This is a genomic window from Pedobacter planticolens (genome assembly GCF_014172375.1).
Lineage (GTDB): Bacteria > Bacteroidota > Bacteroidia > Sphingobacteriales > Sphingobacteriaceae > Pedobacter > Pedobacter planticolens.
Genome location: NZ_WNXD01000002.1, coordinates 807402 through 922744, shown reverse-complemented (window position 1 = coordinate 922744; position 115343 = coordinate 807402). Strand labels below are relative to the sequence as shown.

Sequence of the window (115343 nt, the reverse complement as noted above, 5' to 3'; positions counted from 1 at the left end):
TCGTAAATGCGTGGTCTAATACTGCCGAAACAGTTACCGTTATTGAGCAAGCTAAAAAAAATGCGATAAATGATATTTTATTTGGAGGAATTGTAGAAGGAAAAGCTACATGTGATGTAAAACCAATTCTTGCCCAAGCAAATATTAAAGCTCAAAATGAAGCTTATTTCAATAAGTTTTTCGCCGATGGCGGAGAATATAGAAACTATGCTTTTATTAAAGACGATCAAGTGGAGCTGAACTTCTCAAAAGATCCTGAGTACGCAAAGAGAATGATCAATAGTGGTTTCGTTATTAAAATCAAAAAACCAGATCTCAAACAAAAAATGATTGCTGATGGCATTCTTAAACAATAACCTAGCATAAAGATAGATATGAAACTAAAACTCATGAAAATAATGCTCTTATCTTTAATGGTACTGGGCTTTACCACATCAGGATTCTCTCAGGCAAAAAAACCAACAATTATGGTGGTACCAAGCGATGTTTGGTGCAATCAGAATGGGTATATGAAAGAATTCGATAACCAAGGAACGAAAGAAAAAGTTCCTGATTATAAAAGAGCATTTCAAGAAAATGCCGATCTAATTGCAATGATTAGTAAAATTAACGGATTAATGGCAGATAGAGGATTCCCTCTAAAAAACATGGAATCTGTAATGAAAACCCTAGCTTCTGAAAGCGCTGAAGATGCAATGCTTACCTCTAAAAGTGGCGGCGGCGGTGTGGTTGAATCTCCAATTGATAAATTAAGAAAAACTGCCAAAGCTGATATCATTATGCAGTTAACTTTTGAAGTTTTAAAAACCGGACCTAAAAAATCTATCCGTTTTACGTTGCAAGGAATTGATGCGTACACCGATAAAGAAGTTGCAACAGCAGGAGGCACAGGAAATCCTTCGTTTAGTGCAGATCCAGCAGTTTTATTGGAAGAAGCAGTAATCGATAAGATCGATAATTTTAACGCGGGTTTGCAACGTCATTTTGATGATTTATTTGCAAATGGACGTGAAATAATTGTTCGTGTTAAGAAATTCGAGAAATGGAATGGCGACTTAGAGAAAGAATATGGTGGGGAAGAATTGGGTACTATTATCGAAAACTGGATGAAAGCAAATACCGTTAAAGGCAGATTTAGCACTAGCGAATCGACAGAAAATATGTTGCTATTTGAACAAGTACGCATTCCATTATATGATGCTTCGGGCAATGCAATTGATGCGAGAGGATTTACTAGAAATCTTCAGAAATTCTTAACCGCAGCGCCTTATTCAATAGTAAATAAACTAATGACGAAAGGGCTTGGTCAGGCTGTAATTGTTTTGGGGGATAAATAAAAACTTAAAAAGCTAAACATGAAAAAATTACTAATTTTCTTTATTGCCCTTTCTTCGGTTTTTGGCACGTACGCTCAAAATACACAGGGTAAATCAGATGATTTAGGCAGAATAACACTTGCTGCATACGTTCCAGAGCAAATTGAGAAAATGCCAGAATCAGCTAGAAGTATTTTGTCTAATAAATTGAATCAACTCATTTCTCAAAATGGAATTGGCGGGAGTACATTGAATGAACGCTTTATTATCACCGCAAATATTGGCGTCATGTCAAAAGATATTACAGGAACAGCGCCAACTATGATGGCCTTATCTTTAGATGTAACGCTTTATGTAGGTGATGGAATAGAGGGCACAAAATTCGCGAGTACTACGATTAGTGTAAAAGGTGTGGGAGAGAATGAAACTAAAGCATATATTTCTGCATTAAAAAACATTAACGGCAACAACACTTCTATACAAGCCTTTTTAGAATCTGGCAAAGCAAGAATTTTAAAATACTACAACACCCGTTGCGATTTTATCATCAGCGATGCGCAAAGTCTTGCAGCTCAAGGAAGATATGAAGAAGCATTTTATAAACTATCGGGCATTCCAGAGGCAAGTAGTGCGTGTTACAGTAAAGCTAGAGCGGCTATTATTCCGATTTATAAAAAACACATTGATAAAATGTGTCAGGTAAGATTAATGGAGGCAAAAACCGCTTGGGCAGCTAGTCAAAATTATGAAGGTGCAACTAAAGCTGGCGACATATTATCGCAAATTGATCCTAATTCTTCTTGCTACCAGGATGTAAAAACATTTGTTGGACAAATTTCAAAAAGTATCAAAGAAAACGATACCCGCGAATGGAACTTTATATTTAAGCAACAACAAGCAGATGCCGATGTTTTAAAATCTGCCTATACTGCTGCGGCTGCTTATGCCAATGCGCAACAACCAGCAGCAGTAATTTATAACGTTAAAGGTTGGTGGTAAACCAAAAAGATATTTAGGAGTTATTTCAAGAGAATGCTTTTATATTCTCTTGAAATTTTACTTTTTAAACTCCGCTATTCACAAAGAAACCACCATCAACATTAATAACTGTTCCTGTTACAAATGCAGAGGCATCACTCAATAGCCATTGTAAAGCGCCTATTAATTCGTCGGTATCACCAAAACGTTTAAATGGAGTTTGTTTAATAACCAAATTGCCACGTTCTGTGTAACTGCCATCTGTATTGGTTAACAAAGCTCTGTTTTGTTCGGTTAAAAAGAAACCTGGTGCAATAGCATTCATCCTTACTTTATCACCAAAACGATTTGCCAATTCTACAGCAAACCACTGCGTATAACAATCAATTGCAGCTTTGCCCATACTATATCCCAAAACTCTAGTAATTACTCTTTTTGAACTCATTGAAGAAATATTAACGATACTTCCTTTACCGGCATCAAGCATTGCTTTACCAAAAATCTGAGTTGGTATTAACGTTCCCCAAAGGTTCAATTCCATCGCTTTGCGCATGCCATTTATGTTCATACCAAAAATATCATCCTCTTTTTGGATAATCGCTTCAGGGATATTACCGCCCGCAGCATTTACTAAACCATCTATCTTACCAAACTCATTTAGCACTTTATCTTTTGCTTGCTCAAGTGTATTTTCGTCCAGTACATCTGCAATTAAAGCAATGGCTTTCCCGCCATTTTTTATCACTTCTGCAACTCTTTCATTGGCAACCTGCTCATTTCTACCTAAAATACCAACTATACCACCAGCGTCTGTTATTCCTTTAATAAATGATTTTCCTATTATTCCTGTACCGCCTGTGACAACGATTACTTTTCCTGTTAAAGAAAACTGATTATCCATTTTATTTTTTTGTTATATGGTAAATTAAAAGTAAAACTTTAAAATTAGATATTACAGTGTACATTATCATTTTGTGGATGGATCAATAACTGGATAAACCACTTCAAGATGCCCCCTTTGCACCACTGCCCCCATAATGAATTGATAGTATTGTAATTAAATCTAATGAGGTTGTATCAAAAATAATTTTCTTGATTTGTTAGCAGAATAATATTTTGAAAGGTCGTCTTTCCCAACTTGATTGGGAATCGTAATGCGCTAATTAGTATGTTTTTTTACGCTTTTAGCTACGCTGAGCAATCGTGATTCCCGCACTCGAGAATCACGGTAACGCCAAATTTAATTGTATTACGATTTCTAAATTCGTCTTTTTGATACAACCTCGTATTTCATTTATTTAATCATTGGCATTCATTTGTGTTTGCATACGATTTGTTTATTACCAATGTTGTACCAACTTCGTACTTAGTTCGAGTCTTGTTCGGGAAAATGTTCAATTTTGAAAAACTGTATACATCGAAACCTGCAGTTGACCTAAACTAAGACCGAGCTTAATACGGACTCTTCTAGAACATAAGTCGCGGTAAGGTCGCTACAAGGTCGCCTTAGTATCGCGGTAAGCATTAAGAAAAAATTAGAATTTGTAACGGAAAATCGTCGTATATTGAGTGGTTTTTAAAAATACATTTTTTATGGCAAAGGTTCGTTCCATTATTAAATTAAGTGGCACTATAGGAGATATCACTTTTGTAGATAGCAATGCTTATGGTTTTCACGGCAGGAAAAAAAGAACGATTTGGGAAAAATCTGATGGGATGATCTCCAGTTCGACAAACCAAACTCAAGCTAACTTAATGGCAAAAATCATCTTTGATGCCGTTAATGAATTTGCACCTGGCTTTAAGAATGGCCAGTTTTGGAGTAGGCTGGTATCCGTTTTCCGTCAACAGAAAAAGGCTAATCTGGCTTATAATTATGCGGGTTTTAATGGAATGGAAATGAGATTGGACTATCCAACTTCTAAAAAGGGCAGATTTATGCTCCATCATAAGAACGAAGAGGGAAAGCGCTCTCTTGAGCTTAATTATTACTTGAATAATACTGCCGGTTATAGGCTGAGCATTTTGCGTATTGCTGCCGATGAAACGTTGTTAACTCCTCTGTCGATAGAAAAGCTGGAAGCTGAAATTAAAGAGGGAGAAAAAACTGGGAATTTACATTTTCATTTTACAGCTTTACCAGAAGACACTCAACTACTCTATGTTTTGCAATGTGAGCAGCTTAAAAATGGGATATTAACTGGTTTAATAAATGGAAAAAGTGTAGTTTTTATGAAAGCTAATTAATTTAATAAAGCAGCAGAAAACTTAATTCCTTAGTGTGGATTAGTGGCTAAATTGGAGAAGAAATATTTCTCTCCATCATTACATTTTCTTAAATAAGTATTAGCACCTTTGCAATGGGCAATAGGGTTGATTACAACGAACCCTTAACGAGAAAAAATTCTATGAACCACACCTCGTGGTAAAGTTGAAAAGTAATTTCATAAAACCGGATTTAATTCTGCAATTCATTCGCCCTTTAAACTTATAAAGAACTAAATACGATTACAATATATGATGACCCAAATAAATTTATACTATCCTCTTTGGAAGAAGTACCTTCCTGTATTTGCTATACAGCTCAAAAAAGCACTAAATGAGGAGCAAGAGATCGGTTTTACTAAATCTGACTTGCATAGCTTAGGTAACCGTAACAAGGCCGATTATAGCTTTAGCTTAGAAATAGAAAATGGCAAAGTAAAAAATAATATTTCAGGTTCTGCTGTTGCCAGAGATTTATTTGATGTTTTAACTAGCAGTCCTAAAATAAAAGAACTGTTACAGGAAAATCATTTTAAGTTTAGCTTGGGCAAAGCATATACTTTAAAAATTTCTTCTTTAAAACTATAGCTTATAAAGAGGCTACACTAATGAAATATGAAGTTGGGCTAGATATTTTTATATATTTGCGACTTCAATGGTCCCGTAGTTCAACGGATAGAATACCTGCCTGCGGTAGGCAGGGAAGTTTCCTAAACTTTAACTATGGATATTTTTTATGTTTATGCAATAAAGAGTGATGTGGATCAGAGAATTTATGTTGGCTTCTCTTCTAATGTGTTGAAGAGATTAGCAGAACATAATGCAGGTAAAACAAAATCAACTAAAGGCTTTAGGCCTTGGCAATTGATTTATAGCGAACCAATTGTTAGCAGGATAGCAGCAAGAGAAAAAGAAAAATACCTGAAATCAGGAATTGGTAAAGAATTTTTAAAATCTTTGTAAATAATTGGTCCCGTAGTTCAACGGATAGAATAGAAGTTTCCTAAACTTTAGATATGAGTTCGATTCTCGTCGGGACCACAAAAGCCATTTGTTTTGAATGGCTTTTTTAGTATCCTAGTTATACCGATTCATGGTTAATAGTGCCATTTCCAACTGTACGACCTTATTATAGAACATCATTTTGGCAAACTTAAAAAATAATGACACTTTTCGGCAAAGCTGGTCCGCAAGCTTACTCATCGAATGGATCATATTTTGTATCAACAATTATTTTCTTTGCTGATTAACATAAACTTGTAGGAAGTGTAAGGGCAAACCTTTCCCTGTCCCGTTGAATTTATAATGACTAGACATAATGATAGACATGTAAATCGTTTCTAGGTTCTTTGTGGTAAATGTATCAGATCTTGATAGACCGTTGTCGGTATCAATTTTTGCCAAGTCTGTTAGTTCTCCCTTACTTTTACTGGCTCCATAGTTAGCAGTTAAAGAAGCCAATAACTCATTGTATTTATTTATGAGCAACTGATCAAATTTTAGCAATTGAGGGGTTGCATCGCCCTGCACGAAGTTTCTTGGATCCCAATCATATTCTATTTCGTACATAAGAGAGTCCTTTTTTGTAAAAGTATAAGTGACTATTAAATCAGGGATGCCCTTTTGCTGTCTTCTGTACTTAATTGGCATTGCCATTCCCCCAGGAATAATAATATCACCATCTGCTTCGTAAATTTTACTCTTGAGTTTCTTTTCAAGTTTTGAGTAGTCACTCATTTTCTTTCCTACAATATCAAATTGGAGTTCTTGAGATAAGGCCTTTTCCGACTGGAAAATGGAAAGGATTATTAATAAGCAGAAGATAGATTTCATAGGTTGACAATAATTATTGGACAATAATAATTAAAATTAGAGAGGTATTCTTTCCTTCGGTACAAAGATGGGAAAAGTATTAACTCTTTCTCCTTATATCACTCTTTTCCGATTTGATTTTAACGGTTCTGCTGAAACTTGAAATTCGTCCTCGTAGACCCTATGACCGAGATCTTTGCTTGTGACTCTTTCTATGATTAAATCATATTTTTCTAAAATCTCTATCAATTCATTTACTTTTAAGATATGTTCTTTTGCAGTGTCTTTAAACCATGACAATGATTTAATCTCATACCTCCTCCCAAGAGGATTCGCAAACCATTTAGGAGCATCAAGATTTTCTTCAAACCACGTTGTTAAGTCCTTAAGTTTCGATTCGTCATCATCATCTGTTAACGGATGATCACGAATGAATCCCATTGCTTGAAATAGACCAGTTTTATTCTGCCCTTCTTCATTGATGAATTGAGTAATGAACCTTATATACACTATAGTTTTTATTTAATAATAATCGAATTTAATATTTAAATAATATTAACTCGCAAAAGAGTTTGAAATCTGTCTCGCCGGGATATTTAAAATCCATTCTCACGCTCTAGAATATCAATAATCAACTGTAAATCTTCCAAAAAAGAGTTTGAAATCGGTGTCTTTGAGACCACAAAATTGGTAAGCCTTTGGATAAATTCTGAAGGCTTTTTTGTAAGTCAGATGCCCTTGCAAATTATAAAGCTTATTACGATATTGAAATAGTTTCTAAATCAAATTTGCTATGCTTAAAAAACATTTAATTTTATTGGGTGTAATTATTTCAATGTCATTGCTAGTAATAGCCACATTAAACTATCCTGGTGGGTCTACATTTGATAAAACTTCTATTGGATACAATTGGGGTAAAAACTATATCAGTAATCTTTTCGGCGAAAAAGCGGTTAATGGATTAGATAATACTGGTCGTTTTTGGGCTGTTGGTGGAATGATGTTCCTTTCGGCAAGTTTTGCACTCTTCTTTATTGAATTTTCAAAGAAAATATCAGCAAAAGGCGCTGCGAAAGTCATAAAATACATTGGGGCAATAAGTATGGTATTTACTTTTTTAATAGCAACTCCATTGCATGATATTATGGTTATTATTGCCAGTACATTGTTCCTTGTTGGCATGTTTTATATTACCGTTTTTGTGTTAAAATCAAGGCTGCATCTATTGAAGGTGTTGTGCGTTTTTTGTTTGCTTGTTTTTTACAGTACACTCTATTTATATGGAATAGGTGATTTTAGATCATTTTTACCCATCCTGCAAAAAGTTACGTTTGCCATTAGTATACTTACAATTTTAGGGCTGGAGTATTTTACTCAAAAAGAGGATTTTCAACATATTAAAGTGGGCAAACAAAAGGTTTAATCTATCGTTTACAAAAACTTAAGAATCAAAATACCCGATAACAAACCATTTATTATCAGGCATTCTAATTAAAAGCATACCCTGAGATACTATTCCCTTAATTTCTCTTGGTGCTAAGTTTACCAAAAGAAATAAATTAAATTAACCAAGAAACGAAAGTCGGATGCAAATGCAATGGTTCAATTCTGCAAAATTTTTGCGTATGATAAAAAGGTTTGAAATCGGTGTTTTTGAGACCACACCTTTTTACCAATGGCTCGCTATGTTAAAATTTCGAGCAGTAGTGTTAATTCTCTACCTTTATCTTTCACAACATAAAAAATGAAAATCAAATACATTCTTTTCTTTCTTTTTATCTTCACTAAAAGTCAAGCTCAAATTACATGGTACAATCCACTCCAACAAAAATTCGCTGTAGTGCAGGGCCAAGCACAGCCAGAAACTATTGGTACAAGTTTTCAACGCTTACCAAATGCATTAAAAGACGAAGTAAGGCCTCCTGTGTGGGCACTCTCGCAAAATACAGCTGGCGAATATATTGAGTTTACGAGCACTGCAAAAAAGATAAAGATCCGTTATCAGGTTAGCGGTTCATTAAACATGCCACACATGCCGTCGACCGGTGTTAGTGGAGTAGATTTATATGCCCACAATGAAAAAGGGGCATGGGATTGGGCACCCGGAGTTTATGCATTTAAAGATACAGTAACTTATACTTTCGATAATCTTGCTGCGAAACGCGGAAAAATCTTCAGGCTTTATTTGCCTTTATACAACTCGGTAAAATGGCTGGAAGTTGGGGTTGATGAAGGGACAACATTAACATTTTTACCTATTAACAAACAAAAACCAATTGTAGTGTATGGCACTTCAATTGCGCAAGGTGGCTGCGCAAGTAGACCTGGCTTAGCTTGGCCTTCTATTTTTGGCAGAAAAATAAATAGTCCTGTTATTAATATGGCTTTTTCTGGCAATGGCCGATTGGAGACTCCAATAATTAACCATATTGCACAGATTGATGCTAAGCTTTTTATTCTGGATTGCATGCCTAACTTAGGTTCGAGAAAGCTTTACCCTGAAGAGGAAATTAGAAAAAGAATAAATGAAGCGGTAAGTACATTGCGGAAAAAGCAACCCAATGCTCCCATTTTATTGGTAGAACATAGTGGTGGTGGAAGTGAGCATGTGTTGGATACAGTTAGGAATACCGAATTTAAAACTTCAAGCCAAATACTTGTTAAAGTATACAATGAACTTAAAGCAAAAGGGGTTAAAAATATTCATCTCTTAACCACGAAAGAGATCGGGATGGGAATAGAATCAACCGTTGATGGCACACACCCTAACGACATCGGGATGATGGAACACGCAATAGCCTTTGAAAAGAAATATAGGGAGATATTTAAGTAGCGTTTCTTTGGATTGACGCTGTTTGAGATGCGCAGTGTTAACATTTTGAAGAGCGATGTGCTTCGACTACGCTCAGCATGACAAATGCAAAAAAGTTTGTGTTTCGGTCGGTGAGACACCAACCGATGGTGTAAAAAAGCTTAAGAATCAAAATGCCCGATAACAAAACATTCATTATCGGGCATTCTAATTAAAATCGCAATTATCTCACTACACTTCCGTTTTCAAATTTCCCTGTAGGTGCAACAAAAGTAAGTTTACCTTCCGAATCTTCGGCCATTAAAATCATACCTTGAGATACTATTCCTTTTATTTCTCTTGGTGCTAAGTTTACCAAAAGGCTTACTTGCTGACCAATAATATCTTCGGGTTTATAATATTCGGCAATGCCCGAAACTACTGTGCGTTCATCTAAACCTGTGTTTACGGTTAGCTTTAATAGCTTTTTAGTTTTCTCTACTTTTTCGGCAGCGGTAATGGTTGCTACACGAATATCCATTGTGCCAAATTGGTCAAATTGAATATTATCTTTTGCAGGGACTAAGGTTGCATTTGCTTTTTCATTAGCAGATTTACTATTATTTAATTTATCAATCTGTGCTTGTACTTCTTCGTCTTCAATTTTGCTAAACAGTAATTCTGGCTCGTTCAATTGATGTCCTCGTGCTAACAAATTAATTTTACCTGCATCTTCCCATTGATAGCCACCGTAGTTTAACATTTTCATTAACTTATCTGCCGTAAAAGGCAAGAACGGCTCTATTAAAATTTCAATATTTGCAGCAATTTGCAAGCTGATATTTAAAATGGTTCTTACTCTGTCTTCATCTGTTTTAATGGCTTTCCAAGGTTCTGTTTCCGCCAAGTATTTATTCCCTAAACGAGCAACATTCATCACTTCACCTAAGGCTTCTCTAAAACGATAATTTTCTATAGACGCACTAACTTTGGCAGGATATGCAGCTAACTCGTCAATTACAGCTTGATCTTGTGCTGTTATTTCCATTAACATGGGCACTTTACCATTAAAATACTTGTGGGTAAGTACGGTAACACGATTAATGAAATTGCCCAATATGGCAACTAATTCGTTGTTATTACGAGCCTGAAAATCTTTCCACGTAAAATCATTATCCTTCGTTTCTGGAGCGGTAGCGGTTAATACATAACGCAAAACATCTTGCTTATCTTTAAACTCTAGTAAGTACTCATTAAGCCAAACTGCCCAGTTTTTAGAGGTAGATATTTTTTGACCTTCTAAATTCAAGAACTCATTTGCTGGCACATTATCAGCTAAAATATAATCGCCATGCGCCATCAGCATTGCTGGAAAAATGATACAATGAAAAACGATATTATCTTTACCTATAAAGTGAACTAATTTAGTTTCGTCGTCTTTCCAATATTCTTCCCAACCGCACTTATCATCTTCCATTGAGTTGATGTAATATTCTTCTGCCTTTGGATTCCACACATCCAATTTTGCGTAGTTACACAATTCTTTCGTAGCAGAAATATAACCAATTGGTGCATCAAACCACACGTACAAAACTTTACCATCAGCTCCTTTTATTGGAACTTTTATTCCCCAATCTAAATCTCTTGTCATTGCCCTTGGCTGCAAACCTGCATTTAACCAACTTTGACATTGACCATACACATTTGGTCGCCATTCTTTATGACTTTCGATATAGGTTCTTAATTTATCTTCGTATTTATCTAATGGCAAAAACCAATTCTTCGTTTCTTTGCGAACAGGTGGCTCGCCAGATAAAGTAGACTTTGGATTGATTAAATCTGTTGCGTTTAAGGTACTACCACAGTTTTCGCATTGATCGCCGTAGGCATTTTCATTACCACATTTCGGACAAGTTCCTGTAATGTATCGGTCTGCCAAAAATGTTTGTGCTTTTTCGTCGTAATATTGCTCAGTAATTTCTTCTGTAAAAACACCATCATTATATAGTTTTTTGAAGAAATCTGCTGCTGTTTGGTGGTGAGTTAGGGATGATGTACGGTGATAAATATCAAAAGAAACGCCAAACTCTTTAAAAGAATCGCCAATAATTTTATGGTATTTATCTACTATTTCTTGAGGTGAAACGCCTTCTTTCTTCGCTTTTAACGTAATAGGAACGCCATTTTCATCAGAACCACAAATAAACTTAACATCTCTTTTATTCGAACGAAGATAACGCACATAAGTATCTGCTGGCAAATAAACGCCTGCTAAGTGGCCAATATGCACCGGGCCATTGGTGTAAGGCAAGGCTGCCGTTACGGTATATCTTTTAATTTTACTATTATCCAAAACTATTTATTTATTTTGGCAAAGATAAGTGTTTTACCTATGATTAAACAGCCAGAGTATTTAAAAAAAGGGGACAAAATTGCAGTAGTTTGTCCTGCTAAGAAATTACCAAAAAGTATTGCTAGTGCAATTGCCACTTTACAACAATGGGGATTAGAGGTAGTTATTGGTAAAACAATAACTGGATCTTACCATCAGTTTTCGGGTACAGATGATGAAAGAACAGCCGATTTACAGCAGTTTTTGGATGATAAAAGTATTAAAGCAATTATTGCTGGGCGTGGTGGTTATGGTACCATTAGAATAATCGACAAGCTTGATTTTACCACTTTTAATGAAAACCCTAAATGGCTGGTTGGTTTTAGCGACATTACCATTTTGCTTTCTCACGCATTGGCGGAATTAAATACACAAAGCATTCATGCACAAATGCCTTATACGTTTGATGAAAGCACTACTGAAGCCTTGGAAAGCTTGAGAAAGTCTCTTTTTGGCGAACCTGTTTCTTATACCTATTCCAGCGGATTTCCTAATCGAGTTGGTACTACCGAAGGGATTTTAATTGGCGGAAATTTAAGTTTGTTAATTGCTGTGGAAGGCTCTGTTTCTGAAATGGATTATACGGATAAAATTCTCTTTTTAGAAGATGTTGGCGAACATGAATATTCGATAGATAGAATGATGCGTTTGCTAAAAAGAGCTGGTAAATTAGCCAAACTAAAAGGGTTAATTATTGGTGCTTTTAATGAAATTGCTGAAGAGAAAATCCCATTTGGGCAATCGCCTGAAGAAGTAATTTGGGAATTGGTAAAGGAATATGATTACCCTGTGTGTTTTAATTTCCCTACTGGGCATATTGAGGATAACCGTGCAATGGTTGTAGGCAAAAATGTATCTTTACAAGTAGATAAGCATAACGTTCAATTAAACTTTTTATAAAAATGGCAATTTTCGACTCTTTAGGCAAATACCGTAATACTGGATTATTAATCATTAGACTTGGTTTAGGCGTGATGTTTATGATTCACGGTTTCCCAAAAATTATGGGTGGCGTAGACACATGGAAAGGACTTGGCGGAAGTATGAAATTAATTGGTATTGATTTTTTACCTGTTGCATGGGGATTTATGGCCGCAGCTACTGAAACCTTTGGTGGGTTTTTATTAATCTTAGGATTGTTTTTTCGCCCTGTAAATATCTTATTGGTTTTTACAATGATTATTGCAGCTTTGGTTCATTTTAGCAAAGGCGATGGTATTGGCGGTGCTTCTCATGCTATTGAGCTTGGCATTGTATTTTTTGGGTTGTTATTTGTTGGCCCTGGGAAATATAGTATTGATAAGAAGTAATTTATAAAGAGTTGTAAAAATTGAAAAGTGCTATTAAATGTACTTCATTTTTTACATCGGCTTTATTGCTAGCTATAAATTTCTGCATTTCTTCTTTCTTACCTAGATAGGATAGTATAAATGATTTATCCTTTTTTAATTCTATCATTTTACCATCTTGATATAAAAAGTATTTTGTATTGCCTATAAATTCTTTAGTGGTTACCGCCGAATTGTACTCTCTTCTATCTGTTATTCTCTTGCTAGTTTTCTTCAGTAACATCACTTTACCTTCTGTTAGCACCTGATAAAAAGAGGCTTCATTATAATCGCTGATTTTTGGAAACCCGCTTCTAAAAACTTTGGGAGATCCAGTAGTGGGTAACAAAGAAAATTCTTTAATTGGAACAATAAATTTCATTACTGCATCTTTTTCTCCCAGAAAATAAAGTAAATCTTCTAAAACACTATACTTAACCTTAATATCTTTGTAGATCTCGCCTTTCTGTGTTTGAACTATCGCATCTGACCAATTATCATCTAAGAATTCATACCCGACAACATCAGTTCTACCTACTATATCACCTGGAACAGCCAATCCTCTAGCTAGAAACATTTGGTTCATCGTTAAATCTCGCTGAGCGAAAGCAAAGAGTGGAAAAATTAACGATGCTACTAATAAAACCTTTTTCATAAGATGTACTATTTAATTTAAATATAAAAAAGTCCGTTGATAATATCAACGGACTTTTTTACATTATTAGGCTATACTATCTCCTAAGTGTAATAATAAACTTGTTAAAATTAGGATTTGGTTTAACCTGACCGTCGCTTTGCAAATCGAAAATAACAGTCCTTTGATCTCCAACAGTTGTTAAACTATTCGCTACCATATTTACTTTAATATAAGCCAATGATGTATTAGGTGCAAAAGTAACTTTTCTAACGCCAGCAGGAACCAAATTATAATGAGTTCCTTCAACCGCAGTACTTGTTGCTCTTATTTTAAAATTCACATCAATTGGCGCCGCACTTTGTGGCCCTACCAACTGAACTAAAACGCTATCTGTACCTCTTACGTTTAGTAAAACAGTTCTTGATGAGTCGGTCTGTGCAACTGCAGCAACAACTCCTTTTGCATTCAATACCGATGTCTGTTGACCAAATGTAAAGTTCTTAATCTCTGCAACTACAGGCCCATCATAAATAAGCGCTGTTTCCGATTTTTCAGGGAAACACCCTACAAATATTGTTCCTAGAACAAATAAGGCAATAGGGTAAATAATATATTTTTTAAACATAATCTTTTAATAATTTGGGTTTTGTGGTAATGATGGATTTAAAGATATCTCACCTGTTGGAATTGGCGCTAAAATCCTATAATCTGTATATACAACTGGGACTGCAGCAGTTGCTTGAGCAGGTTTAGTAATTGTTTTACCCAAACGTTTCAAATCAAACCATCTGTGTCCTTCAAAGAACAATTCTCTTCTTCTCTCATCTTGGATATAATCTATAATAGCTGCAGTTACAGGAACACCCACAACTGTTGCATTACGACTTGTTCTAAGTTGAACAACAAGTGCCGCAGCTTGTGGATAAAAACCTTGATTGGCTAGTGCTTCAGCCTTCATTAATAACACATCCGCATACCTCATTATTTTAACATTATCTGTGTAGGCACCATTAGAACTTGGATATTTATTTGCCCAGTTATATACAACAGCATTAGTTGACGTACGAGCACTGAAAATTAGGGCTCTTCTATCATCACCTGGCTCAAGCAAGGCAACTAATTCGTTTGAAACAGTTTGTCCACCAAAAGTTGCTAAATTATTTGCATTGGTTCCTGTTGGCTGTGTGTAGGTAAACAAACCATCATTACTTCCTGTAACTCCAACAACTTCAACAGATTGCACATAGTTTAATTCAAACAATGATTCTGGGTGTGGAACTTTTTTGAAATCTGCTGCTGCATTTCCAGCTGCAGAAAGCACTGCGGTTGTAATAGTTGGATTTAGCGCTTTATCAAACTCTGTAACCGCTGCTGCATCTTTACCCCCCCAATACAAATAAACTTTACCTAAAAGGCCATGAGTAAAACTTTCTGTTACTCTATATGGATTTGATGACTTAATTACAAACGCCGCATCCACACTAGGGCCACTTTGAAATGCAGCGATAGACGCAAGCAAATCTTTTTCAATACTTGCATAAACTTCCAGAATGGTTGCTCTAGGTTTTGAAGCTGCCTCTGCTGCTAATGTAGTTGGGGTTAATCTCAATACAGCGCTTTTATTAAAGTTTGCATTGGTACCAGTAGTTGGCACTTTAGTAGGTTCGTAACCATAAATTCTAGCAAGATCAAAATATACCATTCCTCTTAATGCCAAAGCTTCAGCCTTAACTCTTACCCTTAATCCAGCTTTACTGGTTGGCACATCTTGCAAACCATCAATACCAGAAATAATAATATTAAGCTCATTAATAGCTCCATAAGCATTTGCCCATATATTATAATGAGCGCCCCTTGAATTTAAATTTTGAGTATTATATCTACTCCCAGATATGGCTGTAGCAGTAAATAGATTATCAGCTAAAGCATCGCCCATAATTGCCATGTCTCTGCCGTAATAACCATAAGTTTGTAACCTATCGTAAACAGAAATCAGAACAGATTGGTACCCGTCAACGTCTTTTAATGCAACAGCAGGTGTAACCGAATTCTGCGGATCTATCTCCACTATTTTTTCGCATGATGTTACCGTAACAGCAAATAGCAATGCTGTGGCAACATATATATATAGTTTATTTTTCATTTTTTATATTTTAAAATTGAACACTTATACCACCAGAAATAATTCTTGGATTAGGGTAAAAATTCAAGTTATTACCAGTATTCTCAGGATCATCACCTCTATAATTTGTAAAGGTTACTAGGTTAAGGCCTTGAAGGCTTAAAGTAACATTCGGAATTCCAATTTTTTGAGTGATTGATTCAGGCAATTTATAACTGATGTTTGCTGATTTCAAACGGATATAAGATGCTTTCTCAACAAATCTGCTTGAAAAATTGATCATAGAATAACCTCCTGGCTCAACTTGTCCTTGGAATGCTCTAGGAACAGCGGTTAATTGACCTGGGGTAGTCCATCTATCTAATTGTGAAACTAGCTGATTGTTAGCGATACTTCCTGATTGCTCAATATATTGGGCACTCTGAAGATATGCAGAGTTTCCATATTGATATTGAAACAAGAAATCGAGCGTAAGGCCCTTATATTTAAATGTATTGGTAAACCCTCCAAAGAAATCTGGATTTTGATCACCGATATAATATCTATCTGCGTTAGTAGGGTTATAGGTAATGTTACTGTTTTTATCATAATACATCGGTCTACCATCTGCTGGATTTACACCTGCGTATTTAAACGTAAAAATCTGATATAAAGGCATACCAACTGTATAGAAGAAATCACTAATATTAGTTAATCCATTGTTTAACTGAAGTAATTCATTTCTATTAAATGCAATATTAAAGTTAGTAGACCAGCTAAAATCTTTGGTTTCGATATTTCTTGTATTTAAGTCAATATCAATACCTTCGGTTTTCGCTTTACCTGCATTTTCGTTAATTGATCCAAAACCAGAATCACCAGGTAATGTTCTTGGCAAAATCAAGTCAGAGTTTGTTTTACGATAAATATCAAATGCTAATGTAATTCTGTTCTTCAAGAATCCAAGATCTAGACCAAAGTTAACTTGTTTCGAAACTTCCCAAGTCAAATCAGGATTAGGTAATTGATTCGGTCTTAGTCCACCTGATAGTCCAGGGTTACCATATTGACCACCAATTCCATAAAGTGCTATTACTCCAAAGTTATCAGTTGGTTGAACCCCAGTTTCTCCATAACTTGCTCTTAATTTTAAATCACTAACAGTAGTTTGGCTTTTCATGAAATCTTCATCAATCACCCTCCAACCAGCAGATACTCCATAGAATAAACCAAATTTCTGATTAGCTCCAAATCTAGAAGACCCATCATACCTTAAGTTAGTAGAGAAAAGATATTTTCCTTTGTAATCGTATTTAGCATTCCCCAAAATACCAGCTGTTCTATAACCTGTAAAAGTTGAAGCAGTACCTGTTGGTGTAGAAGCACCACTTAATAAGGAAATTACAGGACTTGCGAAGCCTTGAGCAGTACCAGTTAAAACTGTACCCGTAACTTCTCTAAATTCGAAACCTCCTAATACGCTGAAATTGTGATCGCCTATGTTTTTTGCATAATTTACAGTACCAGTTGTAGTATAGTTAATGTTTCTTCTAAAAGATTCACTACCACTACCAACCGATCCTGCAGCTGCAGATAAAGTTGCTGGTCTGTAGTTTAAGTCACTAACATCCGAAAAATCAACACCTCCAAATACTTTAGCACTTAAACCAGGTAATATTTTATACGTTAAAGATAAATTACTTACCGTTTGGAATGTTCCGGCTTTTCTAATCTCTTGTTTTATATTTTGTACAGAGTTTTGATTATTTGTTCCAACAAAAGTAGTATTAAATGTTCCATCAGCATTATATACTTTATTTACTGGCGCAGTTAACAACACCCCTGTAAAAGGAGTATTAGTAAAGAAACCAGCATTTGTTGATGGCCCAGTTGCTTTATTAGCAGCTAAGCTCAATGATGCTGAAATTGTTAATTTATCAGAAATTGCATGCTCTAAGTTTGCTCTTAAAGTTCCTCTTTTAAAATTAGATGAAAGGATTGTACCATCATTATTGTTGTATGAGCCTGAAATGAAAAACTTAGTTTTAGCATCTCCACCCGAAACAGATAAATCATACTGGCTGTTTTTTCCCGTTTGAGAAACAGCGTCAATCCAATTGTAATCATCAATTGTAGCTGGAACTCCTCCAGCTAGTGCTGGGAATGTTGCTTTTGCAGCTTCAATAGCTCCTTGTGCGGCAGAAAGTCCCGCCCTTACATATTGGTTTTCGAAAGCTTCAACACGCAGTTTGTACCAAGTTGCCGCATCTAATAATTCATAAGGGTTATACTGTTTTGCATTACCGATTTGAGCAGATGCTCTAATTACAGATTTTCCTGCTTTACCTTTTTTGGTAGTAATTAAAACAACGCCATTACCCGCTAATGAACCATAAATAGCTGCAGAAGCTGCATCTTTTAATATCTCAATCGATTCGATATCATTAGGGTTAATTGAGGCTAATGTGTTAACAGAAGTTTGTCCTGATACACCTCCAGAGTTCATTTGAACACCATCAACAATGTAAAGTGGCTGTGTAGAGCCATTAATTGTAGCAGTACCCCTAATGTTTACAGAGATACCTCCACCTGGTTGTCCACTTGTAGAATTTACTTGCACACCAGCTGCTCTACCTTGTAGTGCTTTGTCGAATGATTGGATTGGTTGATCTTGAAAAGATTCTCCTTTAATTTGAGCGATTGCTCCTGTCACTTCTCTTTTCTTTTGAACGCCATAACCTGTTACGATAACTTCGGTTAACGCTTTCGAGTCTGAAACTAAACTGGCATTCACTACAGTTCCATTAATTGCTATTGTCTGAAGCACAAACCCCAATGAGCTAAACTCAAGGGCAGTTGCTGTGGCGGGAACAACTAATGAATACTTTCCATTAGCATTTGTAGACACTCCCAAATTGGTTCCTTTTACCTTTACGCTTACGCCAGGAATAGGCAAGCCCTCTTCATTTGATGTTACAGTACCTGTAATTGTTCGCCCTTGCGAAAAAACAGTCATAACTGTACAACATAAAATGAATAAACTTAGTACAAGTTTTTTCATAAAATCAATAATTTTAAGTTAGTTAACGGTTAATTAATAGTTCAATGTAAATAGATTATTACATACAACCAAGCGCTCTATAACAATTTTTAAACAAACGTTTCGTTAAACGACAAAAAAATCTTTAATTTTTAGATAAAAAACTAGTTACATAAGTAAAAACTTAATTGCATTTTAATATTGTCTTAATAATACAATTATTGGATAAACAAAATAAGAGTTGCGCTTTTATATTGCCTTAATAATAAACTGATTAAATGAATAATAAATTATTGTGTAAATAAAGGATGGCTATTCAATGTGTTCAATTTTTTTTATGGGTTTAAAGTGCCCAAAGTCGAATTTATAAAAATTGACAAAAAAAAGACTATTCATTTCTTTTTCACAACTCATATCATCCCTACCTAAAACATATCTTTTATTGGCAAGTATAGTATTGATAAGAAGTAAGGGTTAGCGTAGGAAGACTCATCATTTCAGTGAAAACGGGAATCGTAATGCGCTAAATGTTAACTATTGCATTAGGATTCTCAATCAAGTTGGGAATGACGTGATAGAGTGAAAGTTTAACTTTATTCTAATTCACTAAAAAAATTGCATTGGTAAATAATTGCTTCCCATTTTCCCAGAAAGAGCGGAATAAGACATCAGTACCTAAATAAACTATAGTTCCTCTGCCAGCTTGCTGTACACCATATAATAATCCTGTAGCTAATTTCTTCTTCACTTTTTCCCCTGCAATGCCAGCCATATAGCTGTTTGCTTTTAACGTGCCCACATTCCATCCATTTTCTAAAGGTTCGTAAATTCTTTCGTCTGTTTTTAAGGTATAATAATAGTTACCCAAACCCGCAGCAAGTGGGTGACTTTGATCTAGACTCACTTTATATATTGCTCCAGGGATAGAGTTCTGCAAATCATCTTTGTCTTTTTCAGCGTATTTACGTTCGTTACTTTCTTTTTCATCCTTTTTAGGATATTCTTTCTTCTTAATATCGAATGGTTTCTTGCCCACCATTGAGGTAATTGCATCTTCCATTAAAATAAGATTTCCACCAGCATTAATCCATCCGCTTAATTGGTCTGCCAATTTTTCTGAATACGTGCCGTCTGGCAAAATCAATACATTAATTTTATTTATATCTAAATACGCTGCGCTTTGTACGCTAATTAAACTTACTGGATAGTTCAATTCTTGTTCGAAGAAATGCCACACCTCTCCAAGGCTCTGTGATGAAACTTCCTGTCCAGTAGCTACTGCTATTTTCGGCGCTGTTAAAAGTCGGTAAACTGACGAACCAAAATCTTTTCCCTTTTCTACATAACCACTCGCAATGGGATAAAAAGCAACGTTATTGTCTTTCGCTATTTGCATCAACTTTGTTCCAAATTCTTTGATATTCCGCTCGTTTTCGGTACGATAAATTAATAAAGAACCCGCTGGATATACTTTTCCTCCAATTGTAAATCCTTCTTCCGCTAGGCGAACTTTTATTTTCTGTTTTTGTAGGGCGATCAAAATTTGTGCATCTGCTACCGCATTCCATGGCATAACCCAAGCATATGGTTTAGCAATTACAGGAACATTTTCTTTTTTCTCTTCTATAAATGTGAAACTTCCTGATACCGGCTCTTTAACTGCGTACGCTTTTAAACCATAGGCGTAAGGCAATGCCCATGCTGTAATATCATAGGTGTTAGAATCGGTTACCATGGTTTGAGGTTCAAAAAGCACATTTGCTAGTACCGAACGTGGCTGCTGCAAATTAACAATCAAATCGTTTCGGTCTACTTTAAAATTTTCTAGCTTTTGGTTTTCATAATTATAGCCGTTCAAAGTACGATCAGCGCCAAAGGCAAAGGCAATATGATTTCTTTTCAGCAGCTCAGCCATTTTACGCAATCTTGCTATGTTTTGTGCTTTTACAATATAGGTTTTATAAATTCCCGGTGGATTTATTGCACTTTGTTCGAAGTACTTTTTAAACTCACTTATCAATTTCTCTGCATGTGTAGAAACTGTTTCTAACGTAGCCATTGATGTGGTAAAGTGATGGTCAATTCTATCTTTCAATGTCAGCGTATCTCCATCTGCTGTAATTACGGCTAGTCCGGCTCTAATTCCTCCTTGCTCATAAGTCATTCCAATTGCGCCATTGTAAAGTGGGTAGGTATCGCCATAAGATGGATATAAAAGATCAAAGCGTTCTTTTGTAAAATACTGCCATCCGTTTTCGTCAAAATATTTAGCGTTGTTTTTTCCTACGGTGATTTGAAATTCTCTTTGCCAAGGTGTAATATCTTGATGAACAGGTTCTGCCGCCGGCGCAAAATAATACGGCTCATTGTAACTTTGCTCATGGAAATCTACGTGCACTTGTGGCATCCATTTATGGTATGCGATTAACCTTTGTTGTGTTTCTACTTGTGTTTGCCAAGCCCAATCGCGATTTAAATCATAATAATAATGGTTTACTCTGCCGCCCGGCCAAGGTTCGCTATGTTCTCGAGCTGAGGGATCTGGATTTGGCAAAACTCCACTTACCATGTTAAAATAACTCACGTACCTTTCTCTACCATCAGGGTTTAAACAAGGATCTATAATCACCACTGTATTTTTTAACCACGCTGCGGTATTATTATCTTTTGCCGATGCCAAGGTGTATAAAACTTTCATGGCTGTTTCAGTAGAATTCGCTTCGTTACCATGTACATTATAACTTAACCATAAAATTGCAGGTTGTTTGGCTATTTTTACACCACTTTTATCTGCATTTGCCAAACTCAAATTAGCTGTTCTAATTTGTTCTAGCTTATCCATGTTATCTTTATCAGAGATTACAGCGAGTACTAATTCACGCCCTTCGTAAGTTTTTCCGTAAGTCTGTAATTGGATGTTTTTATTTGTTGAGGCTACTTTTTTAAAATAATCTACCACTTTTTGATGTGGCGTGAAACGACTACCTAACGGATAACCTAAAAATTCATCGGGCGATGGTGTTTGAGCTAAAACCGCAGTAGCGCTAAAACTTAAAAACAGTAGGCAAAGCAGATAATTCTTCATACAACAGGAATATTTATCAATAATACTAAAAAGAATAGTTGAATTTGTCTTTGCATTTGTAATTTTACGATGAATATTTATCCGCTTTGCGAAATGGCAACTACCGAACAGCTTTACCAACATTATTTAAAACATAGTACAATTTGTACGGATACAAGAACCATTACTGAAGGTTGTTTATTCTTTGCGCTGAAAGGTGATAATTTTGACGCCAATACTTTTACCGAAAAAGCTTTAGATCAGGGTGCGGCTTTTGCAATAATAGATAATGCAAAATATGCGATAAATAACCAATGTATTTTGGTTGCTGATGTGTTAACTGCTTTGCAGGATTTGGCAAAACACCACAGAAAACAGTTAAATATTCCAGTTATTGGCTTAACAGGAAGTAACGGTAAAACCACCACCAAAGAGTTAATTAGAGCTGTATTAGCAGAAAAATTCCAAGTTTTCGCCACCAAAGGGAATTTAAATAATCATATTGGTGTTCCTTTATCCATTTTATCTTTACAAGATGATGTAGAAATTGCGGTAATAGAAATGGGTGCAAATCATCAGAAAGAAATAGAATTTTTGTGTGAAATTGCGCAACCTACGCATGGTTTAATAACCAATGTTGGTATGGCGCACTTAGATGGTTTTGGTGGTTTTGAAGGTGTTAAAAAAGGCAAGGCCGAATTATTTGCTTATTTAAAAGCGCATCATGGTTTTGCATTTATTAATCGCAATAATCCTTATTTACTAGAAATGAGTGAGGTTGCTGGATTAAACAAAGTGGTTTATTATGGAAGTGAAAAAGAAAACTCGATTAGCGGAAAATTACAACATAGTGATCCGTTAATTGAATTTGAGTGGGCAACTCACCATGCCCATTATCAGGCAAAAGCTAATTTAACGGGCACCTATAATTTCGAGAATATTTTGGCAGCGATTTGTATTGGTCATTTCTTTGAATTAAGTCCTGAACAAATTAACACAGGTTTGGCTAATTACTTTCCGAATAATAACCGTTCTCAATTATCAAAAACTGAGAAAAATACAGTTATCTGTGATTTTTATAATGCTAATCCAAGTAGCATGAGTGCCGCTTTAAACAATTTGAAATCGCTAAGTTCAGCTCATAAAACTGCCATTTTGGGCGATATGTTTGAGTTAGGTGCGGAATCTCCAGAACAGCATGAACTCATCGCGAAACTAGCTTCGCAAAGCAATATTGAAACGCTAATTTTTATTGGTAAAGATTTTTACGCGTATAAAGAAAAGTATACTGGTCATTTTTTTAATACTCCTGCAGAGGCGGCGGTTTATCTTCAAGAAAATCCTGTTGTAGCTAATTTGGTATTGCTAAAAGGTAGCCGAGGAATGGCTTTAGAGCAATTATTGTATTTACTTTAAAGTTTACTGGTTGAAATAGTTCATTAGTTCATTAAGCTAAACGCCTAAGCATACTTCCCAATGAACTAATGAGCCAATGAACATTATTGTATTCTTTCTAATACAGATTTTAAGTCTTCTTTAATTTTTTCTGGTGTTCCAGCACTAGCTATCATTGTAGTCGCAACCGCTTTAAATTTCTCAAAATCTTTAACTTTAATGTAGATAATTGCTTTCACAAAATCTTTCATGTAACCTTTATCCGCATCTTTATCGGCTAGCTTTATATCTTCAAACTTTTTTAAAGTTGCATCTAACTTCCCTTCGCTTAATAAAATTGGACCTACATTCATCATGGCATTACACACCTGATCGAAAGTTACTTTTGTTGGTGTATTTATTAAAATAGCATCAAATGCTGAAATTGCTTCGTCAGCTTCTTTATTATCTAATAAGTATTGTGCTCTAAAATAATTGTACACGAAAAAAGCCTTTTCAGGAACATATTTTTCTAGTAATGTTTTAACTATCTCAAAATCCAAGTTTTCATCATCTAGTTGTTCGTGTGCAGACAGTGAATAGCCCAGTGTTAAGCTAATCATACGTTCAGTGAAATCATCCTCTGTATAATTCCCAGTTTGCAATATTTTAACTTTGTTATTCACTATGTAGGCTAAAGATTTTTGATCTGGTAAGGAATTAGCATAATTCATAATCAAATCGATTAAGTCTGCATTCCCTAAAATATCAGCTTGTTTAGCTAAATAATCCTCGCTAATTTGATCGAAATCTTCATCCTGAAACTTTACAGCATCACTAGCAAATTTTACAAATTCAGCATTCGTCATTTCCAATGCTTTCTTTTTTACAACAGCGTATTGTAATGCTGGATTTTTAGCCGCTTTTCCTAATACAACAAACGCTGGCGCATCGAGATATCCAACACCCCTATGAAGCATCGCTCCATCGGTATTGATAAATAATAAACTAGGATAGGACTCAACAGAAAATTGCTGTGCTAATAGTATTCCTTCACCTTTTTCCATATCGTATTTTACATTGATGAAATTGGCATTGTAATAATCAGCAACGGCTTGATCTTTATACGTTTCCGCATCCATCATTTTGCAAGGACCACACCAAGTTGCATAAGCATCTAAGAAAATCATTTTATTTTCTTTCTTCGCTTTTTCTAAAACAGTACTCCAAACTGGGTTATCTAAGAAATTAATTTCTGAAGCTGTGGCAGATGTAGTTATCATGAAAAGGCAAATTGCCCATACAAAGTTCTTCATTTAATAAATTTTAAAGTTTTCTACAGCAAATTATGATTTATCGCGTCGATTTGAAATACCGAGTTATAGGTAATTAATCTCCTTCTTTTGCTACAGTTATGCCAACATCGCTAATACCAATTAATGGATTATCACGCATGTTTTGCTCTATTTCTATTTCGTATTTTCCGGGTTTCTCGAAACGATAATTAGTTAATAGGGGGAAATTATAAGTGTACAAATTTCCTGAACCTTTGCCCAACCATTCGCCATCATTTTTGGCTAGTTTAAATTGATAACGTGTACTTTTATTCAAACCATTTCCTTTTAAATGCATCACTACATATAGGTTGGCATAGCGATAATCTGTAGTATGGCGAAGTTTAAAATAAAATTGATACGATTGGTTTGGATTTTTAATTTCTACCGTCGCTTTTGTACTGTTCGCATAGGTCCAGCTATTATCAGAAATACTCATATTGGTATCCACTAAATCGTTGTCGCCGCATCCCGCAAGGAATAGCAATACAATTAATAAAGGCAATATAAACTTCATTTTATTCATTTTTAGGCTTTTCAGATGATGAATCTGTAGGTCTGTTTTTATTGCGGTTTTTATTTCTGTTTTTATTGTTCCGATTCGGTTTTGGTGAATTAGGATTTGCTGGAGCTGCTCCTTCTACTACAGGTTTTTGAACTTGCGATTTTGGCTGCTGTACTGGTTTAGCTTGTGGCGCAGGTTTTGCCTGTTGTGCAGGCCTTGGCTGTTGCTGCAAATTACCTTGAGGCTGGTTGCGACTACGATCGTTTCTATTATTGTTATTTTTATTACGATTGTTATTGTTGCGGTTTTTATTTCTGTCGTCTAAACGAGTTAAACTATCCTGACCAACCACATTTTCATAATCGTGTACTTTTTCAACTATTGTTGTTGTTTTTAATTCAACTGCTTCGTCTTTCAAATTAACTGGTTTTTCACCTTTTTTATTCATTGCCATGATTTCTTTTACACGGTCAACTTTAAGCGGAATCCAATCTTCTTGATTGGCGTAACTGAACCACATTAATTTTTTAAAGATGTCTGTTTTTTGATGACGAGCAACACCAACTTCAGTTTGCAACGATTCAATACGATCTGGAATATCTTTCAACGCATCCAAATACGTATCTAACTCATAGTTTAAACAACATTTTAATTTACCGCATTGTCCTGCAAGTTTTAAGGTGTTTAAAGAAAGGTTTTGATATCTAGCCGCCGCTGTAGAGACTGTTTTGAAATTTGTTAACCATGTTGAGCAGCACAATTCGCGGCCGCAAGAGCCAATTCCACCTAAACGACCCGCTTCTTGACGCATTCCAATTTGGCGCATTTCAATTCTGATTCGGAAAGTTTCAGCCATTTTTTTAATCAACTCTCTAAAATCTACACGACCTTCTGCTGTATAAAAAAACGTTGCTTTTGTTTTATCACCTTGATAATCTACATCACTAATTTTCATCGACAAACGTAAATCTAATGCCAAAGTACGGGCTTTATGCATGGTCTCCCATTCCATATCCTTAGCCAATTTCCATTTATCTACATCAGCTTCTGTAGCCTTACGATATATTTTACGAGTTACTTGGTCTAGTGGCGTTTTGCGACGTTTCATTTGCATACGCACCAATTCTCCCGTTAAGGAAATATGGCCAATATCATATCCGCCAGTTGCGCCTTCAACAGCAACTAGTTCGCCTATTTCGAGGTAAATATTTTCGTTATTTAAAAAGAATTCTTTTCTAGCGCCTTTAAATTTTACTTCAACAACTTGAAAAGGTATATAATTAGCGGGCATATCCAAATTTGATAGCCAGTCGTGTACTTCCATTTTTTGGCATCCGCCAGTAAGACATGAGCCATTACTTTTGCAACCAGAGGGGGCGCAACCGCCACCTGTCGAACAACTTCCACATCCCATATTAATTGTATATATATTGAGTCCCTTTCGGGAACGTTTTAAACTTAATTATTTTTACTAGTTGTAAAGATACATCTAAAAACAGAATTTTTGGATTCGCATTGCGCTCGATGTGGTAATGCGCTTTTTCCAACTCGTTAATTAGCGCTTCTACCATGGCTAAATTTAGCACATTTGTGGAAAGTTTTACTGCGATTTCTAAGGTTTGATGTGGCAACTTTACCAGATCATCAGCTCCGCTTAACAACAAACTACATTCGCGTAAAAAGTTGATGCCGTATTTTAAAAAGTTCTTCTGATTTTCTCTGCCCCAACTTGCTGCTGTATCGGTAAAAGCAATCATTGCTGGCACTTTATTTCCAAAACCCATACGCAACCATTCCGTAAAATAACCTGCATTGTTGTTGGGCGTATCATTTAATAATGCCTTTGCTTCTATCAAATTTCCATCCGCCAAAAAACTATATTCTGCCGCTTGGTTATCTGATAATTGTGCTTTGTGAATGAGATAATTTTCAATATCAGCATCTGCTAATTTTGGAATTTTAACGATCTGCGTACGCGATAAAATAGTCGATAAAATTTGCTCTTGATTTTGAGCGACTAAAATAAATAAGGTGTTTGCAGGCGGTTCTTCTATAATTTTTAGTAATGCATTTCCTTCTCTATCCAAAAATTCCGGCAGCCACATAATCAATACTTTTGTATCTGCTTCGAAAGCTTTATAGCTTAATTTTTTGATGATATCGTGACACTCGGCAATGTTAATGTTGGCTTGTTTATTTTCTGCACTCAATTTTGAACGCCAAATATCCAAATCGAAATAAGGATCTTCGAGTAATAAACTACGCCATTCTTCCAACACATCTACTGCAATTTTTACATCTTTTGACGCGAAAAAAGGATAGGAGAAATGTAAATCTGGATGAATATATTTTTCGTATTTGCGACAAGAAGAACATTCGCCGCAACTATCTATGTCTGTTTTATTTTGGCAGTTGATGTATTGCGCATAGGCAATTGCCAAGAGTAAAGCGCCACTTCCTTCGGCAGATAAAAACAATTGCGCATGACTTACCCTGTTTTCTACAATGGTTTGTATCAACTGTTTTTTTAAGCTCTCTTGTCCAATTATCTCTTTAAACTGCATTGGTGCAAAATAAGAAATAGTTTGGAGAAATGAACAAAGAACAAGGAGCAAAGACTTTTGTAAAATAATTGTTGATATATCAATTATTGATGATGCATTTATATTTTTGTGATAGGAAACACCATGGAAAAATTAAATGACACACTACTTTACACTTTAGATAAGTGTTTTAGAACTTATAATCAGTTTGCACAACGAAATGTACGCAAAGCTGGATACGATATTACAATTGACCAATGGCTCATTTTAAAAAGCGTTGCTGAAAATCCCGATATAACTCAAAACGATATTAGCAAAATTGTTTTTAAAGACAATGCATCTATCACACGCATTATTCAATTATTGATAAATGCAGGTTATTTAATTCGCGAAATTCATCCCTCAGATAGGAGAAGGGTAAATTTAACATTAACCGGAAGCGGCAAAAAAATCACAATAGATGTGAACGAAATCGCTATTCAGAATAGAACCACCGCCCTGAAAAATATTAATGAAGAAGCTGTTCAACAAATGAAAAACTTACTTCAACAAGTTATTGAGAACTGCAAATAAACACACACAAATGAAACTATTAATTAGACTCTTTTTAATATTATTCTGCTTTGTGAATTGCTTTACGGTGATGGCACAAACCACAAAACCCGATACGAGCGCAAAAAAACTAAAAGAAGTAACCATTACGAGCAAGAAACAACTGATTGAGCGCAAACAAGGCAAAACCATTATAAATGTTGATGCCGCAATTACCAATGCTGGGACCACGGTTTTAGAAGTGTTAGAAAAATCTCCAGGAGTTATGGTAGATAAAAATGGTGGAATTAGTTTGCAAGGAAAGCCAAGTGTTTTGGTATTAATTGATGATAAACCAACTTATTTATCGGGTACGGAATTGAGCAATTTGTTGGGAAGTATGAGTTCTGCACAAGTAAATCAGATCGAATTAATTACTAGTCCATCTGCAAAATATGATGCGAGCGGAAATGCAGGGATCATCAACATTAAAACCAAAAAGAATAAACAAGAAGGTTTTAATGGAAACTTCTTAACCAATATCGGTCAAGGGAAATATTTGAAAAACAACAATTCGTTAGTTCTAAATTTCAGAAAAGGCAGAATAAACACATTTATGAATTATGGTTTCAATTACAATAAAAACTTTACCTCTATTTATGCGTATCGTCAATATTTTGATAACCAAGGTGCCGTTACTTCTGCATTAGATCAGCCTTCTTATTTAGGAAACGAGGGTCATAACAATTCTCTTAAAACTGGACTAGATTTTTATGCATCAGAAAAAACAACTTTTGGGCTTACCCTTTCTGGTAGTTTAGTAGCCCGTAAGGGCGCTGGCGATGCGGTTGCGACTTGGCTAAGTCCACAAAAAGCAATTGATTCGGCCATTACGACCTATAGCGGGAGCGATTTTAGATTAAGGAACGGTGCAGTAAATGTATATGGTAGACACAATATCACTAAAACTCAAGATATTGGTTTTGATGTAGATTATCTTAAGTACACTATTGATAACGATCAAAATTTTCAAAATATCCGTACTGGAGCGGTTGCTTATAATCAAGGTTCGCGTGGAGATATTCCTTCTAAACTAGAAATATTTTCAGCCAAGGTCGATTATACTTTGCAGCTGGGAAAAAATGCAAAATTTGAAGCTGGTGCGAAATCTTCATCTATTAATACCGACAATACCGCAAATTATGAGTTGTTTGATGGAACAAATTGGAAAGAGGACCTTAAGAAAAGTAACCACTTTTTGTACAAAGAAAACATCAATTCTGTGTATAGCAGTTTAGAGCATAAAATTAATCGTTTCAGCTATCAACTCGGCGTTCGTTATGAAAACACCCATTACACTGGAAACCAATTAGGTAATGCATCGCAAGCAGGAAGTAATTTTTCTAAAAATTATCAAGATTTCTTCCCATCGGGATATTTATCCTATCAAGTTGATTCGGCAAACTCATTTTCTTTTACTGCGGGTCGTAGAATAGATCGTCCGGCATATCAGAAATTAAATCCTTTTGTTTTTATCATCAATAAATATACTTATCAACGTGGAAATCCATTCTTTTTACCACAATACACTTGGAATTTTGAGTTGAGTCATTCATATAAACAACTCTTAACAACTGCCGTTTCATATAGCGGAATTAAAAATTATTTCTCTCAATTATTTTTATCCGAAGGTGATGATATTTTGGTGTATACAGAAGGAAACGTTGGACAAATGTATAATTTTGGTGCATCTGTTACTTTACAGGTTTCGCCTGCTAAATGGTGGTCGTTAACCGCTCAAAGTAATTTCAATTATAAAAAATTAAGCGGTTATCAGAATGTGAATTATAAATCGTCTGTAAAACAATTGCACACGAGTATGAATAATCAGTTTAAGCTAAGCAAAACTTTAAACGGGGAAATTTCTGGGTTTTATACCACTAAAAATCGTAACGATTTACAAGAATTATTATCGCCAACCGGACAAGTGTCGGCGGGTTTGGCTAAAACTATTCTAAAAGGAAAAGGAATATTAAGATTAACAGCGAGAGATATTTTTTACACTCAATCTATGGAGGGAATGACCGATTTCCCTAGTGCAAACGAATACTTCATTTTATGGCGAGATAGTCAAGTAATTAATGCTGGTTTCAGTTATCGTTTTGGTAAACCACTTAAACCAGCTAAACGTTCTACCGGCGGTGCGGGAGATGAAATTAATAGAGCGGGAACGTAATATTCAATCTCAAACTTTGACAAAGCAGCATGCATATTGTGACTAAGCTTTGTCAAAGTTAAAATCCAATTTCGTCAAAAATCATATCTTTGATTTTATGGCACGCATCCTCGCTTTTGATTATGGCACCAAACGTATCGGCATTGCCGTAACAGATCCTTTGCAAATTATTGCAACGGGTTTGGATACCATACACCCAAAAGATATTCTCGAATACCTTAAAAAATATATGCTTACCGAGCAGATTGAGGCTTTTGTAATTGGAGATCCTAAACAAATGGATGGTTCGCCGTCGGAATCTGCACAGCATGTAAAAGGCTTTTCTACCATTCTAAAAAAGAACTTTCCTACTATTCCGCAGCACTGGATAGATGAACGTTATACGTCTAAATTAGCAGAGCAAACTATTATGCAAAGCGGATTTAAAAAGAGCGACAGAAGAGATAAAGGAAGGGTTGATGCGATAGCGGCGACAATAATTTTGCAATATTTTATGGAACAACACCGTTTATAAACACAATGATTAGCGAAGAATTACAAAATTTATTGTTAAAATACTGCGAGCCAGAAGATGAATTGCTACAGCAAATAAATCGAGAAACTCATCTTAAAGTGTTAATGCCTCGCATGTTAAGTGGGCATTATCAAGGTCGTGTTTTAAGTTTGCTAAGCAAAATGAATTCGCCTAAAAGGATTTTAGAAATTGGCACTTTTACGGGCTACGCTACCCTATGTTTAGCCGAAGGATTAACGGAAGATGGGATTATTTATACCCTAGATATTAATGCAGAACTAGAAGAAATGGTTCGAGGAAATTTTGCAAAATCACCATTAAATTCTAAAATAAAATATACCATTGGCGATGCACAACAAAGTTTAAAAACATTAGATAACGAAACATTTGATTTAGTTTTTATAGATGCTGATAAAAAGAACAATGGAACGTACTACGATTTAATTTTCGACCAAGTAAAACCTGGCGGAATCATCATTGTAGATAATGTGCTTTGGAGCGGAAAAGTATTAAATAATGCACAAGACAAAGACACCAAAAACATTAGCAGTTTTAATGATCAAATTGCTGCAGATAAAAGAGTTGAAAAATTAATATTACCCGTTAGAGATGGGCTTTTTGTAATTCGGAAGTTAAGTTAAATCGACAAACAATGAAAAAAACGATTACTTTATTCATTCTATTATTAACCTCTATTTTTGTTAAAGCACAAACTACACAAGATTATATAGCCGAACATGTTGATTATGCTCAAAAATTGATGCGAATATACCAAGTGCCCGCAAGTATAATTTTAGGTGTTGCTATTCACGAATCTGCCGCAGGCAAAAGTAAAATTGCTCGTTATTTAAATAATCATTTCGGGGTAAAAGGGCCAAATAATAGTAATGAAATTCGCTCTGCATATAGAGATTATCCGACAGTAGATTCTTCTTATAATCATTTCGTTTCTTTTTTACGTGATCGGACTTATTATAATGTGCTTTTTACTAAATATGATCAATATGATTATAAAAATTGGGCAAGAGGAATTCAGCGTGGAGGGTATGCAAGTAGTCGTACATGGGCGTCGCAAGTTATTGCATTAATAAAGAAATATGAATTGTATAAATACGATGATCGACCTGATGATTATATGGAAACTGTAATTCCTGCAACAAATATTGTGGCAAAATCAACTAGAAGTAGCCGTACAAAATCACGTTCATCAATTGCTAAAAAAAGTAAAAGTTATACGATAAAATCTGGTGAAAATTTAAATCAAATTGCAGAAAGAAACGGTACAACATCGACAGCTTTAATGCGAAAAAATGGATTGAAATCGGCAGTTGTGCAACCTGGTCAGAAAATTAAATTATAATGAGAAAAATTACGCTCCTTTTAGCTATTGCTGTTTTATTTTTTAGCGCTTGTAAATCGAGACAATATAGTCGCAATAACAAGCAAATTGAAAAAGCTGCAAATAAGGAAAATCCAGATTTTACAACTTACACTACCTTAACCTATATTGATGCTTTTAAAGCTGTGGCGATAGAAGAAATGAATGCATATGGAATTCCGGCAAGTATTACATTAGCTCAAGGTATTTTAGAATCGGGTAGTGGAAATAGTAGTTTGGCTAAATATGCAAATAATCATTTCGGCATTAAATGTACTGCAGAATGGAAAGGAAAAGCATATTACAAAGATGATGACCAGAGTAATGATTGTTTTAGAGTGTATAAAGATGCGAGAGAATCATACAAAGATCATTCTGAGTTTTTAAAACGTAAGCGTTATAGCTTCTTATTTGAATTAGATAAGAACGATTATAAAAATTGGGCGCAAGGATTAAAGACTGCTGGATATGCCACAAACCCTAAATATCCAGAAATGTTGATAACAGTTATTGAGAAGTATAAATTATATCTATATGATCAGCCTGAGAGCGAAAGCGATAAAATTTCACGAGAAGATCGCGTTTTTACACAGATAAATGCGAATATTCCGGTAGAAAAGAAAAAGTTTACACCTGTTGATGTAGCGCCAAAAGATCCGCCAACTTCTCCAACTGCAACAAGTACCGAAAGTTATTATACTGTTAAACAAGGTGATACTTTATTTAAAATTGCTCAACAATACAAATTAACTGTTGATGAATTAAAGGCTTTGAACAAATTAAACGACAATGGTATTAAAATTGGCCAAAAACTTTTGGTAGTTAAATAATGTTAAGAAAGACATAACTATTTCTAACATATTGTAGTTTTGTTAAACAAATGAAATTCTCGGGTCTTTTCTTATTGTTAGCACTTTGCTCTTTTCAACTTTTTGCACAAACCAAACCTGTGCAGGGCTTTGTGGTGGATAAGGATAGCAAACTGAGATTAGCAAAGGTTTATATTTACAATCCTACAAACGATGATGGGATTTATAACAACAACAAAGGAGAATTTGTTAGCAATGTAAAAGTTGGTGATACGCTTTTTGCTGCTCTCGGTGGTTATGGAATGGATACCGTGATTTATAAAGGTCAATCCGCTATCGTTTTTCAGCTAAAATCTTTAAGTATTAAACTAAAAGAAGTGAAAATTTATGGCAAGGCGCTAAGTCCTCAAGATCAATACACAAAAACCTTAAAAGATTATAAATATGCGCTTGATAAAGGCAATACAAGTGATTTATTGAACGTTGGTTTGGGCGGCGTAGGTTTAGGTATTGATGCGATTTACAATTTATTGAGTAGACAGGGCAAAAATGCTCGGCATTTGCAAGCAATTTTAGAAAGAGATTATCGTGAAGCCATTATAGATTATCGCTTTAGACCAGATTATATAAGATCAGTTGTTACAACAAACGATACTGAGTTAAGTGATTTTATGTTGCAATATAGGCCAACATACCAATTTGTTTTATCAGCTTCTGATTACTCTTTTGTACAATATGTTAAAAATAGTTTTGCTTCTTATAAAAGGAATCCAGCTATGTTTAGATTACCAAGTTTACCAAAAATGAGTGCGCCAAATCTCAGTTATCAAAATCAATGAGGTTTTGGTTTATCATATTGCCCAATTTATCCGCAAATGCGATGGCAATATTTCCTTTTATCTTGTTAAAAAATAAAGCTCAAAAACAAGATGCAACCTTAATCAATCACGAGCAAATACATCTTCGGCAACAGCTGGAATTATTGGTTTTCCCCTTCTACTTCTTATACCTACTAAATTATTTCATCAACCTTGTTAAATATAAAAACCATTACCAGGCTTATTTTAACATTTCTTTTGAAAGAGAGGCGTATCATTTTGAACATGATTTGAATTATTTATCCAGCAGGAAATGGTATAGCTGGATAAACTTTTTAAAATAGAAGTTTGCTTTGCATGCTATCAATGAAGATGTTACCACATGTTTTATCATAAATCTTTTTATTCCGCATAATTTTTGTTTTTATTTGCAATACAAATGAAAAACCTATTACTTACTTTCCTAATCGTTTTTGCGCTTTCCTCTCATCTCGCTGCTCAAGAAGTAGACACCATTCCTATTCCCACAAAAGATTTGGATATCAAGTTGAAACGTAGTCCACTTCCTTCTAGGATGGGAACTTTACAATTTCAGCCTGTTAAATTAAGTCCAGCATTAGTAGATGCAAAAATAAATTACTGGAAAACCAAAACATCCGTTGGTATTAACATTAACCAAGCATCATTTAGTGATAATTGGAAAGGTGGCGGCGTAAATTCATTAGCTATTGGCGGTTTGGTAAATTATAAAGCCGAATACAGCAAAGAAAGTTACAGCTATGTGAGCGAAGTTATTTTGCAATATGGCAAAGTAAAAAACAAAAGTCAATTACAAAAGAAAACAACCGATCGTATTTATTGGGACAACAAAGCGGCTATACAGCTTTCAAAAAATTGGTATTTCTTTGGTTCGATTAATTTTGAATCGCAATTTGACAAAGGATTTTCTTACAGTAAAGATGCGCAAGGGAATGAAAAGGAAACGCTCATTTCAAAATTCATGGCACCGGGTTATTTAACAGAATCTATAGGTTTTGAATATAAACCAACTAAGTATTTCTCTACTCGTATTGGTACAGGAACTGCCCGTCAAACATTTGTGTTAGATAGCGTGCTTCAACAAAAAAATGCGATTAATTTCGGTGTGCCAAAAGGTAAAAGTTTTAGAAATGAACTGGCTTTTCAGATTGTAACTAGTTTTGAAAAGGAGATTTTTCAAAATGTTACCTTAAAAACGCGTTATAACATGTTTATTCCTTACGATAATTTTGGGCATATAGATCATAGATTAGATGTAAATGTTGTAGCAAAAATTAATCGTTTTATGAATGTTTCTCTTACTGGTGTTGGTTTATACGATAGAGATACTGATCTTAAAATTCAGGGTAGCCAAACACTAGCCCTAGGTTTAATGTTCATTTTTCCGAGGTAAAATGGTTTATTAATTCATTGGCTCACTTGTTCATTTGTACATGATGCTTAGGCATTTAGCCTAATGAACTGATGACACCAATGAGCCAATGTGAACAACCTACTTACTTTTCTTTTTCACCAAGCCCAAATAATCTATATAGTATAATACCTTGATAGATAAACTGTTATTTTGAGGTCCAGATATTACTTTATCAAAGTTTTTGCCATAACGTTTGGTTAAGAATTTATCGTTAGTTTCTGCAGCATCTTTGTACGTAATACTTAACTCACTACCTGGTGTAAATTGCCAAACATAAGCCAAATCAATATTAAAAACGTTATAGTTTCTGTCCACATTTTGCAAAGCTGGGCCAGTGTATGCGTTTAATCCGCCAGCAGTATTTAATGCATAAAACTCTTTATTTCTTCTGTCAGACCAATAATGTCTTACGCCCAACTGAATTCCCATTTTATTGCTGAAACTATATTTAGCATCCATCGTGTTTTCAACTGTGTTTCTATCGTATCTAGAAAAAACAGATTGCGCACCATTAAATCCTACCCAGCTTACAAAATCATAACTCGGATTAAAGTTTAAATCTAAACCAAACGCCAATTTATCACTCACTCTAAAATTCTGAAAGAAGTAAAAATTATAGTTAACGCCATCAAATAAATCTACCTTAGTTCTGGTTATATTTCCTCCAAAATTGTAGGCTTTTGCTCTATTTGGGTTGATATAAATTCCCAAACGGTAACTTGCTGGAGCTTTATAAACTTGTCCATTTCTAGATTCATAAAAATCATTTGATTTTGCCAACACATTTGCATTCAATTCCGCCGACCATTGATTTTTAAACTGAACATATACGCCTGGGAAAAAACCTAAACTCTGATAATCGCCGGGCTTAAACCTCCTCGAATATTCTACTTCAGTCCATGCCTGAATTTGATTATACCATTTGCCTGGTTTATAAACGTTGTATGCAAAATTTACAGATTGATTGAAGAAGTTATTATTGGTATAAAATCCCATATCAGATGGGTCGAATTTGGTGTCCGAAAATTCTTGCTTATAATTAAATGTATACGTTCCGCTTTTCTTTCCTAGTTGCAATTCATAACTATAACCATTGCGATTTTCCTTAATTGGATCTGCAGTTAAATAGCTCATTTTACCAGCACCATTAATAAAATAAGCATTCTTTTTATCGTTAATATTAAAAAGTGCAGCGCTCACATTTGCATCATAAGCACTTCCATGCCTCAATACATTGGTATTAATTACGCTAACAGAACTGTTGTTTTTTAACGATTGATCTAATACAAAAATATTGTAATTGGTTAGCGGTTGGCTTTCAAATCGGCTACTATTTCCTGTCGGATCCTCTACCTCTGTGTACATTTTATTCGTAATCGCATTAAAAACCCCTATTCCTAATCCTTTAGAAGTACGTCCCGAAATTTTAGTCGCATTTAATACTTTTCCTTCTTGAGGGTCTTTAATTACTTTATCAGTAGATTTTAATCCGCTTTTATCAAAATATGATGGAATTGACCCAATTCTTTTAGAATAAAACAAATCTCCTTTATTGAATAATTCTGTCCCTTCAGTAAAAAACTGACGGTTTTCATTGAATTTTACCTCAAATGGTGTAAGGTTTAATACACGATAATCACTCTGTACCTGACCAAAATCGGGGATTAACGTCATATCTAAAGTGAAACTTTGGTTAATACCATATTTTACATCCATACCACCATTAATAGATGCTTGTGTGTTTTTTATCCCTGGAGTATTATATGGATAATTACTAATTAGTGTAGAAACATAAGGCGAAAACGACAAGCGCAAAGGGGCTTTAATGCCTTGTAAACCCTCTAAAACACCACTTTGATTAATAAAACCGCTTACTTTCGGATCTACAAAATTCCAAAAAGTTTGTCGGTTAGTTCCTGTTCTTTTACGGGTAACATTCATTCCCCAGTTTTGAATATCCTTACTAGAAAATCGCAATGCGGAATAAGGAATTTTCATTTCTGCCGTCCAACCTTTATCATCAATTTTTACTGCGCTTTCCCAAACTGCATTCCAATTCGGATCTTCATCTCCAATAAGTGAATATTTAGCATCGAATTGAACACCAGCGGCTGTAACAAAAAAACCATTGCCATTCTGTCCATCTAAGAAAGTATCGAAAACAACGCCTATAAAATCGGCATTGCCAATATTATCTCTAGCAACTAATTCATGTACAACGCTATCAGGTTTATCGTACATTCTGGCCGAAACATAAATGGCATAATCATCGTACAAAAATTTTATTTCGGTTCTGCCTTCTTTGGGTTCCACACGACCAGGGACTGGTCTATTCTCTACAAAATCTGTGGCTATTGGAACTCCATCCCAAACGGCATCATCTAAAAAACCATCTATCTTTGGGCTTACGGAAGTTCTTTTTGCTTGAACTTTCTTCTTGGATGGGGTACTTTGTGCAAAGCTAGTTGGTGCACATAAAGCTAATATAAGGCAAGTAAAAATTAGTTTCATTTGGTTTGTTTGTTCACTATAAGACAGTACTTCACTACGAAATGTTGCATGACATTGGAAAAATATTTTTATCTCGAAATGAAATGTCTTAAAGATGAAGAATGTTGCTATGCCTTTCGTGCAAAATTGATAACTTTGTAGCTTACAATTTTTTAGAAAACTAAGCATTATAGAAATGTTTGAAAATTTACAGGATAAGCTAGACAGAGCATTTAAAGTTTTAAAAGGACAAGGAAGTATTACCGAAATCAACGTGGCTGAAACCATGAAAGAGATTAGGAAAGCTTTATTAGATGCCGATGTAAATTATAAAACAGCTAAAACTTTTACAGATGATGTGAAAGAGAAGGCATTAGGATTAAATGTACTTACGGCAGTTTCTCCAGGTCAGTTATTGACCAAAGTAATGAACGATGAGCTTGCTGCTTTAATGGGTGGTGAGGTTACAGAACTTGATACTAAAAACAATCCAACTATTATATTAATTGCAGGTTTAAATGGTGCGGGTAAAACCACATTTACAGGTAAGCTTGCATTGCATTTAAAAGGCAAAGGTAAAAAACCTTTAATGGTTGCTGGTGACGTTTATCGCCCTGCTGCGGTAGATCAATTGCAGATTTTAGGTGAGCAAATTGGTGTGCCTGTTTATGCAAATACTGTTTCGAAAGATCCGATTGCAATTGCTTTAGAAGGTATTGCTGAAGGTAAAAAGAACAACAATAACGTAATTATTATTGATACTGCGGGTCGTTTATCTATCGACGAAAGTTTGATGAATGAGATTTCTGAGGTGAAAGCACAAACGAAACCTCATGAAATTTTATTTGTGGTTGATGCCATGACTGGTCAGGATGCGGTAAATACAGCAAAAATATTTAACGACAGATTAGATTTTACTGGTGTTGTTTTAACCAAATTAGATGGTGACACACGTGGTGGAGCTGCTTTATCTATTAAATCTGTTGTAAACAAACCAATTAAATTTATTGGTACTGGCGAGAAAATGGAAGCGCTGGATGTTTTCTATCCAGATCGTATGGCTTCTCGTATTTTGGGAATGGGTGATGTTGTTTCCTTGGTTGAACGTGCTCAAATGCAGTTTGATGAAAAAGAAGCGGCAGAATTGCAGAAGAAAATTCGTAAGAATAAATTCGATTTCAATGATTTCTATAACCAAATTCAGCAAATTAAGAAAATGGGTAACATGAAAGATTTGATGGGCATGATACCTGGTGTAGGTAAAATGATGAAAAATGTTGATATCGAAGATGATGCTTTTAAAAATGTAGAAGCAATTATCCAATCGATGACTCCTTTTGAAAAAGAAAACCCAGATAGCATACAACAAAGTCGCCGTTTGCGTATTGCAAAAGGTTCGGGTAATAAAATTGAAGAAGTAACCAAACTGATTAAACAATTTGAAGATATGCGCAAAGTAATGAAGCAGTTTTCAAATCCAGCGGCAGCGGCAAAAATGATGAAAAATATGCCAAAGATGCCACAAGGTAGAATGTAGGTTTAAACATAAACTAGAAAATCCCGTTGCGAAAGTTCCGGGATTTTTTTTGTGGTTTTATTTCACCACCTTAGAAACCTAAGGGCTTCTTAGAGAAAAAGAAAAACTTAGGATTACTAAGATGTCTTAGATGGTATAATATTTTATCCCTGTTATTTCCTAAAAGGAAAATTCTATCCCTTATACTTAAAGAAATTGCCCTATAGTTTCAATTTTAAAAAGGAATCTATAAATCCCTTTTGCATTGCATACATTGTAAACTATGCTTGTAAAAACCTATGGAAGTGCCGTTTATGGTGTGGATGCTTTAACCATTACAATTGAAGTAAGTATTGTAAGTGGCACCAAATATTTTGTGGTTGGCCTGCCCGATAACGCCGTGAAAGAAAGTATGTTTCGGGTAGAAAGTGCTATCAGAACTTCAGGATATCATATGCCAAGACAACGAATTGTTGTAAATCTCGCACCTGCGGATATAAGAAAAGAAGGTTCGGCTTACGACTTGTCCATCGCCATTGCAATTTTAGCAGCTTCTGGACAAATTAAAACAGATGAACTGGATCAATACTTTATTATGGGCGAACTCTCTTTAGATGGAGGCTTGCAAAGTATTAAGGGCGCTTTGCCAATTGCCATACAAGCTCGTAACGATGGTTACAAAGGTTTCATTTTACCCAAAGTGAACTCTAGAGAAGCTGGTATTGTAAACGAGTTACTTGTTTACGGAATTGAAACGTTAGCCGAAGTAATTGATTTTTTTAATGGAAAAGAAAAACCTGAGCCTATTGTTGTAGATACAAGAGAAGAATTTTTTCGTCAGATAAATAGTTATGAGCAAGATTTCTCTGATGTTAAAGGGCAAGAAAATATTAAAAGAGCTTTAGAAATTGCCGCAGCTGGTGGACACAACGTAATTTTAATTGGTCCGCCGGGAGCTGGAAAAACCATGCTGGCTAAACGATTGCCAACCATTTTGCCCCCACTTAATTTACAAGAAGCCTTAGAAAGCACCAAGATTTATTCGGTAGCGGGGAAACTACCAGTTGCTAATGCATTAATGACCGAAAGACCTTATCGTTCTCCTCATCATACAATTTCCGATGTGGCTTTGGTTGGCGGAGGAATGAACCCGCAGCCTGGAGAAATCTCTTTGGCACATAATGGCGTTTTGTTTTTAGATGAATTGCCAGAGTTTAAGCGCTCGGTACTCGAGGTCATGCGTCAGCCTTTAGAAGATAGAAAAGTAAGTATTTCTAGGGCTAAATTCTCGGTAGAATATCCATCAAGTTTTATGTTGGTGGCTTCGATGAACCCTTGTCCTTGTGGATTTTTTAATCACCCAGAAAAAGAATGTTTGTGCGGCCCTGGCATTGTACAAAAGTATTTGAGTAAAATATCTGGACCGTTATTAGATAGAATAGATTTACATGTAGAGGTTACACCCGTTAATTTTACCGAGCTATCTTCATCCCGCGATGCGGAAAAAAGCAGCGAAATTAGAAAACGGGTAATGAAAGCTAGAGAAGTGCAAGACAAACGTTTTGCTGAAAATAATGTGCTACATTTTAATGCGCAAATGAGCCCAAATATGGTACGACAAATTTGTGTAATTGATGAAACTGGGCAAGTTTTAATTAAGCGAGCAATGGAAAAATTGGGCTTATCTGCAAGGGCTTATGATCGTATTTTAAAAGTTTCTCGCACTATTGCAGATTTAGCTGGAAGCGAAGCCATTGAAGCGGAACATTTAGCAGAGGCTATTCATTATAGAAGCTTGGATAGGGAAAGTTGGGCTGGGTAGGGTTTGATTTATAAATGCTGTTCGAGATGTTAAGCGAATCGCATCTCGTACTCAAGATAAAAGGGATTTCCAATCCCCCTAAAAACAAATATGGGATTAACATACACTATTAAAAACCAAAAAGGACAGTATTTTATCACCTGTACTGTAAACCAATGGGTTGATATTTTCACAAGAGATATATACAGAGAAATAGTATTGGATAGTATTAGGCATTGTCATCAAAATAAAGGCTTACAAGTTTACGGCTGGGTTTTGATGAGCAATCATATTCACATGATTGTTAGTAGCAATAAAAATAAACTAAGTGATATCGTTAGAGATTTTAAGAAATATACTGCTACAAAAATTGTTGAAGCAATAACTAATAATACAAATGAAAGTCGAAAAAGATGGCTGCTTTGGCTTTTAGTTAGTGAAGGAGAAATTTCATTTTGGCAAGAAGGTTATTATGGAGAAGAAATATTCAGCGCCAGCTTTTTTGAAACAAAATTAAATTACATTCACCAAAATCCAGTTAGGGCAGGTTTAGTAGAGAAGGAAGAAGAATATGTTTATAGTAGTTGTGGAGATTATTATGGAATAAGAAAAGGAAAACTAGAACTGGAAATAGAATAACATTTGGGATTGGAAATCCCTTTTATCTTTAAGTTCGAGATGCGCTTCGCTTAACATCTCGAACAGCAATAACTTAACGTCTCAAATGGCAATAAACTCACCAACAATCGAGCAATTTCAGCTTACACATCTTTCCTGTAATACTACATAATGACAAAAGCATTTTACAAAGAGACTTTGCTATATTACAATGCGTCTTTGTAAAATTACATAATGACAAAAGCATATTACAATGTGCCTATGTAGTATTACATAGTGATAAAAGCAGTTTACAAAGAGACTTTGTAGTATTACAATGTGTCTATGTAATATTACATAGCGCCTCTGTAATATTACAGAACGACATAAACAGTTTACAAAGAACCTTTGTAATAGTGCAGCGTTTTGAATTTATTAAACTTGATTGTAGCAAAATTGCTTTGCTATTAGTGGCTTTTGTTTCCTTTTGCAGATATATTAAAGATAATTCCAATAACTAAAAGTACGCCTCCAAGAAAACCTATCCAAGGGAAAGATCTTATTCCATTTATGTTAATGCTCCATGCATGTGCATCTACGGCATTTACATAATTAAGGTTATTAAATATAAAACTCCCTACAATTGCCATAACAATTCCGACTACAATTAGTACAATGCTTGCTTTTTTCATTTTATTGCTTATTTAATATTTTATTATATTTAAATAACAATAATTAAGCCATTTTTATTGTATTAACAATATTATTATAATACTTCTTCATTTAAAGAGTTAAATAAGTAGCGGTTATTATTCTAGCGTAAGCTTGATGGAGATTGCCACGACTTGTGAAGAACAAGCCTTGCAAAGACGATTAGCTTATCGCATTGTGTATTTCTCTCTCCTTTGTCGGTTATACCTATTAAATAGTATTTAGTAACCCAGCCAATTCTGTTTCTTCTAAAAGTATTCTAATGGGTTGATTTTCGTTTTTATACTCCCACTTTATTAGTCTGATTTTTCCATCAGCTATTTCTAATCCGGTAATATCTCCATCATTAAAACAGCAACAGCCGCTATTAAAATAATTAGAACGTAGGGCTTTAAATTCTGGAACTTCTGCGCCATTTATCTTTTCCTTAAACATTTGTTCGTGCAGTTTCTTCTGGGCTGCTTCGTCGTTTTGTTTAATGGCCTCGTTTAGCTTAATGTAAATACGTTCTAAATGCGTTAATGAATTGAAAACAGGTTGGTGCGTGTGTCCAGTTATTAATACCGCTTCTTGTGTAGAAGCCCATTGGTACATTAACTTGTTATGTGTTGATTTGAGTTGATTGTTAAATGCTGGGGTATTTGGATTAATGCGTAAATAGGCTTGAAACGGTGCCCAAACGTTGGACACAAACCATTTGCTAAACCAGTTTCCATCGCTCTGCATATCACCCTGATGGCCATGTGTTAGAAATAATTGTAAGGGTTTGTTGCTAATGATGGTTTGGAGCACTAATCCTTCGTAAACTTTAAGTTTTTGACCGTATATGCTTTCGAGTTGAAAACTTGCAAGGGGGTCATTATCCCAATACAAATCGTGGTTGCCAAATATTTTGATGAAGGCATTTCTTTGCAAAAAACATTTTTCGAGTTCGAAAGTCTTTTTATTATTCTTCTTTACGGCTTCGAGTGTGTTTTTCCAAAGTTCTTCGCTATCTCCTAAACTAACTAACTGATAGTTGTTTTGGTTGTAATAAGTTAAGGCTGCTAGGTAATTGTGCTCACAAAAACTAAAATCATCTGCATAATTACGTGCGCCTTTGTGTTGATCAGAGAAAATAATAAACTTATCGTCTGCATTAAAATTAATAAGCAGACCCTTTTTACCAGGTTGTTCGTTAATACTTTTAAAAAGTGTAGTTAATGCTTGGTGTATCCGTATGCTATTTGGTCGAGACGCATATTTGTTTGCCATCTTAACAACGAAACCACTAAATAGCTTTTGGAGCAATTTTCTCATCTCAACTAAAACAATTACGTTGGCTTATGTTTTAAAATACTTATGCTAAATGTTTAACTATTGCTTCGCCAATATCTTCTACCTCATCGTTTACTTCTACAATTGGCATATCGGTTTTATAATCAATTCGCATCCATTTTAAGTTTTTGTTGCGAACAATTTGTGTATACTCTGCTCCCCATTTAAAAATGGTGTAGGTATTGTTTTCTTCTGGAATAACTTCGTAAATAATGCCGTTTACTTTAACATAGAATGATTCGTCCATTATTCTTAATCTTCTAGATCATCATCCTCTTCTTCTTGCTCTGGATTTAGCAAATAAGCGGAGATAAGTTTGCCGATTTGATTCACTTCTTCGTCGTATTCAAAGACAGGGATTGCGGTTTCTTTATCAAACTTTATCCACTGTTCGGCATCGTCTTTTTGAATTTGAGCGTATTCTTTTCCGTCTTTAAATACTATATAAATATCATTTCCTTCTGGGAAAATGGCGTAATTGATATCGCCTATTTCTAAATCAAATGGTTGTTGCATGTTTTTTTGTTAATGGCTAATGGTAGATGGTTGATAGACATGTTGGCTATAAACTATGAACCATTAACTGTGGGCTAAATTAATTTTTTAACTCTTTTAGTTGATTAATAAATGTAATAAATTTTGGGCTTGAATAGTTGGCTGCTCCTTCTCCGTTAAAAGAAACTCTACCCTTTTTATCGAATACGATTGTGGTTGGCAATGATCCTTTAAATATGCTTTCGGGTAAATTACTTGCGAAGTTATACACTGGTAGTTTGTATTTCTTTCTATCCATGTAGGCTTGTGCTTTAGGAAAATCACTGTCGGCATCAACTAATAAAAAGACAACTTCTGGATCGTTTTTATATTGCTCGTATAGTTTATTAACGGATGGTATTTCTGCTAAGCATGGCGGGCACCAGGTTGCCCAAAAGTTGAGGAAAATTACTTTGCCTTGTAAATCGGCAAGGCTAACGATTTCGCCTTTGGCAGTTTTAAATTTTATAGCAGCTAAATCGGTAGTAGTAGTTGAAGTTTTGCTAGTAAGACTGGGTTTGAATAAACCTATTTCCATTAAGCCTTGTAGCATTAATGCTTTGGCAGATGGGACAAATAAAACAAGTAACAGCAGGGCGATGAATATGCTGTTGAAGATATTTTTTCTTGTTAATTTTTGTTTAAAACTTGTCATTCTATTTGCCATAAATAATAAATAGGTAGCTCCTGTTTATTTAATGCAAAAATACAGCTTTATTCTATTTAATGGCTTTTTTGAAATCTGTTCTATGTAAAAAAAAGAGCCATCTTTTACAAGATGGCTCTATGGAAAAGCTATTTGTGTGTGAAAATAGCGGCTCCGAATTTGGTATCATCGGCAGTTGCCTTTAACCCTTTTGCATAAATGGTATAAATTTTTCCTTCTTCTATTTTAACATCTGTAAGTGCAGTTTCGATTGCACTTGTGGTATTGTTTTTAATATTAAAGGTTACTTTTTCTGCAGCATCAATAGTTTCGAAAGTAGAGTATTCTTTAAATGCTTTGTTGGTAAAAAGGTCGGTAGGTTTACCTTCAATTGCTAAACTTAATGCTTCTGCATCTGGACTTAGGTTTACAAATCTAATTCTTGCTTTACCTGCGGCTGGTTTGGTCAAATCGTCTTTTAATAAAAGAAACTTGATGTTTTCTAATTTATCAATTACAAAAAGTGAATAACCAAATTGCGGCTCGAGTGTAAGTTGCTCTGTTTTTAAGCTTGTATTAGTTCCTGCTTTTGCAACATCAAACTTTCTACTACCAGAATACGCATTCAGGTAATCAACTTTGCTTCCAAAAGAAAACTCAGCTATTGTTGCTTGAGCATTATCTACATAAACATTTAATTTTTCTGTAGTTGGCGATGCGTGAATTATGCTTAATCCAGAGATTTCTGCTGGTGTGTAATCGCTATTTTTTGAGCAAGAAAGTAATCCTAACGAAAGAGTAAGCGCAGCGATGATGGCTTTAAAAGGCATTGATATTTTCATAATTAAATTTTAAAGTGTACAAATAATTTAGGTTAATGGCCATTAACTTTTAATCTATACGAGAAAGGTGTGGCAAACGCTACAGTAAAGGCTGGATTAATTATTAATCGGCATCTACTCGGAATACTTTACCGCCAAACCTAGAGATATTATAGGTTATGCCAAACGTAAAAACTCGGGTAATTTGGTTAGTGCGACTATCTATAATTGAGTTTCCAGAAACGTAACGGGCTAAGTTATTTCCTTGATTTAGTAAGTCGTTAGCGTTGATGTTTAAGCTTAAAGATTGGTCTTTAAAAAATGCTTTACTCAAGTTTGCATTCAGTAAAAAAGGATTTGTGTTTGCCAACGAATACCCAGCATTAATTTGTTTAGAAGCACTAAACCCAACAAAGTATGATTTTTTTACGGTTGCCCTTGATGAAAGCGATAGGTTTAGATTTTTAACATTTCTATTGCTTTGGTTATTGAAGGTTGCATCGCTATTGGTAACGCTGTAGTTAATATTTGTGTTAACGTTAAGTTTTTTTAATCGTAAGGAGCCGTTTAAATCTGCTCGGTAATTGTGCGTTCTAAAAAAAGTGGCGCCGCTAACTTGACCTAAATTAAAAAGAGCAATATCATTAATTGAGTTGAGGTTTATATTATTGTTAGAGTTGAAACTATAGTTTGTGCTTGCCGTGATATTAATTTGTTTAAGATTTAGTGTTCCTCGCAGCTGCTGAGAAAAGTTTATTCCTTTATTAAATCGCTTAATACTATTAATAAATGTTGCTTTATTTGAAAGACCAATGTTGCCACTATATGAAATGGAATACTTGTTTTTTTTGATGGGAATATTTAGTGTGTAATTATTTCCTACGTTATATGTTCCGTTTGTGTTTTCAAATCGTGTTTCTTGTTTTAAGCTATTTAAAGTATCTGGAAGCAAAATAACATTATTAACAATCTCGTTTTGTGTGGTAGAAAAGTTTAATCCGGTTTGTACCGAAACCCCTGATTTGATATGCACATAATTAAAACTAGAAGAGATGTTATGGTTAAAGGATGGTTTTAAATTGGGATTTCCAACTACAACATTTTGTAAGTTTTGGGCGTTTTTTACTGGCTGTAATTGATAAAGTGATGGAGCATTATTGCTCCCCGAATAATTAACAGAAATCGTTTTTCCTTTAGTTATTGTTCTACTTAGGTTTATGTTTGGCGAGTAATTTATATGATTATTATTTACTTTTTGATGGAGATTTAGGTAATTACTACTCATTAAGGATGGTCTTGTGTTAAACCCAAAATTATAGCGCATTTTTTTGTTGCTGTAATTATAGTTTATCCCTAAAGATTGATTAATGAGCATGGAGGTGTACTGCGTACTTAATGAATCGATGAAGCGAGGTTGATTGGTTAAATTATCGAACACTATAGTAGATACATCATTGCGACTTCGCATTACCGAAGCTGTGTAACTAAAATTTAAGGCTTGTCGAGCTAAACTATCTTTCAGTTTTTTTAAGCCGAGGCTGTAATTAATTCCGATGTTAACATTCTGGCCATTGCTTTCGCTAATTAGGTTTCTGCTTAATAGCGAATCTTTCTCTAAAACCTGTGTATCCTTATCGTAATACAGCGTATTTGTACTTATGTTTTGATCTGAATTAGTTGAGCTTGTTGAAAAACCTAGGTTTGCAGAAAGGCTATTCCTTTTATTTTTTAAGATTTTAGAAAAACTAACATTCGCATTTACTCTTGGCGATTTATTGCTTGATTCACTATTGTTGTTTCTGTCTTGCTTAATAATGCCTAATTGATTGTTAAAAGATGAGTTTAAGTTGTTACCTGCGTTATACGATACTCCGAACGAGCCATTTAAGTAGATTTTTTTATTGTTAAAACTAAAGTCTGAACCTAAATTTTGATTGCTATTTTTATTCTCTCCACTACTTTTTGTGTTCGTATAAAATGTACCTAACGGATTTAAGGTTTCTACCGCTTGCTCTGTTTTAAAAGCCGAATTATTTCGCCCAATATTATAGCTAAGCCCTAAACTTCCGTATTTCCCTAGTTTATCTCGATGGTTGGCTGACAACCTCATGTTTTCACTTTCGCCGGCGCCATTGTTTGATGTGGTATAGTTTAAACCTCCACTACTTTGCTTGGTATCTCGCCATAAATTCATGTTTGCATTACCGCCAAGCTGATCGTTAGTTCCGCCAGTTATACCTCCATTACCAAATTGCCCTTTGTTCATGCCAGGTTTGGTTACAATGTTTAGCATTTTAGTGGGTTCGCCAATTTTTATTCCTGTAAAGTTTGCTTCATCACCAAAATCATCTATAATTTGAATTTTAGCTACAATTGCTGCTGGAAGTTTGGCGATAAAATCTTTTACATTATTGGTGAAAAAGTCTTTTCCGTTTATACGAAGTTTCACCATTTCTTTGCCCATGGTTTTAACATTGTATTCATCGTCAATTTCCAAACCAGGAAACTGCTTTAACAAATCGGCAACGTTATCTCCCTCAAAAACTTGATATGCTTCGGCATTATATTCTACCGTATCTTGCATTACTCGTATCGGATTTGGCTTCCCTTTAATCAAGACTTCTTTAAGCATATTGCCCGAAAACCTTAATTCGAGTCCTTTAATTTCCATTTCTCGTTCTTTACCAAAAGAATAGCTTTTGCTAAACTCTTGATAGCCTGTAATGGTAATTTTTAAAGAAAATTGATCTGCTTTAATTCTCGAAAAGTTGAAATAACCATCAACATCTGTAGAAGTGCGCAATGTATCTTTACCCGCAATTAGTAAAACATTGGCATCACTTATGGCGGTTTTGCTTGTATCGGTAACCAAGCCATTCACTCGCTTGTGATTTTGCGCAAACAAAGTTGATGAGCACATAAACGCCAGCAAAAACAAAAGAAGGAAATAGCGTTTTTTCAAAAGACTGGGATGATTATCTATACAAACTTAATTTTTAGTTTTTTACAATGTATACTTTTTACAAAATTTAACTAAATCTTTAAGTTAGATTAGAAAAATGCCCGTTTTCCATAAGGAAATTCTGAAAGATTTATTTTCTTTTCAGTTCGATAACAGTAATTTCTGGCCAAATACCAACTCTGCCCGAAAAACCAATAAAGCCGAACCCTCTATTTACATTTAAAATTCTTCCGTTTTCTTCTTTAATGCCTGCCCAATGTTTGTAGCGTAAACTTACAGGGCTCCATTTAATGCCAAAAAGCTCGATGCCAAATTGCATTCCGTGTGTATGGCCACTTAAGGTTAAATGTATTTTTGAAGGATTATTTTTTACTTGTGCTTCCCAATGGGATGGATCGTGAGAAAGCAAAACTTTAAATTCATCTGTTTTTGTGTTGATTAATGCTTTTTGCAAATCGCCACGTTCGCCAAAGCCTAAACCCCAATTTTCTATTCCAGCTAAGATGATTTTTTCTCCCTCTTTTTCTAGTTCTACATGTTCATCTAACAATAAACGGAAGCCTAATTCTTGATGGTATTTTTTGAGTTGCTGTAAATTCCCCTTTTTAATTAAGTCGTTTTCCCATTTCACATAATCGCCATAATCGTGGTTTCCTAAAATAGAAAACTGACCGTATTTGGCTTTGATTTGAGAGAAATGACCAATGTAAGGTTTAATTTCTTCGGCTTTGTTGTTCACTAAATCGCCTGTAAAAACAAATAAATCGCTATGTTGCTTCTTAATTAAATCGATGCCTTTTTGTACTTCATTGGGGTTGGTAAAACTACCTGCGTGTACATCGGATATTTGAGTAATAGTAAATCCATCAAATGCTTTTGGCAAATCATCAAAATATAACGTATGCTTAATAACACGATACGCGTATTTGCCCCAAAGCATCCCGTATAGGAAAGCAAAAAACAGGAATAGAAATAAGGCTAAACCAATTTCTACAGCAACTATCGCTCTTGGCGGAAATATAAAATGATGAAAACCTGCATTAATTAAACGATAACTATCATTTAGTAAAAGCACAACAACAAACAGCAATTCGCTAGCAAAAAACATAATGAAAGCATGTACCGCAAGCATAAAAAACTGATCCGGTTCACGGCTTTGCAATCGAATTACTGCTGTAATCATTAATACCACAATTACTGCTACCACCAACCAAAAGATTGGTTGAACATATGTTTGTGGCGCTAAAACTTGTAATCCGCCTAATGCGTAAGCATTTAACAGCAAGAAGAAAATAGTAAAAATGGCTACTGGTACCAGTGAAAGTCTTCTTTTCATTTCATATAAATAAACCGTCATTGCGAGGTACGAAGCAATCTTACAACTTAAACTATTTGCTTTAGGATTGCTTCGTACCTCGCAATGACGGCGATATGTGTCTTATATCAACTCTACACTTCTACTAACAAAAGCCGTTAATTCTGCGCCCGTTAACATTCCTTGTGATAGTAATGCTAAATCAACTGCTTGTTTTGCAAATTTACTTTGTTCTTCTTCGTTTGTTGAAGCTAAAATTTTACTTACCAATTTGTGGTTCCCATTGATAGCAACTTTATAGCTATCTGGCATATTACCATAAAAACTCATTCCGCCACCCATTTTAGCCATGTCTTTCATGCGTCGCATAAATTCATCCATAGTTACCGTAACTGGAGAATCATCTGGATTTAAACCAACAACCTCAACGTTGAAATTTGGTTTTGCAATTGCTTTTTCGAAAATCGCTTTAACGCTCGTCGACTGCTCTTCACTTAAAACAGATTCTAAAACTTCGTCTTTTTCAATCAGTTGATTTGCAACGCTAGCGTCTACACGTTTTAATTGTGTTTTCTCTAATTTTTGTTCTAAACTGCTCACAAAGTGATTATCAATTGGAGAGTTCATGATCAAAACATCGTATCCTTTTTTCTCAGCCGACTGGATAAATCCATCTTGTTTTTCTGGATCTGTTGTATATAAATAAACTACCGTTCCATTTTTATCAGTTTGAACTGGAGCTACTTTCTCTTTGTATTCTTCGAAAGTAAAGTTCTCGCCTTTGGTGTTAGTTAGCAAAGCGAAATCTTTTCCTTTATCATAGAATTTCTCTTCGCTAATCATTCCGTATTTAACGAATAAACCAATGTTGCTCCATTTTTCTTCGTACGCTTTACGGTCTTTGTTAAATAGTTCGCCTAATTTATCAGCTACTTTTTTAGTAATGTAACTGTTGATTTTCTTCACATTGCTATCTGCTTGTAAGAAACTTCTCGAAACATTTAATGGAATATCTGGTGAATCAATCACACCATGTAATAACATTAAAAATTCTGGAACGATGTCTTTTACTTCATCCGTAATAAATACCTGGCGACTGAATAATTTGATTTTGTTACGTTGCATATCAAAATCATCTTTCACTTTCGGGAAGTATAAAACTCCTGTTAAGTTGAAAGGATAATCTACATTTAGGTGAATCCAGAATAATGGATCTTCAGAAAACGGATACAACTGTTTGTAGAAATCTAAATAATCTGCATCTGACAAATCTGCAGGTGCTTTCGTCCAAATTGGATTAGTGGTATTGATGATATTATCAACCTCAACCGATTTATATTTTGGTTTATCTTCTGCATCAACACCGTCTTCTTCTTGTTCAGTTTTAGTCCCAAACTTTATTGGAACGGGTAAGAATTTAGCGTATTTATCTAAGATTTCTTGCAATTTGCTTTCGCTTAAAAACTCCTCAGATTCTGTATTGACATGTAAAATAATGCTCGTACCACGAGTTGTTCTATCGCCATCAGAAATTTCGAATTCTGTACTACCATCGCAAGTCCATTTTGCTGGTGTAGCGCCTTCCTGATAAGATAAAGTTTGAATTTCTACTAAATCTGAAACCATAAATGCTGAGTAGAAACCTAAACCGAATTTACCAATGATTTCGTTCGCATCTTTAGCATCCTTAAATTTTTCTACAAACTCGCTAGCGCCAGAGAAAGCAACTTGATTAATGTATTTTTTGATTTCCTCTGCAGTCATGCCCAAACCGTTATCGCTAATTGTTATGGTTTTTGCTGCTACATCTAAACTTACTTCTACTAATGGTTCACCAACTTCGCCATTATATTGACTAAGTGCTGCTAAACGTTTTATTTTTTGAACCGCATCAACTGCGTTAGAAACTAATTCCCTTAAAAAGATTTCATTATCCGAATACAGGAATTTCTTGATGATTGGAAAAATGTTTTCTGTGTGTATGGAAATACTTCCTTTTTCTGTTGTCATATTTGTTTTATAATTTTTTGATTATACCTATGCTTATCAATGGCTGTTCCAAAATGCTTTATAGGTCAAAATGACAGGGTTAGGGTTATTTCTATAGCTTGTCGTCCTTCCCGTGAAAACGGGAACCACGAAGTGCTCAGCGCAGCTAATCGTAAAGCGTTAAAAATCCTGCTATCGCATTACGATACCCCAGTCAAGCTGGGCATGACGATCGCCCTACAACTATCCCAGCTAAAACCCTTATCTTTACCGCTTAATGGAATATAACGTTCACACTTTACACAATGGCATTCGGTTGTTGCATGTGCCATCTGCATCGGCAATTTCTCATGCTTGTATTATTATCAATAGTGGTTCTAGAGATGAGGATGAAGAGCAAATGGGTTTGGCTCATTTTATTGAACATTTAATTTTTAAACGCACAGAAAAACGAAATACCAATCAGATTTTAACCCGATTAGAAAGCATTGGCGCAGATTTGAATGCATATACCACCAAAGAATATACGTGTGTTCATGCTTCGTTTTTAAATCCATATTTAGATAGAACTTTAGAACTTTTTAATGATATTGTTTTCCATTCTGTGTTTCCAGAAGATGAAATGGAGAAAGAAAAAGGAGTTATTTTAGATGAAATTACTTCTTATTTAGATCAACCCGAAGAAGCGATAAATGATGATTTTGAAGACCAACTTTTTGCCGGGCATCCCTTTGGGAGAAATATTTTAGGCACCCCTGAAACAGTAAATGCGTTAACTAGAAAAGACATTTTAAAGTTTATCAAGGATAATTACAGAACAGATGAAATAGTAGTTGCTGTGATTGGAAATTACTCGCTAAATAAGTTCATTAAGATTGGTTCGACACATTTTGAATCTGTTCCGACAAATTTATCAGATAAAAAAAGAAGTGTGCCAATACCTAATAAAGCACAAAATATCGTTGTAAACAAACAGATTTCACAAGCACACGTCATGATGGGTACACAAGCCTATTCGTTACATCATCCGTACAAAGCAGGTTTATTATTGCTCAACAACATGCTTGGTGGAACAGGAATGAGCTCGATTTTAAATTTACAGTTGAGAGAGAAATACGGCATTGCTTACACCATCGAATCTAATTATAGTCCGCTGAGCGATACGGGAATCTTTGCTTTATATTTTGGTACAGATAAAGAAAAACTAGATAAAGCATTTAGCTTAATTTCGAAAGAATTCAAAAAAATAAAGGATAATCCTTTAACAGAAATTCAATTGCAAAAGGCTAAAAATAAGTTTATCGGGCAAATTGCTTTAGGCGAAGAAAACCGAATTGGATTAATCATTTCGATGGCAAAAAGCCTAATTGATTACAATAAAATTGATGATTTAGAAACTGTATTTAATAAAATTAGAGCGGTTAGTACAACTGATATGGCAACTATTTCTAATGAGATTTTAGATGAAAGTAAGTTGAGTTCATTAACGTTTTATCCAATGGAAAATTAGATTTTTGTTCTTTTTATCCTGTCATATCTATTTCCCATTCACTATTTCCTATTTCCCATTTATACATTATTTCGTATTTTTGCACCATGAAGTTACCAATTGTAGCCTACGGCGATCCTGTTTTAAAGAAAGTTTGTGTTGATATTGATGAAACATATCCTGATTTACAACAACTGATAAAAAACATGTTCGAAACCATGTATAATGCTAGTGGCGTTGGCTTAGCTGCCCCTCAAGTTGGTTTGCCAATTCGTTTATTTATTGTAGATACCAAAGGTGATGAAGACGAAGCGGCTTATGTGAAAGTTTTCATCAATGCTCAAATTTTAGAAGAAACTGGCGAACCTTGGGCTTTTAACGAAGGCTGTTTAAGTATTCCAGAAGTGAGAGAAGATGTGATGCGTAAACCAAACATCCTAATTAAATATTACGATGAAAATTGGAAACTTCACGAAGAAAAAGTAACTGGATTTCCTGCTCGTGTAATTCAACATGAATATGATCATATTGAAGGTAAGCTCTTTACCGACAAATTGAGTTTGTTGCGCAAACAATTGCTAAAAGGAAAATTAGATGCAATTGCAAAAGGTAATGTGCAAACGGATTATAAAATGCGTTTCCCAAAAGGGAATAAGAAAAGATAATTTGAATTGACAATTTTAGATTTACGATTTACGTCAATCAAGATCAATCGTAACTCATCAATTTAAAATCTAAAATCTATTGATCTTCGCTACGCAATTTATCTCCACTAAAGATAGTCTGCATTAATTTGCCCCAAGCAAAAGGATTCAGTAACGGATTTGTTTGACGCATATTTACGTTCATCATTCTATCGAAATTATAACGGTAATTCCCGTTGCTAATTTCCTGTCCATCTCTAGGCAAAGTAGCAATCATTCCTCTTAATGCTTTTGGCGATACATTTCTTTTCGCAATAGCCATATCGTCATCCGCTACTTTCATAGATAGAAAGTCTTTGTTAAATTCTTCAACCGTGGCCCAAGGATTAACTCTAACTGCTCGCAAATAAACAACCTCAGATTTTAATTTAATCATTGCAGTATATTTATGTTCTGCAATTTCGGTTGGTAATATCAATGTTTTGCTTGTAAAGCCAACCGCCGAAAACACTACTGTATCGCCCGGGTGGGCAATAAAAGAATAATAACCTTGGTAATTAGCCGCATATTTTTGCTCTTTAACCGATAGATTGGTTATAGTTACATACGGCACAACCACATTGCTGTCAACATCGGTAATAATTCCCGAAAGCTGCACCAATTTATTGCTTTTGGCATCGCTTTGCGCAAAAACCGTGGCAACAAACAATAGCAATATGATGGTTAAGCTATATTTCATTTCACAAAAATAGATGTAAATGCTTAATTGACTAGTTAAATTGTGTTAAAATCTAATCTTGCTCAGCTAAATCTACGGCAACAACACCTGTAATTTCAGGTACTGCTTTCATAATAGCTTGCTCAATTCCTGCTTTCATGGTCATGAAACTCATTTTGCAAGAACCGCAATTACCCAATAATCTCAATTTAACAACATGCTCTGGCGTTATCTCTTCAATGGCAACATTTCCTCCATCAGCTATTAAATAAGGCCTGATAGTTTCTAATGCTTGCTCCACTTGTTCTGTTAAACTCATCTTATATTTTTTAAAGTATAAAAATAGTAAATTTTTAGCAATTTGCTGTCTGAATGTTATTTATAGAAATCTGTTGCGCCATTTTACCAGCAATTTCTCCAAATGCTGCAGCTAACGGATTTTCTTTATCCATTGAAACAGGTTGCCCATTATCTCCAGCAGCAGTAATACTTTGCACCAAAGGAATTTCTCCCAAAAAAGGCACTTTATATTGTTCTGCTAGCTCTTTTCCTCCGTCCTTACCAAAAATATAATATTTGTTATCTGGCAATTCTGCTGGTGTAAAATACGACATGTTTTCTATTACGCCCAAAACTGGGATATTAATTCCTGGCATTTTAAACATGGCTAATCCTTTTCTTGTATCGGCCAATGCCACTTGTTGCGGAGTAGTTACAATTACAGCTCCAGCAATTGGAAAACTTTGAGAAATGGTAATGTGAATATCTCCAGTTCCCGGCGGAAGATCTACAATTAAATAATCCAATTCTCCCCAGTCCGCATCGTTAAACAACTGTTTGATAGCGTTTGAAGCCATTGGTCCACGCCAAGGCACAGGTTGATCTGGATCTGCAAAAAACCCTAATGAAAGTAATTTAATGCCATATTTCTCAATTGGTAAAATCAAGGTTTTTCCATCTTCTGTTTCTCTAGCGCTCGGTTTTGCACCAACTAAACCAAACATAATGGGTACAGATGGCCCATAAATATCTGCGTCTATTAGCCCAACTTTTGCACCATCTGCAGCTAGAGTTACTGCCAAATTGCTCGCAACAGTCGACTTCCCAACCCCACCTTTACCAGATGAAACTAAAATAATATTCTTAATCGCTTTTAGCTGCGTAGTATCTAACGGCTTGGTAACTTTTGATGTGATATTAATGTTGATTATCGCATCTGCCGCTACAAAATGTTTAATTGCATTTGTACAGGCATTCTTCAACATGTCTTTCATCGGGCATGCCGGCGTAGTTAACTCTAACGTAAATCCAATCGTTTTATCTTCAATTTTAACATCCTTAATCATGTGTAGTGTCACCAAATCTTTCTTCAAATCTGGATCTTCTACATTACGTAAAGCGGCTAAAACCTGTTCCTCGGTAATTATCATTCCTCAAAATTAACAAAACATAGGCATAAAAAATTTTCTATCGCCCTTTTTGTTGTAATTTTAACACGAAATAAACATTTGCGCTAAGCGTTTGTTTAACAATAATTTCTACTTTAGTTTATGCATCTACCAAAAATTAAAATCCCTAAAAAATATTTAAAGATTGGTGCCTGGGTTTTAGGCGTTTTTTTACTCGTTTTTATTTCGCTTGGAGCAATTGCTTATAACAAACGTGAGGCTTTGCTAAAAAAAATGATGGCAAAAGCTATCGCAAAGGCGGATAAAGATTATGGCTTGGAAATTAAAATCGGCTCTGCTGGTTTTACTGGACTAAGTTCTGTAAACATGAAAAACATTTCGGTAGTGCCAAAAGATCGCGATACGTTATCAACAATTAATGATATCACCATTGGGGTGAAAATATTTCCATTGCTGTTTGGTAATGTGAAATTATCAGAAATTAACCTTAACCAAGGAAAACTGAATATCGTTTTAAGAGATTCTTTAACCAATTTGGATTTCATCCTGAAAAGAAAAAAGAAAGATAGCACAACTACAACAAATAAAGTTGCATTGAGCGATTTAGCTAGCAATTTACTGAATGAAGTTTTTTATAAAATTCCTGATGATATGGAAGTTAAGAACTTTTTGATGCAACTGAATGATAACGATACGGCATCTGTTAAGTTTTTAACCACTAGCGCAACTATTGATAATGGCGAATTGAAATCTAACATTTTGGTGAATGATACCGCAGCAACTTGGCATGTAAACGGCAAACTTCGCCCTAGCAGCAAAAAATTAAATTTAATGCTTTTTGCTGATGGAAAGAAAGTAGAATTGCCTTATTTAGAGCGAAAACTACATACAAAAGTAAGCTTTGATACCGTAACAACCGAAATGAAAGATGCAGATTATAGTGGCGATGATTATAAAATTTCTGGTTCTTGGTCGATTAAAAATTTGTTGATTAATCAGAAAAGGATTTCGTCGGCAGATGTTATTGTTCCCGATGCAAAAGTTGATGCGGATATGCTAATTGGCGAAAATTACATCTGTTTGGATAGTACATCAACGGTTTTCTTAAAAAATGCTTCAATTCATCCATACTTGAAATATACGTTGTCTCCTAACAAAATTTATGAGATGAAACTAAATGCAGAAGAGCAAGATGCGCAAGCTATTTTCGATTCTTTTCCATTAGGATTATTCGAATCGTTGGAGGGCATACAGGTAAAAGGCAAGCTGAAATATAACCTTAATTTTTATTTAGATTCCTCGATTCCTGATAGTGTAAAATTCAATTCTACTTTAACTCCGACAGATTTTAAAATTGTAAAATGGGGCAAAACAGATTTGCAAAAAATCAACTCTACTTTCGTTTACACACCTTACGAATATGGCAAACCAATGCGAAATATTACCATTGGACCATCTAATCCTAATTTTACGCGTTTAGATGATATTTCCTCGAACTTTAAAAATGCTTTGTTGACTTCAGAAGACCCATCTTTCTTTAGACACAAAGGTTTTGTAGAAGAATCCATTCGAAAATCTATCGCTGTAAATTTTAAAGAAAAGCGTTTTAAACGTGGCGGAAGTACCATTTCTATGCAATTGGTTAAAAATGTTTTCTTAAGTCGACAAAAAACTTTAGCTCGCAAAGCGGAAGAAATATTAATTGTATGGTTAATTGAAAACAACAAATTAATTAGCAAACAACGCATGCTAGAAGTCTATTTCAACATTATAGAAATGGGACAAAATGTATACGGAATTGGTGAAGCCGCTCGTCATTATTTTGGTAAAACACCTGCCGAATTAACTACTGGAGAAGGTATTTTCTTAGCTAATATTGTTCCTAAACCTAAAGTAGCGCTGTATAAATTTATGAGTGATGGTAGCCTAAAAGGATATTTATTGCCGTATTTCAATTTTATTGGAAACACCATGGCCAGACGAGGTTTAACACCTGCCGACACCAGTGGCTATGGATTTTATAATGTGCGTTTACGCGAAGGATTGAGGCAATATTTATTGCCAGATTCGGTAGTGATAGACACCAACAAAATTGAAGGTGAAGAGGATGATATGATGCCTCCGGGCGGAATGCAAGATAAATCTAAAAACCTTTTTGATCGTTTATTTGGTTCTCCAAAAAAAGACACTTTAATAAAAACCCCAGTTAAAGTTGATACCGTAAAAACCAAAAAACAATTGCGTCAAGAAAGAAGAGAACAAAGGCGGAAAGAGAATGAAAATGGCGGGTAAATTAAACAGAAATGAATAAAATTCAGGTACACGATAAAGACTTTGAAATTTTGTTGGAAAACGACACGATTAATAAGCGCATTCGCTTAATTGGTATTCAGTTGAATGTTGATTATGAAAATAGATGCCCTGTTTTTATTGGTGTTTTAAATGGTAGTTTCCTATTTATGGCCGATTTACTTAAAGAAATAGATATTGCTTGTGAAGTTGGTTTTATTCAAGTAGCTTCTTACAAGGGCACTGAAAGTACAGGCAGCATAAAAGAAACTTTTGGATTGCCAACCAACTTGAAGGATAGAGATGTAGTTTTGGTAGAAGATATTGTGGATACGGGTTTCACCTTAAAATATATTCTAGAGAAAGTACACGAACAAAAACCTGCATCGGTAACAGTTTGTAGCTTATTATTTAAACCAAAAGCGTTAAAAGAACCCATTGAAGAACTAACTTATGTGGGTTTTGAAATCCCTAATGAATTTGTAGTTGGTTACGGTTTAGATTATAATGGCTTGGGCCGAAACTTAAAAGATATTTATAGAGCAATATAAATTGACGATTTTAGATTGACGAATTACGTTTAGCAATCATCAATCTATCAGTTTTTTTTCCGATTTTTGCCTCACTAAAAATAAAAAACAATGACTATACATAAAGAAGGTTACACCACCATTGCGCTTACCGTTTTATTTATCATGGTGCTTAATGCTTTTGTAGATTATAAATTTGCAGATTTAGCTTGGTTACGCTGGTTTGTTTACATCTTATCTTTTGCTCTTTTTGTTATCGTTTTACAATTTTTTAGAAACCCGACTAGAACTTTTACTTCGGGAGAAAACTTGGTGATTTGCCCCGCAGATGGTAAAGTTGTCGTAATTGAAGAGACTGAAGAAGGCGAATATTTTAAAGATAAACGCTTACAAGTTTCTATTTTTATGTCGCCAATTAATGTACACATTAACAGAAATCCTATTTCTGGTGTTGTTAAATTTTTTAAATATCATCCTGGCAAATATTTAGCCGCTTGGAATCCAAAATCTAGTACAGAAAACGAACGCACAACCACTGTCGTTGAACATAAAAATGGTACTCCAGTATTATTTAGACAAATTGCAGGTGCTTTAGCTCGCAGAATTGTTTGGTATATTAAAGAAGGTGATCAAGTTGTACAAACTGAGCAATTTGGGTTTATTAAATTTGGTTCAAGAGTAGATATTTTCTTACCTATCGGGACTAAAGTAAACTTACAATTAGACGAAGTTGTTAAAGGGGGAATTACCGTTTTAGCAGAGCTGAGCTAATCTGCTTATCATTAATTTGAACTTAAACATTAAGGAATTAAGAAACGAAACACTTAATTTTCCTTAACTTCTTAATGTTAAAAAGCAAAAAACTCTTTATTTTGAAACCGTTCTTTGTGTTGGGTAAGCGAAATCAGAGTTGTATTTGTGAACTAGCTCGATAATTTTAAAGTTGACTTCTTCTTTAATCTTAAGATAAGTATTAAACTCTGGGTTTTCTACCAGATATAAAACTTGAAGATTTAAAGCCGAATCTGCGAAGCTATCAAAAGTTGCTACGCCATCAGTAGTATCAGGGTTTTGCGCTAAAAACTGATTAATCTCTTCGATAATCTTTTTTATCATATCCGCCTCGGTTTCGTAAATGATGCCAATATTAAATTTAACTCTGCGGAAATTTCTTCGAGTCATGTTTTCTAAAACACCATCTATCATTGCCCTATTGGGAATAATTAGTGTTGTTTTATCCGTACTACGTAAAACCGTGCTTCTAAATCCAACTTTTTCAATCGTTCCTTCAACTCCATCAACTTTTACCAAATCACCTACCGTAAAAGGCTTATCAATAAAAATGGTAAATGAAGCGATTAAGTTTTCTAATGTTTCCTTTGCTGCTAATGCTATCGCGATACCGCCAATACCCAAGCCTGTAATTAAGCTCAATGCATTTACTTCAAATACATAGCCTAACAACACGAAGAAGCCAATAAAATAGATGACGAATTTAAAAAGCTCTTTTAAAAATGGCACCAATTGATCATCTGCTTTGTTATCAGATTTTATGGCTTTGTACATAAATACATGTGCCACAAAATCGATGATTCGCAGAATTATCCAGAAGAATGACAGGATAATTAGGAATAAAAATATTTTATCTAAAAGCTCACCCAGCGTAAAGGCTTGTACTACTTTTACTTTATCAATCAGTTTATGGTAATGGAAAACCTCTACTTCAAGCGGGTACTTTAATTGATTTATCGCTAAATATAAAGAGGTTAAGGTGATGAAAAATTCAAATGGTTTTAAAAGCAGAGCGATGAATGTATCTATTTTTACTTCATCAGCAAATTTTTTGAACAGTTTAAATAAGAGTTGACTTAAAAATCGGGAAACAATTCGTTTAAATAATAGCCCGAGCAAAAGTATACCGCCAAACATGCAGTATGCCTGTATGGTGTTGCCCCAAAATACCTGTTCAAAAAATTGATTATCCATTCATCTATTTATTTTATTGTTTTTAATTGTTAGATGGAGCCCTTGATGATTAAAATAATTATTTTAATCCTGTCGGGTTATACCAATTGTTTCAATGCAATTTCAAATGCTGTACTTGATAAATTTGTTCTTTTGTTAGCTTTCGTATAAACCGCTTGCAAAGCATTGCCAATTACGGTTGATGCATCAGAAAAAATAGCATCGTCGCTCATTTCAACATTACGTTGCATTAAATAGGCGAAAACTCTAGCCATACCACAATTTGCAATAAAATCTGGAATTACCGCTACATGATTATCTGCGTGCTCCATAATGCTTCCAAAAAATATCTCTTTATCTGCAAAAGGTACATTAGCGCCACAAGCAATTACTTCCAAGCCGCTTTTAATCATTTTATCCACTTCTTCTTGCTGAACCAATCTTGAAGATGCGGCTGGCACAAAAATTTCAGCACCTACATTCCAAATTTTTTCACTCGCTTCTGCAAAAGGAATTAAATTATCAGCAACTAAGGTATTATTTGCTCTAGTATTAAACAATGTTTTCACTTCTTGTTCGGTAAATCCCTCTGGTTTAATTAACCCACCAACTCGATCAATAATTCCTACAATTTTAACGCCATGTTGAGCTAAATAATATCCTGCCGCAGCAGCAACATTACCCCAACCTTGTATAATTGCTTTTTTACCTGCTAATTCTCCGCCCCAAATGTTATAATAGTGTCTAATCGATTCTGATACGCCGTAACCAGTAATCATATCGGCTACTTTATATTTTCTTTTGATATCTGGCGTGTAATCTAAATCTTCTAATACTTTCGAAACACCATACCGTAGCTGACCAATTTGATGAATACGTTCGTTTTCTCTAGCTTGATAGTGACCGCTAATTACACCTTCTTGCGGGTGCCACAAGCCGTAGCTTTCTGTAATTGGAATAACTTCATGTATTTCGTCTATATTCAAATCTCCGCCAGTACCGTAATAGCTTTTTAATAACGGCATAACCGCCTTATACCAACGTTCTAAAACTTCTTTTTTACGTGGATCAGCAGGATCGAAATTAATACCAGATTTTGCACCTCCAATTGGCGGACCAGAAACAGTAAATTTAACTTCCATTGTTTTAGCTAACGATTCTACCTCACGTTTATCTAAGCCTTTGCGCATGCGTGTACCACCACCAGCGGCACCACCTCGTAACGAATTGATCACTACCCAGCCTTCAGCTTCAGATTCCTTATCTTTCCATTCAAAAACAATTTCTGGCTGTTTCTCTTCGTACTTTTTTAAAAGTTGTTTCATTTCGTTCATTTCAATTCTATTTGGTGCGGCAAAGATATAAACAAAAAAACCTCCACGAAACTAATCGTGAAGGTTATATATCTTATTAAAGAATATTATTTTCTTAAAGACTTGATACGAGCAGCTTTACCAGTTAATTCACGTAAATAGAACAATTTAGCTCTACGCACTTTACCGTGACTGTTAACTTCTACTTTATCAATATTTGGAGAATTAATTGGGAAGATACGCTCTACTCCAACACCATTACTCATTTTACGAACAGTAAACGTTTCGTTTGCACCAGCACTGTTACGTTGAATAACAACACCTTGATAAATTTGAATACGTTCTTTATTACCTTCGCGAATTTTATAGTGAACACTCACTGTATCTCCTGATTTGAAAGAAGGAAACTCATTTTTTGCAATTACTTGCTCTTCTACAAATTTTACTAAATCCATGATTTTAAGCTATTAAGCCGATTTTTTTCTGTTTAAAATCGGACTGCAATATTAGGAAAATTATTTTAAAAATAAAAGTGATGCGCAAAATAAATTTATTTTCTAACAAATTAAGTTTTTTCCACACTTACGCTTTGTGTTTAAAAATGAAAATTGTTAACTTAAAACTTATTTTAATAAATCTGGCCTGCGCTCTTGTGTGCGCTTAACCGCTTCTTCGTGGCGCCAGTCGTTTATTTTTGCCTCGTGCCCACTCAACAATACATCAGGAACTTTATGTCCTCTCCAGTCGGCTGGGCGGGTGTACAAAGGGGCATCAAGTAAATCTCCCTGAAAACTATCAGATAAAGCAGAAGTTTCATCGTTCAAAACTCCTGGAATAAGTCTGATTACTGCATCAACCAAAACCGCAGCTGGTAATTCTCCACCAGATAAAACATAATCTCCAATAGAAATTTCTCGAGTTACATAAATATCACGTATGCGTTGGTCTATACCTTTATAATGTCCGCATAAAATGATGATATTTTTTTTTGTCGAAAGCTGATTTGCAATAGTTTGATTCAGTGTCTCTCCATCTGGACTCATGAAAATGATCTCATCATATTCACGTTCAGTTTGCAGTTGCTCTATACAAGCGGCAAAAGGCGGAACAGCCATGATCATTCCGCTTCCTCCACCATAAGGATAGTCATCAACACTTTTTTGTTTATTTGTGGCGTAATCTCTTAAATTGTGCACCACAATTTCGGCAATTCCTTTTTTTTGCGCTCGCTGTAAAATAGAGTGCGCAAAAGGACTTGTCAATAAATCTGGCAAAACGGAAATGATATCGAAACGCATAGTGCAAATATAAAGTTTTTCCCAAAGGGATACCTATGGTAGAGATGATATCGCATTTTGAAATAGTAAGGAGTTAAGAATACCTCAATGAGCTTGAGAAAAACTTACTTTCTTAATTCATTAATGTTAAATATTAGTCTTCTTCTTCCAATTGAAAATTTTCTTCAACTAGCACCTCAAAGAACAATGGAAGACTGGCTTTTGATATCTTACTATCTACATAATTAACAGGGGCTAAATAGGGATTAAACAGGGACCTAACAGGGGGTTTACAGGGACAAATCCCTATGTTATCCCTGTAAACTCCCTGCTAAGTTCGGGTGAAGTATCAGTTAGTAAAGCATGAAATATTAACTATACCGAACTAGGATGGTTGCATAGTTAAAAGGTTAAACTTTTATTAAATTGTCCACTGATCGTGGATAATGGCAACCAAAAAATATTGTCCATCTTCCTTTTCGAAGACCAAACGAAGACTTGTCCAATCCATTCCTTGATTTTTTTGATCAAATCCACTAAAATAATAATCTATAAAATGATGATTTGGATAAATGGTTTTGAGATTGTTTAGCGAATTGCCTTGTTTCATAATTTCATCATACCCAACTGCTTCTGCATTTAGATAATCGGCGTTATAAGCAAACTTTTTAAGATAAGCTGGAACTGTTAATTTAATTGGATCACCTGTACCATCTAAACTTCCCCATGTAAGCAGCCATTTTTTATGAATAGATTCTAAAAAATCCTCTGGAGTGAGTTTTTTAGATTTGGCCGTATCAATAAAGCCATAGGGTGAAAATCGAACACCTTCATTTGAAAAGTATTTACTAAGTTCTTTAAAGTTATTTTCCTTAAGAAAAATTAAAATCTGTCTTCCTGTTGCTTTGATAGAGTCTTGCTGTGATAAACCGTCATCTTTTGGCAAATCTTCTTTTATGGTATCTGCAACTTTAGCAGGAGTTTCTTCTTTATTTTCTTTCTGATTATTACAGGAACAGATTGAGAAAAGCAGTAAGACAAACAGCGTTAAATGTTTCATTTAGATTTAACGAAATAGCCTATCTATTGTTTCAATTTTTATGAATTAAGATAAAGATCTAGTAATCCTTCTGGCAAATCTACCAGTAATGTTTTTTCATCTTCATCAATTTCTACAATCATATCTTCATTTAAAGGAAATAAAATTTCTTTTTCTTTATAAAGTAGTGTAGCTACAAATTGTTGTGGGTATTCATTCACCTCTATAATTTCGCCAAGTTCTCCATGTGTTTCATCAGACACCATAAACCCTTTTAGATCATTGTATGTAAAATCATCTTCGCCACGTTCTGGCATTTTATTCAATGGCATATAGATTTTTTTCTTCACCAAAGGTTGAGCTTTATCGATATGGTCTATATCATCAAAATAAAAAAGACCTGTTTGGTTAGGATATAATTTATGCGATGCCACAAAAAAAGGAACCATTTTACCATTCATGTCAGCAAAAAGCACATCCAAATCTAAATCTTCATATGCATCAAATTCGAAATATAGTTGAACCTCGCCTTTTAAACCTTTGGTTTTAGTAATGTAACCGATATAAAATGATTCTTCTTTAGTCATGTTCTTTTTGTTTAAAAACTTAAAATAGATTCTTCGCTTTGCTCTGAATGACAAAGATGGGATTTAGAGGTTAAAAAAATAGCGTCCCGAAACTCGGAACGCTATAAATAAGTTAAAACAAATCTATGATTATGCTTCTTCTTTTGTTTCTTCAGCTGATGCCTCAGTAGCAGGAGTTTCTTCAACAACCGGAGCTTCTTCAGCAACCGGAGCCTCTTCAGCTACAGCAGCAGTTTCTTCAACAGCTGGAGTTTCCGCTACCACTTCTTCAGTTGCAACTTCAGCAGCAGGAGCTTCTTCAGCAACTACTTCCTCTTCTTCAACAACCTCTTCTACTGGCGCATTTTTCAATGCAATTGCAGCAGCACGGTCAGCATTTTTCTTAGCTTCAGCAGCTAAAGCAGCTTTCTTAGCTTCACCTTTGCTTGTGCTTAAGCCTTCGATTTTTCCTTCAATCTGACCACCTTTAGCTTCTAACCAAGCTGCAAATTTTGCATCTGCTTGTTCAGTTGTTAAAGCGCCTTTTTTAACACCACCTTCTAAGTGTTTTTTGTATAAAACACCTTTGTAAGAAAGGATAGCACGAGCGGTATCCGTAGGTTGCGCACCTTTGTTTACCCAGTCTAAAGTTTTTTCGAAGTTAATTTCAATGGTTGCTGGATTGGTGTTAGGGTTATAAGAACCTAAACGCTCAATAAATTTACCATCTCTTGGAGAGCGAGAATCTGCTACTACCACGTGGAAAAAAGGTTTCCCTTTTTTACCGAATCTTTGCAATCTGATTTTAGTTGCCATTTTTCTTTAAGTTTATGTATTCAACATAGTTCCCGGAGCTTCGTGCTTGCGGGGATGCAAAAGTAAGTAAAATACTAATAACTAGCAAGGTGCAATAATTTTAAATTCAAATAACATAACTCTAATCCAAATTTAGGATATTTGAAAGCATGAGAATAGCAATAGATATGGACGAAGTCCTAGCCGATCCAATTTTTAAATTTATAGAACTTTATAACAGAGATTACGGAATTTCATTAGACCTTAAATTAGATCCTGGGAATGAGATTTATCACCATGTGCCAGAACATATTAACAACAAATGGTTTGATTATATAAACGAAAAGGGGTTTTTCAGACATTTGCCGGTTATAGATGGCGGTGTTGAAGCAGTAAAGAAACTACAAGAAAAATACGAGGTTTACATCGTGTCTGCGGCAATGGAATTCCCTAATTCGCTAGAAGATAAACGTCATTGGCTTGCTGACCATTTTCCGTTCATTAGCTGGAAAAACATCATTTTTTGTGGTGATAAAATTGTAAATACAGACATAATGATCGATGATAGAGCGAGGAATTTTGTCGGTTTTAAAGGGCGTCCGTTATTATTCTCTTCTCCACATAATTTGTTGCTTACAGATTACGAACGTGTTGATACCTGGCAACAAGTATTAGACAAATTGTTGTAACAATTTTGTAAAACAAACATCGAATTATAAAAACCTAAATAAGATGTTAATTACAACCACAAATACTATTGAAGGCAAGAAAATTGTGAAATACATTGGTCTTGTAACTGGCGAAACCATTATTGGCGCCAATATTTTTAAAGATCTTTTTGCGGGTATCCGCGATATTGTTGGCGGACGTTCGGGTTCATACGAGCAAGTGCTACGTGAAGGTAAAAACACTGCGGTAAGTGAAATGCAACAATATGCTGCTGCAATGGGTGCTAATGCGATTATTGGAGTAGATTTAGATTATGAAACTGTTGGTAGCGGAGGTAGCATGTTAATGGTTACCGCTAGCGGAACTGCAGTTATACTTGAAGACTAAGTGTCAATGGTCCATTAGTCATTAGTTCATTTTTACGCTAAACCAATGAACTAGTGAGCCAATGAACGATAACTTTATAGCGATAATATCTCTACTAATCTCAACCAAGCTGGAGTAATTTTTTCTGCATCGATATGTTTAATAGCATGTGAAAATGGCGTGAAAACAATTTCACGATTCACTTGTCCTGCCATAACATCGGTTTTACCAGCCAACAATCCTTCTACCGCAGCCACGCCCAAACGACTTGCTAAAACTCTATCCATGCAACTTGGTTTGCCACCACGCTGAATGTGTCCTAAAACAGAAATACGAATATCATAACTAGGAAATCTGTCCTTTAAGGCTTCTCCGACATTATATGCACCTCCCGCTTCATCGCCCTCGGCTACAATAATAATTTTTGAAGCTTTGTCTTTTCGTCCATTCTCTAATCTAACCACTACATCCTCAACTCCAATTTTTGCTTCTGGAATCATAATGGCTTCTGCACCTACGCCAATTCCACTTCTTAGAGCAATTAATCCAGAATCTCGACCCATTACTTCAACAATAAATAACCTATCGTGAGATTCTGCAGTATCTCTAATTTTATCAACTGCATTTACAACAGTGTTGATGGCTGTATCGTATCCAATAGTAAAATCCGTTCCTTCTAAATCGTTATCAATTGTGCCAGGTAAACCAATTACTGGGAAATTAAACTCTCTAGAAAACAAATCCGCACCAGTAAAAGTTCCATCTCCGCCAATTACAACCAATGCATCAATATCGCTATCTACTAAGTTTTTATGTGCTAATTCTCTTCCTTCTTTTGTTCTAAAAGCATCACTTCTAGCTGTTTTTAAAATCGTACCTCCACGTTGAATAATATTTGCTACAGATTTACCATCCATTGGCATAAAATCAGCATGAATTAACCCTTCGTAACCTCTTAAAACACCCGTTACTTTTAAATTATGATATAAACTTGCTCTTACTACGGCTCTAATTGCGGCATTCATCCCTGGCGAATCGCCACCAGATGTTAATACTCCTATATTTTTTATTGTACTCATTTATTTCTTTGTGTTGGCAAATTCAGCTAATCCTTTATTTAGGTAAGCTATATATGTATCAATATCGTATTCTACACCAATTGGGGGAGAAACTAATTCTTTTTCATTGTTTCCTAAAAGCACGTAATACGGTTGAGAAATCGTTTGAAATTTATCCGCTTGTAAATGTTGGAATTTTAATCCAACCGTGTTGACTTTTCTTTTTAATACTTTAGAATCGAATTGTTCATTTTCAGGAAGGCTGGTTTTATCGTCTGTATAAATTGCAACAGCAACATAATTATCGTTTATAATTTTGAGTACTCTTGGATCTGATAAAACCTTAGCTTCCATTTCTCTACAATTTACACAACCATGCCCAGTAAAATCTAAAAACAAAGGTTTATTTACGCTTTTTGCATACGCAAGCGCTTCTTCATAATCAAAAAATCCATTAGTTATTTTATATTCGAAGCTCAAGAAATCGCTATATTTTTTCTTCTCACTTACTTCTGTATTTGCAGCAACTGTTCCTCCTTCAGATAAAACAAAATCTTGCGTTGACCTTGGCGGCACTAACGAACTTACTGCTTTTAAAGGCGCTCCCCACAATCCAGGAATTAAATAGAATGCAAATACAAAGCAGGCAATAGAAAGGAAAAGTCGCGGAATAGATACGTAAGGCAAATCGCTATCATGTGAAAACTTGATTTTCCCTAATAAATAAACACCTAAAAGGATAGACAAAACAATCCAAATGGCTAAGAAAATTTCTCTATCTAAAATACCCCAATGATAAGATAAATCTGCCGTAGACAAGAACTTTAAGGCTAGGCCAAGCTCCAAAAAGCCTAATACCACTTTAACCGAATTTAACCAACCACCAGATTTTGGCAAGCCAGTCATTAGACTCGGAAATATCGCGAATAGCGTAAATATTATCGCTAAAGATAACGAGAAGCCAAACATTACCACAACTGGTGTCCATAAATCGGTATTAATCGCGACTAAAGACGTTCCAATTAATGGCCCTGTGCACGAAAACGAAACTACTGCAAGCGTGGCCGCCATAAAAAATATGCCGCTCAAACCTTTTGAATCAGATTTCGCATCTAACTTATTTACAAAAGAACTTGGCAAGGTAATTTCAAAAGCTCCTAAAAAAGAAACTCCAAAAATGACAAGAATTAAAAAGATAAGGATATTAAAAAACCCATCTGTTGAGATTTGATTAAGTGCGCTTGCCCCCCAAATTAATGTGATGATAACGCCTAAACCAACATAAATTACAATAATAGATAGCCCATAAATAATTGCACTTCGTATTCCTTTGCCTTTGCTTTCTGCTCTTTTAGTAAAAAATCCCACAGTAAGTGGAACCATTGGAAATATACAAGGCAGAAAAAATGCCGCCAAACCAGCTAGTAACCCTAAACCAAAAGTCACCCATAATGAGACAGGTTGTGTCGCAGTATTTGTAGATGCAGTGGTCGTAGTAGTATCTTTTTTTACGGTGTCTGTTGTTACAGGAGCTACTTTGCTATTCGCAATACTATCTTCTGCAGAACCAACAGTTGTAAATTGAATATCATCTGGAACTGCATTTGCAGTGGAATCTGTTTGCGGCTTTAAGGCAACGCTTTGATTAGGGTTTATCAGTAAAAAAATGCCGACAAAAAATAAAAGGAAGCTTATCTTTTTCATTATTGTTATTTAAAAGCCGTGAAATTAAGAAATCTTTTCATTAAAGACGGCGAATACAAGGGTTGGGATTAGTTACATTGCAGAACAATTACATTTTTCTGCCGTTAATTTATTTTACGGGAATAGTAAGTGTAATTTCATCTGCTGGCAAGCAACTTCTATCATTACAAACCATAAACTCTATTTTTGCTTTAACTACTGTCGCTGTTTTATTCATTTTTATTTTCTGTTGAAAAACAACTTCTTTCTCAAAATACGCTAAATCCATCTTTACGGTTTTGTCGTATTTCTTAATTGGTTTTGGTTCAATCGTTTTACCTATCAAAGTAAAATCTTTTGAGTATGCATAGTTAAATTTTAACTTCATAGCTTCCGATTTTACGTTTTGAGAATAAACATGCCATTTTCCATCAAGTTTTGCTTTTAAATAAAGTACAGCTTCTGTTTTGTTTACTCTTTTTGCAAAATAAGACCATGTAATCGGTTTTTCTAATTGTGCAAAAACAGTACAACTCAAAATTGTGAAGGCAAAAACAAGTGCAATTTTTTTCATCGCTTTATGGGTTGTGAAAAACAAAAAGCCCTTTAACATTGTCAAAAGGCTTTTTGAATAGACTAATAAATGTTACTTAACAGGAACGCTAAATGTTACCTCGCTTGGGGGCAAACATTGTTTATCGTTACATACCATAAACTCTACTTTTCCTTTTATAACTGTTGTGCCTTTATTCAATTTTATTTTTTGTTGAAAAACCACTTCGTTTTCAAAATATAGCACGTCCATTTTAAATACCTTTTCGTATTTTGTAATTGGCTTTGGCTCTGTTGTTTTTCCAATTAAAGAGAAATCTTTTGATGGGGCGAATGTAAAAATCGTTTTGTTTGGACCACCTGCTTTTATATTCTGAGAATAAATATGCCAATCGTCTTCTATTGTAGCTTTTATATATACAACCGCTTCGGTACTGCTAATTTTTTTTGCAGAATATGCCCAACTTACGGGGTTTTCTAATTGAGCAAAAGCACCAACAGCGCTAAATAATACTAGTGTTAAAATTAAGGTTATCCTTTTCATTATATGTGATTTAAAAATTCTATTTCTTTAAAATTATAGTGTGTTATTTCTCCGTTTCGTTCTACGTTCAATAATCCCAAATCGGTTACTCCTCTAATTATACCTTCAAAAATCTCGCCATTTTGTCGGTATATAGCTGGTTTATTCAATTTGTACAGTTTATCAACGTAAGCCTCTCTTAAAAAGGTATAGTTACCAGCCTTTAACTGCAAATACAAACTTTCTATTTGACTGCAAATTTCTATTAATAGCTCCTCTAAATTAACATCTTCTTGTAAAATTTGATGTAACGATGTTGCTGTTTTAGTTAACTCCTCAGCAAATTCTTGCTGATTTATGTTTAATCCTATGCCAATTACGGCAGTTTTTATCGTATTGCCGATAACAGAGCTTTCTATTAAAATGCCACCTAGTTTTTTATCGAAATAGTAAATATCATTTGGCCATTTAATGCTAAATCCATTTGCAACATAACCCGTTAAAACTTTATTAATAGCAATGCTGATAGCCATATTTAACAAAAATTGCTGGTTTAACGGCAAAAACTTTGGCTTTAATAAAATGCTGATAGTTAAATTTTTTCCTGGTTCGGCATGCCAGGTATTTTCTTGTTGACCTCTTCCGGCAAATTGGTCATCTGCCATAATTACAGTCCCCTCTGGTAATGGCTCGGATTTTGACACCAAGTCCTTTAAAAAGTTATTGGTAGAATCAACCGCCAATAATTTGATGCGATTTTGACCAACAAATAGTGTTGAAAAAGTGTTATTTTGCAAGGGTTGATTTATATTTGTTGATCATCAAAATTAAAAATATTTAATGGTAAAAAAGAAAACCGCAAACCTTTCTACATACCTCTCAGAAATAGCCGTACATGGCATTCAAGAAAAAAAGGGAAATGATATTGTTCGTTTAGATTTGAGAGAACTAAACAGTTCAGTTTCTGACTATTTTATTGTTTGTAATGCCGATTCATCAACACAAGTAAAAGCTATTGCCGATAGCGTTGAAGATGAAATATATAAATTAACCAAAACAAATCCTTGGCATAAAGAAGGTCAGGAAAATGCCGAATGGATTATATTAGACTACTTTGATATTGTAGTACACATCTTTAAAACTGAAAAACGTGAGTTTTTTGGAATTGAAGATTTATGGGGCGATGCAGAAACCACGACTTATAAAAGCGCATAGCCAATTTGTTTACACACATTTGAATTAACATGAAAGAAAATCAAAATAAAGATACCAAACCAAAACAGATTAAACGCATTCCAAATATCCCTAAAAAACCACAAAAGGGCTCTAAATTTAATATTTTTTGGGTTTACGCTGCAATTATTGTTGGGTTATTGGTTGTACAGTATTTATTCACTTCTGAGAACGTTACAAAAATAGATTATACAACTTTTGAAAAAGAAATGCTTATTCCGGGCAACGTTCAAAAGATTGTTTCTTATAAATCTGAAGACATTGTAGTTTCAGATGTTTATATAAAAGAGGATAAGAAAAATGATCCGTTGTATAAAAAATATGCTAGTAAAAATGCATTTAATACAACGAGCAAGGGGCCAATGGTTTCATTTAATTCTCCATCAACAGACGCATTAGATAAACGATTAGAAGCTTCGCAAACTAATGCTAAAGTGCCGCTAGATCTTCAAATAAAATCAGAAACCATCACTAAGTCAAACGCATGGTCTGGTCTTTTCGTTAACATCGTTATTCCTTTACTCCTTATTATCGGCCTTTGGATTTTCATGATGCGTCGTATGGGTGGCGGCGGAGGTGGTGGCGGTGGCCAAATCTTCAATATTGGTAAATCTAAAGCTACTTTGTTTGATAAAGAAAGCCAAGTAAACATCACATTTAATGATGTTGCTGGTTTAACAGAAGCTAAAGTTGAGGTGATGGAAATTGTAGATTTCCTTAAAAACCCTAAAAAATATACAAACTTAGGTGGTAAAATCCCTAAAGGCGCATTACTAGTTGGAGCTCCTGGAACTGGTAAAACCTTATTGGCTAAAGCTGTTGCTGGTGAAGCTCAAGTTCCATTTTTCTCATTGTCAGGATCTGATTTCGTAGAAATGTTTGTAGGGGTTGGAGCTTCTCGTGTACGAGATTTGTTTAAACAAGCAAAGGATAAAGCTCCTTGTATAATTTTTATTGATGAGATTGACGCTATTGGTAGAGCTAGAGGTAAAGGTAGTATGATGGGTGGAAATGATGAGCGTGAAAATACCTTGAACCAATTGCTAGTAGAGATGGACGGTTTCGGTACCGATTCGGGCATTATTATTATGGGCGCAACCAATAGAGCTGATGTGTTAGATAGTGCTTTGTTGAGACCTGGTCGTTTTGATAGACAAATCTATGTTGATATGCCCGATATTAACGAGCGTAAAGAAATATTTAATGTGCACTTAAAGCCAATTAAGCTAGAAGAAAACATCGACATTAATTTCTTGGCCAAACAAACTCCTGGTTTTTCTGGCGCTGATATTGCGAATTTATGTAATGAAGCTGCATTAATTGCTGCGAGAAAAACACACGAATCTGTAACTAAACAAGATTTCTTAGATGCAGTTGATCGTATTATTGGTGGTTTAGAGAAAAAGAATAAAATAATAACTAAAGAAGAGAAAAAAGCCATTGCTTTCCATGAAGCGGGTCACGCAACAGTATCTTGGTTATTAAAACATGCGCACCCACTAATTAAGGTAACCATTGTTCCTCGTGGCCAATCTTTAGGCGCTGCGTGGTATTTGCCAGAAGAAAGAAGTATTACCACTACTGAGCAGATTTTAGATGAAATGTGTGCTACAATGGGTGGTAGAGCTGCAGAGAAAATCACCTTTGGTAAAATTAGCACTGGTGCGTTAAGCGATTTGGAAAAAGTTACTAAGCAGGCTTATGCGATGGTTTCTATGTACGGACTAAACGATAAGATAGGAAATATCTCTTACTACGATTCTAGAGGTCAGGAGAGCTTTACCAAACCTTACTCTGAAGCTACGGCAAGAATTATTGATGAAGAGGCCAGTAAAATTATTGAAGAGCAATACCAAAGAGCTTTGCAAATTTTGGCAGATAATCAACAAAACTTAGTTAAACTAGCTGAGAAACTATTAGTAGCTGAGGTAATTTTCAAAGAAGATTTGGAAGAAATCTTTGGCAAACGTGCTTTTGATAGTGAGGGGACAGAATTACTTGCCGATATCGTTGCTGTAGATGATCAATCTCTACTTGCTTCTGGAGTTACAGACGCTATTGCTCCTTCAACGCCAGAAGAAGAAAGCAAATAATTTTCTTTATTAGAAACTTAGGATAAGAAGCAATCTTAATTATTAAGGTTGCTTCTTTGTTTATATGGGCTAGGATAAGTATTTTTGGTCATCAACTATGAAAGAGAACATTTCTTCAAAAGAACTTATGCTTAAAAAAATTAGGAAGGCCTTGCTCGAAAAGCGAGATAATCCTTATCCTAATTTAGAAGAAAGTCAGCTTTATAAAACCAATACCGAAGAGCTAGAAATTTTATTTGCAGAGCAATTAACTGCTGTTGCTGGTAATTTTATTTTCTGCGAAAATGGAGTAGATTTTATAGAGAATATTCTCGAATTGGCCGATAAGTTTAAGTGGAGAAAAATCTATTGCTGGGAGCCAGAATTACAGGCTTTACTAACACATTATGAGTTCCCTTTTTATCAAACTGATAAAGATTTTGAACAAGCCGAAGTAGGTATCACCTTGTGCGAAGCTTTAATTGCTCGCAATGGTTCTGTAATGGTCAGCAATCAAAATGCTGCTGGCCGTAGATTAAGTATATTTCCTCATCAACATATCGTTATTGCCAGAACTGGGCAATTAGTTTTAGATTTGAAAGATGCCTTTCAACTGCTTAAAAATAAGTACGGAAACCAAATTCCTACGATGGTAAGCAACATTACCGGGCCAAGTAGAACCGCAGATATTGAAAAAACTTTAGTGCTTGGAGCTCATGGTCCAAAAGAATTATTTGTATTTTTAATTGACGATTTTTCGTGATTATTTTTAATTTCAATTAAAACATACTATTTTTATACTAAATACCAAAATAGTATACGGTACAGAATGGGCAACATGAACAAAATTTATTCGGTTATTACTGGAACTGGGAGCTATATACCCGAAAATATCATTTCTGGCGATCATTTTATGGGCGCTTCTTTTTTCGATAACGGCGTTAAGCTGGATAAAGAAAATACCGAAATCATTAATAAGTTTAGTGAAATTACAGAAATAGTAGAGCGTAGATATGTATGCTCAGATTTGCTGAATAGTGATATCGCTACTTTAGCAGCTAAAAAAGCGCTAGAAGCGGGGAATGTTGATAAAGAAACTTTAGACCATATTATTTTTTGCCACAATTTCGGCGATGTAAAATTGGGCTCAAATCGGATGGATATGCTCCCTGCTTTGGCGGCAAAAGTTAAGGCAGAATTAGCAATAGAAAACCCAGATTGTGTTGCTTACGATATTATTTTTGGTTGTCCAGGATGGGTTCAAGGAGTTATACAGGCTGATTATCTGATTAGAAGTGGCGATGCCAAAAAAGTAATGGTTATTGGTTCAGAAACACTTTCTAGAATTATTGATCCACACGATAGAGATAGCATGATTTTTTCTGATGGTGCCGGCGCTGTAATTTTTGAAGCAAAAGAATCCGAAGAACCTACGGGAATAATCGCTCATAAAAGTCAAACATTTGCAAGTCACGCCTCTCTTTTAACTATGGGCGGAAGCAACAATCCAAATGAACAAAATGGAAATACGTACTTGAAAATGAACGGCCGTAAATTATACGAATTTGCCGTTATCAATGTTCCTCAAGTAGTAAAAAAAGCAATTGATAAATCTGGAGTTCCGTTAGAGAAAATAAAAACCGTATTTATTCATCAAGCGAATGGAAAAATGGATAACGCTATAATGAAGCGCTTATTTAAGCTGTATGATTTAGATTCTGTTCCAGAAAACTTGGTGCCAATGACTATTTCATGGTTAGGTAATAGCTCTGTTGCTACTATTCCTACGCTAATAGATTTAGTTTTAAATGGTAAAGTAGACGGTTATAAAATTGAAAAAGGAGAATACGCTGTTTTTGCATCTGTTGGTGCGGGGATGCATATTAATGCTGTGGTTTATAAATTTTAACCACCTATCCTTCTTAAGCCTTGTTTTGCTTCTGTTTCAATACTGTTTTCATCTTCATGACCTTTCATGTTTATCGCCGTATTAAAACTCGATTTAGCTTTAGGTAAATTTTTCTTCTTTTCGTAAATCTTACCCATTTGCACCGCAGCCTTAGCCGCATAATAGTATTTTAGGTTCTTACCTGTATTAATCGCATTCTGATAATTTGATAGCGCAGTATCGTCATTGTCCAAATTATCATTTATTCTTCCTAAACGATAATAATACTCTGTTTTATCCTTTGTTGACGCAAAATCTTCAGCTTTGCTATCTGTTAAAATAGCCAATGCTTTTGTTAAATACCCTCCATCAAATAACAATCTAGCTTTGAGCAGATCTGTGTTTGGCACTGGCGCATTTGCTTCGTTAAGCGCTTGTTTATCCCTCTCGTGATATGTGTAACCACTCGTTTTAGTTTTCGCCATCAAGGCTGAAAAACCACTTGCATCACCTTTTAACAGGCTAATCCACCCTAAATGTAAATTCGCATCCTTAATATAATTTACCCCTTTATACGTTTGTAAATATCGTTCAAAATAAGTCGCCGCCGAATAATCCAATTTATTTAATTTGGCAATTCCCATTAAATAATCCAAATAAGGAAACGCTTGATATGTCGCTCCAATAGGCCTATCCGTTAATATATTTATCGCCTCATCAGTATGTCCATTTCTTGCGCACACATAGGCTTGCAAATATGCTTTTAACAAACTGCTATCCGCTATGCGAGCTGTATATTTCATGGTTTTTGCATACGCCGATGGGCTGCGTGCCACATCTGACAATACATAAGCGTAGTTAAAAACGGCTTCTTCATAAAAGGGTTTGTAGGCTGATTTAGGGAGGTTTTCTGCCAGCTTATCTAGCATATTCACACCTGTTTGCAAATTACCCTTTAGTCCGAAAGTTGAAAGCGTTGATTTTAAAACACCATCAGGTAAAGCGCCCATAACGGAGTTAATTATTCCCAACCCTATTCCATTCAAATGGAATCCTGGAAACTTTTTAGTGTTTTCCTGCAATAGGCTATTGGCTTTATTTATTTCTCTCGCAGCTGTAAAATAAGACCCATATCTACCCCTAATTAATGCCCACTGTAAATTGATTTGTGCTTGTGCATAAAGACAATAAGGCGAATTTTTATCGTCGTCACTAATCTGATCTATGCGATTATCTTTATTAGATTCTAAACGCTCAAATTCAGATTTGCTTTCCGTGGTTAATAAATAGAAATAATCTACATAATTTTCCAACAATGGAACTATCGAATTATTGGGGTGGATTTTCTTTTCGGCGGCGATTAATTGCCTAGCTGTACCCAGTTTTAACTCAAAAATATTTTGATATGCTTTTAAACAATTTGCATTAAAATCAAAATTAGCAGAAGCTACAAAAGACGAAAAGAAAAGAAAAGAAAATATAGAAAAGAAGGTAGAAAGTTTTGGCATTTTGATTTTATGCATGTAATACGAACTGCTTTTAAAAGTTTAAGTTAACGAATTTATATAACGTAAAAAAACCTAGTATGTTTTGACTAAAATAAGTTTTGGCGCACAAAAAAAGCCAGACTTTCATCTGGCTTGGTATTTATATTTGGTTTTTGGTTGTTATGCTTCTGCTAATTCATGAGTTAATGCCTCATCTACCAAAATTCTGCCGCAATGCTCGCAAACAATAACTTTTTTGCGTTGACGGATATCTAATTGACGTTGTGGTGGAATTTGGTTGAAACAACCTGAACAAGAATCTCTATCGATTGTTACAACAGCTAATCCATTAACAGCATTACCTCTTAATCTGTGGTAGGCCGTTAATAAACGCTCTTCGATTTGAGTTTCTGCTTTATCAGCTTTTTTAACTAACGCTTGTTCTTCTTTTTCAGTTTCTGAAGTGATTGTTGCTAACTCACCTTTTTTAATCTCTAAATCACCTTTTCTTGATTCGATATTTGCCAAAGCTTGATCGTAGATTTCAGTTTTAGAAGCAATCTCGAAACCATGTTCTTTGATTTTTTTCTCTGAAACCTGAATATCTAAATTTTGAATCTCAACTTCTTTAGTTAAAGCATCGTATTCGCGGTTATTTTTTACGTCTTCTAATTGTTTTTCGTATTTTTTGATTAAAGCTTGTGCTTCTTTAATCATGTTTTTACGGTTAACAATAGCGTCTTCAGTATCGTCTAATTCAGCTTTGATTTTTTGTATACGTGTTTCTAATCCAGCTACTTCGTCCTCTAAATCAGCTACTTCCATTGGCAATTCACCTCTTACTTGGCGAATTTTATCAATCTTAGTATGTATGTTTTGTAATTCGTATAAAGCTTTTAGCTTTTGCTCTACTGTTTGTTCCATTAAATGAAATAATTTATGGGGTTTGTATTATGCTCCGTTAAACGGATTGCAAAGTTAGGAAATTTTTCTTGAATATTATCTATCAACAAATTAGATGTAAATTGTTCGCTTTCATAATGACCAATATCACAGATAATCAGTTTCTGTTCAGCATCAAAAAATTCATGATATTTAAAGTCAGCAGTAATAAACGCATCAGCGCCAGCAGCAATGGCATCTTTTAACAAAAAACTGCCTGAACCGCCACAAACAGCCACTTTCTTTATCCTTTTTGGCAATAATTCCGTGTGTCTAATCACTTTTGCTTGCATTTTTTCTTTCACAAGGTGGAGGAAATCAACACTATCCATTTCTAGCGATAACCAACCAACCATTCCAGCGCCTACGTTTTCTAATTTGTTTGCCAACGGATAAATATCATACGCCACTTCTTCGTAAGGATGATTCTCTAACAAAGCCAACAAAATTTTTCGCTCGTCTTGCGCTTTAAAAATCGTTTCAATCCTTACTTCTTCTTCATGATGTTGTGCTCCTTTTTCGCCTACAAAAGGATTGGTTTCTTCATTTCCTTTAAATGTTCCTTCTCCTTCGGCATTAAAACTACATTCGCTATAGTTACCAATATTTCCTGCCCCTGCGGCGAATAACGCATTTCTAACTTCATCGGCCTTTGCCGTAGGGCAAAAAGTCACCAGTTTTTTAAGTAGATTGCTTTTAGGCGCTAAGATTTTTGCATTTTGTATCTCTAATCTTTTGCAGATTTCTCCACTCACCCCATGAGCCACATGATCTAGATTAGTGTGAATTGCATACAGAGCAATGTTATTTTTTATCGCTTTTAGCACAACTCGCTCTACATATGTTTTGCCGTTAAACTTTTTTAATCCTTTAAAAACTATCGGATGGTGAGTGATGATTAAATTACAATTTTTAGCAATTGCCTCATCAACAATCTGTTCTGTACAATCTAATGCTACTAAAGCAGCATGAATTTCATCATTTGCACTTCCAACGATTAACCCAGAATTATCATAATCTTCTTGATAATTAAGAGGCGCAATATTTTCGAGGAAATTGGTAATCTCAGATAACTTCATTCTATAAAAATAACAAAATCCTTACCCGTTTTTAAACAGATAAGGATTATTTATAAAATTTGTGTGTGTAGTTTATTGAAAATTACTCATTCTTGTCATTTGCAAGCTTTCGAAAACCATTTTCTGATTGTGCTCAAATGCCAATTCTTTGTGGTTAATGATATCTACAATTGATCCGATTAAACATAATCCAGCAGTGAATAAATATAAAATACCCATTCCTATTTGTCCGATGATGAACCTTTGCAATCCTGGAACCAGACAAAGCCCAATTACACAGAACAAAAGCATATCGCTTGGATTTTTTCTTTTGCCCGAATAAATCATTAAAAAAGTCCTTACCTGTTGCTCATTTAAGCCATTGGTGGCGTTTTGTAAGTAACTATATTCTTGTGGGCTTATGCCCGGTAATGCCATAAATTGTGCGTCAAACATTGCTAATCCTCCTTATAATTTAAATTAAATCCTTTTTGTTTATTAAATACTTGTTTGGTGAGTTGATAAATGCGGTAGAAAATCAAAATTAAAGCTGGTATACCGAACCAATGATAAGAAAAACTTGCACTTATATCTCCGTGAAACAATGCGCTAATCGACCTTCCTAATCCACATCCTGGACACCATGTTATTCCTAAATTTGCCAAAGGGCAAAATGTGAAATGGTGCTCATGAGGGTTTGCTGTTGCCAACAATATTAAAGCTAAAACCCAGAAAAATAACTCTAGCGGAAAGCTTTTAATGTACTTCATGTTTCGCGTTTTATATTATTTAGAAACAATGTTAAGTTTTTTGTTACTGCTATTAAATTCAATTCGACGAAACTAAAAAAAATCTCGACCAAACCGCTAGTTGCCTCGAAGAAACCATATTCATATTTGCTGTTTACCTGTCTATTACGCAATAATTTTTTACCTTTACGTAGTGAATATTCGCGACCTGATTAACAGATACAAAACAGACGATCGTGTTGTTGCCTTAGCGCAATCGTTAAATAAAAGTAAGGGAACTAAAACCCAACTAAAGGGATTGGTGGGCTCTGCCGATGCCGTAATTGCTGTTTCAATTTATTTTTTACTACACAAACCACAGCTTTTTATTCTGCCAAACAGAGAAGAAGCATCTTATTTTTTGTCAGATTTAGAGGGAATATTGGATAAAGAAGTCTTATTTTTTCCTTCATCATTTAGAAAATCTTTTGAGTTTACCCAAATAGATACCGCAAATGTATTGGCTAGGGCCGAAGTTTTAAACGAGCTTAACCATCAATCTGAATATGGAAAAATTGTAGTTACTTATCCGGAGGCATTGGCCGAAAAGGTAATTGACCGTTCAGTCCTAGAAAAAAACACTTTAGAAATTAGTGTTGGTATCTCTTTAGGCATCGATTTCATCAATGAGTTTTTATTTGAATACGATTTCGAACGGTCTGATTTTGTGTATGAACCTGGGCAATTTTCTATTCGTGGTGGTATTGTAGATATTTTCTCTTTTTCACACGAATTACCTTATCGCATCGAATTTTTTGGCGATACAGTTGAAAGTATTAGAACTTTTGAAATTGAAAGTCAGCTTTCTGTAGATGATGTAAAAAGTTTAACCATCGTACCCAATGTACAAGCTAAATTCTTGACAGAAAACAACATCAGCCTGTTGGATTATATAGAAAAAGACACGCAGCTTTGGTTTAAAGATGTAGAATATACCATCGACATAGTTAAGGGTGGATATAAAAAAGCTGTAGAACTTTGGAAAGCGTTGGGCATTGCCGAAAAACAGCAAAATCCGAATTGGTTAGATCCAAAGTTCTCTTTTACTGATGAAAAAATGCTGTCGGATTTATTTCAGGATTTTTCGTTAATAGAATTTGGCAAACAGTTTTTCTATCAAACGGATGATATAATTCAATTCGAAACTAAACCGCAGCCTTCTTTCAATAAAGATTTTGATCTTTTAATTAAGAATTTAAAAGAGAACGAAAGTCAGCATATTCATAATTTCATTTTCACTAATTCGACCAAGCAAACCGAACGTTTGTATGCGATTTTAGATGATATTGATAAAACTGCCAAATTTACTCCGGTAAATATTCCGCTTCGCGAAGGGTTTTTAGATGCGCAGCAAAAAGTTGCTTTTTATACCGATCATCAGATATTTGATCGTTTTTATAAATATCAATTAAAGAAAGGTTATCAGCGAAGCCAAGCGATTACGCTTAAAGATTTACGAGAATTAAAGCCTGGTGATTTTGTGACGCATATTGATCATGGAATTGGAAAATACGCTGGTTTAGAGAAAGTAGAAGTAAATGGCAAAACCCAAGAAATGATTCGTTTGGTATATGCCGATAATGACTTGTTGTATGTGAATATCAACTCCTTAAATCGCATTGCGAAATTTAGCGGAAAAGATGGTACTCAGCCCAAAATGAACAAATTGGGCACCGAAGCTTGGGACAAGCTCAAAAAAACCACAAAAAAAAAAGTTAAAGACATTGCCCGAGACTTAATCAAGCTGTATGCGATGAGAAAAACTCAGGTTGGTACTGCTTTTGCACCCGACGGCTATTTAGAAACTGAACTCGAAGCCTCATTTATTTACGAAGATACGCCCGATCAAGTTAAGGCAACTGCCGATGTAAAAAAAGACATGGAAGCGCCGCATCCAATGGATCGTTTGGTTTGCGGAGATGTGGGTTTTGGGAAAACAGAAATTGCTATTCGTGCAGCTTTTAAATCAGTAGCAAATGGTAAACAGGCAGCAATTTTAGTTCCTACTACTATTTTAGCTTTACAGCATTTTAAAACGTTTTCGTCGCGTTTAAAAGAGTTTCCATGTACGGTAGACTATATTAATCGTTTTAAAACTTCGAAACAAATTAAGGACACTTTAGAACGTGTAGCAAGCGGAAAAGTTGATGTTGTAATTGGCACGCATCGCTTGTTAAGTAAAGATGTTAAGTTTAAAGATTTGGGAATCATGATTATCGATGAGGAACAAAAATTTGGCGTAGCTGCTAAAGAAAAACTTCGAGCTTTACGTGTAAATGTGGATACGCTTACGTTAACGGCAACACCAATCCCTAGAACTTTGCATTTCTCTTTAATGGGTGCTCGAGATTTATCGATTATGAGTACGCCACCGCCAAATAGACAAGCGGTTAATACAGAATTACATGTTTTTAATGATAAATTAATTCAGGAAGCAGTACAGTTTGAATTGGATAGAGGCGGTCAGGTTTTCTTTATTCACAATCGTGTGAACGATTTGAAACAGTTGGGCGGATTAATTCAAACTTTAGTGCCGAAAGCTAGAATTGGCATTGCACACGGACAATTAGATGGCGATCAGTTGGAGGATGTAATGCTCGATTTTATTAATGGTGAAAAAGATGTGTTGGTAGCGACCACAATTATCGAAGCTGGATTAGATATTCCGAACGCAAATACAATTATCATTAACCACGCACACATGTTTGGCTTGAGCGATTTGCACCAGATGCGTGGCCGTGTGGGTCGTTCTAATAAAAAAGCATTTTGTTATTTATTGAGCTTGCCTTTATCAACTTTAACTAACGAAGCTAGAAAAAGACTAAGTGCTATTGAAGAATTTTCAGATTTAGGAAGTGGATTTAACATCGCTATGCGTGATTTAGATATACGTGGAAGCGGAAATTTATTGGGCGGTGAGCAAAGTGGGTTTATTGCTGAAATTGGTTTCGAAATGTATAATAAAATATTAGATGAAGCGATACAGGAATTGAAAGATGCTGAGTTTAAAGATTTATTTAAGGACGAGCCGCAGCGAGCTTTTGTGAACTTTACTCAAGTTGATACAGATTTGGAATTACATATTCCAGATGATTATGTGACGAGTATTGCAGAACGATATAATTTATACACCGAACTTTCGAAACTAGAAAATGAAAACGAGTTAGTAGCGTTTGAGCAAGAACTAAAAGATCGTTTTGGGCCAGTTCCGCAGCCAGTAAAAGTGATGCTAAAAGTTTTGCGTTTACAATGGGTTGGCAAACGCTTAGGCTTTGAAAAATTGAGCTTTAAGAAAAATATTTTACGTGGTTATTTTGTGAGCGATAAACAATCTAAATTCTTCGATTCGGAGGTGTTTAATAAGATTTTAGCTTTTGCACAAATTCATCCACGTTTGTGTAATTTAAAAGAAGTAAAAGATAGTTTGCGAATTTCTTTCGATAACATTACCAATATTGACGAAGCAATCGAAATGTTGGAAATGATTTTATAGTGTCGAGTTATTAGTAGTTAGTATTTAGATAGCAACGTTAAAACCAAAGTATGGATCCACAAATGTTAAATGAGTTAATTACCATGAAAATGCCTTTTGGTAAGTATAAAGGCTGGGTAATTTCACGTTTACCAGAATCATACTTAGTTTGGTTTCATAGTCAAGGTTTTCCTCCTGGGAGATTAGGACATTTACTAGCCACCATGTATGAAATTAAGTTAAATGGCTTGGAGTATTTGTTAGAGGGATTGAAGAAATAAATAATTAGGGCGTCATTGCGAGGAAGAATGACGAAGCAATCTATCGTGCGATAAAGATTGCTTCACTCCACCACTTTTCCCTTGCTTCAGTTCGCAATGACGAGCGTCTTAGTTATATCTCGCACCCATTTTCATCGCAAACTGCATCATCATTTTTATTTAACGATTTCAGTTGTGTTGTTGGCTGAGCTGCTTTCCATTCGGTAAAACTTTGCGTAATTGCTTGTTCAAAAGCTTCAATTGGTTGTGCGCCAGATAATGCATATTTTCTATCGAGCACAAAATAAGGAACTCCTCTAACACCTAATTGCTGACTTTCATAAATATCGTAACGAACTGCTTCTGCAAAATCATCGCCTTGCAAAACTGCTGTGGTTTCGTCCTTATCCAATCCTAATTCTTCAGCAATGCTGATTAGTGTTTCGTGTTTAGCAATATCTTTTGCGCCCATAAAATGAGCATTAAATAGCGCTTCTTCCGCTTGATCTTGTAAACCTTTGCTTTTGGCAAAATGTAAAAACCGATGTGCATCAAAAGAATTGGCTGGAATATTTGTTGCAAAGTTTAAATCTAATCCAACATTTGAAGCCATTTCAACTACTTGTCCCGTCATTTGTTTAGCTTGTTCCAAAGACATGCCTTTGCTTCTCGCCAAATATGTGTATAAATCTTCGTTATTTGTATTGTGATATTCTGGATTAAGCTGAAAACTTTTCCATTCTACTTCAACTTCATTTTTAAACGGTAATTTTTCAATCGCTTTTTCAAAATGTCTTTTACCGATATAGCAAAACGGACACATTACATCAGACCAAATTTCTACTTTCATACTACAAAGATAACCTTGATGATTTTTGGAATGGTAAGCTAAAAGTAAAAACCCCACTAACAAAAATGTTAGTGAGGTTTTCAAGTTTTCATCATTGCAGAGCTGTGACTAAGTCTTTACTTATACAATTGGTTAAACATCCATTTAAACGTTCCGTGAGTTTGCGCTCTAAACGTAATTTCTGGGCCAAAGGCAAATAATTTTCCTTTTCCATAATCTGCTTCAAAAGCAGCAACACCATCTTGTAAATAACTTTGTCCCCATGCCCAACCGCTACGCAAAGGCGTTGCGTTAGCAAACCAAGCTAAAGGTTTAATTTTTCCACTTGATACAGCATCTGCGCTTAATTTAAATACAGGACTGTTATCGAAATAAACATCCGCAGTGTTATCCATACCCCAATTTGCTGGTTGATTTTTATCTAGCGAAACATTTAAAACACTGCCTGGCACGTAATATTTCTCTGCTGGTAATCTTTTTTCTACGCCTCCTGTCAATTCTACCATCGCATTGCGAACTGGCAAATTTAAGTGTGCCGCTAAATTAGTCGCGGTACCAATAGCGACAATTTCCCCTCCGGCTTCTAAAAATTTCTTTAATTGAGGAATTGATTTATCCTGAGTTATTCTCCCTAAATGAGCTCTGTATTCTTCTGGAATAGTTTCTGGAGCTGGCATACCAAAACCACCTCTTCCGCCGAAACCAGCCGTTGCATTTGGATTGTATGCCGGAATAGAACCATCAACAAAAATTAGCACATCGTATTTGTCTTTCAAGTTTCCTGCATCAATATCTGGAGCATAAATTACGGTTGCATCAAAGTGATATTGTTCCATAATAAAGCGAATCCACCCAGAATCCATTGAACCACCATATGTATCCCATAATGCAATACGAGAAGGAGTTAGTTTAACTGCTTTTGCAGGTTTTTGTGCTGCTGTAATTCTCATTCCAAAACCATGTTCGGCTTTATCTAATATACTTTTCGCTTTCGCAGATGCTGGCACATAAAATGAGCCATCCGCTGTATTGCGATAAACTTCTGCGCCACCTTTTAACAATTCGTTAACCGCTAAATAGCTTTCATTAGCTGATGAACTTAACACGTACCCGCTACCCGAAGGCAATGCTTTTGGTGATGCTTTTAATAATTCTCCGTAAGGTAGTTTCTCAAACGGACCATCAAATTTATCTTGGATTCTATCGAATTTTACATTCATTAAATACGCTAATGTCCAACCTGCGGCATCATAAGGGGCAATTGGCGGACCGCCTTCATATTTAAAATCATTCGGGTGATCTTGTGGTTCGAACATATCTAAAACATGCGGACGAAAAGCTTGATCGGTTTTAACTACATAACTTCCAGCAGGATAATTTTTGCCAGCAACGGTAAATGGAGCAGTTGCTTTTTGAACGGAAATACCTGTTCTAATCAATGCATTTAAGAAGCGAATAGCGGTAGTAAAATCTGGCTGATCTGCAGAAAGGATATATCCTCTCGCATCGCGATTAGCTGGATTTTTCATCACTGTATCTAAGTATTTGGTAGACATTCCGCCTCTTCCTTCAAAACCTCCACCTTGTGCTGTTGTGCTAGTTGATTTTCCTGCTTGTGCGGCAGCATTAATGGCGTCAATCTTTTTAGGTGAAAATGACCAAGTGTCTTTACTTCCTCTATCAATTGAATTTTTACCCATTTGATAAATATTATACAGCAATTCGTCGCTATAACGTTGGGCATAATTTAACACTGCGTAGTTTAAGGAAACCGAATAATCGATTGAGTTTTTAAAATACCATTTCTGTGGTAAAACCGGATTTGGAGAGTCGCCATTTGGCAATAAACGAGATGGTACCAAAGGAATATCTGATGGCGTTGGACTACCCACAATTTCGGTTAATAAACCAATCATGTTGTGGAAATAAGTAGTCGTTCTTAATCCACCATTATACCACGTAGAAAACACAGAACCGCCACGTTGTGTATAACCAGGCTTAGCTTCAACATTCATTCTATTGTGCATTGCAGCACCAACGGCATCTATACTTGTTAATATTATTGGATCGAAAACATAATTATACGGGTCGCGGTAAGGTGGCCCAGCTACAACCGTTCCTGCTGGTCCAGCTTGATGGTGGTTATACATAATTTGCGGAATCCATTCTACAAAAAGTTGGCGACCAATATTTTGAGTTTCTTTTAGATTTAACATAAAGAAATCTCTGTTATTATCATGGCCAGCATATTTTTCGTACAACCGAGGAAGTCCATTAATTGATCTTTTCTTTGGATCTTTTTCTCTCATGTACCAATTGCTCACTAATTCCTGTCCATCTGGATTAGCATGTGTCATCAACACAATTACATTATCCAATATTTTAGTGGTTTCTGCATCCGTTCTGCTTGAAAGATTATATGCCATTTGTATTAACTGATGTGCGCCAACTACCTCATTTGCATGTAAACCTCCATCAATCCACACCACGGCTTTTCCTTCTGCCGCCAATGCTTTAGCTTGCTCGGGAGTTAACCCTTCGGCGTGTACTAATTTTTGAGAAATCTCTTTATATTTTGCTAAGTTCTTTTGGTTTTCTGGCGAAGTAATGATCAACATATATTGAGATCTCCCTTCTTCGGTTTTACCAATATCTACTAGTTTTACTCTTTTTGATGTTTCTGCCAGTTTTTTAAAATACGCTTCTGTTTGGGTGTAATTTGCGAGCTGATAATCATCGCCAATGTTAAAGCCAAAATGCTCTTTTGGGGTCGGAATATTTTGCGCTATCGCGATTTGAGCACAAAAAAACAGCGCAATAAGCAACAAACTTCGTTGGTAAAGTTTTGACATGAGGTTTAGTTTAGTTGATAATAAATCAAATATAAAAGAGAAAGCAAAGTAATGTATGGCTGTTATTGATTTGTTACAGACGCCTAATACAATATCAAATACAAATAAACATAAACAACTGGTGCAGCAATTAATAAGCCATCAAAGCGATCTAAAAATCCGCCATGTCCAGGTAAAAAACTACCGGAATCTTTTGCGTCAAGGCTTCTTTTCAGCATTGATTCTACTAAATCGCCAAGCGTACCGAAACACACAATTAAAATAGACATACCTGCCCAAACGATAGGCTTCATTTCGGGAAACTGTAAAGAAATCAAATAAGAAACCACGAGGCTGGTAAACATTCCGCCAAAAAAGCCTTCCCATGATTTTTTTGGAGAATGACGCTCAAATAATCGGTGTTTCCCCCATTTTACGCCAAATAAATATGCTCCTGTATCATTTGCCCAAAGCAACAATAAAAATGCAAGCGGTAAATGAAAATTATACTGATTAAAATCGGCCAAAAAGCCTAAAGAATAAAAGAAGCAGAAAGGAACGGTGACATAAATAAAACCAACAAAGGTGTAAGAAATATTAGCAAATGGGATTTTCTCCTTTTTATATAATTCGAAAATAAATACCGAAAATATAAGCGGAACGATAAGCAGTAAATACTTTAATTCGAACTGAAAATAATGATAGCTTGCGGTTAATAAAAAGATAATTGCCGCAGCTACAACCGCAATATTCCTGTGTGGGCGAATGCCCGAAGTTTTAACTAATTTATAAAACTCTAAAAGCGCAATGATGCTTAAAACTAAATAAAATCCTGTAAAAGCGTAGCCATTTATTAGTGAGCCAAGCATCACTAGGGTAAAAAAGAAAGCGGTTATTGCTCTTGTCTTCATTTAAAAATTTGTGGGTTGTTGAGTGTTTTTCTCTGTTGATTTCTCTTTTAAAATCCAAAACAAAGCTATGGTTAATATTGCACTAATTAAATAGCCGTACCAAGCAACAGAAGTTCCGTCATCGCTAGTTATTGGTAAATTGTGCTTTTGTAAATACCAAGCAACGGCTACGGCATAACCATTGTTTAAAAAGTGAGCAAAAATGGTATACCAAATGCTACCCGTCCAAAAATAGATGTAGCCAAATGCTGCGCCCAAAAATAGCCTTGGGAAAAATCCAAAAAACTGAAAATGTATCGTGCTAAAAATAATTGCTGATGTCCAAATAGCGATGTGCGGATTTTTAATTAATCGTAAAAAAGTACGTTGTAAAGCTCCTCTAAATATAAATTCCTCACAAATTGCTGGTATAATGGCAATTACCAATAGATTTATTAAAAATCCCCCGGTAGAATTCATTTTTAAAATGGCTTCAGTAGTTTTTGCGCCTTCGTCTTCCATTCTTCTCATCCAATCCATTAACCATTTCAAAGAATCTGGTAATGCCATTTTCTGATTTAATTCATTTACCAATCCTAAAATTGGTGTTGAACAAAGCATCAGTAAAAAAACCAATAATAGGAGGTTTGCTCTTGGCATTTTCATGCCGTAAAAATGTTGTGGTCTTTTTCCTTCGGTGATCCCTAAAAATATTGCCGGAGCTAAGAAAAGTCCTATTTGTTGCGCTGTAAGTAATATTTTTAAAGCGCCAACATTCTTTAAATCGTCTCCAGTCATCCACCCTGTGTTATGCAATAAATCTAATCCGTAAATTCCTAAGCAGATTAAAAATCCAATAATCATGGCTATCACTACGCCTACAACAGCGTAACCCCCTAATATTAAGAGCTGTAAAAACGGGCTAATTTCTTCTCTTGACGTTTGTGTAACTTGCATTATTTGTAAAATCCGTAACTTTGTAAAAAATTTTGGTTTGAAGATAGAGAAATGTCTGTAAAGATAGGAAATATAGATTTGGGAGAGTTCCCTTTGTTACTAGCGCCGATGGAAGATGTGAGCGATCCGCCTTTCCGTTATGTGTGCAAGCAAGGCGGGGCCGATTTGATGTATACAGAATTTATTTCTTCCGAAGGTTTAATCCGCGATGCGGCAAAAAGCCGTCAGAAACTGGATGTTTTTGAATACGAAAGACCGATTGGGATTCAGATTTTTGGTAGTGATATCGAAAGCATGCGTGAAGCGACTGAAATTGCAACGCTGGCTGGTCCAGATATTATGGATATCAATTATGGCTGTCCAGTTAAAAACGTGGCTTGTCGTGGTGCGGGTTCTGCTTTGTTGCAAGACATTGATAAAATGGTTAAAATGACAGAAGCTGTTGTAAAAGCAACGCATTTGCCCGTTACTGTTAAAACTCGTTTAGGCTGGGATGATAATACCAAAAACGTAGAGGAAGTTGCTGAAAGGCTGCAGGACATAGGTATTCAAGCCTTAACTATTCACGGTCGCACAAGAGCGCAATTGTATAAAGGCGAGGCCGATTGGACATTAATTAGAGAAATTAAACGCAATCCGCGTGTTAAAATTCCAATTTTTGGCAATGGCGACGTAGATAGTGTAGAAAAAGCCGCAGCTTGGAGAATGGAATATGAGGTAGATGGAATTATGATTGGAAGAGCCGCAATTGGCTATCCTTGGATTTTCCGTGAAGTAAAACATTTCTTTAAAACTGGTGAACATTTGCCAGGTCCAACATTAGACGAAAGGATTGTAGCTTGTCGAACTCACCTAGATAAATCTATAGAATGGAAAGGCCCAAAAGTGGGTGTTTTTGAGATGAGACGTCATTATGCTAATTATTTTAAAGGTTTGCCTGATTTTAAACCGTATCGAATGCAGCTGGTAAAGGAAGAAAATATTGAAACCATCCATCAAATTTTAGACGAAGTGGCAGAAAAATATGAGCGTGTATTATCATTTTCAGAAATGGCTTGATTATTGAAAAGCAATTTATAAATTTAACAAATGGTTACAGCTATAACACAAGGTGTAAAAATTTCGGTAGAAACCATTTACCAAGACGAGCATTCTAATCCGGCTAACGAACATTACATGTTTGCTTACCGCATAGAAATAGAAAACTTGTCTGATTATGCAATACAATTAATGCGTCGCCAATGGTTTATCTTCGATTCGAACGGCTCTGTTAGAGAAGTTGAAGGAGAAGGTGTGGTTGGTGTTCAGCCTATAATTGAACCCGGCAAAAACTATTCTTACGTTTCTGGTTGCAACCTTAAAACAGATATTGGCAGTATGCGTGGCCATTATTCGATGAATCGTTTGGTTGATGAAACCAGTTTCGAGGTTGATATTCCAGAATTTCAATTGATTGTTCCTTATAAATTAAATTAAGTTTTTTCATGCTGAACATTGCTGAAGTGAAACATTGTTCAAAGATTTCTCCACGACGGTCGAAAAGACGTACTGCATAAAAAGACAAAAAAGGGACGATAAATTAATTATCATCCCTTAGTTTTTCATAGGTATATTTTCTTTTAATTTCGGCTTCTGCCAAATAGCATTGATGCGTAGTATAACAAATTCGCTAATGCGCCTAACGCAGCGATTACATAAGTCATTGCCGCCCACCAAAGCGCATCTTTTGCTTGCACATTTTCTTCGTCGCTTTGCATTACACTATGATTATTTCTCAACCAAAGCAAAGCTCTTTTACTGGCATCAAATTCTACAGGAAGGGTTATAATGCTAAATATAGTTACTAAAGCCAATCCTGCTACGCCAATTCCCAACACCAATGGATTTCCGGTAAAACCAATTAATAACACACCAATAATTAGCACCCATTGCAAAAGGTTAGAAGAAATACTTACAACCGGCACCATGTTAGAGCGCAATTGCAACCAATGGTACGATTTTGCATGTTGTACGGCATGTCCACATTCATGTGCTGCTACTGCGGCGGCGGCAACACTTCTGCCGTAATAAACATCTGTACTTAAATTAACCGTCAATGCGGCTGGATTATAGTGATCGGTGAGCTGACCCTCTAAACTCATTACATTTACATTGTAGATGCCATTATCTCGTAGCATTTTTTCAGCTACTTCTTTCCCTGATAAACCAGAACTCAGCTGGGTTTCTGCATATTTTGTAAATTTATTTCTAAATCGCCATTGCACAAACATGCTAATGAATAGTATCGGGATGAATAAAATTAAATAGGTTCCCATATCGGTAGTGTATGTTTTTCAATATCTTTAAATCAAAAAGTGTTCCCATATTTAACAGACATAAAAAAATTACAATTCGTTTATTATGCTTCATAACTTATCCTACTGGGAAAAAAAGAATTTCTTTCATGCTGATGTAGTCATAATTGGTAGTGGAATTGTGGGTTTGAACGCTGCAATTGCAATTAAATCAGAAAGTCCAAAAACAAGTGTATTAGTACTAGAGAGTGGATTTTTACCCTCAGGAGCAAGCACAAAAAATGCAGGTTTTGCTTGTTTTGGAAGTATTTCAGAATTGATAGAACAAGAAAAATTAAGCGGAACTGATGGGCTACATAAATTGATTTCGAAAAGATGGAAAGGACTTTTAAAGCTTAGACATTTGTTGGGTGATGAACATATTTCTTTTCAAAATAATGGGGGTTTTGAGTTATTTAAACCTGAGCAGCATGATTTAGCTAATGAATGTGTAGCAAAATTGAGCCATTTTAACTCGTTAATTGAGGATATTGTGCTGCAAAAAGACACGTATTCTTTAGCTAATGCCAAAATTAATTCATTTGGCTTTAAGGATATTAATTTGCTTATTGAAAATAATTTAGAAGCACAAATAGATCCTGGAATGATGATGAAAGCACTTTTAGCTAAAGCTTTAGCTGCTGGAGTTCAAGTTTATAATAATTGTAAGGTTGAAGAGCTTTTGCAAGAAAGTAATGGCATGGTAATTAAAACAAACCACGAGGATTTTACTTGCAAAAGAGTTTTGTTAGCTACCAATGCTTTTGTAAATGAATTATTGCCAGATTTAGCCATTACACCAGGTCGTGGGCAAGTGATTGTAACCAAACCAATTCAAAACTTAAAAATTAAAGGAACTTTTCATTACGATAAAGGCTATTATTATTTTAGAAATATTGATAATAGAATCCTTTTAGGTGGTGGTAGAAATTTAGATTTTAAAACTGAAGAAACTACTGAATTTGGCGAAACAGAATTGGTTCAAAATGCTTTAGTTAATTTATTAAAAGAAGTGATTTTACCAGAAACTGATTTTGAAATAGAGCAAAAATGGAGTGGTATTATGGCTTTTGGCGCTCAATTATCGCCAATTATTAAGGAAGTAAAACCTAATGTATTTTGTGCCGTTCGTTGCAACGGAATGGGAATAGCAATCGGAAGCCAAACAGGACAAGAAGCTGGAGAAATGGTAGTGAGGAGTTTGTAATATTTATTTGTTAGCTACAGATTAGCAGATTAAGATTCAGTAATCTGCTAATCTGTGGCTAAAACTTATTCAAAAACAATCGTTTTATTTCCACTCACAAAAACACGATCTTCTAAAACTTGTTCTAATGCTTTGCTCAAAACTGCTTTTTCAATTTCTCTACCAGCAACAGCCATTTGTTTAGCATCTAAAGTGTGATTAACATGGATAGTTTGTTGAGAAATAATAGGTCCTTCATCCAAATTATTAGTCACAAAATGAGCTGTTGCGCCTATAATTTTCACGCCCCTTTCAAAAGCTTGTTTATATGGATTTGCCCCAATAAATGCAGGTAAAAATGAGTGATGAATATTGATAATTTTATTCGAATACTGAGCTATGAAATCCGGTGAAAGAATTCGCATAAACTTCGCCAACACAATATAATCTAATTGATAATTTGATAATACACTGGCTATTTCATTTTCAAAATCAGCTTTGCTTTTATCTTCATGTGAAACAAAAAAAAATGGAATATCAAATTTCTCAGCAAATTCTTTTAAGATTTCGTGGTTCCCAATTATACATTTAACGTTTGCTCCTAGTGTTTTAAAGGTAGCTCTCACTAAAATATCTGCCAAACAATGAAATTCTTTCGTAACCAACAATGCTATGTTTTTTTCTGCTTTCGGAACGAGGTAAACATCAGCTGCTGCTGGCAAATTATTTAATAATTCTAGTTTTAAACTGCTATGATTTTCAACTATTCCACTACACTCAATTCGGGTAAAAAACTTCTGTTCTACTTCGTCAACAAATTCACGCATAGCGATAATATTTAATTGATGTTGTGCTAAAACCCTAGTGATGTTGGTTACTAATCCAACGCTGTCTTTACATTGAATTAGGACTAAAAGATTATTCATGTCGTAAATATAAGATTTAAGCTATCTCTGCAAAATTGGTTCGCCAATTATTTATTATTTTTGATAAAAATATTAGCAAATGGAAATCGCAGGCGTTGTTTTATTAGTAGTCATTTTATTGGTGCTTTTTGTCTTATTGTTTCGTAAACCAGCTGTTCAAAACAATGAAACAGTTAATTATTTAAAAGATGAAAAACTAAAATTAGAAGATGAATTGAACGATTTGCGTGAGCGTTTTAATGCAGAGCGAAGCAACTTGATAAAAGCTGAAGCTTTGGTTAATTCACATCGTGAGAAATTAGCTGAACAACAGAAAAACCTAGAAGATTTACAGCAAAAATTCACTTTAGAGTTTTCATTAATAGCTAATAAAATATTGGATGAAAAGACAGCCAAATTCACTGCACAAAATCAAACCAATTTAGATTCTATTTTAAATCCATTAAAAGCAAATATCAAATCTTTTGAAGAAAAAGTAGATAAAGCGTATAAAGATGAAGCATTAGAAAGAAGCCAATTAAAAGGTGTTATTTTTCAGTTAATGGATCAAAGTAAGCAAATCCAAACTGACGCAAATAATTTAACTAAAGCACTAAAAGGCGATAGTAAAAAACAAGGAAATTGGGGCGAAGTAATTTTAGAAAGAGTTTTAGAACGTTCAGGATTAATCAAGGATAGGGAATATCGCATCCAAGCAAGCTTAAATAATAGCGAAGGAGCAAGAATGCAACCCGATGTGATAATTGACCTGCCGGATGAAAAACATTTGATTGTAGACGCTAAAATTAGCTTGGTTGCTTACGAAAGAATGATGAATGCAGAAACTGATGAAGAGAAATTAGTAAACCTGAAACAGCATTTGCTTTCTGTAAAATCTCATATTGATGGTTTAGCAGGCAAGAACTATCAAAATTTATATCAAATTAATTCACCAGATTTTGTGTTGCTTTTTATGCCAATCGAATCTTCTTTTAGTGTAACTGTTCAGGCTGATAATGAATTATTTAATTATGCCTGGGATAGAAAAGTGGTTATTGTTAGTCCGACTACTTTATTGGCAACTTTGCGTACCATTGCTAGCATTTGGAAAGTAGATCGACAAAACAAAAACGTGTTTGAAATAGCTGAAGAAGCAGGCGCTTTATATGATAAATTTGTTGGGTTTTTAGAAGATATGGAAAAGATTGGAAAGCATATTGATCTTACTCAAAAAGCACATGAAGATGCTTTTAAAAAACTACAATATGGCAATGGAAACTTGATTGGAAAAGTAGAAAAGATTAAAAAGCTAGGGGCAAAGACTAAATCTAATAAACAGATTGATTCTAAGTTTTTGGAGAACGCGGAGGAGTAAGGAAATAGCCAATTAAAGAGCCTCCTTATTTTTTCTTTGTATACATTTTAACCAATGTTTGATAAAGCCCATTGTGAAGAATGGTTAAATGATCTTCTTTTTCAAAAAATGTTAGGTTTATTGTAGCGCCTTCAGATTGCAGAATAAGTTGAGCCAATTGTTTTGCATCATCTTTCATTCTTTCTCCTTCTTCACCTACAGCTATGTAAACTTTTGTATCTATTAGCTTCTCTTTGTTAATAAATGCGTTTGCATTCTTTAAGAGTGATTCGTTGTTCCACCATAAACTTGGGCTAACAATAATATAATTGTTAAAAAGTTCACTATTCTTTAATAAAATCTCTGTCGCTAACAATCCTCCTAAAGATTGTCCAATTATAGTTTTAGAGCCACCTGTTTTAAATTTACTAACAATATAGGGCTGTAATTCTTCTCCTAAAAACTTGATGAATTTTGCGGAACTTCCTGTAGTCGGATAATCTTTCTTATCGTTCTCAATAGTTGTTGGATAGGTAAAATCTCTTCTTCTATCTATGTTAGCAATCCCCACAATAATAGTTTTTGGCATAGCTTCTATCATTGTTAAAAATTGAACTAAACCAACAACATGAACAAAGTCTTCATTTGCAGATCCATCCAATAGATAAATTACTGGATATTTTGTGGCAGAATCTGGATGATAACCTTCTGGTGTATAGATATTTAATACTCTATCTTCATTTAATATCTTGGAATGAATTTTATAAATATTACCTAGTTGAAAGGGCTTTTGTGCAAAGGAAAAACCAACTATAAACATTAGCAACACTATAAGCAAGCTTCTTTTCATCACTAGTTTTATTTTTTGATAAAGTTTATATGCAGATTTTCTTATAAGAATATCTAATTGAATTTAACATTTTAGATTCTTTGCTATGTTCAACCCCTATGGAATATTTACCCTTTAAAAGCATTCCACCCTTGCGCTTTTATCTCATGAGAAATATTAGATTTTGAAATCATATTGCATCCCGAATTTTTATCGGTAATGTGACCAATTATACTGATATCAACATCATTTTTTAGCTTTGCATAATCACTTTGTTTAATGGTGAATAATAGCTCATAATCTTCACCACCATTTAAAGCACAAACTGTAGGATCTAAACCTAATTCACGAGCAGTTTCATACGTCATTGGGTCAATAGGAATTTTCTCTTCATATAAAGTACAACCTTTTTCAGATTGTGTACAGATGTGCAAAATTTCAGAAGCCAAACCATCAGAAACATCTATCATCGAAGTTGGTTTTATCTTCATTTGAGCTAATAAATCAACAATATCTCTTCTTCCCTCTGGTTTTAACTGACGTTCAATAATGTAATCTTTACCTTCTAAATCTGGTTGTAATTGCGGATTTTCTATAAAAATTTGTTTCTCTCTTTCTAAAATTTGTAAACCAACATAAGCTCCGCCTAAATCTCCAGAAACACAAATTAAATCACCTTCTTCTGCACCATTTCTATAACAAATATCTTCCGCTGCTGCGTGACCAATACTGGTTACAGAAATTACTAATCCTTGTTTACTCGACGAAGTATCGCCACCAATTAAATCAATATTAAATTTATTACAAGCTAACTCAATTCCTTTATAAATTTCTTCAACAGCTTCTAATGGAAATTTACTCGAAATACCTATTGAAACAGTAATTTGAGTAGCAATTCCATTCATTGCATAAATATCACTCAAATTAACTTGAACTGCTTTATAACCCAAATGCATTAGTGGTACATAAGCTAAATCGAAGTGAATTCCTTCTAATAATAAATCAGTAGAAATTAACACTTGATCTTTAAAATCTAATACTGCAGCATCATCACCAACTCCTTTTAAACTGGTTTCATGTTGTATTTTAAAATTAGTTGTTAAGTGTTTTATTAACCCAAATTCGCCTAAATCTGATATTGCTGTGTGTTCTTTATTTTCAAACATTTTATTTTTTTTGATTCTTGTCATTCAGAGCGCAGCGAAGAATCTCTAATAATATAGCGATGAGATTCTTCGCTGCGCTCTGAATGACAAAGTTTAATTACAATCCCAAACTCGCCGAAATTTCTAACATTCTTTCTATTGGTTTACGAGCTTCTACAATAATATTTTCAGGTACTGTAACCTCTGGTAAACCATTTTTTAAACACAAATACAATTTTTCTAATGTGTTTCTTTTCATGTAAGGGCAATCATTACAAGCACAACTATTATTCGGAGGTGCCGGAATAAAGGTTTTTGTTGGATTTGCCTTTTCCATTTGGTGAATAATTCCACTTTCTGTAGCTACAATAAATTCTTGTGCGTCGTTATTTATCGAATATTTTAACAATCCTGTGGTACTTCCAATATAATCGGCCATTGCCAAAACAGCTTCTTCACATTCTGGATGTGCAATAAACTTAGCATTCGGATGGCGTTCTTTTAACTTGGTAATTTTCTCTCTCGAAAATATTTCATGTACCATACAAGCACCATTCCACAACACTAAATCTCTACCCGTTTTTTTTGCAACCCAAGCACCTAAGTTTTTATCCGGACCAAAAATTATCTTCTGATCTTTTGGTAAACTTTCAACAATTTGTACCGCATTTGTTGAAGTACAAACAATATCACTCAAAGCTTTTAACTCAGCTGTACAATTCACATAAGTTATCACCAAATGATCAGGATATTTCTCCTTAAACTTTTTAAACAAATGCGGTGGACAACTATCAGCCAAAGAACATCCAGCTTTTAAATCTGGCAATAAAACAGTTTTATTTGGTGATAAAATCTTAGCAGTTTCTGCCATAAAATGCACCCCAGCAAAAACTATAATATCTGCATCAGTTTTAGCAGCTTCTTGAGATAATCCTAAACTATCTCCAATATAATCAGCAATATCCTGTATATCAGGTTCTTGATAATAGTGTGCTAATATTACCGCGTTCTTTTCTTTCTTTAATTTTTCAATTTCATCAAATAAATCAAGCGTTAGATCAATTGCTTCATCCACAAAACCTTTTTTATTTAATTCTTCTAAGACATCCATTTTCATCATCAATTCTTTTATTGGCTATCGAACTTTTGTAAAGATACTCTGTTTCAACAGTACAATAAATTATAATTATTTTAATATATAAAGAATCTTATTACTTATTAAGGTGTTGGTAGTGTGAGTAAGTTCTATTTTAAAATAGAAGATTATAAGTTATAACATACTTACCAACAATTAACATTCATTTTTATTTTAAACTTAAGCTGATTTACAGTGTTATATTATTTGACCTATAAACTTATCAATACCAAAATGTGTATTGTTAATGGTGGTGTAAAAAGTTAATAAACTATGCAAAGTTGCTTAAAAATAATGTAAAAGATTGTGTCAAATTACCTTTTTACCTTAGCTTTAAACATTCAAAAATAGTTGTTGGTTTTATTTAGACATTATGCTAACACTATTAACGATGTTCTTAACAATTGTTTGATTTACGTTAGTTTTAATGAGAAAAGTTGATTTTTTAGTCATAGGATCGGGTATAGCAGGTTTAAGTTTTGCTTTAAAGGCTGCACAACATGGAAAAGTATTAATAGTTACCAAATCAAACGAGGATGAATCTAATACAAAATATGCCCAAGGAGGTGTTGCTGTAGTTGTAGATAAATCGGATTCTTTTGAGAAACATATTGAAGATACCTTAATTGCTGGAGATGGTTTATGTGATAAAAATATTGTAGAAATTGTAGTAAAAGAAGGACCACAGCGGATACAAGAGATTATAGACTACGGTATTAACTTTGATAAAAATACTGCTGGAGTTTTCGATTTAGCAAAAGAAGGCGGTCATTCTGAACATAGAGTTCTTCATTATAAAGACATTACCGGTTACGAAATTGAGAGTGTTTTACTCAAGCAAATTCATGAAAATGAAAACATAGAGATATTAACACACTACTTCTGTTTGGAGTTAATTACCCAACATCACCTTGGTAAACATGTTGATAAGAGTAGCGAAGATATTAACTGTTTTGGTATATATGCCTTTAACACAGAGCTTAACGATGTGGAGAAGATATTAGCAAGTGTAACTGTGATGGCTAGTGGCGGTGCTGGACATGTATATTCTAACACAACAAATCCAGTAATTGCCACAGGCGATGGAATGGCGATGGTGTACAGAGCCAAAGGAAAAATTAGGAATATGGAGTTCATTCAGTTCCACCCTACGGCTTTATATAATCCAGGAGAATATCCTTCTTTTTTAATATCTGAAGCTGTTCGTGGTTTTGGTGGAGTTTTAAGAAGAAAGAATGGTGTTGAGTTTATGTATGAATACGATGAACGTGGATCTTTAGCACCGAGAGATATCGTAGCTCGTGCTGTTGATAATGAGATGAAAAAGTCGGGAGATGATTTTGTATATTTAGATATTACCATGAGGAAGAAAGCAGATATTCTAACTCATTTTCCTAATATATATGCTAAATGTTTGTCTATTGGAATAGATATGACTAAAGATTTTATTCCAGTTACACCTGCATCACATTATATGTGTGGTGGTATTTTGGTTGATGAATATGGAAAATCTTCTATTAAAAATCTATATGCTTGTGGTGAAGTTTCTTCAACAGGATTGCATGGTGCAAATCGTTTAGCGTCGAACTCATTATTAGAAGCTACTGTTTTTGCACATCGTATCTATTTATCAGCTTTAGAAAATTATAAAAATAATATTATACCTGATGAAATTCCTGAATGGAATGAGCAAGGTGTAACACAATCTAATGAAGATATTTTGGTAACACACAACTTACGCGAAACGCAAAAAATAATGAGCGATTACGTAGGTATTGTTCGTTCTGATTTCAGATTAGACAGAGCTATGCGACGCTTATTTTTATTGTATGAAGAAACTGAAGAATTTTATAAAAACAACAAAGTTTCTGTTAAATTATGTGAGTTGAGAAATGTAATTCAGGTTGCATACATGGTCATTAAATCGGCCGTTGCCAGAAAAGAAAGTAGGGGATTACATTATACCACAGATTATCCAGAACACGCCAAAGAATTAGTTGATACCATAATTTAGTTAACAGTTTTCAATTGACAGTTATAAGTAATGCTGTCTAATATCTAAATACCAATTACTATATACTTATAAAAATGCCAGTCATATTACCAGTTAAAGGAATACATCCCAAATGGGGAGAAAATTGTTTTATTGCACCAAACGCAACCATTGTAGGTGATGTTGTAATGGGAAATAACTGCTCTATTTGGTTTAATGCAGTTGTTAGAGGCGATGTAAACAGCATTACAATTGGCAATGACAGCAACATCCAAGACGGAGCTGTAATTCACGCTACGTATTTAAAGGCATCAACACATATTGGTAATAGAGTTTCTGTTGGACATAATGCAATTGTACACGGCTGTGAAGTTAAAGACCATGTTTTAATAGGTATGGGAGCAATTGTAATGGATCATGCAGTGGTTGAAGAATATTGTATTATAGCTGCTAGTGCTGTAGTTTTAGAAAACACAATTTGTGAAAGCGGATATTTATATGCCGGAACTCCTGCAAAAAAGATAAAGCCCATTACTGATGAGCAACGGGCTTTATTAAATAAATTACCAGATAATTATATTATGTATTCAGATTGGTTTAGGTAATTATTCTTTCGGAATACTTAATTTCTCTTTCCTATCCCAATTCGCTTTAATAGATAACTCTAAAGGAGCATACCAAATCTTTTCTGGTTGTAAGCCTTGTTTTACATTTCCAGTATCCCAAATCCCGTTTTTATTTTCATCATATACAATCCTAACAAAGTAGATGCCCGCTCTATATTTGCTAAAGGTTACGATCGTATTCTTATAAATGCGTTCACTAGAAACAACAACTTCTTTCTTTTCATTTACAACCTGTAAAATATAGTTTTTTGTAGTGTCGGGCACATCTACAGTAAGAATTAAAGTGCCGTAATCTTCATTATTTCCAAGTTTAAATGTTTTGGTAATAACTTTGTTTTTTGAATTGAAAATACCTGTTAAAGCGCCATCAGCTAATTTAAGAATGTATTCCTCTTTCGGTTTCCAAAGATATTTAACATTATATGTTAAAAAATCTAGGCTATCTTTTACTAAGCTAAAACCAGTTCGCGGAATAGAATCTTCTAATAAAGTTACCTTAGTTAAATCTATATTATCTATCGGAAAATTGAAATGTAATTTTAAATCCTTGTATGGATTCAAGATATTTCCTTCTAAATTGTCTCCAGCTTGAATATTCCGAGTATAGGTGTCTTTTTTCCCTCGAGTAAATTTAATAGTATCTAAACCTTTTCCTTCATCCTTAATAGCAACTTTAATTGAATCGAAACTTAGATCATTCAACCAAACCTTAACAGAATCGTTAGTTTTATTGAATCTGATTTTTTTATTTGCATCGACATTTACCGGTTCTATAACTGTTATTTCGGGCTTTTTTAATTGCTGATTAAAATTCATGGTAATACTACCATCGCTGTTTAGTTTCCGATCAAGAATTCTGAAATTACTAGCTAACTCTTTAAAAACAGTTAAATTTATACTATCTAAATTCTTATCTAAAACTAGAGGCGTTTTAATAAAACCAATTTCATCTGAGCTTTGCTGATAAATTTTATCACCACCTTTTTCAACTAAAGCATATACCTTATAAGTGCCTTTTTTAAGATTATTCAGTTTATAATTTCCGCTGCTATCTGTAGTTGTATAAATTGATGGTTTCTTTTTTCCGAAAATACTATCTCGTGAAAGCGGAAGAATAAAAACAATCGCTTCCATTTCTGGTTTACCAGTTAATGCATTTTTAACATTTCCGCTAATACTTAAAGAATCAAGTGTTGGTCCTGTAGCAAAAACATAAGTAAAATTTTTAAGCGCATTGCCTTCATTAATATCTGCAATAGATTTACCAAAGTTCAACGTATAAGTTGTGTTTTTCTCTAAAGAGTCTTGAAGCGTAATTTCTAATTTTTTTGAATTGCTACCTTTTAAAATAGGAGGGCGTTCTTGTTCTGGCGAAATAGAAAATTCTTTAAACTCATTTTGAAGTTTAACATATTCATCAAACTCTATGGTTATTTTTTTCGACTTAAAATTTGTCGTCAGATTTTTTGGCTCCATTTTTAAAACCTTTGGGGGCTGGGTATCTTTTGGCCCGCCCTCTGGAGTTCTTATGCTCGCACAGCCATAAATTAATGCAATTATCAAAATCAGATAATGTATATACGGTCTATTTGCTAATTTTTCTCTTTTCGACATTTAGGTGCGCTATATTTAATTCAACATTAATTTTAATGGATAGCATTAAAAAAACAAAAAAGCCGCTTAAATCGCTTAAAATTAAGCCGCTTCTTTTTGTGGTTTAATTATTTGATAATCAATAGTTTACTAATTATTTTGTAATATGAACCATTAAAACTGAAATATCTGAAGGAGAAACACCAGAAATTCTAGACGCTTGGCCTAAAGTTCTTGGTTTAATCTTCAATAATTTTTCTCGAGCTTCTTTTGATAAAGAAAGTAGTTTGCTATAATCAAATTCTGGATTGATAGATTTATCTTCCATCTTTTGCATTTTGTTTACAATCTCATTTTCTTTCTCAAAATAACTTTCATACTTAATTTTAATCTCCGCTTGCTCTACCGTTTCTTGATCGAATGTATTTAAAAACGAATCAAATGCAGGGCTTACTTTTCTAATATCATTAATCCCAACTTGAGGCCTGCTTAATAAATTTACTAATTTTACATTTTGATTTAGTGCAGAAGTTCCTAAATTTTCCAATAGCTCATTCGCAGCGCTCATCTCGATCCCTTGTTTTTTTGCAAAGGCCACAATCGCGTCAGAGTTTTCTACCTTTTGATTTACAATTGCTAAACGTTCATCGTTAATCAAACCAAGTTTGTGCGCAATAGGAGAGAGCCTGATATCGGCGTTGTCTTGTCTTAATAATAAACGATGCTCTGCTCTAGAAGTAAACATGCGATAAGGCTCTTCCGTTCCTTTAGTTACTAAATCATCAATTAAAACGCCAATATAAGACTCAGAGCGTTTCATAATCAACTCATGTTGGTCTTTAACCTTTTGGTGAGCGTTAATTCCAGCTATAAAGCCCTGACTAGCAGCTTCTTCATACCCAGTTGTGCCGTTTATTTGGCCTGCAAAGAACAAATTACTGATTAATTTAGTTTCTAATGTTAATCCAAGTTGTGTAGGTGGAAAATAATCGTATTCTATGGCATAACCTGGGCGAAACATTTTAGCATTTTCAAAACCAGGTATTTGAGTTAAGGCCTTATATTGTACGTCTTCTGGCAACGAAGTTGAAAAACCATTTACATAAATTTCACAGGTATTCCATCCCTCTGGTTCTACAAATATTTGGTGTCTTTCTCTTTCCGCAAAGCGATTTATTTTATCTTCAATAGACGGACAGTACCTCGGGCCTAAACCTTTAATTCTACCCGTAAACATTGGCGATTTTTCAAAACCTTCTTTCAATGTTTCGTGGACATTACTATTAGTATAGGTAATCCAGCAGCAACGCTGATCCGTTGGTCTTTCTACATTTGTATAAGAAAAACGACCAGGATTTTCATCGCCCCATTGTTCTTCCATCAAACTATAGTTTAACGAACGACCATCAACTCGGGGAGGAGTTCCGGTTTTCATTCGACCTGCTTCGAAACCTAATTGTGTTAATTGCTCAGTAATTCCTGTCGCTGCTTTTTCTCCTGTACGACCTCCGCCAAACTTCTTTTCTCCAATATGAATTAATCCATTTAAAAAAGTACCATTAGTCAGTACTACGGCTTTAGCCATAATCTCTACGCCAAGTGCAGTCTTAACGCCCACAACCGTATCGTTTTTAATGATTAAACTCCCAACCATTTCTTGCCAGAAATCTACATTCGGCGTTCTTTCTAAAGCTAATCGCCATTCTTCTGCGAAACGTTTCCTGTCATTTTGTGCTCTTGGGCTCCACATCGCAGGGCCTTTAGATTTGTTTAACATGCGGAATTGCAAGGTGGTTTTGTCGGCAATAATCCCCGAGTAGCCACCCATCGCATCAATCTCTCTCACTATTTGCCCTTTGGCAACTCCGCCCATAGCGGGATTGCAACTCATCTGCGCTATGGTTTCCATATTCATGGTAACCAATAAAACAGAAGAGCCAAGGTTGGCTGCTGCGGCTGCGGCTTCACAACCTGCATGTCCAGCGCCCACAACAATTACATCATATTCTTTAAACATCGAAATCTATTTTTGTTTCACGTGAAACACATACAAAATTAATTAAAATCTAAGCAGATTTAATCTTTGTTTCACGTGGAACTTTTCTTTTTTGTACATAGTTTAATTAATCCATAAAGCGCAACGGCACTCCAAACAGCTTCTAAAATAACAAACGGCATAAATGGAATTAGCCAAGAGGCATAGCCAGCAATGGCGGCACCAAAGAAATTTAACAAGCCATAAGTCGCGCTTTCTGCTTTAATTATTTTTAAGCTTTGCAAAAAGAAAGCAATTAATAATAAGCTTACTCCGAATGTTGCAATAATATCTGAAGTTTCCATGTTAATTTGTTTTCTCTGAAAGTTCTACCCAACGCTCCATTATCTCTTCTAATTGCTTGTTTAGTTTTTCAATTTCTAATGAAGTTTCTTGAATTTTTAAATAATCAGAAGCATCTATTGCATTCAATTTCTTTGTCAATTCTTCAATTTCATTTTCTTTCTCTGCAACCGTTTCTTCAATTTCGTCTAATTCTTTTTGCTCTTTAAAGCTAAGTTTTTTAACTGGAGAGCTCGAAATCGTTTCTTCAGCTTTAGCTTTTTTCTGAGCAGTAGTATCTTTAGCGGTATCTAAACTAATGCGATATTCTGAATAGTTCCCATTATAAATACTTACACCACCATCGCCTTCCATGATAAATAATTGCTCACTCATTTTATCTAAAAGATACCTATCGTGAGAAACCAAGATTAGAACACCAGGGAAGTTTTCTAAAAACTCTTCCAATACATTTAGCGTATCAATATCTAAATCGTTAGTTGGCTCATCTAAAATTAAGAAGTTCGGGTTTTGCATTAACACCTTCATCAAGTGTAAACGCTTCTTTTCTCCGCCACTTAATTTCTCTACCATTCCATGTTGCTTTTTAGGAGGGAAGAGGAATAAGGTTAATAATGCAGAGGCAGAAATAGTTTGACCATCTGCCATTTTAATATATTCGGCATCAGATTTTACGATGTCAATTACTCTTACTTTTGGGTCAAAAGTTAAACCACCTTGTTTATAATATCCGTAAACAGTAGTATCACCAACGTCAACTTTTCCCTTTTCAGGATTAAGATAGCCGGTAATTATATTCAACAATGTTGATTTTCCCGTTCCGTTTTTACCCGCTAATCCAATTCTATCGCCTCGCTTAAATGTATAAGTGAAATCATTAATGATTTTTTTATCATCAAACGTCTGACCAATGTGATTTAACTCTAATATTTTATTTCCTTGGCGAGACATCTTAACATTCAATGTAACTTTTTGATTGTCAGAACGTTGCTTTGTTTTCTCTTCTAAATCGTAAAATGAGTTTATCCTAGATTGAGATTTCACTGTACGAGCAGCTGGCATACGCCTCATCCACTCCAATTCTTTCTTCAATAGGTTTTTGTTCTTATGAAAGGTGCTTTCGTCAGAAGCTTCGCGTTCACTTTTCTTTTCTAAAAAGAAAGCATAATTCCCATTGTAATTATAGATTTTTCCTCTATCTAGTTCTACAATTGTATTGCAAACATTATCTAAAAAGTATCTATCGTGAGTTACCAAAAGAATGGTTTTGTTGCCAGAAGTTAACAGTTTTTCTAACCACTCAATCGTATCAATATCCAAATGGTTGGTAGGCTCATCTAATACATAAATCTCAGGATCTTCAATTAACAATTTCGCCAAAGCCAACCGTTTCTTCTGTCCACCAGAAAGCGTATCTATTTTTTGTTGAAGATGATTAATGCCCATTCTGCTTAAAATCGTTTTGATTTCATGCTCATATTCCCATGCATTGTGCTCGCTTAATTCTTCATATAAACGGTTCAATGTTTTCTCATCAGGATTAGGATCTTCAATCAATTCCTCATATTCCTTAATCAGCTGCTGCTGTTTATTCTCTAATGAAAAAATGAAATCACTAATAGAATATCCATCAGGGAAAGAAGGTTCTTGATCTAAAAAGCCAATTTTAACAGCTTTATTTTTTACTATTTTTCCCTCTAAAGGAGGAAAGCGGTCGGCTAATAATTTTAAAAGGGTGCTTTTCCCTGCGCCATTTATACCTACCAACGCTACGCGTTGACCAGGGTTTATGCCCAGTGTTAAATTTTTGAAAAGCCATTCGTCATGGTATCCGTGGCCTAAGCCTTCAGCTGCAATTAGTGTACTCAAAGTATTTTTTAACGATTTATCTAATAAGAAATTACCGCAAAAGTAAGGATTAAAATTTTGGTATAGGATGAAGGAAGTAATTGTAAAGACAGAATTTAGTAAAATCAGCACAGATGGCGTAAAGCGAGATCGTTTATCCTAATTTATTGTGTCATCGTTTTGAGCCTATATTAATTGTTATAAGAGTTCGGTTCTCACCCATCTTATCTTCAGTATTGCCTTATATCAAACTCGTAGTAAGTCCGCAGTGAGTCCGCGTATAGTCCGCGTTTTTCCACAATAATGCGGACTATACGCGGAGTAAGTATGAACTAATCTCGAAGAAAACACGAACAAAGATTAAAGAAGATTTAGCCTAATTCAAATTAAATTTATCCTGCTTTACCTTCATCACATTCGAAGCAAAAATGATAGATACAATCAAAACACCAATTACAATAGCTAGCGCAAATTGAATGGCAGAATAAATTTTACTTCCAGCAAATAAGCTTTGAGATTCTTTAATCAATTCTTTGCCCACTTCAATTTGAGTTTTGGTTAATAAAGAAAGATTTTGCAAAATACCTTTATAAGAATTATTCAACTGTTCGAAGGTAATTTCATTACTTTTTGTAGTAGAAATTAACTGTTTTTCAAGTTGCTGATGAGCGATTAACTTTTCTTTCAACTGTTGTAAATGATTTTTTTCATTAGTCACCAAAAAGGTTTGTTCGTATTTTTTTAAAACAGAATCAATCTTAAAATCTTGAATGCTAAGTAATTTTGCTGTTTGTTCAGTTTCTGAAACAGCTAAACGATGATGTTTTTCTAGCACATCTTTCTTATCAAAAAGCAGTTCAGAAACATGAAACAAATCTGTAGCCGGAACCAATCTATCGTTATATAAAGAAACGAAAGCGTTATTCATGCTTTTCATACTTTTATCTTCCAAAAACCTGATTAAAATAGTGCAGGCCATAATGCAGAAAAGCAACAAAGCAATTTTAGATTTTTGCTGAATAGAAAAGGCAATCTTCATAAATGTATAGTTAGTTTATCGCAAAATAATCAAACCAAGTAATTTTGCCAATTCAAATACATAAAGTGACGTAGTTATGCCAAAATAAAACGCATAAAAAATGCGGACATCCATCCGCATTTTTTTAACTAAACTAAAAACTAAACTAAATTTATGATGGATTATGAATTTTATAGGTTGTATAAATCGTCTGATGTTGGTAATTCTGCTTTTGCAACTTTCGCAATCGAAACATTTTTAGATTGAATATTTGTAGTTTCTGCAACAAATTGTCCCATGTTTACTGTAGCAACACTTCCCAAAACTGCATTGTAATCTGTAGTAGATCCCGATAAAGTTAAGTTCGCTTGATCTGCAATAGTTGTAGATAAACTTATCGTGTTGGTATTCAAAGTCGCTTTTGCATCATCTTTTAAGTTAACATCTAAACTCAAAGTGTTAAACTTTCCGAAAGTTTTTACAGTTGCATTATTAGATGCAGAAATAGAAGTTAAGCTGTTTACATAAACTACAACAGTTAATGTTTCTTTGTTGAAAGAACTGATGCGCAATTCGCCATCTTTTTGTTGTACCAATGCATTTTTAGAAAAGTAGTTGTCATAAACTTTAACACTCTCGTCTGCACTTTGAACCAAAATCAATTCAACGTTTCCAGATACATTGATTTTGTTAACTTTTTTAACTTCAGATAATACAGTTGTTTGTGTGTTATCTGCTGCTTTTACATTTATTGTTGCTGTTGTTAATACTAATCCTGTTACTGCTAATACGATTAATGATTTGATAGAAGTTTTCATATTTTTATTTTTTAAAATCTTTGTTTTATAAATTATTTTCTTTTTTATCACCGCCCTCTTTCAGGCTGGTTTCGTATATAAGACGACGCTAAGGGCAAAAGGTTGCAGCGTAATTGGCTGTATTATACCTACATCGTGTTACTCTCGACGAACGCCTGTAATATTTCGACCAACGGGCACCAGAAAAATTAGTAGAAAATCACATTTCTTGGAGAGCACAAGGCAAGTCCCGCTTTCCGCTTTACTTCGTGCTCGCTGCAATCGGGTTTAAAACACAAAAACCAGCATTTCATAGTAAAGCCAGCTTCCCGTTTTGATTTCAGAAAATAAAAAGCCAATTTTATTAAATCCTGTAACAACCTTAAAAATCGAATTATGTCAGCTTATAAACGCCGCGATTTCTTAAAGCTCTCTACCTTATCAGCCTTGCCACTTATTGCATCGGCTGTGCCATTTAACACATTTGCCGCAGAAAACAATCAACCACTATCAAAAGATAGTGAGGCAGTTTATTTCATTAACGACGGTATTTTTTATCGACCAGAAGATTTTATCAATAAACTACAAGAAATTAATACTGCTGCCCCAATAGAAAGAGATAGTTATGGCGAAGGAGGTGCGGTAGAAAAGCTACTGAAGAAATTTATAGAAATAACCGGAAAAGAAGCGGCAGTTTATATACCAACCGGAACTTTAGCAAATCAATTGGCAATTAGTGTTTTGTGCGGAAACAATACAAAAGCATTTGTTCAGGAAACCAGCCACGTATATAGAGACGAGGCAGATGCGTCTCAAACATTATATAATAAACGATTAATTCCATTAGCAGAAGGAAAAGCACATTTTACAGTAGAAGAATTAAAAAAGTCGGTAAACTACCATAAAGACGGAGAAGTATTTGTTGGGGGAGTTGGCGCAATTTCTATAGAAACGCCAGTAAGAAGATGTGAGAATCAAGCTTTTCCGTTAGATGAAATTAAAAAGATTTCGGCTTATTGTAAAGAACAAGGCTACAAAATGCACTTAGATGGAGCAAGATTGCATATGGCAACGGCATTTACCAATTCGACAGTTAAAGAATACGCATCTTATTTTGATACTGTTTACATGTGTTTGTATAAATATTTAGGCGCAACAGGCGGGGCGGTTTTATGTGGTGACAAAGTGGTAATAGACCAAATGCATCACCTTATTAAAATTCATGGCGGCGGAATATTTAATAATTGGCCAAGCGCAGCGGTTGCTTTGCATCATTTAAACGCTATTGATGAGACAATGGAAAAGATCAAAGTAAAATCCAAAGCACTTTTTGATCAATTCAATCAACTCAAAGGCATAAAAGTTAGCCCAATAGAAAATGGAACAAATCAGCTTAATGTTTTATTAGATAAAGGAATTGATCCAGCTAAATTAAATACAAGATTAAGAGGAGAGTATACTATTGTTTTCGGATTACCACAACAAGATGGTTTTGTAAAGATTAAAGTAAATGCAACGTTGTTGAGAAGAGATAACAAATTAATTTTGGATGCTTTTAAAGAGGCAATCGCATTTGCAAAAGCATAATTTGGCAAGTTTAACAACTAAAAAACCGTAGTGGCGTTACAAATGATTTAAGTTTCTTAAACCTTTAAGTAAAAAAAACAGTCATAAAGGCCAGAAATTCAATTTCAAATTTTACATTTGCACACTATTTAGAATTAAACTTAATAACGATATGAAAATATTTGCCTCATTATTAACAGCTGCTTTACTAATTGGTACGCAACCAACTACCGAAGCGCCGAAGAAAAGTAATCAGAGATTATACGTTTCCAATTATGAAAATGTATTGGGAACATCATTAGAATTCAAATTTACTAGCGTTTCTGAAAATGAGGCAGAGAAAGCAGAAGTTGCAGCATTGGCTGAGATAAACAGATTATCAGCCGTATTTAGTGCTTACGATGAAAAAAGTGAGTTTAGCCAATGGATGAAACAGGGTTTGAACAAACCAGTTAAAGTTTCGAAAGAGTTATTTGATATGCTTAACCTGTTTGAACAATGGAAAACTCGTACAAACGGAGCGCTAGATGCTTCATCAGCTGTTGCGGTAAAGTTGTGGAAAGACGCTGCGAAAAATCAAGTAATTCCATCAACAGCAGAAATTAACGCAGCAGTAATGGTGATGAAACAAGCACATTACAAATTAGACGCGGCAACCTTAACCGCTACTCGTTTAAATAATACACCATTGGTGATGAATACTTTTGCAAAAAGCTATATTATTAATTTAGCTTGTGATGCAGCGCTAACATCATCAAAAATCAACGCTGTTGTAGTAAATATTGGCGGAGATTTAGTGATTAAAGGAGATGTTGCTGATGCAGTAAACGTTACTAATCCTTTGGCAAATGCTGAAAATGATGCGCCTTTAGCTCATTTATTGGTAAGTAATAAAGCGGTTGCAACTAGCGGAAACTACCGCAGAGGTGAACAAATTGGTAAACATTGGTATTCGCATATTGTAGATCCACGTACAGGAAAACCTGTTGAAGGCGTAATTAGCGCAACTATTGTGGCTCCAAACGCTACAGATGCTGGCGCATTAGCAACGGCGTTTAATGTATTATCGTTAGAAGAAAGTAAAGCATTAGCTGCAACAGTAAAAGATGCGGAATATTTAATTATCACTAAAGACGGAAAAAGAGTAGAAAGTAAAGGTTGGAATGCATTAGTTGACCCAAAAGTTGAAGAAACTAAAACAGAAACTGCTGCTCCAACTTTATCTAGTGCAGAAAAACCTTGGGATGCTAAATTTGAATTGGCAATAACTTTCGAAATGAATGTAATTACAGGAAATAATCACCGCCCGTTTGCAGCAATTTGGGTAGAAAATGAAAAGAAAGAAGCAGTTCGTAATTTGGCTTTGTGGTACAATAAAACCAAATGGGTTCCGGATCTTAAAAACTGGTATCGTATTAATGGCGATAGCTTTAAAGCTGATAAAGCCAATTATGCTTCAGTAACAGGCGCAACTCGTTCTCCAGGAAAATACACCATAAAATGGGATGGAAAAGATGATAAAGGAAACTTTGTTGCTCAAGGAAAATATACCATCGTTATCGAAACTTCAAAAGAACATGGTACGGATGAAATTATCCGCCAGCCAATGGAATTAAAAAAATCTGCTAGAAAAGCAACTTCGGCGGGAAATGTTGAAATCTCAAACGTAACTTTTGACTTCTATAAAAAATAATCCTGCACCGCTTACTTCGAAGAAGAAAGTAGCTACAAAAGCAAGTAATCCGAAAAAAGAAGTAGCTAAACTATCACGTTGGCTCCATATTTATCTTTCAATGGTGAGCTTTGCCATTGTGCTTTTCTTTTCGGTAACGGGTTTAACGTTAAATCACCCAACGTGGTTTGGCGGAGATAAACAAGTTGAAATAAAGCATAAAGGGGTTTTGAATGTGAAATGGGTAAATAACCCCGACACAACTAAAATTGCTAAGTTAGAAATTGTAGAGTTTTTGCGTAAAACCAACAATGTTAAAGGCTATGTGAGCGAAATTAGAATTGATGATTCTGAAGTAAGCGTTTCGCTAAAAGGACCTGCTTATTCTGCAGATGCATTTATTGATCGTGAAACAGGAAAGTATGAGCTTTCGGAAATTAAAATGGGCATTGTTGCCATAATGAACGATTTGCACAAAGGAAGAGATTCTGGTTCGGGTTGGGGATGGATTATAGATATTTCTGCAGTGTTTTTAATTTTGGTTTCGCTCAGCGGATTAATCTTATTGTGTTTTATTAAAAAGAGACGCGTTGCGGGATTTATTACGGGGATTATTGGGCTAATTATCTGCTATTTAATTTACGTGATTTTCGTGCCTTAGCAGTATAAAGCTAAATCACAAGCTTTGCTAAATAAAAATCTTCTTTTTCCGTCATTAATGTTTTTGCGGCTTTAGTTTTGTCTTTGTAACCCAACAAATGCAATGTTCCGTGAATCATTACTCGAAATAATTCACCTAAAGTAGTCGATTTAAAATTAACAGCGTTTTCTTTAATCCGATCAAGGCTGATAAAAACATCGCCTACAATCATTTTAAGCTCTTCTGAGTTGTCAAAAGTAATCACATCGGTATAATCGTCGTGTTGGAGATAATCTTGGTTTATACGCAATAAATAATCGTCGGAACATAAAATGAAATTCAGTTCTTGTAATTGGTAGCCTTCAGCCAAAATTGTGGCATCAATCCAGTTTCTAATACTAGTTTTATGCTTTAATGTGTATTGAATATCTTCTGTAAAAAAAGTAATTTTTGCCATGAGCAATTAACGGTTTGGCGAATTTAACAATTTAAAATATTCAGCGATTTTATTTTTGTAGTAATAATTTAAGTTGGGCGGCAGTTTTTGGATCAACTCACTTTCGCTTTGCTGTTGTTTTTTAAATTTATCAAGCATTTGCTGATATGAAGGGGGAAATTCTTTTGCGGCATTACTTTCTCTTTTCGAATCTTCATCTTGTTCGCGTTGTGCTTTATCAGCATCCAATAACTTAATCATCAAATTCTTCTGACGATTCATCGTTTCTTCCGAGATTTTCTTATTCACTAAATCCAATTCTGTCTGCTTCATTTCTTGCGTCATTTGGTTTAAATTACCAAGAGAGCCTTTTCCATCTTTATTATCTTCTTTGTTTATTTTTTGCAAAGCTTCTCGAATCATTTGCTGTTGCTGTGCCATCTTCGCAAACTCCTGACTCATTTGCCCTTTTGGTACAGTTCCTTTATTGCCTTCCTTTTGCATTTTATCGCGGGCATTTTGCATGTTTTTATTCAATTGATCTTGCATTTGCTGCAATTGTTGCATGTTTTGTTTTTTGCCTTTACCCTTACCAGATTTTGCATTTTTCATTGCGTTTTGCATCTGTTCTAAAGCTTCATTTAACATTAACGCTAAATTGTTAAGCGATGTCATGGTAAACTGTTGCGAGCGATTTGCTTCGGCGGTACGTCTATCGCCTAAAAGATCTATAGATTTTCCAATGTTAAAATTGATTTTATCAACCTCGGTATTTACAACACTTTCAATTTGCGGCACACGTTTGCTTAATGAAAATAAACTATCAGCAATAGTTTTCATATTGTCTTTAATGGTGTTTTGTTGTTGTACATTGGCAATATAAGATGGATCACTGCTGTTCATTCTCTTTAAAGCCAACATTACTTTTTCCTGCGCAAAAGAAGTGCTCAACAAATTTTCTAATAAACGACGTAATTCTTCAGCATTGGTTTTAGCTTCCTGTTCTTCGCTTTCTTGTTGACTTTCTTTCATTTGTTGCGCCAACTGTTGCATTTGTTCGCCGGCTTTTTGTTGTTTTTCAGCCGCTTTTTGCTTATCGTTTTTATTTAGTTGTTCTTTACTTTCTTGCTGATTTTTCTCAATCTGCTCCGTTTCTTTTTCTGGGTTTTCAAAAGGATTTGGTCGATCTAATTCTTGATTTTTCTCTTCTAGTTTTGCTAATTCCTGCTGTAAATCTTTAAAATCTTTATTTAATTGATCTTGCTTGTTTTTTATATCATTTATCGATGCATTTTTATCCTTGCTTTGCTGACCCAATTCTTTCTGCTGTTTGGCCATTTCTTCCAAGCGATCTATTTTGTTTTGTAAATTTTGTTCAAACTCTAATTGCTTGTATAATTCTAAAATCCTATCCAATTCATTTTTCAAAGATTTATTATCCAATTGCATTTTAGACAACTCATCGCGAGTTAAATCTTTATTGTTCATTTCCATTAATTGTTGCAGTTTTTGCAATAATTCTTTGGTTTTTTCATCAAGTACATTATTAAAAAGATCATCAATTTGTTTTTGCTTTTCTTTTAACTCATCGCTAACTGCATTGTTTTCGGTCTTTTCAAAAGTGTTTTTCTCGTTCTGTTTTTTAATTTCCTTAACCGCTTCTTCTAACTGTTTTTGTTTATCTAGCAATTGCTCAATCTGCTTTTTATCTTCAAAAGTTAATTGCTTTTTGTCCAGTAAATTCTGACTTAGTTTTTTACTTTCTTTTTCGATGGAATTAGCCAATTTAATGGTGGATTCCATTTTTTGTTTCAGTGATTCGCTGCCAGCCGCTAATTTCTCGGCTACTTGTTGTTGTGTAGGAACTTGATATGTTTTTATTTCAGATTTTGAAACTTTGGCACCATTTACGCCATCATTATCGGCTACTTCAAAATAGTATTCTAAAACTTGACCGGGTTTTAAGCTGATTGTATTCAAATCCCATAAATAGAAAAAAGTATTTTCTACTTGATTATTTTTTATAGAAATAAGGTTACTTTGTTCGCTTAGCGTTTTGCCATCCTGTATAATTTTATAGATGGATTTTAAGGAAGAAAATCCATAATCATCAGCAATATTTCCTGAAAAATAAAGTGCTTTACTACTTACAGAATCTGGTGTTTCTGTTACAGAAATGCTGGGGAATTTATCAGCAATAACTGCTATTTGATGGCTCAACGAATCCGAACTACTTACAAAAGTGTTTTTAGGAATAATTTGATAGTTGCTGTTTTTTCGCACAGTTGTGCTAAAGGTTGCGGTATTGTTATTAACCTTTAAATTATGAGATTGGTTTTGAAGGATAAACGCTAATTCTTCGCTATTTTCTGTGTGTAAATCCCAAGTTATTTTTGTT

Annotated in this window: 103 protein-coding genes, 1 tRNA gene and 1 pseudogene (2 of these 105 cut by a window edge); 45 read left to right on the top strand and 60 right to left on the bottom strand. The window is 34.8% G+C overall.

Annotated features, from left to right (window positions below; translation table 11 throughout):
• The 3 genes in view from GM921_RS12750 to GM921_RS12740 are tightly spaced (at most 18 nt apart) and all read left to right on the top strand, a layout consistent with a single transcriptional unit that may run on beyond the window.
• A protein-coding gene (locus tag GM921_RS12750; RefSeq protein ID WP_182923018.1) for a hypothetical protein crosses the window boundary here: on the top strand, window positions 1–356 show its 3' portion. 136 nt of this gene lie to the left of the window's left edge; only the last 356 of its 492 coding nucleotides appear in the window; the start codon falls outside the window, past its left edge; its stop codon occupies window positions 354–356.
• A gap of 18 nt (window positions 357–374) precedes the next feature.
• Entirely contained in the window at window positions 375–1337 is a 963-nt protein-coding gene (locus GM921_RS12745) for a DUF6175 family protein (RefSeq protein ID WP_202985660.1), read from the top strand.
• An 18-nt stretch (window positions 1338–1355) separates the two neighbouring features.
• Window positions 1356–2315 (top strand): hypothetical protein, encoded by a 960-nt coding sequence (locus GM921_RS12740; protein ID WP_182923017.1) that lies wholly within the window; start codon window positions 1356–1358, stop codon window positions 2313–2315.
• Window positions 2316–2379: 64 nt separating this feature from the next.
• Here the strand turns inward: GM921_RS12740 and GM921_RS12735 are convergent, their stop codons facing one another.
• Complete coding sequence (locus GM921_RS12735; RefSeq protein ID WP_182923016.1) at window positions 2380–3195, bottom strand: SDR family oxidoreductase; 816 nt, start codon at window positions 3193–3195, stop codon at window positions 2380–2382.
• 692 nt (window positions 3196–3887) lie between these two features.
• Here GM921_RS12735 and GM921_RS12730 point away from each other — a divergent pair.
• The 4 genes from GM921_RS12730 (at window position 3888) to GM921_RS12715 (ending at window position 5600) form a co-directional block, all read left to right on the top strand.
• Window positions 3888–4541 (top strand): hypothetical protein, encoded by a 654-nt coding sequence (locus GM921_RS12730; protein ID WP_182923015.1) that lies wholly within the window; start codon window positions 3888–3890, stop codon window positions 4539–4541.
• A gap of 270 nt (window positions 4542–4811) precedes the next feature.
• On the top strand, window positions 4812–5147 hold the full coding sequence (locus GM921_RS12725; RefSeq protein ID WP_235969832.1) for a hypothetical protein: 336 nt from the start codon (window positions 4812–4814) through the stop codon (window positions 5145–5147).
• A 135-nt stretch (window positions 5148–5282) separates the two neighbouring features.
• Complete coding sequence (locus GM921_RS12720) at window positions 5283–5522, top strand: GIY-YIG nuclease family protein (protein ID WP_182923014.1); 240 nt, start codon at window positions 5283–5285, stop codon at window positions 5520–5522.
• A gap of 6 nt (window positions 5523–5528) precedes the next feature.
• Window positions 5529–5600, top strand: a tRNA-Arg gene (locus GM921_RS12715).
• A 189-nt stretch (window positions 5601–5789) separates the two neighbouring features.
• Here the strand turns inward: GM921_RS12715 and GM921_RS12710 are convergent.
• Window positions 5790–6392: a hypothetical protein gene (locus tag GM921_RS12710; RefSeq protein WP_182923013.1), complete on the bottom strand. Its 603-nt coding sequence runs from the start codon at window positions 6390–6392 to the stop codon at window positions 5790–5792.
• Window positions 6393–6485: 93 nt separating this feature from the next.
• Window positions 6486–6881, bottom strand: coding sequence for a hypothetical protein (locus tag GM921_RS12705; RefSeq protein WP_182923012.1), 396 nt, complete (start codon window positions 6879–6881; stop codon window positions 6486–6488).
• 283 nt (window positions 6882–7164) lie between these two features.
• Between GM921_RS12705 and GM921_RS12700 the strand changes: the two genes are divergently transcribed.
• Both GM921_RS12700 and GM921_RS12695 read left to right on the top strand, forming a co-directional pair.
• Window positions 7165–7794 (top strand): hypothetical protein, encoded by a 630-nt coding sequence (locus GM921_RS12700; RefSeq protein WP_182923011.1) that lies wholly within the window; start codon window positions 7165–7167, stop codon window positions 7792–7794.
• Between the two features lie 321 nt (window positions 7795–8115).
• Entirely contained in the window at window positions 8116–9204 is a 1089-nt protein-coding gene (locus GM921_RS12695; RefSeq protein WP_182923010.1) for an SGNH/GDSL hydrolase family protein, read from the top strand.
• Window positions 9205–9406: 202 nt separating this feature from the next.
• Here GM921_RS12695 and metG read toward each other — a convergent pair whose 3' ends face one another.
• Window positions 9407–11515, bottom strand: coding sequence for a methionine--tRNA ligase (gene metG, locus GM921_RS12690; protein WP_182923009.1), 2109 nt, complete (start codon window positions 11513–11515; stop codon window positions 9407–9409).
• Window positions 11516–11554: 39 nt separating this feature from the next.
• On the opposite strand from metG, the gene GM921_RS12685 reads away from it, so the two are divergent.
• Window positions 11555–12454 carry a S66 peptidase family protein gene (locus tag GM921_RS12685; RefSeq protein ID WP_182923008.1) on the top strand — a complete coding sequence of 300 codons (900 nt, stop codon included), beginning with the start codon at window positions 11555–11557 and terminating at the stop codon, window positions 12452–12454.
• Between the two features lie 2 nt (window positions 12455–12456).
• On the top strand, window positions 12457–12864 hold the full coding sequence (locus GM921_RS12680; protein ID WP_182923007.1) for a DoxX family protein: 408 nt from the start codon (window positions 12457–12459) through the stop codon (window positions 12862–12864).
• A 1-nt stretch (window position 12865) separates the two neighbouring features.
• Here GM921_RS12680 and GM921_RS12675 read toward each other — a convergent pair whose 3' ends face one another.
• The 5 genes from GM921_RS12675 to GM921_RS12655 form a co-directional block, all read right to left on the bottom strand.
• Window positions 12866–13537: a hypothetical protein gene (locus GM921_RS12675; protein ID WP_182923006.1), complete on the bottom strand. Its 672-nt coding sequence runs from the start codon at window positions 13535–13537 to the stop codon at window positions 12866–12868.
• Between the two features lie 76 nt (window positions 13538–13613).
• Complete coding sequence (locus GM921_RS12670; RefSeq protein WP_182923005.1) at window positions 13614–14144, bottom strand: hypothetical protein; 531 nt, start codon at window positions 14142–14144, stop codon at window positions 13614–13616.
• 6 nt (window positions 14145–14150) lie between these two features.
• Window positions 14151–15662, bottom strand: a complete 1512-nt coding sequence (locus tag GM921_RS12665; RefSeq protein WP_182923004.1) for a RagB/SusD family nutrient uptake outer membrane protein — start codon at window positions 15660–15662, stop codon at window positions 14151–14153.
• Between the two features lie 10 nt (window positions 15663–15672).
• Complete coding sequence (locus GM921_RS12660; protein ID WP_182923003.1) at window positions 15673–18681, bottom strand: SusC/RagA family TonB-linked outer membrane protein; 3009 nt, start codon at window positions 18679–18681, stop codon at window positions 15673–15675.
• 577 nt (window positions 18682–19258) lie between these two features.
• Window positions 19259–21745: a M14 family metallopeptidase gene (locus GM921_RS12655; RefSeq protein WP_182923002.1), complete on the bottom strand. Its 2487-nt coding sequence runs from the start codon at window positions 21743–21745 to the stop codon at window positions 19259–19261.
• A gap of 93 nt (window positions 21746–21838) precedes the next feature.
• On the opposite strand from GM921_RS12655, the gene GM921_RS12650 reads away from it, so the two are divergent.
• On the top strand, window positions 21839–23140 hold the full coding sequence (locus GM921_RS12650; RefSeq protein ID WP_182923001.1) for a UDP-N-acetylmuramoyl-tripeptide--D-alanyl-D-alanine ligase: 1302 nt from the start codon (window positions 21839–21841) through the stop codon (window positions 23138–23140).
• Between the two features lie 83 nt (window positions 23141–23223).
• Here the strand turns inward: GM921_RS12650 and GM921_RS12645 are convergent, their stop codons facing one another.
• From GM921_RS12645 to GM921_RS12630, 4 genes are all read right to left on the bottom strand, one after another.
• Entirely contained in the window at window positions 23224–24414 is a 1191-nt protein-coding gene (locus GM921_RS12645; RefSeq protein WP_182923000.1) for a thioredoxin family protein, read from the bottom strand.
• 73 nt (window positions 24415–24487) lie between these two features.
• Entirely contained in the window at window positions 24488–24949 is a 462-nt protein-coding gene (locus GM921_RS12640) for a gliding motility lipoprotein GldH (protein ID WP_235969831.1), read from the bottom strand.
• A gap of 1 nt (window position 24950) precedes the next feature.
• Window positions 24951–26351 carry a PSP1 domain-containing protein gene (locus tag GM921_RS12635; protein WP_182922998.1) on the bottom strand — a complete coding sequence of 467 codons (1401 nt, stop codon included), beginning with the start codon at window positions 26349–26351 and terminating at the stop codon, window positions 24951–24953.
• Between the two features lies 1 nt (window position 26352).
• Entirely contained in the window at window positions 26353–27501 is a 1149-nt protein-coding gene (locus GM921_RS12630) for a DNA polymerase III subunit (protein WP_182922997.1), read from the bottom strand.
• Window positions 27502–27624: 123 nt separating this feature from the next.
• Here GM921_RS12630 and GM921_RS12625 point away from each other — a divergent pair, with 123 nt between their 5' ends.
• The 8 genes from GM921_RS12625 (at window position 27625) to GM921_RS12590 (ending at window position 35198) form a co-directional block, all read left to right on the top strand.
• Window positions 27625–28053, top strand: a complete 429-nt coding sequence (locus tag GM921_RS12625) for a MarR family winged helix-turn-helix transcriptional regulator (protein ID WP_182922996.1) — start codon at window positions 27625–27627, stop codon at window positions 28051–28053.
• A 10-nt stretch (window positions 28054–28063) separates the two neighbouring features.
• Window positions 28064–30247 (top strand): outer membrane beta-barrel family protein, encoded by a 2184-nt coding sequence (locus GM921_RS12620; protein WP_182922995.1) that lies wholly within the window; start codon window positions 28064–28066, stop codon window positions 30245–30247.
• A 97-nt stretch (window positions 30248–30344) separates the two neighbouring features.
• On the top strand, window positions 30345–30761 hold the full coding sequence (gene ruvX, locus GM921_RS12615; protein ID WP_182922994.1) for a Holliday junction resolvase RuvX: 417 nt from the start codon (window positions 30345–30347) through the stop codon (window positions 30759–30761).
• 5 nt (window positions 30762–30766) lie between these two features.
• Window positions 30767–31402, top strand: coding sequence for an O-methyltransferase (locus GM921_RS12610; protein ID WP_182922993.1), 636 nt, complete (start codon window positions 30767–30769; stop codon window positions 31400–31402).
• 11 nt (window positions 31403–31413) lie between these two features.
• A complete protein-coding gene (locus GM921_RS12605; protein WP_182922992.1) occupies window positions 31414–32121 on the top strand; it encodes a glucosaminidase domain and LysM peptidoglycan-binding domain-containing protein in 708 nt (235 codons plus the stop codon).
• A complete protein-coding gene (locus GM921_RS12600; protein ID WP_182922991.1) occupies window positions 32121–32969 on the top strand; it encodes a glucosaminidase domain-containing protein in 849 nt (282 codons plus the stop codon). Before GM921_RS12605 ends, GM921_RS12600 begins: the two co-directional genes overlap by 1 nt.
• Before the next feature lie 50 nt (window positions 32970–33019).
• Window positions 33020–33787 carry a hypothetical protein gene (locus GM921_RS12595; RefSeq protein ID WP_182922990.1) on the top strand — a complete coding sequence of 256 codons (768 nt, stop codon included), beginning with the start codon at window positions 33020–33022 and terminating at the stop codon, window positions 33785–33787.
• Window positions 33788–34205: 418 nt separating this feature from the next.
• Complete coding sequence (locus tag GM921_RS12590; protein ID WP_182922989.1) at window positions 34206–35198, top strand: DUF3078 domain-containing protein; 993 nt, start codon at window positions 34206–34208, stop codon at window positions 35196–35198.
• Between the two features lie 99 nt (window positions 35199–35297).
• Here GM921_RS12590 and GM921_RS12585 read toward each other — a convergent pair whose 3' ends face one another.
• Window positions 35298–37730 (bottom strand): DUF5916 domain-containing protein, encoded by a 2433-nt coding sequence (locus GM921_RS12585; RefSeq protein ID WP_182922988.1) that lies wholly within the window; start codon window positions 37728–37730, stop codon window positions 35298–35300.
• A gap of 175 nt (window positions 37731–37905) precedes the next feature.
• On the opposite strand from GM921_RS12585, the gene ffh reads away from it, so the two are divergent.
• The 3 genes from ffh (at window position 37906) to GM921_RS12570 (ending at window position 41665) form a co-directional block, all read left to right on the top strand.
• On the top strand, window positions 37906–39246 hold the full coding sequence (ffh, locus tag GM921_RS12580) for a signal recognition particle protein (protein ID WP_182922987.1): 1341 nt from the start codon (window positions 37906–37908) through the stop codon (window positions 39244–39246).
• A 262-nt stretch (window positions 39247–39508) separates the two neighbouring features.
• Window positions 39509–41047: a YifB family Mg chelatase-like AAA ATPase gene (locus tag GM921_RS12575; protein ID WP_182922986.1), complete on the top strand. Its 1539-nt coding sequence runs from the start codon at window positions 39509–39511 to the stop codon at window positions 41045–41047.
• 90 nt (window positions 41048–41137) lie between these two features.
• Entirely contained in the window at window positions 41138–41665 is a 528-nt protein-coding gene (locus tag GM921_RS12570) for an REP-associated tyrosine transposase (RefSeq protein ID WP_182922985.1), read from the top strand.
• A gap of 425 nt (window positions 41666–42090) precedes the next feature.
• On the opposite strand, the gene GM921_RS12565 is transcribed toward GM921_RS12570, so the two are convergent.
• From GM921_RS12565 to htpG, 9 genes are all read right to left on the bottom strand, one after another.
• Window positions 42091–42315 (bottom strand): hypothetical protein, encoded by a 225-nt coding sequence (locus tag GM921_RS12565; protein WP_182922984.1) that lies wholly within the window; start codon window positions 42313–42315, stop codon window positions 42091–42093.
• Between the two features lie 229 nt (window positions 42316–42544).
• Entirely contained in the window at window positions 42545–43633 is a 1089-nt protein-coding gene (locus GM921_RS12560) for a metallophosphoesterase (protein WP_182922983.1), read from the bottom strand.
• Window positions 43634–43673: 40 nt separating this feature from the next.
• Window positions 43674–43898: a hypothetical protein gene (locus GM921_RS12555; RefSeq protein WP_182922982.1), complete on the bottom strand. Its 225-nt coding sequence runs from the start codon at window positions 43896–43898 to the stop codon at window positions 43674–43676.
• A 5-nt stretch (window positions 43899–43903) separates the two neighbouring features.
• Entirely contained in the window at window positions 43904–44167 is a 264-nt protein-coding gene (locus GM921_RS12550) for a hypothetical protein (protein ID WP_182922981.1), read from the bottom strand.
• A 79-nt stretch (window positions 44168–44246) separates the two neighbouring features.
• Complete coding sequence (locus GM921_RS12545) at window positions 44247–44852, bottom strand: TlpA family protein disulfide reductase (RefSeq protein WP_235969830.1); 606 nt, start codon at window positions 44850–44852, stop codon at window positions 44247–44249.
• 128 nt (window positions 44853–44980) lie between these two features.
• The gene (locus GM921_RS12540) at window positions 44981–45673 is read right to left on the bottom strand and encodes a DUF4397 domain-containing protein (RefSeq protein WP_182922980.1); all 693 of its coding nucleotides are present in this window, start codon (window positions 45671–45673) and stop codon (window positions 44981–44983) included.
• A 103-nt stretch (window positions 45674–45776) separates the two neighbouring features.
• A complete protein-coding gene (locus tag GM921_RS12535) occupies window positions 45777–48572 on the bottom strand; it encodes a TonB-dependent receptor (RefSeq protein WP_182922979.1) in 2796 nt (931 codons plus the stop codon).
• Window positions 48573–48744: 172 nt separating this feature from the next.
• Entirely contained in the window at window positions 48745–49950 is a 1206-nt protein-coding gene (locus GM921_RS12530; protein ID WP_182922978.1) for a metallophosphoesterase, read from the bottom strand.
• A gap of 102 nt (window positions 49951–50052) precedes the next feature.
• A complete protein-coding gene (htpG, locus tag GM921_RS12525) occupies window positions 50053–51939 on the bottom strand; it encodes a molecular chaperone HtpG (protein WP_182922977.1) in 1887 nt (628 codons plus the stop codon).
• 256 nt (window positions 51940–52195) lie between these two features.
• Between htpG and GM921_RS12520 the strand changes: the two genes are divergently transcribed.
• Together GM921_RS12520 and def are read left to right on the top strand one after the other, a co-directional pair.
• Window positions 52196–53428 carry a M16 family metallopeptidase gene (locus GM921_RS12520; protein WP_182922976.1) on the top strand — a complete coding sequence of 411 codons (1233 nt, stop codon included), beginning with the start codon at window positions 52196–52198 and terminating at the stop codon, window positions 53426–53428.
• A gap of 86 nt (window positions 53429–53514) precedes the next feature.
• Window positions 53515–54072, top strand: a complete 558-nt coding sequence (def, locus tag GM921_RS12515; protein WP_182922975.1) for a peptide deformylase — start codon at window positions 53515–53517, stop codon at window positions 54070–54072.
• A 76-nt stretch (window positions 54073–54148) separates the two neighbouring features.
• Here def and GM921_RS12510 read toward each other — a convergent pair whose 3' ends face one another.
• Genes GM921_RS12510 through GM921_RS12500 form a run of 3 tightly spaced genes read right to left on the bottom strand, consistent with a single transcriptional unit; the run spans window position 54149 to window position 56199 of the window.
• The gene (locus tag GM921_RS12510; protein WP_182922974.1) at window positions 54149–54790 is read right to left on the bottom strand and encodes a peptidase associated/transthyretin-like domain-containing protein; all 642 of its coding nucleotides are present in this window, start codon (window positions 54788–54790) and stop codon (window positions 54149–54151) included.
• 52 nt (window positions 54791–54842) lie between these two features.
• Window positions 54843–55088 carry a NifU family protein gene (locus GM921_RS12505; protein ID WP_182922973.1) on the bottom strand — a complete coding sequence of 82 codons (246 nt, stop codon included), beginning with the start codon at window positions 55086–55088 and terminating at the stop codon, window positions 54843–54845.
• 34 nt (window positions 55089–55122) lie between these two features.
• Window positions 55123–56199 (bottom strand): Mrp/NBP35 family ATP-binding protein, encoded by a 1077-nt coding sequence (locus GM921_RS12500; RefSeq protein ID WP_182922972.1) that lies wholly within the window; start codon window positions 56197–56199, stop codon window positions 55123–55125.
• Window positions 56200–56319: 120 nt separating this feature from the next.
• On the opposite strand from GM921_RS12500, the gene GM921_RS12495 reads away from it, so the two are divergent.
• The 3 genes from GM921_RS12495 (at window position 56320) to GM921_RS12485 (ending at window position 59768) form a co-directional block, all read left to right on the top strand.
• Window positions 56320–58470, top strand: a complete 2151-nt coding sequence (locus GM921_RS12495; RefSeq protein ID WP_182922971.1) for a transglycosylase domain-containing protein — start codon at window positions 56320–56322, stop codon at window positions 58468–58470.
• An 11-nt stretch (window positions 58471–58481) separates the two neighbouring features.
• A complete protein-coding gene (hpt, locus tag GM921_RS12490; protein WP_182922970.1) occupies window positions 58482–59018 on the top strand; it encodes a hypoxanthine phosphoribosyltransferase in 537 nt (178 codons plus the stop codon).
• Window positions 59019–59108: 90 nt separating this feature from the next.
• Window positions 59109–59768: a phosphatidylserine decarboxylase family protein gene (locus GM921_RS12485; protein WP_182922969.1), complete on the top strand. Its 660-nt coding sequence runs from the start codon at window positions 59109–59111 to the stop codon at window positions 59766–59768.
• A 96-nt stretch (window positions 59769–59864) separates the two neighbouring features.
• Here GM921_RS12485 and GM921_RS12480 read toward each other — a convergent pair whose 3' ends face one another.
• The 7 genes and pseudogenes from GM921_RS12480 to GM921_RS12450 all read right to left on the bottom strand — a co-directional run.
• Complete coding sequence (locus GM921_RS12480) at window positions 59865–60983, bottom strand: mechanosensitive ion channel family protein (RefSeq protein WP_182922968.1); 1119 nt, start codon at window positions 60981–60983, stop codon at window positions 59865–59867.
• A gap of 77 nt (window positions 60984–61060) precedes the next feature.
• The gene (locus tag GM921_RS12475; protein WP_182922967.1) at window positions 61061–62287 is read right to left on the bottom strand and encodes a Glu/Leu/Phe/Val dehydrogenase dimerization domain-containing protein; all 1227 of its coding nucleotides are present in this window, start codon (window positions 62285–62287) and stop codon (window positions 61061–61063) included.
• A gap of 95 nt (window positions 62288–62382) precedes the next feature.
• Window positions 62383–62730, bottom strand: a complete 348-nt coding sequence (gene rplS, locus GM921_RS12470) for a 50S ribosomal protein L19 (RefSeq protein ID WP_055133060.1) — start codon at window positions 62728–62730, stop codon at window positions 62383–62385.
• A gap of 168 nt (window positions 62731–62898) precedes the next feature.
• Entirely contained in the window at window positions 62899–63573 is a 675-nt protein-coding gene (gene trmD / locus GM921_RS12465; protein ID WP_182922966.1) for a tRNA (guanosine(37)-N1)-methyltransferase TrmD, read from the bottom strand.
• Window positions 63574–63973: 400 nt separating this feature from the next.
• Window positions 63974–64612: a hypothetical protein gene (locus GM921_RS12460; RefSeq protein WP_182922965.1), complete on the bottom strand. Its 639-nt coding sequence runs from the start codon at window positions 64610–64612 to the stop codon at window positions 63974–63976.
• A 38-nt stretch (window positions 64613–64650) separates the two neighbouring features.
• Window positions 64651–65178 (bottom strand): ribosome maturation factor RimM, encoded by a 528-nt coding sequence (rimM, locus tag GM921_RS12455; protein WP_182922964.1) that lies wholly within the window; start codon window positions 65176–65178, stop codon window positions 64651–64653.
• A gap of 264 nt (window positions 65179–65442) precedes the next feature.
• Window positions 65443–65973: pseudogene (locus GM921_RS12450) on the bottom strand (30S ribosomal protein S16); the annotation flags it as partial.
• Window positions 65974–66122: 149 nt separating this feature from the next.
• On the opposite strand from GM921_RS12450, the gene GM921_RS12445 reads away from it, so the two are divergent.
• Together GM921_RS12445 and GM921_RS12440 are read left to right on the top strand one after the other, a co-directional pair.
• Window positions 66123–66641 (top strand): 5' nucleotidase, NT5C type, encoded by a 519-nt coding sequence (locus GM921_RS12445; RefSeq protein ID WP_235969829.1) that lies wholly within the window; start codon window positions 66123–66125, stop codon window positions 66639–66641.
• Between the two features lie 43 nt (window positions 66642–66684).
• On the top strand, window positions 66685–67008 hold the full coding sequence (locus GM921_RS12440; protein WP_182922962.1) for a heavy metal-binding domain-containing protein: 324 nt from the start codon (window positions 66685–66687) through the stop codon (window positions 67006–67008).
• A 74-nt stretch (window positions 67009–67082) separates the two neighbouring features.
• Here GM921_RS12440 and pfkA read toward each other — a convergent pair whose 3' ends face one another.
• The 5 genes from pfkA to GM921_RS12415 all read right to left on the bottom strand — a co-directional run bounded on the left by pfkA (window position 67083) and on the right by GM921_RS12415 (window position 71600).
• Window positions 67083–68066, bottom strand: coding sequence for a 6-phosphofructokinase (gene pfkA / locus GM921_RS12435; RefSeq protein ID WP_182922961.1), 984 nt, complete (start codon window positions 68064–68066; stop codon window positions 67083–67085).
• Complete coding sequence (locus GM921_RS12430; protein ID WP_182922960.1) at window positions 68067–69749, bottom strand: protein-disulfide reductase DsbD family protein; 1683 nt, start codon at window positions 69747–69749, stop codon at window positions 68067–68069. It abuts the gene before it with no gap.
• 109 nt (window positions 69750–69858) lie between these two features.
• Window positions 69859–70302 (bottom strand): protein-disulfide reductase DsbD domain-containing protein, encoded by a 444-nt coding sequence (locus tag GM921_RS12425; protein WP_182922959.1) that lies wholly within the window; start codon window positions 70300–70302, stop codon window positions 69859–69861.
• Window positions 70303–70374: 72 nt separating this feature from the next.
• Window positions 70375–70824, bottom strand: a complete 450-nt coding sequence (locus tag GM921_RS12420; protein WP_182922958.1) for a protein-disulfide reductase DsbD N-terminal domain-containing protein — start codon at window positions 70822–70824, stop codon at window positions 70375–70377.
• A complete protein-coding gene (locus tag GM921_RS12415) occupies window positions 70824–71600 on the bottom strand; it encodes a biotin--[acetyl-CoA-carboxylase] ligase (RefSeq protein ID WP_182922957.1) in 777 nt (258 codons plus the stop codon). Before GM921_RS12415 ends, GM921_RS12420 begins: the two co-directional genes overlap by 1 nt.
• Before the next feature lie 43 nt (window positions 71601–71643).
• On the opposite strand from GM921_RS12415, the gene rsfS reads away from it, so the two are divergent.
• From rsfS to GM921_RS12395, 4 genes are all read left to right on the top strand, one after another.
• Window positions 71644–72018 (top strand): ribosome silencing factor, encoded by a 375-nt coding sequence (rsfS, locus tag GM921_RS12410; RefSeq protein ID WP_182922956.1) that lies wholly within the window; start codon window positions 71644–71646, stop codon window positions 72016–72018.
• A 29-nt stretch (window positions 72019–72047) separates the two neighbouring features.
• A complete protein-coding gene (ftsH, locus tag GM921_RS12405; RefSeq protein WP_182922955.1) occupies window positions 72048–74129 on the top strand; it encodes an ATP-dependent zinc metalloprotease FtsH in 2082 nt (693 codons plus the stop codon).
• Between the two features lie 97 nt (window positions 74130–74226).
• Entirely contained in the window at window positions 74227–74871 is a 645-nt protein-coding gene (locus GM921_RS12400; RefSeq protein ID WP_182922954.1) for a LutC/YkgG family protein, read from the top strand.
• A 75-nt stretch (window positions 74872–74946) separates the two neighbouring features.
• A complete protein-coding gene (locus GM921_RS12395; protein WP_182922953.1) occupies window positions 74947–76017 on the top strand; it encodes a 3-oxoacyl-ACP synthase III family protein in 1071 nt (356 codons plus the stop codon).
• On the opposite strand, the gene GM921_RS12390 is transcribed toward GM921_RS12395, so the two are convergent.
• The 5 genes from GM921_RS12390 to GM921_RS12370 all read right to left on the bottom strand — a co-directional run bounded on the left by GM921_RS12390 (window position 76014) and on the right by GM921_RS12370 (window position 80253).
• Window positions 76014–77519, bottom strand: a complete 1506-nt coding sequence (locus GM921_RS12390; RefSeq protein WP_235969828.1) for a tetratricopeptide repeat protein — start codon at window positions 77517–77519, stop codon at window positions 76014–76016. The genes GM921_RS12395 and GM921_RS12390 overlap by 4 nt on opposite strands.
• 144 nt (window positions 77520–77663) lie before the next feature.
• Window positions 77664–78407, bottom strand: a complete 744-nt coding sequence (locus GM921_RS12385; RefSeq protein ID WP_182922952.1) for a zinc ribbon domain-containing protein — start codon at window positions 78405–78407, stop codon at window positions 77664–77666.
• On the bottom strand, window positions 78407–79504 hold the full coding sequence (locus GM921_RS12380) for a Nif3-like dinuclear metal center hexameric protein (protein ID WP_182922951.1): 1098 nt from the start codon (window positions 79502–79504) through the stop codon (window positions 78407–78409). Before GM921_RS12380 ends, GM921_RS12385 begins: the two co-directional genes overlap by 1 nt.
• Before the next feature lie 72 nt (window positions 79505–79576).
• Window positions 79577–79939 (bottom strand): TM2 domain-containing protein, encoded by a 363-nt coding sequence (locus GM921_RS12375; RefSeq protein ID WP_182922950.1) that lies wholly within the window; start codon window positions 79937–79939, stop codon window positions 79577–79579.
• Between the two features lie 2 nt (window positions 79940–79941).
• Entirely contained in the window at window positions 79942–80253 is a 312-nt protein-coding gene (locus GM921_RS12370) for a DUF2752 domain-containing protein (protein ID WP_182922949.1), read from the bottom strand.
• 172 nt (window positions 80254–80425) lie between these two features.
• Between GM921_RS12370 and mfd the strand changes: the two genes are divergently transcribed.
• Window positions 80426–83764 (top strand): transcription-repair coupling factor, encoded by a 3339-nt coding sequence (gene mfd / locus GM921_RS12365; RefSeq protein WP_182922948.1) that lies wholly within the window; start codon window positions 80426–80428, stop codon window positions 83762–83764.
• A gap of 50 nt (window positions 83765–83814) precedes the next feature.
• Entirely contained in the window at window positions 83815–84024 is a 210-nt protein-coding gene (locus GM921_RS12360; protein ID WP_182922947.1) for a DUF3820 family protein, read from the top strand.
• A gap of 112 nt (window positions 84025–84136) precedes the next feature.
• Here the strand turns inward: GM921_RS12360 and GM921_RS12355 are convergent, their stop codons facing one another.
• The 4 genes from GM921_RS12355 to GM921_RS12340 form a co-directional block, all read right to left on the bottom strand.
• Window positions 84137–84853 carry a DsbA family oxidoreductase gene (locus GM921_RS12355; RefSeq protein WP_182922946.1) on the bottom strand — a complete coding sequence of 239 codons (717 nt, stop codon included), beginning with the start codon at window positions 84851–84853 and terminating at the stop codon, window positions 84137–84139.
• A gap of 116 nt (window positions 84854–84969) precedes the next feature.
• Complete coding sequence (locus tag GM921_RS12350) at window positions 84970–87705, bottom strand: M14 family metallopeptidase (RefSeq protein ID WP_182922945.1); 2736 nt, start codon at window positions 87703–87705, stop codon at window positions 84970–84972.
• Window positions 87706–87788: 83 nt separating this feature from the next.
• Window positions 87789–88595 carry a phosphatidate cytidylyltransferase gene (locus GM921_RS12345; protein ID WP_182922944.1) on the bottom strand — a complete coding sequence of 269 codons (807 nt, stop codon included), beginning with the start codon at window positions 88593–88595 and terminating at the stop codon, window positions 87789–87791.
• Window positions 88596–89531 carry a CPBP family intramembrane glutamic endopeptidase gene (locus GM921_RS12340; RefSeq protein ID WP_182922943.1) on the bottom strand — a complete coding sequence of 312 codons (936 nt, stop codon included), beginning with the start codon at window positions 89529–89531 and terminating at the stop codon, window positions 88596–88598.
• 51 nt (window positions 89532–89582) lie between these two features.
• On the opposite strand from GM921_RS12340, the gene dusB reads away from it, so the two are divergent.
• Together dusB and apaG are read left to right on the top strand one after the other, a co-directional pair.
• Window positions 89583–90590, top strand: coding sequence for a tRNA dihydrouridine synthase DusB (dusB, locus tag GM921_RS12335; protein ID WP_182922942.1), 1008 nt, complete (start codon window positions 89583–89585; stop codon window positions 90588–90590).
• Window positions 90591–90620: 30 nt separating this feature from the next.
• On the top strand, window positions 90621–91007 hold the full coding sequence (apaG, locus tag GM921_RS12330; RefSeq protein ID WP_182922941.1) for a Co2+/Mg2+ efflux protein ApaG: 387 nt from the start codon (window positions 90621–90623) through the stop codon (window positions 91005–91007).
• Between the two features lie 143 nt (window positions 91008–91150).
• Here the strand turns inward: apaG and GM921_RS12325 are convergent, their stop codons facing one another.
• The gene (locus tag GM921_RS12325; protein WP_182922940.1) at window positions 91151–91846 is read right to left on the bottom strand and encodes a zinc metallopeptidase; all 696 of its coding nucleotides are present in this window, start codon (window positions 91844–91846) and stop codon (window positions 91151–91153) included.
• 85 nt (window positions 91847–91931) lie between these two features.
• Between GM921_RS12325 and GM921_RS12320 the strand changes: the two genes are divergently transcribed.
• Entirely contained in the window at window positions 91932–93071 is a 1140-nt protein-coding gene (locus GM921_RS12320; RefSeq protein ID WP_182922939.1) for an NAD(P)/FAD-dependent oxidoreductase, read from the top strand.
• 65 nt (window positions 93072–93136) lie between these two features.
• Here GM921_RS12320 and purU read toward each other — a convergent pair whose 3' ends face one another.
• Window positions 93137–93976: a formyltetrahydrofolate deformylase gene (gene purU / locus GM921_RS12315; protein WP_182922938.1), complete on the bottom strand. Its 840-nt coding sequence runs from the start codon at window positions 93974–93976 to the stop codon at window positions 93137–93139.
• A 79-nt stretch (window positions 93977–94055) separates the two neighbouring features.
• Between purU and GM921_RS12310 the strand changes: the two genes are divergently transcribed.
• Window positions 94056–95330 (top strand): DNA recombination protein RmuC, encoded by a 1275-nt coding sequence (locus GM921_RS12310; RefSeq protein WP_182922937.1) that lies wholly within the window; start codon window positions 94056–94058, stop codon window positions 95328–95330.
• Window positions 95331–95355: 25 nt separating this feature from the next.
• On the opposite strand, the gene GM921_RS12305 is transcribed toward GM921_RS12310, so the two are convergent.
• The 3 genes from GM921_RS12305 to nadA all read right to left on the bottom strand — a co-directional run bounded on the left by GM921_RS12305 (window position 95356) and on the right by nadA (window position 98394).
• Window positions 95356–96159, bottom strand: a complete 804-nt coding sequence (locus GM921_RS12305; protein ID WP_182922936.1) for an alpha/beta hydrolase — start codon at window positions 96157–96159, stop codon at window positions 95356–95358.
• A 107-nt stretch (window positions 96160–96266) separates the two neighbouring features.
• Window positions 96267–97304, bottom strand: coding sequence for a thiamine-phosphate kinase (thiL, locus tag GM921_RS12300; protein ID WP_182922935.1), 1038 nt, complete (start codon window positions 97302–97304; stop codon window positions 96267–96269).
• Between the two features lie 97 nt (window positions 97305–97401).
• Window positions 97402–98394, bottom strand: a complete 993-nt coding sequence (nadA, locus tag GM921_RS12295) for a quinolinate synthase NadA (RefSeq protein ID WP_182923924.1) — start codon at window positions 98392–98394, stop codon at window positions 97402–97404.
• Window positions 98395–98845: 451 nt separating this feature from the next.
• On the opposite strand from nadA, the gene nadB reads away from it, so the two are divergent.
• Together nadB and GM921_RS12285 are read left to right on the top strand one after the other, a co-directional pair.
• Window positions 98846–100432, top strand: coding sequence for an L-aspartate oxidase (gene nadB / locus GM921_RS12290; protein WP_182922934.1), 1587 nt, complete (start codon window positions 98846–98848; stop codon window positions 100430–100432).
• 74 nt (window positions 100433–100506) lie between these two features.
• Entirely contained in the window at window positions 100507–101016 is a 510-nt protein-coding gene (locus tag GM921_RS12285; protein WP_182922933.1) for a gamma carbonic anhydrase family protein, read from the top strand.
• On the opposite strand, the gene GM921_RS12280 is transcribed toward GM921_RS12285, so the two are convergent.
• From GM921_RS12280 to GM921_RS12255, 6 genes are all read right to left on the bottom strand, one after another.
• Window positions 101017–102651 (bottom strand): Ig-like domain-containing protein, encoded by a 1635-nt coding sequence (locus GM921_RS12280; RefSeq protein ID WP_182922932.1) that lies wholly within the window; start codon window positions 102649–102651, stop codon window positions 101017–101019.
• 133 nt (window positions 102652–102784) lie between these two features.
• Window positions 102785–104647 (bottom strand): tRNA uridine-5-carboxymethylaminomethyl(34) synthesis enzyme MnmG, encoded by a 1863-nt coding sequence (gene mnmG, locus GM921_RS12275; protein ID WP_182922931.1) that lies wholly within the window; start codon window positions 104645–104647, stop codon window positions 102785–102787.
• 71 nt (window positions 104648–104718) lie between these two features.
• Window positions 104719–104970 carry a CBU_0592 family membrane protein gene (locus GM921_RS12270; protein ID WP_182922930.1) on the bottom strand — a complete coding sequence of 84 codons (252 nt, stop codon included), beginning with the start codon at window positions 104968–104970 and terminating at the stop codon, window positions 104719–104721.
• Between the two features lies 1 nt (window position 104971).
• Window positions 104972–106837 (bottom strand): ABC-F family ATP-binding cassette domain-containing protein, encoded by a 1866-nt coding sequence (locus tag GM921_RS12265; RefSeq protein ID WP_182922929.1) that lies wholly within the window; start codon window positions 106835–106837, stop codon window positions 104972–104974.
• 355 nt (window positions 106838–107192) lie between these two features.
• On the bottom strand, window positions 107193–107855 hold the full coding sequence (locus GM921_RS12260; protein ID WP_182922928.1) for an MCP four helix bundle domain-containing protein: 663 nt from the start codon (window positions 107853–107855) through the stop codon (window positions 107193–107195).
• Between the two features lie 170 nt (window positions 107856–108025).
• Window positions 108026–108652 carry a GIN domain-containing protein gene (locus tag GM921_RS12255; protein ID WP_182922927.1) on the bottom strand — a complete coding sequence of 209 codons (627 nt, stop codon included), beginning with the start codon at window positions 108650–108652 and terminating at the stop codon, window positions 108026–108028.
• 375 nt (window positions 108653–109027) lie between these two features.
• Between GM921_RS12255 and GM921_RS12250 the strand changes: the two genes are divergently transcribed.
• From GM921_RS12250 to GM921_RS12240, 3 genes are all read left to right on the top strand, one after another.
• Window positions 109028–110218, top strand: a complete 1191-nt coding sequence (locus GM921_RS12250) for a threonine aldolase family protein (RefSeq protein ID WP_182922926.1) — start codon at window positions 109028–109030, stop codon at window positions 110216–110218.
• A gap of 151 nt (window positions 110219–110369) precedes the next feature.
• Complete coding sequence (locus GM921_RS12245; protein WP_182922925.1) at window positions 110370–111890, top strand: DUF2271 domain-containing protein; 1521 nt, start codon at window positions 110370–110372, stop codon at window positions 111888–111890.
• The gene (locus tag GM921_RS12240; RefSeq protein WP_202985658.1) at window positions 111871–112530 is read left to right on the top strand and encodes a PepSY-associated TM helix domain-containing protein; all 660 of its coding nucleotides are present in this window, start codon (window positions 111871–111873) and stop codon (window positions 112528–112530) included. Before GM921_RS12245 ends, GM921_RS12240 begins: the two co-directional genes overlap by 20 nt.
• A 10-nt stretch (window positions 112531–112540) precedes the next feature.
• Here GM921_RS12240 and ybeY read toward each other — a convergent pair whose 3' ends face one another.
• Together ybeY and GM921_RS17645 are read right to left on the bottom strand one after the other, a co-directional pair.
• The gene (gene ybeY, locus GM921_RS12235; protein ID WP_182922924.1) at window positions 112541–112966 is read right to left on the bottom strand and encodes an rRNA maturation RNase YbeY; all 426 of its coding nucleotides are present in this window, start codon (window positions 112964–112966) and stop codon (window positions 112541–112543) included.
• A gap of 6 nt (window positions 112967–112972) precedes the next feature.
• Window positions 112973–115343, bottom strand: partial view of a DUF4175 family protein gene (locus GM921_RS17645; RefSeq protein ID WP_235969827.1) — the 3' portion only. Its footprint extends 947 nt past the window's final position; only the last 2371 of its 3318 coding nucleotides appear in the window; its start codon lies beyond the right edge, outside the window; its stop codon occupies window positions 112973–112975.

Excerpts from the sequence above, each read along its gene's own strand:
- GM921_RS12745 (WP_202985660.1), top strand. The coding sequence starts at position 375 with ATGAAACTAAAACTCATGAAAATAATGCTCTTATCTTTAATGGTACTG.
- GM921_RS12740 (WP_182923017.1), top strand. The coding sequence starts at position 1,356 with ATGAAAAAATTACTAATTTTCTTTATTGCCCTTTCTTCGGTTTTTGGC.
- GM921_RS12735 (WP_182923016.1), bottom strand. The coding sequence starts at position 3,195 with ATGGATAATCAGTTTTCTTTAACAGGAAAAGTAATCGTTGTCACAGGC.
- GM921_RS12730 (WP_182923015.1), top strand. The coding sequence starts at position 3,888 with ATGGCAAAGGTTCGTTCCATTATTAAATTAAGTGGCACTATAGGAGAT.
- GM921_RS12725 (WP_235969832.1), top strand. The coding sequence starts at position 4,812 with ATGATGACCCAAATAAATTTATACTATCCTCTTTGGAAGAAGTACCTT.
- GM921_RS12720 (WP_182923014.1), top strand. The coding sequence starts at position 5,283 with ATGGATATTTTTTATGTTTATGCAATAAAGAGTGATGTGGATCAGAGA.
- GM921_RS12710 (WP_182923013.1), bottom strand. The coding sequence starts at position 6,392 with ATGAAATCTATCTTCTGCTTATTAATAATCCTTTCCATTTTCCAGTCG.
- GM921_RS12700 (WP_182923011.1), top strand. The coding sequence starts at position 7,165 with ATGCTTAAAAAACATTTAATTTTATTGGGTGTAATTATTTCAATGTCA.
- GM921_RS12695 (WP_182923010.1), top strand. The coding sequence starts at position 8,116 with ATGAAAATCAAATACATTCTTTTCTTTCTTTTTATCTTCACTAAAAGT.
- GM921_RS12685 (WP_182923008.1), top strand. The coding sequence starts at position 11,555 with ATGATTAAACAGCCAGAGTATTTAAAAAAAGGGGACAAAATTGCAGTA.
- GM921_RS12680 (WP_182923007.1), top strand. The coding sequence starts at position 12,457 with ATGGCAATTTTCGACTCTTTAGGCAAATACCGTAATACTGGATTATTA.
- GM921_RS12675 (WP_182923006.1), bottom strand. The coding sequence starts at position 13,537 with ATGAAAAAGGTTTTATTAGTAGCATCGTTAATTTTTCCACTCTTTGCT.
- GM921_RS12670 (WP_182923005.1), bottom strand. The coding sequence starts at position 14,144 with ATGTTTAAAAAATATATTATTTACCCTATTGCCTTATTTGTTCTAGGA.
- GM921_RS12665 (WP_182923004.1), bottom strand. The coding sequence starts at position 15,662 with ATGAAAAATAAACTATATATATATGTTGCCACAGCATTGCTATTTGCT.
- GM921_RS12660 (WP_182923003.1), bottom strand. The coding sequence starts at position 18,681 with ATGAAAAAACTTGTACTAAGTTTATTCATTTTATGTTGTACAGTTATG.
- GM921_RS12655 (WP_182923002.1), bottom strand. The coding sequence starts at position 21,745 with ATGAAGAATTATCTGCTTTGCCTACTGTTTTTAAGTTTTAGCGCTACT.
- GM921_RS12650 (WP_182923001.1), top strand. The coding sequence starts at position 21,839 with ATGGCAACTACCGAACAGCTTTACCAACATTATTTAAAACATAGTACA.
- GM921_RS12645 (WP_182923000.1), bottom strand. The coding sequence starts at position 24,414 with ATGAAGAACTTTGTATGGGCAATTTGCCTTTTCATGATAACTACATCT.
- GM921_RS12640 (WP_235969831.1), bottom strand. The coding sequence starts at position 24,949 with ATGAAGTTTATATTGCCTTTATTAATTGTATTGCTATTCCTTGCGGGA.
- GM921_RS12635 (WP_182922998.1), bottom strand. The coding sequence starts at position 26,351 with ATGGGATGTGGAAGTTGTTCGACAGGTGGCGGTTGCGCCCCCTCTGGT.
- GM921_RS12630 (WP_182922997.1), bottom strand. The coding sequence starts at position 27,501 with ATGCAGTTTAAAGAGATAATTGGACAAGAGAGCTTAAAAAAACAGTTG.
- GM921_RS12625 (WP_182922996.1), top strand. The coding sequence starts at position 27,625 with ATGGAAAAATTAAATGACACACTACTTTACACTTTAGATAAGTGTTTT.
- GM921_RS12620 (WP_182922995.1), top strand. The coding sequence starts at position 28,064 with ATGAAACTATTAATTAGACTCTTTTTAATATTATTCTGCTTTGTGAAT.
- ruvX (WP_182922994.1), top strand. The coding sequence starts at position 30,345 with ATGGCACGCATCCTCGCTTTTGATTATGGCACCAAACGTATCGGCATT.
- GM921_RS12610 (WP_182922993.1), top strand. The coding sequence starts at position 30,767 with ATGATTAGCGAAGAATTACAAAATTTATTGTTAAAATACTGCGAGCCA.
- GM921_RS12605 (WP_182922992.1), top strand. The coding sequence starts at position 31,414 with ATGAAAAAAACGATTACTTTATTCATTCTATTATTAACCTCTATTTTT.
- GM921_RS12600 (WP_182922991.1), top strand. The coding sequence starts at position 32,121 with ATGAGAAAAATTACGCTCCTTTTAGCTATTGCTGTTTTATTTTTTAGC.
- GM921_RS12595 (WP_182922990.1), top strand. The coding sequence starts at position 33,020 with ATGAAATTCTCGGGTCTTTTCTTATTGTTAGCACTTTGCTCTTTTCAA.
- GM921_RS12590 (WP_182922989.1), top strand. The coding sequence starts at position 34,206 with ATGAAAAACCTATTACTTACTTTCCTAATCGTTTTTGCGCTTTCCTCT.
- GM921_RS12585 (WP_182922988.1), bottom strand. The coding sequence starts at position 37,730 with ATGAAACTAATTTTTACTTGCCTTATATTAGCTTTATGTGCACCAACT.
- ffh (WP_182922987.1), top strand. The coding sequence starts at position 37,906 with ATGTTTGAAAATTTACAGGATAAGCTAGACAGAGCATTTAAAGTTTTA.
- GM921_RS12575 (WP_182922986.1), top strand. The coding sequence starts at position 39,509 with ATGCTTGTAAAAACCTATGGAAGTGCCGTTTATGGTGTGGATGCTTTA.
- GM921_RS12570 (WP_182922985.1), top strand. The coding sequence starts at position 41,138 with ATGGGATTAACATACACTATTAAAAACCAAAAAGGACAGTATTTTATC.
- GM921_RS12565 (WP_182922984.1), bottom strand. The coding sequence starts at position 42,315 with ATGAAAAAAGCAAGCATTGTACTAATTGTAGTCGGAATTGTTATGGCA.
- GM921_RS12560 (WP_182922983.1), bottom strand. The coding sequence starts at position 43,633 with ATGAGAAAATTGCTCCAAAAGCTATTTAGTGGTTTCGTTGTTAAGATG.
- GM921_RS12555 (WP_182922982.1), bottom strand. The coding sequence starts at position 43,898 with ATGGACGAATCATTCTATGTTAAAGTAAACGGCATTATTTACGAAGTT.
- GM921_RS12550 (WP_182922981.1), bottom strand. The coding sequence starts at position 44,167 with ATGCAACAACCATTTGATTTAGAAATAGGCGATATCAATTACGCCATT.
- GM921_RS12545 (WP_235969830.1), bottom strand. The coding sequence starts at position 44,852 with ATGGCAAATAGAATGACAAGTTTTAAACAAAAATTAACAAGAAAAAAT.
- GM921_RS12540 (WP_182922980.1), bottom strand. The coding sequence starts at position 45,673 with ATGAAAATATCAATGCCTTTTAAAGCCATCATCGCTGCGCTTACTCTT.
- GM921_RS12535 (WP_182922979.1), bottom strand. The coding sequence starts at position 48,572 with ATGTGCTCATCAACTTTGTTTGCGCAAAATCACAAGCGAGTGAATGGC.
- GM921_RS12530 (WP_182922978.1), bottom strand. The coding sequence starts at position 49,950 with ATGAAAAGAAGACTTTCACTGGTACCAGTAGCCATTTTTACTATTTTC.
- htpG (WP_182922977.1), bottom strand. The coding sequence starts at position 51,939 with ATGACAACAGAAAAAGGAAGTATTTCCATACACACAGAAAACATTTTT.
- GM921_RS12520 (WP_182922976.1), top strand. The coding sequence starts at position 52,196 with ATGGAATATAACGTTCACACTTTACACAATGGCATTCGGTTGTTGCAT.
- def (WP_182922975.1), top strand. The coding sequence starts at position 53,515 with ATGAAGTTACCAATTGTAGCCTACGGCGATCCTGTTTTAAAGAAAGTT.
- GM921_RS12510 (WP_182922974.1), bottom strand. The coding sequence starts at position 54,790 with ATGAAATATAGCTTAACCATCATATTGCTATTGTTTGTTGCCACGGTT.
- GM921_RS12505 (WP_182922973.1), bottom strand. The coding sequence starts at position 55,088 with ATGAGTTTAACAGAACAAGTGGAGCAAGCATTAGAAACTATCAGGCCT.
- GM921_RS12500 (WP_182922972.1), bottom strand. The coding sequence starts at position 56,199 with ATGATAATTACCGAGGAACAGGTTTTAGCCGCTTTACGTAATGTAGAA.
- GM921_RS12495 (WP_182922971.1), top strand. The coding sequence starts at position 56,320 with ATGCATCTACCAAAAATTAAAATCCCTAAAAAATATTTAAAGATTGGT.
- hpt (WP_182922970.1), top strand. The coding sequence starts at position 58,482 with ATGAATAAAATTCAGGTACACGATAAAGACTTTGAAATTTTGTTGGAA.
- GM921_RS12485 (WP_182922969.1), top strand. The coding sequence starts at position 59,109 with ATGACTATACATAAAGAAGGTTACACCACCATTGCGCTTACCGTTTTA.
- GM921_RS12480 (WP_182922968.1), bottom strand. The coding sequence starts at position 60,983 with ATGGATAATCAATTTTTTGAACAGGTATTTTGGGGCAACACCATACAG.
- GM921_RS12475 (WP_182922967.1), bottom strand. The coding sequence starts at position 62,287 with ATGAAACAACTTTTAAAAAAGTACGAAGAGAAACAGCCAGAAATTGTT.
- rplS (WP_055133060.1), bottom strand. The coding sequence starts at position 62,730 with ATGGATTTAGTAAAATTTGTAGAAGAGCAAGTAATTGCAAAAAATGAG.
- trmD (WP_182922966.1), bottom strand. The coding sequence starts at position 63,573 with ATGCGTTTCGATATCATTTCCGTTTTGCCAGATTTATTGACAAGTCCT.
- GM921_RS12460 (WP_182922965.1), bottom strand. The coding sequence starts at position 64,612 with ATGAAACATTTAACGCTGTTTGTCTTACTGCTTTTCTCAATCTGTTCC.
- rimM (WP_182922964.1), bottom strand. The coding sequence starts at position 65,178 with ATGACTAAAGAAGAATCATTTTATATCGGTTACATTACTAAAACCAAA.
- GM921_RS12445 (WP_235969829.1), top strand. The coding sequence starts at position 66,123 with ATGAGAATAGCAATAGATATGGACGAAGTCCTAGCCGATCCAATTTTT.
- GM921_RS12440 (WP_182922962.1), top strand. The coding sequence starts at position 66,685 with ATGTTAATTACAACCACAAATACTATTGAAGGCAAGAAAATTGTGAAA.
- pfkA (WP_182922961.1), bottom strand. The coding sequence starts at position 68,066 with ATGAGTACAATAAAAAATATAGGAGTATTAACATCTGGTGGCGATTCG.
- GM921_RS12430 (WP_182922960.1), bottom strand. The coding sequence starts at position 69,749 with ATGAAAAAGATAAGCTTCCTTTTATTTTTTGTCGGCATTTTTTTACTG.
- GM921_RS12425 (WP_182922959.1), bottom strand. The coding sequence starts at position 70,302 with ATGAAAAAAATTGCACTTGTTTTTGCCTTCACAATTTTGAGTTGTACT.
- GM921_RS12420 (WP_182922958.1), bottom strand. The coding sequence starts at position 70,824 with ATGAAAAGGATAACCTTAATTTTAACACTAGTATTATTTAGCGCTGTT.
- rsfS (WP_182922956.1), top strand. The coding sequence starts at position 71,644 with ATGGTAAAAAAGAAAACCGCAAACCTTTCTACATACCTCTCAGAAATA.
- ftsH (WP_182922955.1), top strand. The coding sequence starts at position 72,048 with ATGAAAGAAAATCAAAATAAAGATACCAAACCAAAACAGATTAAACGC.
- GM921_RS12400 (WP_182922954.1), top strand. The coding sequence starts at position 74,227 with ATGAAAGAGAACATTTCTTCAAAAGAACTTATGCTTAAAAAAATTAGG.
- GM921_RS12395 (WP_182922953.1), top strand. The coding sequence starts at position 74,947 with ATGAACAAAATTTATTCGGTTATTACTGGAACTGGGAGCTATATACCC.
- GM921_RS12390 (WP_235969828.1), bottom strand. The coding sequence starts at position 77,519 with ATGCATAAAATCAAAATGCCAAAACTTTCTACCTTCTTTTCTATATTT.
- GM921_RS12385 (WP_182922952.1), bottom strand. The coding sequence starts at position 78,407 with ATGGAACAAACAGTAGAGCAAAAGCTAAAAGCTTTATACGAATTACAA.
- GM921_RS12380 (WP_182922951.1), bottom strand. The coding sequence starts at position 79,504 with ATGAAGTTATCTGAGATTACCAATTTCCTCGAAAATATTGCGCCTCTT.
- GM921_RS12375 (WP_182922950.1), bottom strand. The coding sequence starts at position 79,939 with ATGTTTGACGCACAATTTATGGCATTACCGGGCATAAGCCCACAAGAA.
- GM921_RS12370 (WP_182922949.1), bottom strand. The coding sequence starts at position 80,253 with ATGAAGTACATTAAAAGCTTTCCGCTAGAGTTATTTTTCTGGGTTTTA.
- GM921_RS12360 (WP_182922947.1), top strand. The coding sequence starts at position 83,815 with ATGGATCCACAAATGTTAAATGAGTTAATTACCATGAAAATGCCTTTT.
- GM921_RS12355 (WP_182922946.1), bottom strand. The coding sequence starts at position 84,853 with ATGAAAGTAGAAATTTGGTCTGATGTAATGTGTCCGTTTTGCTATATC.
- GM921_RS12350 (WP_182922945.1), bottom strand. The coding sequence starts at position 87,705 with ATGTCAAAACTTTACCAACGAAGTTTGTTGCTTATTGCGCTGTTTTTT.
- GM921_RS12345 (WP_182922944.1), bottom strand. The coding sequence starts at position 88,595 with ATGAAGACAAGAGCAATAACCGCTTTCTTTTTTACCCTAGTGATGCTT.
- GM921_RS12340 (WP_182922943.1), bottom strand. The coding sequence starts at position 89,531 with ATGCAAGTTACACAAACGTCAAGAGAAGAAATTAGCCCGTTTTTACAG.
- dusB (WP_182922942.1), top strand. The coding sequence starts at position 89,583 with ATGTCTGTAAAGATAGGAAATATAGATTTGGGAGAGTTCCCTTTGTTA.
- apaG (WP_182922941.1), top strand. The coding sequence starts at position 90,621 with ATGGTTACAGCTATAACACAAGGTGTAAAAATTTCGGTAGAAACCATT.
- GM921_RS12325 (WP_182922940.1), bottom strand. The coding sequence starts at position 91,846 with ATGGGAACCTATTTAATTTTATTCATCCCGATACTATTCATTAGCATG.
- GM921_RS12320 (WP_182922939.1), top strand. The coding sequence starts at position 91,932 with ATGCTTCATAACTTATCCTACTGGGAAAAAAAGAATTTCTTTCATGCT.
- purU (WP_182922938.1), bottom strand. The coding sequence starts at position 93,976 with ATGAATAATCTTTTAGTCCTAATTCAATGTAAAGACAGCGTTGGATTA.
- GM921_RS12310 (WP_182922937.1), top strand. The coding sequence starts at position 94,056 with ATGGAAATCGCAGGCGTTGTTTTATTAGTAGTCATTTTATTGGTGCTT.
- GM921_RS12305 (WP_182922936.1), bottom strand. The coding sequence starts at position 96,159 with ATGAAAAGAAGCTTGCTTATAGTGTTGCTAATGTTTATAGTTGGTTTT.
- thiL (WP_182922935.1), bottom strand. The coding sequence starts at position 97,304 with ATGTTTGAAAATAAAGAACACACAGCAATATCAGATTTAGGCGAATTT.
- nadA (WP_182923924.1), bottom strand. The coding sequence starts at position 98,394 with ATGGATGTCTTAGAAGAATTAAATAAAAAAGGTTTTGTGGATGAAGCA.
- nadB (WP_182922934.1), top strand. The coding sequence starts at position 98,846 with ATGAGAAAAGTTGATTTTTTAGTCATAGGATCGGGTATAGCAGGTTTA.
- GM921_RS12285 (WP_182922933.1), top strand. The coding sequence starts at position 100,507 with ATGCCAGTCATATTACCAGTTAAAGGAATACATCCCAAATGGGGAGAA.
- GM921_RS12280 (WP_182922932.1), bottom strand. The coding sequence starts at position 102,651 with ATGTCGAAAAGAGAAAAATTAGCAAATAGACCGTATATACATTATCTG.
- mnmG (WP_182922931.1), bottom strand. The coding sequence starts at position 104,647 with ATGTTTAAAGAATATGATGTAATTGTTGTGGGCGCTGGACATGCAGGT.
- GM921_RS12270 (WP_182922930.1), bottom strand. The coding sequence starts at position 104,970 with ATGGAAACTTCAGATATTATTGCAACATTCGGAGTAAGCTTATTATTA.
- GM921_RS12260 (WP_182922928.1), bottom strand. The coding sequence starts at position 107,855 with ATGAAGATTGCCTTTTCTATTCAGCAAAAATCTAAAATTGCTTTGTTG.
- GM921_RS12255 (WP_182922927.1), bottom strand. The coding sequence starts at position 108,652 with ATGAAAACTTCTATCAAATCATTAATCGTATTAGCAGTAACAGGATTA.
- GM921_RS12250 (WP_182922926.1), top strand. The coding sequence starts at position 109,028 with ATGTCAGCTTATAAACGCCGCGATTTCTTAAAGCTCTCTACCTTATCA.
- GM921_RS12245 (WP_182922925.1), top strand. The coding sequence starts at position 110,370 with ATGAAAATATTTGCCTCATTATTAACAGCTGCTTTACTAATTGGTACG.
- ybeY (WP_182922924.1), bottom strand. The coding sequence starts at position 112,966 with ATGGCAAAAATTACTTTTTTTACAGAAGATATTCAATACACATTAAAG.